General features: G+C 72.7%; 104 protein-coding genes and 7 tRNA genes (2 of these 111 only partly in view). 39 read left to right on the top strand and 72 right to left on the bottom strand.

The annotated features are described in order from the left end of the window. Positions 1–118, top strand: the final stretch of a protein-coding gene (locus tag OG776_RS32975) for an elongation factor G-like protein EF-G2 (RefSeq protein ID WP_329323792.1). 2,081 nt of this gene lie to the left of the window's left edge; the window shows 118 of its 2,199 coding nt (coding positions 2,082–2,199); its start codon lies off the left edge, out of view; the stop codon is at positions 116–118. A 237-nt stretch (positions 119–355) separates the two neighbouring features. Further along, a complete protein-coding gene (locus OG776_RS32970) occupies positions 356–2,065 on the top strand; it encodes a hypothetical protein (RefSeq protein WP_148007789.1) in 1,710 nt (569 codons plus the stop codon). Between the two features lie 138 nt (positions 2,066–2,203). Here the strand turns inward: OG776_RS32970 and OG776_RS32965 are convergent, their stop codons facing one another. From OG776_RS32965 to OG776_RS32950, 4 genes are all read right to left on the bottom strand, one after another. After that, positions 2,204–2,764: an HIT family protein gene (locus OG776_RS32965; protein WP_148007788.1), complete on the bottom strand. Its 561-nt coding sequence runs from the start codon at positions 2,762–2,764 to the stop codon at positions 2,204–2,206. 257 nt (positions 2,765–3,021) lie between these two features. Next, positions 3,022–5,007 (bottom strand): threonine--tRNA ligase, encoded by a 1,986-nt coding sequence (thrS, locus tag OG776_RS32960; protein ID WP_148007787.1) that lies wholly within the window; start codon positions 5,005–5,007, stop codon positions 3,022–3,024. 105 nt (positions 5,008–5,112) lie between these two features. Then, on the bottom strand, positions 5,113–6,330 hold the full coding sequence (locus tag OG776_RS32955) for a hypothetical protein (protein ID WP_148007786.1): 1,218 nt from the start codon (positions 6,328–6,330) through the stop codon (positions 5,113–5,115). Beyond that, positions 6,327–6,893 (bottom strand): DUF4365 domain-containing protein, encoded by a 567-nt coding sequence (locus OG776_RS32950; RefSeq protein WP_148007785.1) that lies wholly within the window; start codon positions 6,891–6,893, stop codon positions 6,327–6,329. Before OG776_RS32950 ends, OG776_RS32955 begins: the two co-directional genes overlap by 4 nt. Positions 6,894–7,063: 170 nt before the next feature. Between OG776_RS32950 and OG776_RS32945 the strand changes: the two genes are divergently transcribed. After that, positions 7,064–7,789 carry a 3'-5' exonuclease gene (locus tag OG776_RS32945; protein ID WP_148007784.1) on the top strand — a complete coding sequence of 242 codons (726 nt, stop codon included), beginning with the start codon at positions 7,064–7,066 and terminating at the stop codon, positions 7,787–7,789. 90 nt (positions 7,790–7,879) lie between these two features. Here the strand turns inward: OG776_RS32945 and OG776_RS32940 are convergent. The 4 genes from OG776_RS32940 to OG776_RS32925 all read right to left on the bottom strand — a co-directional run bounded on the left by OG776_RS32940 (position 7,880) and on the right by OG776_RS32925 (position 9,794). Next, positions 7,880–7,951: transfer RNA gene (locus OG776_RS32940), tRNA-Val, on the bottom strand. Positions 7,952–7,990: 39 nt separating this feature from the next. Continuing rightward, entirely contained in the window at positions 7,991–8,437 is a 447-nt protein-coding gene (locus tag OG776_RS32935) for an SRPBCC family protein (RefSeq protein WP_148007783.1), read from the bottom strand. Positions 8,438–9,195: 758 nt separating this feature from the next. Beyond that, a tRNA-Val gene (locus OG776_RS32930) sits at positions 9,196–9,267 on the bottom strand. A gap of 95 nt (positions 9,268–9,362) precedes the next feature. Beyond that, positions 9,363–9,794, bottom strand: coding sequence for a TIGR02611 family protein (locus tag OG776_RS32925; RefSeq protein ID WP_329322983.1), 432 nt, complete (start codon positions 9,792–9,794; stop codon positions 9,363–9,365). 191 nt (positions 9,795–9,985) lie between these two features. Here OG776_RS32925 and OG776_RS32920 point away from each other — a divergent pair, with 191 nt between their 5' ends. Next, entirely contained in the window at positions 9,986–10,399 is a 414-nt protein-coding gene (locus OG776_RS32920) for an SsgA family sporulation/cell division regulator (protein ID WP_003959770.1), read from the top strand. Between the two features lie 363 nt (positions 10,400–10,762). Next, positions 10,763–11,320, top strand: a complete 558-nt coding sequence (locus OG776_RS32915) for a CGNR zinc finger domain-containing protein (protein ID WP_148007781.1) — start codon at positions 10,763–10,765, stop codon at positions 11,318–11,320. A 130-nt stretch (positions 11,321–11,450) separates the two neighbouring features. Here the strand turns inward: OG776_RS32915 and OG776_RS32910 are convergent, their stop codons facing one another. Continuing rightward, positions 11,451–11,603, bottom strand: coding sequence for a hypothetical protein (locus tag OG776_RS32910; protein ID WP_187285502.1), 153 nt, complete (start codon positions 11,601–11,603; stop codon positions 11,451–11,453). 161 nt (positions 11,604–11,764) lie between these two features. Next, positions 11,765–12,211 (bottom strand): hypothetical protein, encoded by a 447-nt coding sequence (locus OG776_RS32905; RefSeq protein WP_261994404.1) that lies wholly within the window; start codon positions 12,209–12,211, stop codon positions 11,765–11,767. Between the two features lie 205 nt (positions 12,212–12,416). Here OG776_RS32905 and OG776_RS32900 point away from each other — a divergent pair, with 205 nt between their 5' ends. Beyond that, entirely contained in the window at positions 12,417–12,932 is a 516-nt protein-coding gene (locus OG776_RS32900) for a DsbA family protein (RefSeq protein WP_187285501.1), read from the top strand. A gap of 19 nt (positions 12,933–12,951) precedes the next feature. Here the strand turns inward: OG776_RS32900 and OG776_RS32895 are convergent, their stop codons facing one another. The 3 genes from OG776_RS32895 to OG776_RS32885 all read right to left on the bottom strand — a co-directional run bounded on the left by OG776_RS32895 (position 12,952) and on the right by OG776_RS32885 (position 15,747). Then, positions 12,952–13,776 (bottom strand): GNAT family N-acetyltransferase, encoded by an 825-nt coding sequence (locus OG776_RS32895; protein ID WP_148007778.1) that lies wholly within the window; start codon positions 13,774–13,776, stop codon positions 12,952–12,954. A 109-nt stretch (positions 13,777–13,885) separates the two neighbouring features. Continuing rightward, on the bottom strand, positions 13,886–14,707 hold the full coding sequence (locus tag OG776_RS32890; RefSeq protein ID WP_148007777.1) for an aminotransferase class IV: 822 nt from the start codon (positions 14,705–14,707) through the stop codon (positions 13,886–13,888). After that, positions 14,704–15,747: a chorismate-binding protein gene (locus OG776_RS32885; RefSeq protein WP_329322982.1), complete on the bottom strand. Its 1,044-nt coding sequence runs from the start codon at positions 15,745–15,747 to the stop codon at positions 14,704–14,706. Before OG776_RS32885 ends, OG776_RS32890 begins: the two co-directional genes overlap by 4 nt. Before the next feature lie 156 nt (positions 15,748–15,903). On the opposite strand from OG776_RS32885, the gene OG776_RS32880 reads away from it, so the two are divergent. The 5 genes from OG776_RS32880 to OG776_RS32860 all read left to right on the top strand — a co-directional run bounded on the left by OG776_RS32880 (position 15,904) and on the right by OG776_RS32860 (position 16,386). Then, positions 15,904–15,976: transfer RNA gene (locus OG776_RS32880), tRNA-Gly, on the top strand. A gap of 40 nt (positions 15,977–16,016) precedes the next feature. Beyond that, positions 16,017–16,090 (top strand) — tRNA-Cys (locus OG776_RS32875). 1 nt (position 16,091) lies between these two features. After that, positions 16,092–16,163: transfer RNA gene (locus OG776_RS32870), tRNA-Val, on the top strand. A gap of 37 nt (positions 16,164–16,200) precedes the next feature. Further along, a tRNA-Val gene (locus tag OG776_RS32865) sits at positions 16,201–16,272 on the top strand. A gap of 39 nt (positions 16,273–16,311) precedes the next feature. After that, positions 16,312–16,386: transfer RNA gene (locus OG776_RS32860), tRNA-Val, on the top strand. An 83-nt stretch (positions 16,387–16,469) separates the two neighbouring features. Here OG776_RS32860 and OG776_RS32855 read toward each other — a convergent pair. The 4 genes from OG776_RS32855 to OG776_RS32840 all read right to left on the bottom strand — a co-directional run bounded on the left by OG776_RS32855 (position 16,470) and on the right by OG776_RS32840 (position 18,846). Further along, on the bottom strand, positions 16,470–16,772 hold the full coding sequence (locus OG776_RS32855) for a TFIIB-type zinc ribbon-containing protein (protein WP_329322981.1): 303 nt from the start codon (positions 16,770–16,772) through the stop codon (positions 16,470–16,472). A 74-nt stretch (positions 16,773–16,846) separates the two neighbouring features. Further along, entirely contained in the window at positions 16,847–17,785 is a 939-nt protein-coding gene (locus OG776_RS32850; RefSeq protein WP_329322980.1) for a phosphotransferase family protein, read from the bottom strand. A 377-nt stretch (positions 17,786–18,162) separates the two neighbouring features. Beyond that, entirely contained in the window at positions 18,163–18,372 is a 210-nt protein-coding gene (locus OG776_RS32845) for a hypothetical protein (RefSeq protein ID WP_148007775.1), read from the bottom strand. A gap of 240 nt (positions 18,373–18,612) precedes the next feature. Continuing rightward, a complete protein-coding gene (locus tag OG776_RS32840; protein ID WP_081223398.1) occupies positions 18,613–18,846 on the bottom strand; it encodes a hypothetical protein in 234 nt (77 codons plus the stop codon). Between the two features lie 196 nt (positions 18,847–19,042). Between OG776_RS32840 and OG776_RS32835 the strand changes: the two genes are divergently transcribed. Beyond that, positions 19,043–20,413 (top strand): serine/threonine-protein kinase, encoded by a 1,371-nt coding sequence (locus OG776_RS32835; RefSeq protein WP_261994403.1) that lies wholly within the window; start codon positions 19,043–19,045, stop codon positions 20,411–20,413. A 226-nt stretch (positions 20,414–20,639) separates the two neighbouring features. On the opposite strand, the gene OG776_RS32830 is transcribed toward OG776_RS32835, so the two are convergent. The 9 genes from OG776_RS32830 to OG776_RS32790 all read right to left on the bottom strand — a co-directional run bounded on the left by OG776_RS32830 (position 20,640) and on the right by OG776_RS32790 (position 33,623). Next, entirely contained in the window at positions 20,640–21,458 is an 819-nt protein-coding gene (locus OG776_RS32830; protein WP_148007774.1) for a TrmH family RNA methyltransferase, read from the bottom strand. Between the two features lie 64 nt (positions 21,459–21,522). Beyond that, positions 21,523–22,779 carry a uroporphyrinogen-III C-methyltransferase gene (gene cobA, locus OG776_RS32825; protein WP_329322979.1) on the bottom strand — a complete coding sequence of 419 codons (1,257 nt, stop codon included), beginning with the start codon at positions 22,777–22,779 and terminating at the stop codon, positions 21,523–21,525. Positions 22,780–22,991: 212 nt separating this feature from the next. Beyond that, on the bottom strand, positions 22,992–26,885 hold the full coding sequence (gene cobT / locus OG776_RS32820; protein ID WP_329322978.1) for a nicotinate-nucleotide--dimethylbenzimidazole phosphoribosyltransferase: 3,894 nt from the start codon (positions 26,883–26,885) through the stop codon (positions 22,992–22,994). Positions 26,886–27,230: 345 nt separating this feature from the next. Further along, positions 27,231–28,442 carry a precorrin-6y C5,15-methyltransferase (decarboxylating) subunit CbiE gene (gene cbiE / locus OG776_RS32815; protein ID WP_329322977.1) on the bottom strand — a complete coding sequence of 404 codons (1,212 nt, stop codon included), beginning with the start codon at positions 28,440–28,442 and terminating at the stop codon, positions 27,231–27,233. Positions 28,443–29,036: 594 nt separating this feature from the next. Beyond that, positions 29,037–29,675, bottom strand: a complete 639-nt coding sequence (locus tag OG776_RS32810) for a GNAT family N-acetyltransferase (RefSeq protein ID WP_148007771.1) — start codon at positions 29,673–29,675, stop codon at positions 29,037–29,039. A gap of 189 nt (positions 29,676–29,864) precedes the next feature. Continuing rightward, positions 29,865–30,695, bottom strand: coding sequence for a MetQ/NlpA family ABC transporter substrate-binding protein (locus tag OG776_RS32805; protein WP_148007770.1), 831 nt, complete (start codon positions 30,693–30,695; stop codon positions 29,865–29,867). Between the two features lie 91 nt (positions 30,696–30,786). Next, positions 30,787–31,557: a methionine ABC transporter permease gene (locus OG776_RS32800; RefSeq protein WP_329322975.1), complete on the bottom strand. Its 771-nt coding sequence runs from the start codon at positions 31,555–31,557 to the stop codon at positions 30,787–30,789. Next, on the bottom strand, positions 31,554–32,588 hold the full coding sequence (locus OG776_RS32795; protein WP_148007768.1) for a methionine ABC transporter ATP-binding protein: 1,035 nt from the start codon (positions 32,586–32,588) through the stop codon (positions 31,554–31,556). Before OG776_RS32795 ends, OG776_RS32800 begins: the two co-directional genes overlap by 4 nt. Before the next feature lie 387 nt (positions 32,589–32,975). Further along, a complete protein-coding gene (locus OG776_RS32790; protein WP_148007767.1) occupies positions 32,976–33,623 on the bottom strand; it encodes an HAD family hydrolase in 648 nt (215 codons plus the stop codon). 68 nt (positions 33,624–33,691) lie between these two features. Between OG776_RS32790 and OG776_RS32785 the strand changes: the two genes are divergently transcribed. Both OG776_RS32785 and OG776_RS32780 read left to right on the top strand, forming a co-directional pair. Then, the gene (locus OG776_RS32785) at positions 33,692–34,051 is read left to right on the top strand and encodes a hypothetical protein (RefSeq protein WP_148007766.1); all 360 of its coding nucleotides are present in this window, start codon (positions 33,692–33,694) and stop codon (positions 34,049–34,051) included. Between the two features lies 1 nt (position 34,052). Continuing rightward, positions 34,053–34,499, top strand: coding sequence for a hypothetical protein (locus OG776_RS32780; protein ID WP_148007765.1), 447 nt, complete (start codon positions 34,053–34,055; stop codon positions 34,497–34,499). A 101-nt stretch (positions 34,500–34,600) separates the two neighbouring features. Here OG776_RS32780 and OG776_RS32775 read toward each other — a convergent pair whose 3' ends face one another. The 3 genes from OG776_RS32775 to OG776_RS32765 all read right to left on the bottom strand — a co-directional run bounded on the left by OG776_RS32775 (position 34,601) and on the right by OG776_RS32765 (position 36,915). Further along, the gene (locus tag OG776_RS32775; protein WP_148007764.1) at positions 34,601–35,098 is read right to left on the bottom strand and encodes a GNAT family N-acetyltransferase; all 498 of its coding nucleotides are present in this window, start codon (positions 35,096–35,098) and stop codon (positions 34,601–34,603) included. Positions 35,099–35,144: 46 nt separating this feature from the next. Then, entirely contained in the window at positions 35,145–35,651 is a 507-nt protein-coding gene (locus OG776_RS32770; RefSeq protein ID WP_329322974.1) for an RNA polymerase sigma factor, read from the bottom strand. A gap of 73 nt (positions 35,652–35,724) precedes the next feature. Further along, positions 35,725–36,915, bottom strand: a complete 1,191-nt coding sequence (locus tag OG776_RS32765) for a glycerophosphodiester phosphodiesterase (RefSeq protein ID WP_329322973.1) — start codon at positions 36,913–36,915, stop codon at positions 35,725–35,727. A 360-nt stretch (positions 36,916–37,275) separates the two neighbouring features. Between OG776_RS32765 and OG776_RS32760 the strand changes: the two genes are divergently transcribed. Further along, positions 37,276–37,947: a lysophospholipid acyltransferase family protein gene (locus OG776_RS32760; RefSeq protein WP_148008143.1), complete on the top strand. Its 672-nt coding sequence runs from the start codon at positions 37,276–37,278 to the stop codon at positions 37,945–37,947. Between the two features lie 157 nt (positions 37,948–38,104). On the opposite strand, the gene OG776_RS32755 is transcribed toward OG776_RS32760, so the two are convergent. The 4 genes from OG776_RS32755 to argH all read right to left on the bottom strand — a co-directional run bounded on the left by OG776_RS32755 (position 38,105) and on the right by argH (position 43,007). Further along, positions 38,105–39,670: an MFS transporter gene (locus OG776_RS32755; RefSeq protein WP_148007761.1), complete on the bottom strand. Its 1,566-nt coding sequence runs from the start codon at positions 39,668–39,670 to the stop codon at positions 38,105–38,107. A 2-nt stretch (positions 39,671–39,672) separates the two neighbouring features. After that, a complete protein-coding gene (locus tag OG776_RS32750) occupies positions 39,673–40,218 on the bottom strand; it encodes a TetR/AcrR family transcriptional regulator (protein ID WP_187285500.1) in 546 nt (181 codons plus the stop codon). Between the two features lie 140 nt (positions 40,219–40,358). Further along, the gene (locus tag OG776_RS32745; protein WP_148007760.1) at positions 40,359–41,330 is read right to left on the bottom strand and encodes an aldo/keto reductase; all 972 of its coding nucleotides are present in this window, start codon (positions 41,328–41,330) and stop codon (positions 40,359–40,361) included. Positions 41,331–41,573: 243 nt separating this feature from the next. Continuing rightward, positions 41,574–43,007: an argininosuccinate lyase gene (gene argH, locus OG776_RS32740; protein WP_148007759.1), complete on the bottom strand. Its 1,434-nt coding sequence runs from the start codon at positions 43,005–43,007 to the stop codon at positions 41,574–41,576. Positions 43,008–43,259: 252 nt separating this feature from the next. On the opposite strand from argH, the gene OG776_RS32735 reads away from it, so the two are divergent. The 5 genes from OG776_RS32735 to OG776_RS32715 all read left to right on the top strand — a co-directional run bounded on the left by OG776_RS32735 (position 43,260) and on the right by OG776_RS32715 (position 47,865). Further along, positions 43,260–43,847 carry a pyridoxamine 5'-phosphate oxidase family protein gene (locus OG776_RS32735; RefSeq protein WP_148007758.1) on the top strand — a complete coding sequence of 196 codons (588 nt, stop codon included), beginning with the start codon at positions 43,260–43,262 and terminating at the stop codon, positions 43,845–43,847. A 3-nt stretch (positions 43,848–43,850) separates the two neighbouring features. Then, positions 43,851–44,540, top strand: a complete 690-nt coding sequence (locus tag OG776_RS32730; RefSeq protein WP_148007757.1) for a L,D-transpeptidase family protein — start codon at positions 43,851–43,853, stop codon at positions 44,538–44,540. A 305-nt stretch (positions 44,541–44,845) separates the two neighbouring features. Then, complete coding sequence (locus OG776_RS32725) at positions 44,846–46,225, top strand: ferredoxin reductase family protein (RefSeq protein WP_187285499.1); 1,380 nt, start codon at positions 44,846–44,848, stop codon at positions 46,223–46,225. A 19-nt stretch (positions 46,226–46,244) separates the two neighbouring features. Then, entirely contained in the window at positions 46,245–47,084 is an 840-nt protein-coding gene (locus tag OG776_RS32720) for an FMN-binding protein (protein ID WP_148007756.1), read from the top strand. A 43-nt stretch (positions 47,085–47,127) separates the two neighbouring features. Next, positions 47,128–47,865, top strand: a complete 738-nt coding sequence (locus OG776_RS32715; protein ID WP_148008140.1) for an FAD:protein FMN transferase — start codon at positions 47,128–47,130, stop codon at positions 47,863–47,865. Positions 47,866–47,992: 127 nt separating this feature from the next. On the opposite strand, the gene OG776_RS32710 is transcribed toward OG776_RS32715, so the two are convergent. The 6 genes from OG776_RS32710 to OG776_RS32685 form a co-directional block, all read right to left on the bottom strand. After that, a complete protein-coding gene (locus tag OG776_RS32710; RefSeq protein WP_148007755.1) occupies positions 47,993–48,529 on the bottom strand; it encodes an arginine repressor in 537 nt (178 codons plus the stop codon). A gap of 16 nt (positions 48,530–48,545) precedes the next feature. Then, positions 48,546–49,736, bottom strand: coding sequence for an acetylornithine transaminase (locus OG776_RS32705; RefSeq protein ID WP_148007754.1), 1,191 nt, complete (start codon positions 49,734–49,736; stop codon positions 48,546–48,548). Continuing rightward, positions 49,733–50,644 carry an acetylglutamate kinase gene (argB, locus tag OG776_RS32700; protein WP_148007753.1) on the bottom strand — a complete coding sequence of 304 codons (912 nt, stop codon included), beginning with the start codon at positions 50,642–50,644 and terminating at the stop codon, positions 49,733–49,735. The genes OG776_RS32705 and argB overlap by 4 nt, the downstream gene beginning before the upstream one ends. Then, on the bottom strand, positions 50,641–51,792 hold the full coding sequence (gene argJ, locus OG776_RS32695; protein WP_148007752.1) for a bifunctional glutamate N-acetyltransferase/amino-acid acetyltransferase ArgJ: 1,152 nt from the start codon (positions 51,790–51,792) through the stop codon (positions 50,641–50,643). Before argJ ends, argB begins: the two co-directional genes overlap by 4 nt. Then, positions 51,789–52,817, bottom strand: coding sequence for an N-acetyl-gamma-glutamyl-phosphate reductase (argC, locus tag OG776_RS32690; RefSeq protein ID WP_148007751.1), 1,029 nt, complete (start codon positions 52,815–52,817; stop codon positions 51,789–51,791). The genes argJ and argC overlap by 4 nt, the downstream gene beginning before the upstream one ends. Positions 52,818–53,280: 463 nt before the next feature. Further along, a complete protein-coding gene (locus OG776_RS32685; RefSeq protein WP_148007750.1) occupies positions 53,281–53,685 on the bottom strand; it encodes a DUF5997 family protein in 405 nt (134 codons plus the stop codon). A 58-nt stretch (positions 53,686–53,743) separates the two neighbouring features. Here OG776_RS32685 and OG776_RS32680 point away from each other — a divergent pair, with 58 nt between their 5' ends. Both OG776_RS32680 and OG776_RS32675 read left to right on the top strand, forming a co-directional pair. Beyond that, positions 53,744–54,544, top strand: coding sequence for a LysR family substrate-binding domain-containing protein (locus OG776_RS32680; protein WP_148007749.1), 801 nt, complete (start codon positions 53,744–53,746; stop codon positions 54,542–54,544). A 7-nt stretch (positions 54,545–54,551) separates the two neighbouring features. Then, positions 54,552–55,034 carry a DUF6314 family protein gene (locus OG776_RS32675; RefSeq protein ID WP_329322972.1) on the top strand — a complete coding sequence of 161 codons (483 nt, stop codon included), beginning with the start codon at positions 54,552–54,554 and terminating at the stop codon, positions 55,032–55,034. 101 nt (positions 55,035–55,135) lie between these two features. On the opposite strand, the gene OG776_RS32670 is transcribed toward OG776_RS32675, so the two are convergent. The 3 genes from OG776_RS32670 to OG776_RS32660 form a co-directional block, all read right to left on the bottom strand. Next, on the bottom strand, positions 55,136–55,720 hold the full coding sequence (locus OG776_RS32670) for a histidine phosphatase family protein (RefSeq protein WP_148007747.1): 585 nt from the start codon (positions 55,718–55,720) through the stop codon (positions 55,136–55,138). A gap of 63 nt (positions 55,721–55,783) precedes the next feature. Next, entirely contained in the window at positions 55,784–56,221 is a 438-nt protein-coding gene (locus OG776_RS32665; protein ID WP_148007746.1) for a GNAT family N-acetyltransferase, read from the bottom strand. Positions 56,222–56,263: 42 nt separating this feature from the next. Continuing rightward, entirely contained in the window at positions 56,264–57,727 is a 1,464-nt protein-coding gene (locus tag OG776_RS32660; RefSeq protein WP_148007745.1) for an aminotransferase-like domain-containing protein, read from the bottom strand. Between OG776_RS32660 and OG776_RS32655 the strand changes: the two genes are divergently transcribed. Next, positions 57,726–58,664, top strand: a complete 939-nt coding sequence (locus OG776_RS32655) for a DMT family transporter (RefSeq protein WP_329322971.1) — start codon at positions 57,726–57,728, stop codon at positions 58,662–58,664. The two genes, OG776_RS32660 and OG776_RS32655, sit on opposite strands and share 2 nt — an antisense overlap. A 125-nt stretch (positions 58,665–58,789) precedes the next feature. Then, complete coding sequence (locus OG776_RS32650) at positions 58,790–58,984, top strand: DUF1918 domain-containing protein (protein WP_148007743.1); 195 nt, start codon at positions 58,790–58,792, stop codon at positions 58,982–58,984. A 43-nt stretch (positions 58,985–59,027) separates the two neighbouring features. Here OG776_RS32650 and OG776_RS32645 read toward each other — a convergent pair whose 3' ends face one another. Then, positions 59,028–60,287 (bottom strand): glycoside hydrolase family 10 protein, encoded by a 1,260-nt coding sequence (locus OG776_RS32645; protein WP_329326566.1) that lies wholly within the window; start codon positions 60,285–60,287, stop codon positions 59,028–59,030. A gap of 169 nt (positions 60,288–60,456) precedes the next feature. Here OG776_RS32645 and OG776_RS32640 point away from each other — a divergent pair, with 169 nt between their 5' ends. After that, on the top strand, positions 60,457–61,317 hold the full coding sequence (locus tag OG776_RS32640; RefSeq protein ID WP_187285498.1) for a 3-hydroxybutyryl-CoA dehydrogenase: 861 nt from the start codon (positions 60,457–60,459) through the stop codon (positions 61,315–61,317). Positions 61,318–61,524: 207 nt separating this feature from the next. Then, the gene (locus OG776_RS32635) at positions 61,525–61,782 is read left to right on the top strand and encodes a hypothetical protein (protein ID WP_148007740.1); all 258 of its coding nucleotides are present in this window, start codon (positions 61,525–61,527) and stop codon (positions 61,780–61,782) included. 158 nt (positions 61,783–61,940) lie between these two features. On the opposite strand, the gene OG776_RS32630 is transcribed toward OG776_RS32635, so the two are convergent. The 10 genes from OG776_RS32630 to infC all read right to left on the bottom strand — a co-directional run bounded on the left by OG776_RS32630 (position 61,941) and on the right by infC (position 74,594). Further along, complete coding sequence (locus OG776_RS32630; protein WP_148007739.1) at positions 61,941–62,486, bottom strand: NUDIX hydrolase; 546 nt, start codon at positions 62,484–62,486, stop codon at positions 61,941–61,943. Positions 62,487–62,585: 99 nt separating this feature from the next. Further along, positions 62,586–63,926 carry a transcriptional regulator gene (locus OG776_RS32625; protein ID WP_148007738.1) on the bottom strand — a complete coding sequence of 447 codons (1,341 nt, stop codon included), beginning with the start codon at positions 63,924–63,926 and terminating at the stop codon, positions 62,586–62,588. A 347-nt stretch (positions 63,927–64,273) separates the two neighbouring features. Next, complete coding sequence (locus tag OG776_RS32620) at positions 64,274–65,308, bottom strand: PP2C family protein-serine/threonine phosphatase (RefSeq protein ID WP_329323791.1); 1,035 nt, start codon at positions 65,306–65,308, stop codon at positions 64,274–64,276. Between the two features lie 739 nt (positions 65,309–66,047). Beyond that, positions 66,048–68,558, bottom strand: coding sequence for a phenylalanine--tRNA ligase subunit beta (gene pheT, locus OG776_RS32615; RefSeq protein WP_148007737.1), 2,511 nt, complete (start codon positions 68,556–68,558; stop codon positions 66,048–66,050). Further along, positions 68,558–69,682 (bottom strand): phenylalanine--tRNA ligase subunit alpha, encoded by a 1,125-nt coding sequence (gene pheS / locus OG776_RS32610; protein WP_148007736.1) that lies wholly within the window; start codon positions 69,680–69,682, stop codon positions 68,558–68,560. Before pheS ends, pheT begins: the two co-directional genes overlap by 1 nt. Positions 69,683–69,874: 192 nt before the next feature. Next, positions 69,875–71,062, bottom strand: a complete 1,188-nt coding sequence (locus tag OG776_RS32605) for a sensor histidine kinase (RefSeq protein ID WP_148007735.1) — start codon at positions 71,060–71,062, stop codon at positions 69,875–69,877. 91 nt (positions 71,063–71,153) lie between these two features. Beyond that, on the bottom strand, positions 71,154–72,014 hold the full coding sequence (locus tag OG776_RS32600; protein WP_329326564.1) for a TrmH family RNA methyltransferase: 861 nt from the start codon (positions 72,012–72,014) through the stop codon (positions 71,154–71,156). A 1,040-nt stretch (positions 72,015–73,054) separates the two neighbouring features. Beyond that, complete coding sequence (rplT, locus tag OG776_RS32595) at positions 73,055–73,438, bottom strand: 50S ribosomal protein L20 (protein ID WP_148007733.1); 384 nt, start codon at positions 73,436–73,438, stop codon at positions 73,055–73,057. Positions 73,439–73,536: 98 nt separating this feature from the next. Then, positions 73,537–73,731 (bottom strand): 50S ribosomal protein L35, encoded by a 195-nt coding sequence (gene rpmI, locus OG776_RS32590; protein ID WP_003947156.1) that lies wholly within the window; start codon positions 73,729–73,731, stop codon positions 73,537–73,539. 155 nt (positions 73,732–73,886) lie between these two features. Further along, the gene (infC, locus tag OG776_RS32585; protein WP_187285524.1) at positions 73,887–74,594 is read right to left on the bottom strand and encodes a translation initiation factor IF-3; all 708 of its coding nucleotides are present in this window, start codon (positions 74,592–74,594) and stop codon (positions 73,887–73,889) included. A gap of 357 nt (positions 74,595–74,951) precedes the next feature. Here infC and OG776_RS32580 point away from each other — a divergent pair, with 357 nt between their 5' ends. Beyond that, positions 74,952–75,308: a DUF1844 domain-containing protein gene (locus OG776_RS32580; RefSeq protein ID WP_148007731.1), complete on the top strand. Its 357-nt coding sequence runs from the start codon at positions 74,952–74,954 to the stop codon at positions 75,306–75,308. Between the two features lie 27 nt (positions 75,309–75,335). On the opposite strand, the gene OG776_RS32575 is transcribed toward OG776_RS32580, so the two are convergent. After that, the gene (locus OG776_RS32575; RefSeq protein WP_148007730.1) at positions 75,336–76,067 is read right to left on the bottom strand and encodes an SseB family protein; all 732 of its coding nucleotides are present in this window, start codon (positions 76,065–76,067) and stop codon (positions 75,336–75,338) included. Positions 76,068–76,216: 149 nt separating this feature from the next. On the opposite strand from OG776_RS32575, the gene OG776_RS32570 reads away from it, so the two are divergent. After that, complete coding sequence (locus tag OG776_RS32570; protein ID WP_148007729.1) at positions 76,217–77,179, top strand: serine hydrolase; 963 nt, start codon at positions 76,217–76,219, stop codon at positions 77,177–77,179. A 47-nt stretch (positions 77,180–77,226) separates the two neighbouring features. Here the strand turns inward: OG776_RS32570 and mycP are convergent, their stop codons facing one another. Both mycP and OG776_RS32560 read right to left on the bottom strand, forming a co-directional pair. Next, positions 77,227–78,438 carry a type VII secretion-associated serine protease mycosin gene (gene mycP / locus OG776_RS32565; RefSeq protein WP_148007728.1) on the bottom strand — a complete coding sequence of 404 codons (1,212 nt, stop codon included), beginning with the start codon at positions 78,436–78,438 and terminating at the stop codon, positions 77,227–77,229. Next, on the bottom strand, positions 78,435–79,358 hold the full coding sequence (locus OG776_RS32560; RefSeq protein WP_329322969.1) for a hypothetical protein: 924 nt from the start codon (positions 79,356–79,358) through the stop codon (positions 78,435–78,437). Before OG776_RS32560 ends, mycP begins: the two co-directional genes overlap by 4 nt. Positions 79,359–81,193: 1,835 nt before the next feature. Here OG776_RS32560 and OG776_RS32555 point away from each other — a divergent pair. Further along, on the top strand, positions 81,194–82,396 hold the full coding sequence (locus OG776_RS32555; protein WP_148007727.1) for an amino acid deaminase/aldolase: 1,203 nt from the start codon (positions 81,194–81,196) through the stop codon (positions 82,394–82,396). A 12-nt stretch (positions 82,397–82,408) separates the two neighbouring features. Here the strand turns inward: OG776_RS32555 and OG776_RS32550 are convergent, their stop codons facing one another. The 5 genes from OG776_RS32550 to OG776_RS32530 form a co-directional block, all read right to left on the bottom strand. After that, on the bottom strand, positions 82,409–83,332 hold the full coding sequence (locus OG776_RS32550) for a DUF2510 domain-containing protein (protein WP_148007726.1): 924 nt from the start codon (positions 83,330–83,332) through the stop codon (positions 82,409–82,411). A gap of 42 nt (positions 83,333–83,374) precedes the next feature. Further along, positions 83,375–84,661 carry a haloacid dehalogenase-like hydrolase gene (locus OG776_RS32545; RefSeq protein ID WP_148007725.1) on the bottom strand — a complete coding sequence of 429 codons (1,287 nt, stop codon included), beginning with the start codon at positions 84,659–84,661 and terminating at the stop codon, positions 83,375–83,377. 23 nt (positions 84,662–84,684) lie between these two features. Beyond that, on the bottom strand, positions 84,685–85,512 hold the full coding sequence (locus OG776_RS32540; RefSeq protein ID WP_148007724.1) for a 3-oxoacyl-ACP reductase: 828 nt from the start codon (positions 85,510–85,512) through the stop codon (positions 84,685–84,687). Next, on the bottom strand, positions 85,509–86,870 hold the full coding sequence (locus tag OG776_RS32535) for an aldehyde dehydrogenase family protein (RefSeq protein WP_261994435.1): 1,362 nt from the start codon (positions 86,868–86,870) through the stop codon (positions 85,509–85,511). Before OG776_RS32535 ends, OG776_RS32540 begins: the two co-directional genes overlap by 4 nt. Before the next feature lie 107 nt (positions 86,871–86,977). Continuing rightward, a complete protein-coding gene (locus tag OG776_RS32530; protein WP_148007723.1) occupies positions 86,978–88,348 on the bottom strand; it encodes a glutamine synthetase family protein in 1,371 nt (456 codons plus the stop codon). 77 nt (positions 88,349–88,425) lie between these two features. Here OG776_RS32530 and OG776_RS32525 point away from each other — a divergent pair, with 77 nt between their 5' ends. Both OG776_RS32525 and OG776_RS32520 read left to right on the top strand, forming a co-directional pair. After that, positions 88,426–89,172 carry a FadR/GntR family transcriptional regulator gene (locus OG776_RS32525; protein WP_148007722.1) on the top strand — a complete coding sequence of 249 codons (747 nt, stop codon included), beginning with the start codon at positions 88,426–88,428 and terminating at the stop codon, positions 89,170–89,172. A gap of 224 nt (positions 89,173–89,396) precedes the next feature. Then, complete coding sequence (locus tag OG776_RS32520; protein WP_148007721.1) at positions 89,397–90,080, top strand: gamma-glutamyl-gamma-aminobutyrate hydrolase family protein; 684 nt, start codon at positions 89,397–89,399, stop codon at positions 90,078–90,080. A 160-nt stretch (positions 90,081–90,240) separates the two neighbouring features. Here OG776_RS32520 and OG776_RS32515 read toward each other — a convergent pair whose 3' ends face one another. After that, complete coding sequence (locus tag OG776_RS32515; protein ID WP_148007720.1) at positions 90,241–91,224, bottom strand: LysR family transcriptional regulator; 984 nt, start codon at positions 91,222–91,224, stop codon at positions 90,241–90,243. 70 nt (positions 91,225–91,294) lie between these two features. On the opposite strand from OG776_RS32515, the gene OG776_RS32510 reads away from it, so the two are divergent. Beyond that, positions 91,295–92,419 carry a TDT family transporter gene (locus tag OG776_RS32510; protein WP_148007719.1) on the top strand — a complete coding sequence of 375 codons (1,125 nt, stop codon included), beginning with the start codon at positions 91,295–91,297 and terminating at the stop codon, positions 92,417–92,419. Here OG776_RS32510 and OG776_RS32505 read toward each other — a convergent pair. From OG776_RS32505 to OG776_RS32490, 4 genes are all read right to left on the bottom strand, one after another. Next, complete coding sequence (locus OG776_RS32505; protein ID WP_148007718.1) at positions 92,388–93,134, bottom strand: helical backbone metal receptor; 747 nt, start codon at positions 93,132–93,134, stop codon at positions 92,388–92,390. The two genes, OG776_RS32510 and OG776_RS32505, sit on opposite strands and share 32 nt — an antisense overlap. Positions 93,135–93,445: 311 nt before the next feature. After that, positions 93,446–94,027 (bottom strand): helix-turn-helix domain-containing protein, encoded by a 582-nt coding sequence (locus tag OG776_RS32500; protein WP_148007717.1) that lies wholly within the window; start codon positions 94,025–94,027, stop codon positions 93,446–93,448. 902 nt (positions 94,028–94,929) lie between these two features. Next, the gene (locus tag OG776_RS32495) at positions 94,930–97,542 is read right to left on the bottom strand and encodes an ABC transporter permease/substrate binding protein (RefSeq protein ID WP_148007716.1); all 2,613 of its coding nucleotides are present in this window, start codon (positions 97,540–97,542) and stop codon (positions 94,930–94,932) included. Then, positions 97,535–98,614 carry a quaternary amine ABC transporter ATP-binding protein gene (locus OG776_RS32490; RefSeq protein ID WP_148007715.1) on the bottom strand — a complete coding sequence of 360 codons (1,080 nt, stop codon included), beginning with the start codon at positions 98,612–98,614 and terminating at the stop codon, positions 97,535–97,537. Before OG776_RS32490 ends, OG776_RS32495 begins: the two co-directional genes overlap by 8 nt. Positions 98,615–98,841: 227 nt before the next feature. Between OG776_RS32490 and OG776_RS32485 the strand changes: the two genes are divergently transcribed. The 4 genes from OG776_RS32485 (at position 98,842) to OG776_RS32470 (ending at position 104,059) form a co-directional block, all read left to right on the top strand. After that, positions 98,842–99,771 carry a 5'-3' exonuclease gene (locus tag OG776_RS32485; protein WP_187285522.1) on the top strand — a complete coding sequence of 310 codons (930 nt, stop codon included), beginning with the start codon at positions 98,842–98,844 and terminating at the stop codon, positions 99,769–99,771. 211 nt (positions 99,772–99,982) lie between these two features. Next, on the top strand, positions 99,983–100,831 hold the full coding sequence (locus OG776_RS32480; RefSeq protein ID WP_148007713.1) for a siderophore-interacting protein: 849 nt from the start codon (positions 99,983–99,985) through the stop codon (positions 100,829–100,831). A gap of 683 nt (positions 100,832–101,514) precedes the next feature. Beyond that, on the top strand, positions 101,515–103,065 hold the full coding sequence (locus OG776_RS32475; protein ID WP_329322968.1) for an amino acid permease: 1,551 nt from the start codon (positions 101,515–101,517) through the stop codon (positions 103,063–103,065). Positions 103,066–103,117: 52 nt separating this feature from the next. After that, complete coding sequence (locus tag OG776_RS32470) at positions 103,118–104,059, top strand: RluA family pseudouridine synthase (RefSeq protein ID WP_329322967.1); 942 nt, start codon at positions 103,118–103,120, stop codon at positions 104,057–104,059. Positions 104,060–104,080: 21 nt separating this feature from the next. On the opposite strand, the gene OG776_RS32465 is transcribed toward OG776_RS32470, so the two are convergent. From OG776_RS32465 to OG776_RS32440, 6 genes are all read right to left on the bottom strand, one after another. After that, a complete protein-coding gene (locus OG776_RS32465) occupies positions 104,081–105,568 on the bottom strand; it encodes a cytochrome P450 (RefSeq protein ID WP_329322966.1) in 1,488 nt (495 codons plus the stop codon). Between the two features lie 82 nt (positions 105,569–105,650). Beyond that, on the bottom strand, positions 105,651–106,289 hold the full coding sequence (locus OG776_RS32460) for a GTP-binding protein (RefSeq protein ID WP_148007710.1): 639 nt from the start codon (positions 106,287–106,289) through the stop codon (positions 105,651–105,653). Then, the gene (locus tag OG776_RS32455; protein WP_148007709.1) at positions 106,270–106,725 is read right to left on the bottom strand and encodes a DUF742 domain-containing protein; all 456 of its coding nucleotides are present in this window, start codon (positions 106,723–106,725) and stop codon (positions 106,270–106,272) included. Before OG776_RS32455 ends, OG776_RS32460 begins: the two co-directional genes overlap by 20 nt. Beyond that, a complete protein-coding gene (locus OG776_RS32450) occupies positions 106,722–107,129 on the bottom strand; it encodes a roadblock/LC7 domain-containing protein (RefSeq protein ID WP_148007708.1) in 408 nt (135 codons plus the stop codon). Before OG776_RS32450 ends, OG776_RS32455 begins: the two co-directional genes overlap by 4 nt. After that, positions 107,126–108,715 (bottom strand): sensor histidine kinase, encoded by a 1,590-nt coding sequence (locus OG776_RS32445; RefSeq protein WP_148007707.1) that lies wholly within the window; start codon positions 108,713–108,715, stop codon positions 107,126–107,128. Before OG776_RS32445 ends, OG776_RS32450 begins: the two co-directional genes overlap by 4 nt. A 295-nt stretch (positions 108,716–109,010) precedes the next feature. Next, the gene (locus OG776_RS32440; protein ID WP_148007706.1) at positions 109,011–109,646 is read right to left on the bottom strand and encodes a TetR/AcrR family transcriptional regulator; all 636 of its coding nucleotides are present in this window, start codon (positions 109,644–109,646) and stop codon (positions 109,011–109,013) included. 280 nt (positions 109,647–109,926) lie between these two features. Here OG776_RS32440 and OG776_RS32435 point away from each other — a divergent pair, with 280 nt between their 5' ends. The 3 genes in view from OG776_RS32435 to OG776_RS32425 are tightly spaced (each overlapping or abutting the next) and all read left to right on the top strand, a layout consistent with a single transcriptional unit that may run on beyond the window. Next, the gene (locus OG776_RS32435; RefSeq protein ID WP_148007705.1) at positions 109,927–110,751 is read left to right on the top strand and encodes an urea amidolyase associated protein UAAP1; all 825 of its coding nucleotides are present in this window, start codon (positions 109,927–109,929) and stop codon (positions 110,749–110,751) included. Further along, the gene (locus OG776_RS32430) at positions 110,748–111,437 is read left to right on the top strand and encodes an urea amidolyase associated protein UAAP2 (RefSeq protein ID WP_261994400.1); all 690 of its coding nucleotides are present in this window, start codon (positions 110,748–110,750) and stop codon (positions 111,435–111,437) included. Before OG776_RS32435 ends, OG776_RS32430 begins: the two co-directional genes overlap by 4 nt. Beyond that, a protein-coding gene (locus OG776_RS32425; protein ID WP_148007704.1) for a 5-oxoprolinase/urea amidolyase family protein crosses the window boundary here: on the top strand, positions 111,434–111,449 show its 5' portion. Its footprint extends 3,500 nt past the window's final position; only the first 16 of its 3,516 coding nucleotides appear in the window; it begins with the start codon at positions 111,434–111,436; the stop codon falls past the right edge of the window. The genes OG776_RS32430 and OG776_RS32425 overlap by 4 nt, the downstream gene beginning before the upstream one ends.

The following is a 111,449-nucleotide window of genomic DNA, read 5'->3' as shown; positions in this document are numbered from 1 at the left end:
CGATCTGCGCTCGCTCTCGCACGGCACCGCGCGTTTCCAGCGCAGTTACGCGCGGCACGAGCCGATGCCGCCGCAGATCGCCGAGAGGATGCGTGAACAGACGCGGGAGGCCTGGTAGTTCACAGGGTTCGCGCGGTCGCCTGACGGGCGCCGGACGTACTCCGGTTCACCCTCGGCGGGCGGCTTCGGCCGTCCGCCGACGGAGGCCGTCGCCTGCCGATACGCTGATGACCTGATCAAGGTGATGGCTGATGACGTGGTGACTCGATCACCATGACTGGCTGATCAACAGGTGTGCGGGGCAGGGAAGTCGGGAAAGCCGCAGAAGCGACACCGGCGGCGATGGGGGCGGGGAATGACGGTTCCAACCGGTTTCGAGGACATGTTCGGGCCACAGGTGCCACGCTCGGGCACGGACGAGATGGCGACGTACGCGCTGGCCTCGGCCGCGTACCGCGACGACGAGGTCGGGAAGATCCTCGAGGCCAACAACGAGTGGCACGAGTCGACGGTCAATCCGAGCCGCAAGTGGGCGACGATCTTCCGGCCCAACCTCGGTGAGGCCTTCGCCCAGTCGGTGGTGACCCGCATGCTGGGCGTCGGCCGCAATCCGGTCGTCCAGTCCTTCGGTATCGAGCCGCAGGCCGTGGTGGAGCACTGCCTGGCCGCCAACCGGCTCCGCAAGGAGCGCGACACCCGCCTCACGATCGTGATGGCGGTCTGCGGTCTGCTGTTCCTGCCGGGACTCCTGCTGTGGCTGCTGGTCTTCCAGATACGCACCGCCGTCTCGAAGCGCGAGGACAAGCGTGCCTCCGCCCTCGCCACGGCCCTCCTCGTCGCCGTGGGCGTCGTCGCCGTGATCGCCATGATCCGGCTCCCCTTCACCGGTCCCCTGGCGTGGTACGTACGGGGCGCGATCGTCGCCCCGGTCGTCGGCTGGCTGCTCGCGAAGCAGATCTGCGAGCGCACCGCGAAGGACCTGCGCGCCCGCTGGACCAGCCTCCTCTCCGGCAGCACCGTCGGGGCCCGGGTCCCCGAGTCCGTGCCCAGCAGCCCCGGCGACACCCGGGCCGAACGCCTGCGTCAGGCATTCGGCGAGCTGCGCGACGAGCAGCGGTCGAACTCGGTCTTCTACGCCGGCCCCAAGGGCATCCTCGGCATGGGCACACGCTGGGGACACTGGCACCTGGCCGAGGAGCTGGTGCCGGTCGTCCCGGAGCAGGTGCAGAAGATGGGGTCGCTGAGCGCCGAGCTGGCCAAGCACCTGGTGCCTTCCCCGGAGATCAACAGGTTCCAGAGCTTCGACGTGATCAGCGCCGTCGAGCGGGCGCTGGAGCGGCTCAACACCAGCCCGCTGACCACCGGCGGCTTCCCCAAGCCGGACATCAGGCACTGGGTCGTCACGCACATCCCGGCGACCGCCAAGGCGGTCACCCGCCCGGCGGGCAGCACGGCCCACCAGGTCAACCTCCAGCAGATCCGCGACATCTGCAACAAGCAGCAGTACAACAGCGGCGAGCGGCACTACCTCGGGGTCCAGTGGACCCTGTTCGACGGCCAGCTGGTGATCAGCATGCTCGTCTCGGTGACCGTGCTGCACAAGACCCTGCGCATCGAGCTCACCGGCCACGCCCTGGGGCCGGTGAACGGCCTGTTCATGGGCAAGCCGGCCGCCAAGGAGAAGAAGGTCGCCAAGACGGTCAAGTTCTGGGAGACCCGCACGGTGAAGCTCCCGCTGGTCGACAACGACGAGGTCGTACGGCTCGCGGCCCGCGCGCCGCTCACCTGGTACCCGCCGCTCCTGAACTGGCTCGGCGGCTCGCTGACGCTTCCCGAGCCCTTCGGACTGCGGCATGCCTGGGCCGACCAGCCGTGGAAGAACCGCTTCATGACGGATGACGTGCTGCGTTCCGCGACCCCGGTGCTCCGTGTCGTGCACGAGGCGGTCATCGAGTTCCTCAAGGGCCACAACGTGGACACCGCGAAGTTCGACGGCCGCACGTCCGTGCTCAGCGGGGCGGTGCAGGACCCGACACCGAAGAAGGACGACGTCTACGACGCGTAGACGTTCGGTGGTCGTCCACCGCTCCGGGCGGAAACGTGGGCCCGGTCGGCTCCGGGGCGCACGGGGGCGTGGATTCCCACGCCCCCTTTTCCGTGCCGCGCCCCTCTGCCGCGAGCCCTTCTTGGGGGCCCGGCCGGGCTACGGCCTGGGCCAGGCCTCGGCGAGCATCTTCCGGGTGTCCGCGAGCAGTTGGGGCAGGACCTTGGTGTGGCCGACGACCGGCATGAAGTTGGTGTCGCCGCCCCAGCGCGGCACGATGTGCTGGTGGAGGTGGGCGGCGATGCCCGCCCCGGCCACGGTGCCCTGGTTCATGCCGATGTTGAAGCCGTGCGCGCCGGACGCGGTCCGCAGCGCGGTCATGGCCTGCTTGGTCAGCTCGGCGAGCTCGGCGGTCTCCGGGCCGGTCAGATCGGTGTAGTCCGCCACATGGCGGTAGGGCACGACCATCAGATGGCCGCCGTTGTACGGGTAGAGGTTGAGCACCGCGTACACCTGCTCACCGCGCTTGACGATGAGCCCGTCCTCGTCGGACTTGGCGGGGATCGAGCAGAACGGACAGCCGTCGTCGGCCCCCGGACCCGTGGGCTTGTTCTCGCCCTGGATGTAAGCCATCCGATGGGGCGTCCACAGGCGCTGGAACGCGTCCTGCGTCCCCACTCCGATCTGCTGCTCGGGCTCACTCGTCATGGAGTGCAGCATATTGCTTCACTCGTTCGCGGCGTGTCGGCGGGGCTCTTCCGGACACGCCCCCGGCCGGGCCGGGGCGCCCGCGCGGACGCCGGGAGGCCCCCGGGGCACGGAACTCCCCGGGGGCCTCTCGGTACGTGCGCGACGGATCACCCTGCGCGAAGGACCGCTCCCTCCGCCGGGCCTGCCGGCCCGAGGCCCGCGTACGACGGACCCGCGTACGCCGGACCGGCGTGCGTCAGGCCCGCGTACGACGGGACCCGCGTGCGTCAGACCTGCGTACGGTCCTCGACGATCTTGGCGATCTTGGCGATCGCCTCGTCCACGGGGATGCCGTTCTCCTGCGAGCCGTCGCGGTAACGGAAGGAGACGGCGCCGGCCGCCATGTCCTCGTCGCCCGCGATGACCATGAAGGGCACCTTCTGCTTCTGGGCGTTGCGGATCTTCTTCTGCATGCGGTCGGAGGAGGAGTCGACCTCGACGCGCAGGCCCTTCTTCCGCGCCTCGCCGGCGAACTTCTGCAGGTACTCCACGTGCGCGTCGCCGATCGGGATGCCGACCGCCTGGACGGGCGCCAGCCAGGCCGGGAACGCGCCCGCGTAGTGCTCGAGGAGCACCGCGAAGAAACGCTCGATGGAACCGAACAGCGCGCGGTGGATCATCACCGGACGCTGCTTGGAACCGTCGGGACCGGTGTACTCCAGGTCGAAGCGCTCGGGCAGGTTGAAGTCGAGCTGCACGGTCGACATCTGCCAGGTCCGGCCGATGGCGTCCTTGGTCTGGACGGAGATCTTCGGGCCGTAGAACGCGGCGCCGCCCGGGTCCGGGACGAGCGGGAGGCCCTGCTTCTCGGCCACCTGCCGCAGCGTCTCGGTGGCCTCCTCCCACACCTCGTCGGAGCCGACGAACTTCTCCGGGTCCTTGGTGGACAGCTCCAGGTAGAAGTCGGTCAGGCCGTAGTCGCGCAGCAGGTTCAGGACGAAGGTGAGCGTCTTGTCGAGCTCGTCCGCCATCTGCTCCCTGGTGCAGTAGATGTGCGCGTCGTCCTGCGTGAAGCCGCGGGCACGGGTCAGGCCGTGCACGACGCCCGACTTCTCGTAGCGGTACACGGTCCCGAACTCGAAGAGGCGCAGCGGCAGTTCGCGGTACGAACGGCCTCGCGCGTCGAAGATCAGGTTGTGCATGGGGCAGTTCATGGGCTTCAGGTAGTAGTCCACGCCCTCGTCGAGCTGCATGGGCGGGTACATGCCGTCGGCGTACCAGTCCAGGTGGCCCGAGGTCTCGAAGAGCTTCCCCTTCGTCGCGTGCGGGGTGTAGACGAACTCGTAGCCCTCCTCCTCGTGCCTGCGGCGCGAGTAGTCCTCCATGACCCGGCGGACGACGCCGCCCTTGGGGTGGAAGACGGCGAGGCCGGAGCCGATCTGGTCCGGGATGGAGAAGAGGTCCAGTTCGCTGCCCAGCTTGCGGTGGTCGCGCTTCTCGGCCTCCACGAGGAAGTCGAGGTGCGCCTTCAGCTCCTCCTTGGAGGGCCAGGCGGTGCCGTAGATGCGCTGCAGCATCGGGTTCTTCTCGCTGCCCCGCCAGTAGGCGCCCGCGTTGCGCATGAGCTTGAACGCCGGGATGTTGCGGGTGGTGGGCAGGTGGGGACCGCGGCAGAGGTCCTTCCAGCACAGCTCGCCGGTCCTGGCGTCGAGGTTGTCGTAGATCGTCAGCTCGCCGCCGCCGACCTCGACGTCCGCGCCGTCCGTCGCGTCCTGGGCGGCCGCGGAGCCCTTGATGCCGATGAGCTCCAGCTTGTACGGCTCCCCGGCGAGCTCCTCGCGGGCGTCCTCGTCGGTGACGACACGGCGGGAGAAGCGCTGGCCGCGCTTCTGGATCTCCTGCATCTTCTTCTCGATGGCCTTGAGATCCTCGGGGGTGAACGGCTTCTCGACGTCGAAGTCGTAGTAGAAGCCGTCCTTGACCGGGGGGCCGATGCCGAGCTTGGCGTCGGGGAAGAGTTCCTGCACGGCCTGGGCCATCACGTGCGCGGTGGAGTGGCGCAGGATGTCGAGGCCGTCCTGGGAGGAGATCTCGACGGGCTCGACCTCCTCGCCGTCGGTCACCTCGTAGGCGAGGTCCTTCAGCTCGCCGGCCACGCGCGCCGCGACGACGGTGCGCTCGCCGGCGAAGAGATCGGCGGCCGTAGTGCCCGTCGTCACCACGCGCTCTTCCCGCTCGGAATCGCGTTGGATGATCACACGGACGTCTGACACCGGACTCTCCTGCCTGAAGGTGGGCGCGCCGCGACGCGCGGGCGCAGACAGGAATCGTACCGAGCCGAGGCCGCCCTCCGCGAAACGGTTACGGTCCGCCCCGGCTCAGTCCTCGCTGCACGCCTCCTCGAAGAAGTCCAGATTCTCCTGGAGCGACTTCATCAGCCGGTCCCGTTCGGCCTCGTCGACCTGGACGGGCGCGACCCCGGCGGCGTCCGTGAGCCTGCGGAAGCCGCCGCGGCTCTCCAGCCGTCCGTGCACCCGCACCGGCAGCCCCACGAGATGGGCCTGCCCGGCTATCCGGTAGTCCTCCTCGCCGAGGGTCACGCGGACGTACGGGACCTCCGCGCCCGCGATGACCCGCAGCCGTGCGGTGCCCTCGCCGCGCGGCTCCGACCTGCGGATCCGCACCACGGCCCCGGTGATCCGGACCGGCACGGACGGTTCCTCGCGCAGATAGCGGGCTCCGGCCTCGCGCAGCACGGGCACGTCGCCGGGCGAGAACTCGACGGCCTCGTCCGGTGCCGCGCAGCCTTCGGGGACGCCGGCCGCGGGTGCCCACTCGACGGCCACGCGGGCGCCCTCGGTCCCGCGCACGAGGGCGACGACGGCCTCGGTGAGCTCGTGGCTGACGCCCGCCTCGACGGCCGCGTCGAAGGCGTCCATGCCGCCGGTGGCCCGCTGGTAGTCGACGGCCTCGCGGGCGGCGTACAGCGCCTGGTGCAGCCGGACGGCCAGTGAGCGTCCGGTGTCGACGGGCACGAACGCGGTGAGGCGGCGGCCGCCGGGGTCGGCGCCGACGAGGACGTGCTCCAGCGACGCGGCGGCGGGCCTGCGGTGACGCGCGCCGTAGTAGCCGGCCCGCGCGCGGGTGGCGAGGGCGGCGGCGAGCAGCATCTGGCGGGCGGCCGAGCGCAGCCGCTCCTCGACGCTCCACGGCGTGGCGCCGACCGGCCCGGTCGGGACGTCGCGCCACCAGCGGATCTCGTCGCTGGGCACGGCGAGCGCGACCAGCACGTCGCGCGCGGAGGGGGCACCGCTGCGGGAGAGCGCGTCGAGGGCCTCGCCGAGCAGGTCGTCGCTGTCGGGGAAGGCCCGGCTCTCCGGCACGAGCAGGCTGGTGCCCGAGCCGCCGGGCCCGGGTGGGGTCCACCTGCCGTACCGTCCCGCCGCGCCGCCGCGGCGCTGCCAGCCGTGCCGCTGCAGCAGTGCGCTGAGCACGGCGGGGTCCACCTGGCCGGCCTCGGGCGGCTCGGTCCAGTGGGTCTCCGCGGGGTGCGGCCTGACCGGCCGGAGCGGTTCGTCGCTCGGGCGGTGCGTCATGGTCTGCCTCCCGTCCCGACCCGCGTCATGATCTCGCACAGGGCCCGGTCGTCGAAGATGCGCGAGGTCGGTATGCGGACGGTCGTTCTGCGCCGGCCCGTGACGGGCTGTCCGGCGAGGTTGGTCCAGTAGCAGCAGTGCCGCAGGTCGAGGCGGTCGTGGCTGGCGCGCAGCCAGTCGTCCTGGGACCGGGGCACGAGCATGACGACCAGGATCTTGTGCACCGAGACCGGGGTGCGGGCGAGCTTCGCCAGGTGCTCGTTGTCGAGCGTGAACGAGAAGGCGGGGCCCGGGGGGTTGGGCGGGATCTGGTAGGTGCACTTGAGCTGCACCTTGATGGTGACCTCGTCGTCGACCGTGTGTCCGGGCGCGCTGTGGCTGACGTGCCAGTCGATCCCGTTGTCCGGAAAGGGCTGCGACAGCGAGCAGCCGGCCGCCGCGGCGACGGCGTGCAGGTAGCCGACCTGCAGTGTCTCCATGCAGGCGGTGGTGGCGAGCGTGCCGCGATGGGGTGCCGTCCGCTGGGGCAGCAGCCCGCCCCGCTCGGGCTGCGCGATTGCCATGAGTCCAACAGCCTTCCAAGCCGAGAGATTCCCCGCGACGGGCCGCTGAACTGCAAAGACCCGTACCTCTGTTGTCTCCTTCCGGCGTACGGCGCAAACAGCCCGGGTATCACCAAACGGGCAGAAGACGGTGCGTCAGCTGCCGTGGGTGAACGAGGAGTTGTGTGCGTATGACGTGCTGGTACGAGGGCCCCTTGGCCGCGTTCGACACGGAGACCACGGGCGTGGACGTCGAGACCGACCGGATCGTGTCGGCCGCCGTCGTCGTCCAGGACGCCGCGGGTTCCCGGCCCCGGGTGACCCGTTGGCTGGTGAACCCGGGAGTGCCGGTGCCCGAGGGTGCGACGGCGGTGCACGGGCTGACGGAGGAACATCTGCAGCGCAACGGCCGGTGGCCGTCGCCGGTGATGGACGAGATAGTCCGGGTGCTGGGCGAGCAGGCCGCGGTGGGCCGGCCGCTGGTGGTGATGAACGCGCCGTTCGATCTGACGCTGCTGGACCGGGAGTTGCGTCGGCATCGCGCGTCGCGTCTCGACCGCTGGTTCGAGTCGGCGCCGCTGCGTGTGCTCGATCCACGGGTCCTGGACAAACATCTGGACCGCTATCGCAAGGGCCGGCGCACGCTGACCGATCTGTGCGCCCATTACGGCGTCGCCCTGGAGGGCGCGCACGACGCGGCGGCGGACGCGCTGGCCGCCATGGAGGTGGTACGAGCGGTGGGGCGCCGGTTCGCTCCCCGACTGGAGCGGCTCTCCCCGGCCGAGCTGCACACCTTGCAGTCGGTGTGGCACGCGGCACAGGCCCGCGGACTGCAGGCGTGGTTCGCGCGCAGCGGGTCGGAGGAGTCGGTGGATCCGTCATGGCCCCTGCGGCCGGAGCTGTCGGCGGCGGCCTGAGCGGGGGCGCGGGGGACCGCGTGGAGACCGGCACCGGCCGTCCGGGCTGCAAAAAGGCCGGCCCGTCTGTGACGGACCGGCCTTTCCCGGTGGGCGATACTGGGTTCGAACCAGTGACCTCTTCGGTGTGAACGAAGCGCTCTCCCACTGAGCTAATCGCCCGGGAACGCACTGAACAATACAGGTCTCGGCGGGTGTCGTTCAAACCGCTCGCAGAGAGGTCCTCAGTCCGCGCTGTCCGGCACGCATCATCAGCGCGTGGTTGAGGCGGAAGAGGGGCCGTCCCGGCACGGCGAACCGCCGCAGCAGGGCCTTGCGGACGTCGACCTCCTGCTCGTACCGGGCGCGGGTGCCCGGCCCGTCGGGGCACAGGGTCCAGCGGGCCCATCCCTCGATGTCGCCCGACATGGCGATCTCCAGGACCCGGGCGACCGGGTCGCTCCGCGTCTCACGTGCGGTGAACACCAGGTCGTACGGCAGGAACGAGCGGATACGGATGGTGCCGCTCCGTTCGTCGGCCGGGCGCACCTCACGGACCTGGGGCCACCAGTGCGGGTAGTTCTCGGCCTGTTCCAGGGCGCGGTAGACGTCGGCGGGCCGTGCGGGCAGGATCCACAGGCTGCGGAAGCGATAGTGACACCAGTCCATGGGCCGAGTGTGCCCGTCCTGGGATCCGGGCACGAGGGCGGCGGCGGGCCGGCTCACGCCACCGGAGATCGCGGACTCGGCTTCGAGGGGGCGGTTCTGACGGAGCGGCGGTCACGCGGCCGACGTTCCGTCACCCGCGCCCGGCTTCTCAAATACCTTCCGAGCGAGGACAAGTGACATCGCGTGGGATCCGACCGGAATACAGCGTTGCATTTCCGTCGGTCCGGCCGGCCTTCTCCACCGCGGGCATTTCCGGTGTCGCAGCGAGCCAGAGACCGAGTCGCGCCGCCCGTCCTGTCACACTTCCGCAAGAAGTCGACGCCCTTCCGGAAATTGTCCCGCGGGAGTCCGGCGGGAACTTCTCCCGAAAGCCCGCATAATCCCGGAGGTCCGTCTTGCCCCGGCTCCCGGACGCCGGTCCGCCCTTCGGCACCGGGGGTTCCTGGTCCGGCGCACGGCCGGCACACCGTCAGCCGTGGCCCACGGCGCCCGTTCCGGCACAGGCGGCCCTCCCGGCGCGGCCCGCCCCCGCCCAGACCCCCAGGACGCCGAGGCGGCCGGGCGCCACCCCACCCCGATGGCCGATCCCGTTCACCCTCGCCGTCGTTTTCCGGGCACACGGTCCTCGTGGCCGGGATCCCGCGGTACGCGCCGCGAGGCCGCTACCCGGAGTGACGCGACGCCCCGTGACCTGGCACGGAAACGACGAAGGCGGCCCGCTCCACGTCTCCGTGGATCTGGGCCGCCTACCGTGCTCGTGGGCGATACTGGGATCGAACCAGTGACCTCTTCGGTGTGAACGAAGCGCTCTCCCGCTGAGCTAATCGCCCGGGCGCAGGGAGAACATTACCCCATGTCAGGGGGTGACTCCGACCGGCCGGGGACCCTCGGGCCGGCAGCGGGCGCACCACACCGTCACCCCTCGTCACTCCTTGATGTTCCAGGGCATCTCGAAGCCGAACTTCCAGACGTAGACGGCACAGAGGGCCCCGATGATCACGAGACCGACGGTCGTGAGGATGATGTTGCGCCGCCGGACCGCGGGGTCGAGCGCACGCTGCGTCGCCTCCGTGACCTTGCGCTTCGTCCAGCGCAGCACCAGCTGCGCCCAGACGAACTCGGTCGCCCAGATCGCCATGCCGCCGAAGATCACCAGCCAGCCGGGGCCCGGCAGCGGGAGCATGATCACGCCCGCGACGACCACCGCGAGCCCCACGACGAAGACGCCCACCTGCCAGCTCACGTGCAGCGCGCGACGCGCCTTGATGAATTCCGGCGCCCGCGAACCGAGCGGCTGCTCGGCCTTCTCGTCATCGGTCATGGCGACCTCGTCCAGCCCGTCACTCCCCGTATTCATACGACCAAACCCTACCGGAGAGAATCCGGTCACCGGAATGGCCCTATCCGGCGAAGGCACCCTCGGCCGGATGAGTTACGTAAAGGCACGCAAAACACTCAGAGGGGTTTACAACGGCACCGTAGGTGGCATGTCGATTTCGCCGACGTGCGAATCCCCGAGCGCACACTGAGCGAAAGGCCCTGGCGCTTATGAACACCACGGTCAGCTGCGAGCTGCACCTGCGCCTCGTTGTGTCGAGCGAGTCCTCACTGCCTGTTCCCGCAGGACTGCGGTATGACACGGCCGATCCCTACGCCGTGCACGCCACCTTCCACACCGGAGCCGAGGAAACCGTCGAGTGGGTGTTCGCCCGCGACCTCCTCGCCGAGGGCCTCCATCGGCCCACCGGAACCGGCGACGTCCGAGTCTGGCCGTCCCGAAGTCATGGTCAGGGCGTTGTCTGCATCGCCCTGAGCTCCCCGGAGGGCGAGGCTCTGCTCGAAGCCCCTGCGCGGGCCCTGGAGTCCTTCCTGAAGCGAACGGACGCCGCCGTGCCCCCGGGCACGGAACACCGGCACTTCGATCTCGACACGGAGCTCTCACACATCCTGGCCGAGAGCTAGCGACCCCACAGAGCCGCCCGGCGCCGTCCACTCGGGGAGACGGCTCGGGCCTACACAACCGCATAGGGCACAACCGAGTTAGGCACGACAGCATGTGGCACAACCGCACAGAGCACGAACACCGACGCCGTCGCCGCGGACTTCCGCGACGACGGCGTCGGTGCGTGTGACGCCGGTGCGTGTGGCGCCGGACACCGTGAGTCGCGCCGACCCCCTCGCGCGGTCACGCTGCGCACACGCCGGCGCCCCGGACACCCGGGGCCGCGCCGCCCGGGCCGTCCCCGCTCCCCCACGCCCGGGAAGCCACTACCATCGGCCAGCATCGGCGGGCGGCCGCCCGACCCTCAGGCCAGGGAGCGAAACGTGCTGATCACCCACGACACCCGGTGCGCCCTCGACACCGTGGTGGATCTGGTGAACACCGCGCCGGAGGACGACACGGCGGACGGGCTCGCGGACGTCCCGTCCCTCGCCGATTTCGTACGAAAGCACGACATCAGCGATGTCGGCGTGCTCTCGGAGCGGGATCTCGCGGCCGTACGCTCCGTACGCGGCCGGTTCGCGGGGGTCTTCGCCGCCGACGAGCCGCGGACCGCCGCAGGGCTCATCAACGAGCTGGTCGCCGCGGCGGGCACCACGCCCCGCCTCACGGACCACGACGGTTACGACTGGCACGTGCACTATTTCGCGCCGGGCGCCTCGGTCGCCGACCACCTCGCGGCCGACTGCGGGATGGCGCTGGCGTTCTTCGTGGTCGCCGGGGAGCAGGACCGGCTGCGGCGCTGCGAGGCACCGGACTGCCGGCGTGCCTTCGTGGATCTCTCCCGCAACCGGTCGCGCCGCTACTGCGACAGCAGAACGTGCGGGAACCGGCTCCACGTGGCCGCGTACCGGGCACGCCGGAAGGAAGCGGCGGGCTGAGCGGCCCCCGAAGTCCCCGGGAGGCCTCGGGAAGCCGCGGGAGGCCGAGAGGCCTCGGACAGGTCTCCGGTCGGCACCGCGGCGGGCTACGGAGCCCTCGGCGGGTGACGCCAGGGGCTCCGTGTACGGCTCAGAGCAGCAGCAGGTCGTGCAGCGAAGCCATGAGCAGGAGACAGCCGATCACCGCCAGGAAGATCATCAGCGGTGGCTGGGAGAGCGCGAAGAGACAACCTCGCCGCTCCTCGGAGGGCGCGGCGGGGTCGCTCTGTTCTGTGTCCAGCATCTCGCGGCGATGATGACGCAGCCACCACCCGCTCCGCGATCAACACGCCCGGGATGACAGGGAGTTCGCCAATATCCGCAATATCCGCGATGAGCAGGAACGAACGTGATCGTTTCCGTGACCCGCGTGATCCGCCCTCTCGCTTCGGACCGGGCGGGGCGTCATATCCCGTGCTTCTTGAGGATGGCCTCGATGTCACTGAAGTCGTCGCCGGTGCCGGAGGACCGGGGGGTCGTCGCGGGACGCGCGGCCGGGCGGGTGCCCTGGCTCAGCGAGGGCGCCGACGCCGCGGGGGCCACCGCCCCGCTCCGGGCGGCCCGGGCGGCCGCCTTGCGCTCCTTGCGGGTCCGGCCGCCGCGCCGCTCCACGGTCCGCACCGTCATGAACAGCAGCCAGGCGGCGGCGAGCACGGCGAAGCCCGCCCACGCGGTCGGGCTGAACGCGGTGTCGGCGAGCCAGCCGACGACCCCGGTCATCACCAGTCCGACCGGCACCAGCGCATAGGCGGCGACACGGGCGGCGGCGAGGAAGCGTTTGCGGTACGCCGTGACCGCGGCGATGCCCAGGCCGGCGGCGGAGACGGCGGAACAGACGGTCTCGGCAATCATCCGGTCCTCCAGGGCAGGACTCGACGGGGCGGGGCGGTTCGTCCCTTCCATCCTGCACCGCCCCGCGCCCGATATGCCATGCTCCGGGCATACCTCAGGGACATCTCCGGGTCGCCTCCTCCCCAGGTCCCGGTCGGCACGTCGTCCCGCCCGGGCTCCCCGGTGCCGTGTGGGCCGCCGCACCCGGGGCTGGGAGACTGGGGACATGAACGACTCCTCCGCAGCCACCACCGTCGTCCTGGACGTCTGGTGCGAACTCCAGTGCCCCGACTGCCGTGACGCCCTCGACGACCTGCGCGCCCTGCGCGCCCGCTACGGCGACCGGCTGGAGCTGCGGCTGCGGCACTTCCCGCTGGAGAAGCACCGGCACGCCTTCGCCGCCGCGCAGGCCGCCGAGGAGGCCGCGGAACAGGGCCGGACCTGGCCGTACGTCGAGGCGGTGCTCGGACGGGTCGAGGAGCTGGACCGCGGGGGCGAGCCCTTCCTGATCGAGATCGCCCGTGAACTCGGCCTGGACGAAGAGGAGTTCGACACCGCACTGATCGACGGGCGGCACATCCTGATCGTCGACGCGGACCAGGCCGAGGGCAAGGCCATCGGCGTGACCGGCACCCCGACGTACGTCATCGGCGGCGAGCGCCTCGACGGCGGCAAGAGCCAGGAGGGGCTGCGCGCGCGGATCGAGGAGATCGCCGACCGCCTGCTGGCCGGGGACCGGTAGCACCCGCCGGGCGGGGTGCTCAGAGCAGGTTCTTGTAGAGGTGGTACGTGTTCGTCGTGTAGCCGAGCGACTCGTAGAGCTTCTCGGCCGGGGCGTTGCCCGCGAACACGTTGAGGCCGATACGGTCCCGCCCGGCGCTCAGGGCCTGCGCCTCGGCCACACGCATCAGGGAGCGACCGTGGCCGCGCCCCCGGTGCCCGTCGGCGGTCTCGACGCCGAGCACGTACGCCGTGTCGGGCCACAGCCCCACCCAGAGGGTCCCGACCGGGACTCCGTCCTGCTCCAGGACGGTGATCAGCGCGTTCTCGCCGGCCAGGCCGTCCGGCAGAAATCTGGCGTGCCCCTGGTCGGTCTTGGCGTACGCCTCCGCCTCCGGCACGCCCCACTCCATGAGGACACCGGCGAAGGCCTCGCGCTCGCGGGCCAGCCAGGGGGCGTACTCGGCCTCGGTCATGGGCCGCGCGACGCCTCCGGCGGCCAGTCCGGGCGGTGGGCCGGCCAGCCGCTTGGTCATGTTGCGGTTGCTGAGGACGTATCCGAGCGTCGTGGCGAGCCGCAGCGCGGCCGGCGCGTCCCCCGGCACCGCGGTCTCGACGCGTCGGCAGCCCCAGGAGCGCGCCACCTCCTCGGCCGCGAGCGCTGCCACCGTCCCGCGCCCCCGTCCGCGGTCCGGCTCGTCGACGCGCAGCTCCCCGATCCGGGCCACCGAGGGCCCGTACTCGGGATGGGTGGAGAGATGGATCCCGCCCACGGGACGGCTGTTCACGCACACCTGGTAGCGGCGGGACAGCGCCCCGTCGGCTCCGCGCTGAAGCGGCTCGGTCGGCCGCAGGGTGGTGGTCATCAGGGGTGTTCTACCCACCCCGCCGTCCCCCGTCATCCCGATTTACGGCTGCCGTGGGGCCGGTCCGGGGCCTTCGTGCCGTGGAGCGCGTGGACCGGCCCGGCCGGCCCTACGGTTCGAGGTCGTGTCCGGCTCGCTCGTCGAAGATCCGCATGGCCTTGGCCGTCACCGGTCCCGGTGCGCCCGGGAGTTCGCGTCCGTCGACCCGGTGCACGCCCTGCACGTCCCGCAGGGTGGAGGTCAGGAAGATCTCGTCGGCGCGCTCCAGGACGTCCAGCGGCAGGTCGGTCTCCCGGGCACCGGTCCACTCGACGGCGAGCGCGCGGGTGATGCCGGCGAGGCAGCCGGAGGCCACCGGCGGGGTGTGGATCTCCCCGTCGAGCACGACGAAGACGTTCGACCCCGTACCCTCGCACAACTGCCCGACCGTGTTGGCGAACAGCGCCTCGGACGCGCCCTGTTCGCGCGCGCGGGCCAGCGCGACCACGTTCTCGGCGTACGAGGTGGTCTTGAGGCCGGTGAGCGCGCCGCGTTCGTTGCGGGTCCACGGCACGGTGATCACCGCGGTGGAGTCGGGCCGCCTGGCGGACTCGCCCAGCGCGACGACCAGGGTCGGGCCCCGGTCCCCCCGGTCGGAACCGAGCGGGCCGTGGCCGCCGGTGTACGTGATGCGCAGACGGCCGAGCGGCATCGGGTTGGCGTCCAGGACGGCCGCGCAGGCGCGGCGCGCCTCGTCGAGGTCCGGGTCGGGCAGCCCGAGGCCGCGCGCGGAGCGGACGAGCCGGTCGAGGTGGCGGGTCAGCGCGAACGGCCGCCCCTCCACCGCCTTCACGGTCTCGAAGATGCCGTCGCCCACGGTCAGTCCGTGATCGAAGACGGAGACGCGGGCGGACTCGCTGTCCTGCAGCCCGCCGTCGAGCCAGATCTTCACGTCAGGATCCCTTCACTCACCTCGAATGCTCCCGACGCTACAGCGAGCAGCCGGGAGGCCTTCAGCTCGGTCTCGCGCCACTCGCCCTCGGGGTCGGAACCCCAGGTGATGCCGGCGCCGGTGCCGAACCGCAGGACACCCTCCCGCCGGTCCGCCCAGAAGGTGCGGATGCCGACGGCGAGTTCCCCGGTGCCGCGGTCGGCGTCGACCCAGCCGATACCCCCGCAGTAGGGGCCGCGCGGGGCGGTCTCCAGCGATTCGATGATGCGCAGGGCGCTGGCCTTCGGGGCCCCGGTGACCGAGCCGGGCGGGAAGGCGGCGGCCAGGAGCCCGGGCCAGCCGACGTCCTCGCGCAGCTCGCCCCGCACGGTGGAGACGAGGTGCACGAGCCCCGGATGCTTCTCGACGGCACACAGTTCCGGCACGGTCACAGTGCCGGTGGCACAGACCCGGCCGAGGTCGTTGCGGACCAGGTCGACGATCATCACGTTCTCGGCGTAGTCCTTCTGCAGGAGGTCGGCCTCGGTGCGTCCGGTGCCCTTGATGGGGCCGGACTCGACCGTGCGGCCGGCGCGGCGCAAGAAGAGTTCGGGAGAGGCGGTTGCCGTCTCGACGCCGTGCCGGGGCAGCCGGACGGTCCCCGCGTACGGGGCGGGGTTGCCGCGGGCCAGCAGGGCGGTCAGGGCGTCCAGGTCGGCGTCGGGGGCGAGCGGCGCGGACAGCACACGGCAGAGGTTCGCCTGGTAGACCTCGCCGGCGGCTATGTGGTCGCGGATACGGCCCACGGCGCGCGTGTACGCGGCGCGGTCGAGGGACGACGTCCAGTCACCGGCGGCCGGGCCGCGCCAGCCGCCGGGCACCGGCGCGGGCACCGGTTCGCGGCGCACGTCGCCGAAACGGGCGCAGACCAGGCGGCCCTCGAAGTCCGCCGAGACGGCCCAGAAGCCGGTGGAGTCCAGGGCCGCGGGGTCGTCGGTGACATCGAGGAGACCGGTCGCGACGAGGTCGCCGAAGCGGGCGAGAGGAGGGAGGTCGAGCACGCAGTCGAGTCTAGGACGGGTGACCTGCGGGTGCCCTGACCGTGTCCTCGGGCGGACAGACCGCAGCACGCTGCGCAAACGCGTTTTTGTACTGGCCCGGGAATCCGCTAGAGTTCAACACGTCGCCGGGACGCGCAAGCCGATCGGAAACGACAAGCGGACGTAGCTCAGTTGGTAGAGCGCAACCTTGCCAAGGTTGAGGTCGCCAGTTCGAACCTGGTCGTCCGCTCGCAGGACAGTGGGGGATCCACCCGAACCCCCGCGCTCCTGGTGGAGTGGCCGAGAGGCGAGGCAACGGCCTGCAAAGCCGTCTACACGGGTTCAAATCCCGTCTCCACCTCCAAGGACGATTAGCTCAGCGGGAGAGCGCTTCCCTGACACGGAAGAGGTCACTGGTTCAATCCCAGTATCGTCCACTGGATCACTCCGCACCGGTGTGCGTGATCCGAACCCGCGCGATTAGCTCAGCGGGAGAGCGCTTCCCTGACACGGAAGAGGTCACTGGTTCAATCCCAGTATCGCGCACGTAGCACAGCCCGGATCCTGTACCTTGAGGTCCGTCCCGCGCGATTAGCTCAGCGGGAGAGCGCTTCCCTGACACGGAAGAGGTCACTGGTTCAATCCCAGTATCGCGCACCAGCCAGAAGCCCCCGGCCGTCTCGTACGGTCGGGGGCTTCGTCGTGCGCGCCGCGCCCGGCCGGGGAGACCCCGGCCGGTCCGGTCACGACGAGAAGAGCATGTGCCCGAAGCTCTTGTGCCGGTGGTGACCGCCGTGGCCGCCGTAGTGACCGCCTCCGTGGCCACCGCCGTGCGGGGCGCCCCAGGCGGGCGCGGGGGCGGCCGGGTACGCCTGCGGGGCGGCCGGGGGCGGCGGCGCGGGCTGCGACCACTGCGCCTCCACGCGGGTCAGGGCCTCCAGCTCGCCGTAGTCGAGAAAGATCCCGCGGCAGCCGCTGCACTGCTCGATCTGAACACCGTTGCGGTTGTACGTGTGCATCGGCGCATGGCACTTCGGACACTGCATGCTCGGCTCAACTCCTCGCCGGTCGGTACTGCTTCCGCCAGGACAGACACTGCCCGGCTCCGATCGGTTGCACCCTACGTCGTCGGGCCGGGGGCCAACTGCGGCGGGACGGTTCCCATTCGGTCGCACGCGTCGACCACGGCCTGCTGCACCTCGTCCAACGGGCGGTCCGCCGCGACGGACTTGGCGATCGCCAGCGCCGCGGTCTGCACCGTGAGCGCGCGGGCCGCCACGTCCAGGGCTGGCCACGGGTCGCCGTCCGCGGGGACCGCCGGGCCGCCCGCGCCCCGGTAGGCGGTCAGGAAACGGGTCCACTCGTCGGGCGGGAGCAGGCCGCAGGCGTACCAGGCCGCGGGGCGGGCCAGGTCCCAGGCCGGGACGCCCACGCCGAGGTCGTCCACGTCGATGAGGAGCCAGCGGCCGGCCGGGGCGGGGTGGCGGACCAGCTGGCCGAGGTGCAGGTCGCCGTGGCACAGGACGTCCGGGCCGGGCATGGGGGCCTCCGCGCGGGCCCAGGGCGGCAGCTCCGCCCAGGCGCGCAGGACCGGGGCGGTGGCCGGGTGCGGACCCGCCGCCCGCAGCCGCGCGATCGCCCGGGCCGCCTTGACGGGGCCCCGCATGGGCGGCAGGCCGGCCGGGGCGGGGGTGCGGTGGAGGCGGGCCAGCAGGGTCGCGGCCGCCTCCCAGGGGGCCGCCTCCGGGGTCTCGGGGTCGACCGGGGTGCCGTACGGCCAGAAGGTGACCGGACGTCCGTGGAGGTCGGAGGGGTCCGGGCGGAGCGGGGCGAGGAGGACGCCCGCCAGGGCGGGGTGCGCGGCCACCGTGAGGCGGGCGGCGAGGGCGACGGGGTCCGTACCGGGCGCGTGGGCCTTGGCCACGGTGTCGCCGTGGCGGACGACGGTGCCGTCGGACCGGTCGGCGAGGACGCTGTCCCGGTGGTCGCAGGCGCGGGCCGTGGGGTGGGCCGCGCGCCGCGCCCCGGCGGCCAGCGCGGGCAGCACATCTGCGGTCACGGGTCCCCCTGGTGCGTCCGGTACCGGGCGAGCGTACGCAGCGGGGCGCTCCGCGACGAGCCCCGGTCCCTCGTTCCTGGTCCCCACTCCTCGGTCCCCGTTCCCGGCCCCCGCCCCTCGTCCCCATCCCCTGTCCCTCGTTCGTCGCTCCTCGTCCGGGCCGGGGGGCGGGGCCGTGGGGCCGCCAGGGCGTCGGGGACGGGGAGCGTCGTCGGGAACGGGCGGAGAGGGGAGCGGGTGTCTCCGGGACAAAAGCAATGCCCGCGCAGCTCCCCAGCTGCGCGGGCATTTTTTGCCGTCCGCCGCACCCCCGTCCCCACGGGGTTTCATGGCCGGATGTCCCCGCCCGGACCGCTCTTCCGGGCCTGGGGCGCCGCTCAGCGCCCCAGCATCACGCCCACGGACGACGCCTGTGTGACCACTGACTCCCAGCCGCCGAAGACGACCACGAGCAGGGCCGCCAGAGGAAGGACCATCGCTGTCGCCACCAAGGGGTGGCGCTGACCCTGACGACGCGGGCGGAACGCTGCGCTGTACGCCCTGCGTCCCTGCGTGCGGATCGCCGTCCGCGGTGCCGTGTGGGCCATGGTCCCTCTCCTGACCGTGCATCTGTGTGGTTGGCAGCGGCGGGTGTCTGACCTCGGGGGACGAGTGCTGCACCCGCCGCTTGGCCTCAAATCTACGGGCGTGGCGGCACCGGGTCGTCATGCCCTCGTACCGATTGCCGGGCCTCCCGGAGGATGAGCGATGACCTGCGGTGTACTCCCCTGGGTGGAGACGAGGACCTAGGTCTCAGGGTCTTCCCGGAGGGGGTGTCCGGTCCGCCCCTACTGTTCCGAGCTGTCCTCTCTGGGCACCGGCTGCTCGACGAGCGCCAGCACCCGCGTCGCCATGAAGCGGGCGGTGCGCACGACCGATCCGCTCCGGGTGACTTCGCTCACTTCCACGACACCTCGGCGTACCGCTGTCTCCACCCTGCGGCCCGCCCTGCTCGCCACCACCTCGTACGTACGCGTCGTGTCCCCGGCGTCCACGACTATCTCCACGCGATCACCCTTCACGGGCCCAATCCCCCTTCTGCGACGGATGGTTGGGATCACAGCCGGCCCAAGGCCGTACTGTTCGCGCGTTCCCTGACCACCTCTCAAGTTTCCCACCCGGCACTGACAATCGATCGGAGCGCGAGGGCGCGGCCTCTGCGCGCTCCCGGCCGCGGAAACGTAAGCTGTGGCTCGTCAAACGGACCGGGCAGCGGGGATGGACATGGCGATGATGCGCCTGAGGCGCGAGGACCCGCGTGTCGTCGGCTCGTTCAGGCTTCACAGGCGGCTCGGCGCGGGCGGGATGGGCGTGGTCTACCTGGGCTCCGACCGCCGCGGACAGCGGGTCGCGCTCAAGGTGATCCGGCCCGACCTGGCGGAGGATCAGGAGTTCCGGTCGCGGTTCGCGCGCGAGGTCTCGGCGGCCCGGCGGATCAGGGGCGGCTGCACGGCCCGGCTCGTCGCGGCCGATCTCGACGCGGAACGGCCCTGGTTCGCCACCCAGTACGTGCCGGGACCCTCGCTGCACGACAAGGTCGCCGAGGAGGGCCCGATGGCGGCCGCCGACGTGGCCGCCGTGGGCGCCGCGCTCTCGGAGGGCCTCGTGGCGGTGCACGAGGCGGGGGTCGTGCACCGCGACCTGAAGCCGTCCAACATCCTGCTGTCCCCGAAGGGGCCGCGGATCATCGACTTCGGCATCGCCTGGGCGACGGGGGCCTCCACCCTCACGCACGTCGGCACGGCCGTCGGCTCACCCGGCTTCCTGGCGCCCGAGCAGGTGCGCGGCGCCGCCGTCACCCCGGCCACGGACGTCTTCGCGCTGGGCGCCACCCTGGCGTACGCGGCGACCTCCGACTCGCCCTTCGGGCACGGCAGTTCCGAAGTGATGCTCTATCGGGTGGTGCACGAGGAGCCGCAGCTGCACGGCGTGCCCGACGCGCTGGCCCCGCTCGTCCGGGCCTGCCTCGCCAAGGACCCCGAGGAGCGCCCCAGCACCCTCCAACTGTCCCTGCGGCTCAAGGAGATCGCGGCCCGCGAGGCACAGGGCATGGCGGACGTCAGGCCACCCACGCAGCGCAACGACCCCGACCGGCCCACCGGGCGTCTCGCCGAGCAGTACGCCGAGCAGCCCACCCAGCGCCGCCCGCAGGGCACTCCCCCGCCGCGCACCGGAGGGACGAACGGCGGCGGCTCCCGTCCGACCCCGTCCGGCTCCCGGCCCGCGCCGTCCGGCTCCCGTCCGACGCCGTCCCGGAACACCGGGCGCTCCGGCAGCCGGCCCGCGCCCCGCAGCGGGGCCGGGCGGCCGGGACCGCGGACCACCGGGACCGGGCGCCGGCCCGCCAATCCGAGGCTGCTGCGCCAGCGCCTGTTCGTGTTCGTCGTGGTGACGCTGCTCGTCGCCCTCGGCATCGCGGTGGCACAGGGCTGTCAGGGTCCGGCACGCGGGCTCGACAACGGGGTCGGGGGCGACGTCGTACGAGTCCTGCCGCAGGAGCGGCCGTCGTCCTCCGTGGCACCCGCCGGGGACGCACGGGGCGAGCGGTACCGGAGCTTCGACGGGACGGTCGGCCGGACGGCGGGGTGAGGCGGCCCGCGGCGCCCGGAGATCCGGGCACCTGAACGGCCGTCCCGTCGCCCGCGCAGGCCGCTCACCGGGCCCGTCGCGTCCGCCTGCCGACGGAGGTCACGTGCCCTCGCCGGACGTAGGGCCCCTCGCGGCCGGGCGTGACGGGCCCGCGCGGCCGGACTCCCCGGACCACTCGAGGGCCCGGGGCCCGGACGCCCGGGACCCGTCGCGTCCCCTGAGGACCTCAGACCTCGGGGCGCCCCGTCGCCACCGCGTAGAACGCCACCGCCGCCGCCGCGCCCACGTTGAGCGAGTCGACGCCGCGCGCCATCGGGATGCGGACCCATTCGTCGGCCGCCATCAGGGCCTTGGTGGACAGACCGTCGCCCTCCGCTCCGAGCATCAGGGCGACCCGGTCCATGCGGTGCGGGGCCGCCTCGTCGAGGGAGCGGGCCTTCTCGTCCGGGGTCAGGGCGAGCAGGGTGAAGCCGGCCTCCCGGACCGACTCCAGACCGCGGGGCCAGCTGTCGAGTCGCGCGTACGGCACGGAGAAGACCGCGCCCATGGAGACCTTGACCGAGCGGCGGTACAGAGGGTCCGCGCAGTCCGGTGAGAGCAGGACCGCGTCCATGCCGAGGGCGGCGGCGGATCGGAAGATCGCCCCGATGTTGGTGTGGTCGTTGACCGACTCCATGACGACCACCCGGCGGGCGGAGCCGAGGAGTTCGTCCGCCGTCGGCAGCGGCTTGCGCTGCATGGAGGCGAGCGCGCCGCGGTGCACGTGATAGCCGGTGACCTGCTCGGCGAGCTCCGGGCTGACCGCGTAGACCGGGGCGGGCAGCTCGTCGATGACATCGCGCATGACGTCGACCCACTTGGCGGACAGGAGCATGGAACGCATCTCGTACCCGGCGTCCTTGGCCCGTCTGATGACCTTCTCGCCCTCGGCGATGAACAGTCCCTCGGCGGGTTCGCGCTTGCGGCGCAGCTCCACGTCGGTCAGGCCCGTGTAGTCGCGCAGACGCGGGTCGTCGGGGTTCTCGACGGTGATGAGATCGGCCACAGGGTGATACTGCCTTGTCCTGGGTGCGGTGCCAACGGCTGGGAAAGGGTCGGGTTACCCCGGGTTACTCGGATGCGTGCGGAGCCGGCCGTACCGGTTGTCCCGGGCCCACGTCGACGACCTCGCCGACGACGATCACGGCGGGCGGCCTCACGTCCTGCGCGACGACGGTCTCGGCGACCGTGGCCAGGGTCGCGTCGACCCGGCGCTGCGCCGCGGTCGTGCCCTCCTGGACCAGGGCGACGGGGGTGTCGGCCGGCTTGCCGTGGGCCATCAGGGTCTCGGCGATCCGGCCGATCTTGTCGACGCCCATGAGGACGACGAGCGTGCCGCGCAGTGCGGCGAGGGCCGGCCAGTCGACGAGGGAACGTTCGTCGTCGGGGGCGACATGGCCGCTCACCACGGTGAACTCATGGGCGACACCCCGATGGGTGACCGGGATGCCGGCCGCGCCGGGCACCGAGATCGAGCTGGAGATGCCGGGGACCACGGTGCAGGCGATGCCCGCCTCCGCGAGCGCCTGCGCCTCCTCCATGCCACGGCCGAAGACGAAGGGGTCGCCGCCCTTGAGCCGGACGACGGACTTGCCCTGCCGCGCGTGCTCGATCAGGGCGTCGTTGATCGCCTCCTGGGCCATGTACCGGCCGTACGGGATCTTCGCGGCGTCGATGACCTCGACATGCGGCGGGAGTTCGGCCAGCAGGTCGCGCGGGCCGAGGCGGTCGGCGATGACCACGTCGGCCTCGGCGAGCAGCCGGCGTCCGCGGACCGTGATCAGGTCGGGGTCGCCGGGGCCGCCGCCGACCAGCGCGACACCCGGGGCGCGGGTGCGGTGGTGCGGCGCCACCAGGGTCCCGTCGCGGAGTCCTTCGACCACCGCGTCGCGGATCGCGGCCGTGTGCCGGGGGTCCCGGCCCCGCGCGTCCGTCGTCAGGACCGCGACCGTCACGCCCTCGCTGTGCCCCGTCGCGGGGGTCCAGGCGGTCGCCGCGTCGGCGTCGTCGGCGCGGACGCACCAGACGCGGTGCCGCTCCGCCTCGGCGGAGGCCGCCGCGCTCGCCTCGGGATCGCTGGTCGCGATCAGGGCGTACCAGGCCTCGGCGAGGTCGCCGTCGGCGTAGCGCCGCCTGGTCCAGGTGATCTCGCCCGCGTCCGCCATCGCCTCGACGGAGGGGGTCGCCTCCGGTGACACGAGGTGGATGTCCGCCCCCGCGGCGATGAGCGCGGGCAGGCGGCGCTGGGCCACCTGGCCGCCGCCGAGGACGATCACACGGCGGCCGGCGAGGCGGAGGCCCACGGGGTAGGGGGGATGTTCGGCCATGGCGGTGCGGCTCCTCGTACGGACGGTGCGATGGGGCGCGCCGCGGCTGTGGAGCGGCCCTGACATGGGGATTTTAGGCGCCGGGACGGTGAACGGGCCGGGCAGGGTTCCTTCCCGGACCCTCCGCCTCCCGAGACCGGCCCGGGGTGCGGGCGGGTTCGTCGTGGTGGGCGGCTGCTCCGTCCACGGTGCACCCGCCCACCCCCGTCCGGCTACTTCTCGGTGACTCCCGCGGAGTCGAAGGTCGCCACCTCGTGCATGGCGCGCGCCGCGCTCTGCACCACGGGCAGGGCCAGCAGCGCCCCGGTGCCCTCGCCGAGGCGGAGGTCGAGGTCGATCAGCGGGCGCAGGCCGAGCTTGTTCAGGGCCGCCACGTGACCCGGTTCGGCGCTGCGGTGGCCCGCGATGCAGGCCGCGAGCACCTCGGGGGCGATGGCGCGGGCCACCAGGGCCGCCGCGCCGGCGCTGACGCCGTCCAGGATGACCGGCGTGCGCAGGGACGCGCCGCCCAGCAGCAGGCCGACCATGGCCGCGTGTTCGAGGCCGCCGATGGCCGCGAGGACGCCGATGGGGTCGGCCGGGTCCGGCTGGTGGAGTTCGACGGCGCGCCGTACGACCTCGGTCTTGCGGGCCAGCGTCTCGTCGTTGATGCCGGTGCCGCGGCCCGTCACCTCGGACGGGTCGGCGCCGGTGAAGACGGAGATCAGGGCGGCCGACGCGGTGGTGTTGGCGATGCCCATCTCACCGGTCAGCAGTGCCTTGTTGCCGGCCGCCACCAGGTCGCGGGCGGTCTCGATGCCCACCTCGATCGCGGCGGTGACCTCCTCGCGGGTCATCGCGGGACCGGTGGTCATGTCCGCGGTGCCCGCCCGGACCTTGCGCGGCAGCAGCCCCGGGGTCGCGGGAAGGTCGGAGGCGACACCCACGTCGATGACGCAGACCTCCGCGCCGACCTGGTTGGCGAACGCGTTGCAGACGGCGCCGCCGCCCAGGAAGTTGGCCACCATCTGAGCGGTGACCTCCTGTGGCCACGGGGTGACGCCCTGGGCGTGCACGCCGTGGTCGCCCGCGAAGATCGCGACGGCCGCGGGCTCCGGGACCGGCGGCGGGCACATCCGGGACAGGCCCGACAGCTGTGCCGAGATGATCTCCAGCATGCCGAGGGCGCCCGCGGGCTTGGTCATCCGCTTCTGCCGCTCCCAGGCCTCGCCCAGCGCCTTGGCGTCCAGCGGGCGGATGTTGGAGACGGTCTCGGCGAGCAGGTCGTGCGGCTCCTCGCCGGGCAGCGCGCGCCTGCCGTACGTCTCCTCGTGCACGACCCAGGACAGCGGACGGCGCTTGGACCAGCCCGCCTGCATGAGCTCGGGCTCCTCCGGGAACTCGTCGACGTAGCCGACGCAGAGGTACGCCACGACGTCCAGGTGCTCGGGCAGGCCGAGGGCGCGGACCATCTCCCGCTCGTCGAAGAAGCTGACCCAGCCGACGCCGAGGCCCTCGGCACGCGCCGCGAGCCACAGGTTCTGGACGGCGAGCGCGGACGAGTAGGGGGCCATCTGCGGCTGGGTGTGCCGGCCCAGGGTGTGCCGGCCGCCGCGGGTCGGGTCGGCGGTGACGACGATGTTCACCGGGGTGTCGAGGATGGCCTCGATCTTCAGTTCCTTGAACTGCTTGGCACGGCCCTTGGGCAGCGACTTGGCGTACGCCTCGCGCTGGCGGGCCGCCAGTTCGTGCATCGTGCGGCGGGTCTCGGCGGACCGGATGACGACGAAGTCCCACGGCTGGGAGTGGCCGACGGAGGGCGCGGTGTGCGCGGCCTCCAGCACCCGCAGCAGGACGTCGTGCGGGATGGGGTCGCTGCGGAAGCCGTTGCGGATGTCGCGGCGCTCGCGCATCACGCGCAGGACCGCCTCGCGTTCGGCGTCGTCGTAACCGGGGGCCGCGGGGCCGGCGGGCTCTCGTACGTCTTCCACCGCGGCCGTGCTCTCTTCCTGATCGGCGACCTGGGTGTCCAGGTCCTCCGCCTGCTGTGCGACCACGGGTTCCGGCTCGGCGTCCAGCGGCGCGGGTACGGGGGGCACCTCGGCCTCGCGGGGCGCGGGCACCGGGGCGACGGCCTCCTCCTGCGGGGCGGGAGCCTCGGGGCTCTGTCCGGTCTGTCCGGTCTGTCCGGCGAACACCGGGAACTGCTCCGGCGCGGGTTCCTCGGCCAGGTTCCACTCCCCGTCGGGCAGCGGCGGCACGGTCATGGCGTGCGGCGGGGTCGGGGCCAGGTGCGGGGTCGTCGGCACCTGGCCGTCGACGGGCACGAACCGGCCGAGCGAGTCGTCCGCCGAGGGCCGCGCGTCGGCGCCCTGGAAGTCGGCCGCACCCTGCGCCCCGGCGGGGTGGTGGTCGTCGTGCGGCGGGTCCGCCGGGTGGGAGGTGTCGCCGTGCGGCGGGTACGCGGCGCCGTGGGCCGCCTCGTCGTGCGCCGCGCCGCCCGGGAGACCGGCGGCGGCCTCGGCGAACGCGGCGTGCGCCTCGGCCGGGGGAGCGAACTGGGCGGCCTGGACCGGGAAGGCGCCGGCACCGGGCAGCGCCTGACCGTACGGGTCGTCCGCGGCCGGCGTCCGCGCCTCGGTGGCCTGGTGAACCGGCGGGTGTCCGGCGGTGTGCGGCGCCGCCTCCGCGTGACCTGCCTCCGCGCCGGCCGCCCGGACGCCCGCCGCGACGTCGGCGAACTGGACCGCCGAATCCGGGATGCGGACTCCGGCGTCGACGAACCGGACGGCGCGGTCCGGGAACCGTGCCGCCTGTTCCGCCGCGTGGGCGGCCTGTTCCACGAAGGGGACGGACGGGCCCGCGAGGCGCGGGGCCGAACCGTTGAGGTGACCGGCCGGACCGGCGAGGTGCGCGACCGGTTCGGCGGCCTCCGCGGCGGACGGGTCGATCACCTGTTCCTGGTGGGCCGACTGGTCCTGCGCGGCCGCCCGCGCCGCCTCGGCGTGGGCGGCCTGGTCCTGCGCGGCCTGGAACGCCTGCTCGGGTGCCAGGTCCTCCACGTCCGCGGGAAGCGGTGCGGGGTCGGCGCTCTGCCCGGCCCCCACGGGACCGGGGACGTGCTCGGCGGCGTCCGCCGCGGGTTCCGCCGGAGCGTCGTGGGCCGCCTCGAGGACGCCCGCCTCGAAGGCACCCGCGCCGGGGGCCTCCGGGGCCTGGAGGTCCGGCGCGACGTCCGGCGTCGGGGTGGCCGTCGCGAAGTGCTCCTCCGCCGGCCCGGCGGCGTGCTCCGCCTCCGGCGCGGCGGGAACCTGCGGGAGGACCGGGTCCCCGGCCGTCCCGTCGGTAGCGAGGGCCGAGGGGGGTCCCGCGGGGCCGGCCTGCTCGGCGGACGGGTCCACGCCGTGCGGCTCCGCTGTCCCGGGGACCTCGACGGTCTCGCCTGTCTCGCCTGTCTCGCCAGGGAGGGTCCCCTCGTACACCGGCGCCGCCTCGGACGCCGCCTCCGGTCCGGCGGTGACGCCGGCCTCGGAGTCAGCGGCCGGAACGACCGTTTCTTCGGCCGCCGGCCCGGAACCGGCGGGCGGAGCCCCCCAGGGCACCGCGCCCTGCGGCGGGATCTCGGAGAGCTGCGGCACGTCGAGGTACTCGGGCCCCGCCGTCGCGGGACCGGCGTGCCGGACCGCCGCCGCGGGGCTCATCGCGTGGGCGGGGGTGGCGAGCGGCGCGGAGGCGGGTCCGCGGTCGGCGAGCGAACGCACCGGCCCGGCCGAGACGTCGGGGGTCGGAGGGCCGAGGTGCAGCGGACGACGGGGCGTGACCGGCTGCGCGGCGGGGGCGGGAGCCGCCCCGCGGACGGCGCTGAGGTCGACCGCGCCGCTGTCCCGGCCGGCCGTCTCGTGCGGACCGGGTTCGTGGACGAGGGGCTGGGGGGCCGGCGGGCCCACCTCGTTGCCCCAGGCACCCTGGGCGCCCGGCATCAGGAGAAGGTCGTCGTCCTCGGCGTGGTTCAGGGTCTCGGAGGGGTCGAGGAAGGTGTACGCGTCCGGAGCGGGGGTGCCCGGCTGCTCCACCATGCCTGCGCTCTCCGGCAGTCCCTCGCCCGGGACCTGGCCGGTGTCGGTCATGCGTACCCCTCGCCCATCGGTTAGTGCTTCCAAGTCCTGCTCGCCCGGAACGGCGCACCGACCGCCCCACAGTGAAGAACGAGCGTGCGTGCCCAGCGGCACGAACGACCGGCCAACAAAGACGACAAAGCCATTAACTGGCATTGTCCCGGTCGTCCGACCCTCGCGACAGCTTGATCCGCGACGGCCCGCTGTGGACTGCGCCACGTTGCGCGTCCTCAGGTTCTGCCGTACCACACTCGCCTCAAAACGGGCGCGTTTTCCGGACATTGGCCTACGAAAAGCCGATCATCCGGGAGCGGTACAACGATCGGCCAGCCTACCGCGCGCGGTACGACAACAGGATCACGGGTTGCGATCGGGGAGGCGGCCGGTGAGCAGGAACGCGACGCTTCGCTCGGTCTCCGTCCAGGCCCTCGTGTCGAGTTCGACGGACTGGATGAGGGCGCACTCGACCTCGTAGCCGTGCTCGGTGAGGTTGCGGCCGACGAGTTCGGCCGCGTCACGGGTCGCCGCGTGCGTCACGATGCGGTGCGGACGGCGGTCGGCGACCGCGGAGACGACCTCCGCTCCCCCGCCCCCGACCCGCACGACGTCCGGTTCGGGGAGGTTCTCCAGGACGTGCGGGGCGTCCCCGCGCACGATCTGCATCTGTACGCCGTGACGGCGCGCGGAGTCCTCGGTGCGGGTGCAGGCCACCAGGTCGCGGTCGACCGCGATGACCGCGGCGCCGGTGCGCGCGGCCTCGGTGGCGAAGGCACCGCTGCCCGACCCGATGTCCCACACCAGGTCTCCGAGGCGCGGGCCCAGGCGGGCGAGTTGGGCCGCGCGCAGCAACTCCGTCTCTCCCTCGCCGAGGGCACCGCCGTACGTCTCGGCGGGCAGCGCCCAGCCGCGCGGTCCGGTGGCCGGGTCGCGGCCGGCGATCCACCCGCCGTCCTCGGCGGCGGCCACGAAACCGCCGATGACGATGACGACGTTGGGGTCGCGCCAGGTGTGGTCGGCGGCCTTGTCCGAGGTGAGGATCGTGACCCGCTCGCGCGAGGTGCCGAGTTCCTCGCAGATGACGAAGGTGCGGTGGACCCCTTCGAGGAGCAGACCGAGTTCGGCGGGTCCCGCACCGGGCGAGGTGAGGACGGCCACCTTGGTGTGAGCTCGGCATACGTTCACGGCACGGCGGAGGGAACGGCCGTGTGCGACCACCACATGAGCGTCGTCCCAGGGCATTCCGGCGCGCGCGAAGGCGGTGGCGACCGAGGAGACGGCGGGAACGACCTCCACCTCCAGGCCGAACTCGGGAGCGCGCAGGGTGCGGACCACGCCGAAGAAACCGGGGTCCCCGTCGGCGAGGACGACGGCGCTGCCGCGGTGGCCCGCGATACGGCGGGCGGCGAGGGCGACGCTGCCGAGCCGGATGCGTTCGGCGGCTTCGGGCACCTCGGGAAGCGTCAGATGGTGTGCCGCTCCGGCCACCAGCGTGGCCGCGCCGAGGGCGGAACGCGCCGCCGCGGTCAGGGGGGAGCCGTCCCAGCCGATCACCGTGACCCGGTCGGCCATCGTCGTCAGTCTCCAGGGGGTCTTCGCAGGTCGTCAGGGGGCAGCCCGTGAGCGGGCTCCGTGAGGGTACCTGGCGACGCCGGGTGGGGCCGCGCGCGGGTGCCGTAGGCGGGGCGGAGGGTTCCGGGGCCGGCGCGGTTTCCCTGCCGGTCGGGGTGGCCCGTGCCGTGCGGGAGGGGGTGCTTCCGGGAGCCGGGTGCGGTCGGGCGCGGGGGGCCGTGGGCGGAGGGGGCGTCGGGCGGGAGCGGTTCCCGGTCCGGTGGCGGGTCCTGGGTCGGGACGGCGGGCGGCGAGCGGAGCGCTGTGGTCGGGCGGCCCGGTTCCGCCGGGCACGAGCGCTGCGGTCGGGGAGCGCGCCCCGCGGACACGGGCGGTACCGGAGCTGGTACGCGGCGTCCCGTCCGGGCCGCGGAAGCAGTCAGGTCTCGGAGCCGGGCCGACTCCGCGATCCCCGCCGTGCCGCGCCCTGGTCCACGACGCGTCTCCGTACGAGGGTTCGTACCCAGGTCCGCGACGCGCCTCCGTACGAGGGTCCGTGCCCCGGTCCACGACGCGTCTCCGTACGGCGGTCCGCCAAGTGGTGCCGTCCCGGCGTCAGTTCCAGTCGGAGAACGACGTGAAACCGCTGGAGTCCGCCAGTTGGTCGCCGACGCCTTCGAGGTCCTCGGGGAGGAGGCTCCAGACGATGAAGTCGGTTCGGTGGTCGACCCAACGGCCGTCCTCGGTACGGCTGTGCGCTATGCACGCGTTGCGCAGCACGCCCTCGCTGATGCAGCCGATCTTCTGGGCGACCTGCTGGGAGGCGGTGTTGTCGGCCGCCGTTCGGACCTCGATGCGCTCGAACTTCTGCTCACGGAAGAGCCATTGGGCGGTGGCGAGGGACGCCTCGGAGGCGTAGCCCTCGCCGCGGGCCCAGGGGGCGATGACGTAGGAGAGTTCGGTGGAGCGGATGTGCCAGTCCGTCTTTCCCAGCTGGATGATGCCGACCAGCCGCTGGGTGAGGAACTCGGTGACGGCGAGGTCGAGTCCACGGCCGGCGGTGCGTTCGGCGGGCGCGTACTCGCTGATCCAGGTGCGGGCGCCGTCCTCGGTGAAGGGCTGCGGCACGTCGGTCCAGGCCGCGACCTGTTCGTCGTTCATCATCTCGGCCAGGGCGGGGACGTCGTCCTCGTCGAGCGCGCGCAGGACCAACCGCTCCGTGCTGATGGAGATGTCGGGGAAGGTGCTGGTCATGCGCCGCTCCGTAACCGTCGGGGACTTCGGGCCGTCGGAACCTTCGGGCCCGCTGAACTGCCCAGCATGCAGCATGAAAGCACCGAACCGCACCACGGGGTCCTCCCCCGCCGCCCGAAGGGGAACGGGGAGGGGGACCACCGGGTGCGGTCGTGGACGGCGTGCGGCGGCGCGGACCGCCGGACCGGGTCAGAACGAGGGGATGACCGAGCCCGCGTACTTGTCCTCGATGAACTTCTTGACCTCGGGCGAGGTGAGGAGCTTGGCCAGCTTCTTCACCCGCGGGTCGTTCTCGTTCCCCTTCTTGACGGCGAGGAAGTTCCCGTACGGGTTGTTCTTCGCCGACTCCAGGACGAGGGCGTCCGTGGCCGGCTTGAGGCCCGCGGATATGGCGTAGTTGCCGTTGACGACGGCGGCGTCCACGTCGTCCAGGGAACGCGGCGTCTGGGCCGCCTCGACCTCCTTGAACTTGAGGTTCTTCGGGTTCTTGGAGATGTCCTGCGGGGTCGCCTCGCTGCCGGCGCCGTCCTTGAGGGTGATGAGCCCCTTGGAGGCGAGCAGCTTCAGGGCGCGCGCCTCGTTGACGGCGTCGTTCGGGACCGCGACGGTCGCACCGCTCTTGAGGGCGTCGGCGCTCTTCACCTTGTGGGAGTACAGGCCGAGCGGCTCCAGGTGCACCGTGACGACGGGCACGATGTGGGTGCCGCGCTTCTTGTTGAAGTCGTCCAGGTAGGGCTGGTTCTGGAAGTAGTTGGCGTCCACCGAGCCGTCCTCGGTCGCCGTGTTCGGCACGATGTAGTCCTGGAACTCCTTGACCTCCAGGTCGAGGCCCGTCTTCTTCGCCAGGTTCTTCTTGACGAAGTCGAGGATCTCGGCGTGCGGGGTCGGGCTCGCGGCGACGATCAGCGGGCCGCTCGTGTCGGAGGCGGAGTCCTTCTTGTCCGAGCCGCAGGCGGAGAGGCCGAGGGTGAGGGCTCCGGCGGCGAGGACGGCAGTGGTGATCTTGGCGGTGTTACGCACGAAAAGTGCCTTTCCTGAGGGGTGGAGCGTCCCCGTGTTCGGGTGGGACGGGGAAGTCTGCGGGTGGGGGGAGGTGTTCGGTCGGCCCGGCTCAGACGGCCTTGCCGACGTCGGCGGTGGCGGCCTCAGCGGTCGCGCCGGCCTCCGGGGTCGCGGGTGCCCCGGCCTTCAGCAGCCGGAGCCGCGGCGCGGCGCCGGAGTGGCCCCCGCGCCGGTGCAGCCGGCGGGCGGCGTAGTCCCCGGCGAACTGGATGACGGAGATGACCACGGCGAGGATCGCCACGGTGATCCACATCAGCCCGGTCTCGAAACGCTGGTAGCCGTAGCGGATGGCGATGTCACCGAGGCCGCCGGCGCCGACCGTGCCCGCCATGGCGGAGTAGCCGATGAGGGCGACGACGGTGGTGGTCGCCGAGGAGATCAGCGAGGGCAGCGACTCCGGTACGAGCACCCTGCGCACGACGGTCCAGGTGTTGCCGCCCATGGACTGGACGGCCTCGACCAGCCCGCCGTCCACTTCGCGGACGGCCGTCTCCACGAGCCGCGCGAAGAAGGGAATCGCGCCGATGGCGAGCGGCACGATCGCCGCCTCGCGGCCGATCGTCGTGCCCGTGACGGTCCGCGTGAAGTTCATCAGCGCGACCATCAGGATGATGAACGGCATCGACCGCGCGATGTTCACGACCTGTCCGATGACCTTGTTCGCGGCGACGTTCTGCAGGAGTCCGCCGCGGTCGGTGAGGACGAGCAGGATGCCGAGCGGCAGCCCCCCGACGACGGCGATCAGCGTCGACCAGCCGACCATGTAGAGCGTGTCCCAACACGCTTGGGACAGCAGCGGCTGCATCTCGGACCAGGTCACTTGGCACCGTCCTTCACGAGTGCGGGCCCCTGGCCCTGGATGTCGATCTGGAGGCCCTGCTCGCGCAGGAATCCGATCGGCACCACGTTCTCGTCGTAGCGGCCGGGCAGTTCGATGCGCATCCGGCCGACCTGCTTGCCGCCGACCGTGTCCATCGCCGCGCCGAGGATCGAGATGTCGATGTTGTAGGTGCGGGAGAGCTGCGAGATGACGGGCTGGGTCGCGGCCTCACCGTGGAAGGTGACGTCGATGACCGTGCGGTCGTCGCCGGAGGCGTCGCCGCTGACCGGGAAGAGCGCGGAGGCCAGCTCGGAGCCGGGGGTCGCGAGCAGTTCGCCGACGGTGCCCGACTCGACGATGCGGCCGTTCTCCATCAGCGCGGCCGAGTCGCAGACGGTCTTGACGACGTCCATCTCGTGGGTGATGAGCAGGACGGTCAGCCCCAGCTGCCGGTTCAGGTCGCGCAGCAGCTGGAGGATGGAGCGGGTGGTCTCGGGGTCGAGAGCGCTGGTGGCCTCGTCGGAGAGCAGCACCTTGGGGTCGCCGGCCAGGGCCCGGGCGATGCCGACGCGCTGCTTCTGGCCGCCGGAGAGCTGTGCGGGGTAGACCTTCGCCTTGTCGGAGAGGCCGACCAGGTCGAGCAGTCCGAGCGCCTTGGCGGAACGCTCCCGGCCCGAGACACCGAGGATCTCCAGCGGCAGCTCGACGTTCTCCTGGACGGTGCGCGAGGACAGCAGGTTGAAGTGCTGGAAGACCATGCCGATACGGCTGCGCGCCCGCCGGAGTTCCTTGCCGGCGCGCGGACCGCGGCCGACGAGCGCGGTGAGGTCCTGTCCGGCGACGGTGACCGTGCCGGCGGTGGGGCGCTCCAGCAGGTTGACGCAGCGGATGAGCGAGGACTTGCCGGCGCCGGACTGGCCGATGACGCCGTACACCTCGCCTTCGCGGACGTGCAGATCGACGCCGTCGAGGGCGGTCACTTCACGGCCGCGCGAGCGGTAGACCTTGGTGAGGCCCGTTGTCGTGATCACAGGGGTTTCCGTCACTGTCGAGTGCGGGGCGTGGGTGTGCGCCGCCACGGGTGCATTCGGTCTGGAACGCGGCACGGTTCTCGGGACGGCGCGCGATGGCCGTGGAACCGGAGGGAACCGGGGGGAGAACGTGTGCGCGGGGCAGCCCCTGTCGCGTACGCGGTACGGACTCAGGGCGCGGTGGTCCCGCTTCGGGGCGCGGGATCAGGCGGTGGTGCGGGGGCCCTCTAGAAGGCGCACATTCGACACATACAACGAGCACCGGGCGTCATGGTCGCCTCGGTCGCAAGGGTGCGGCTGCTCGTCGTGGTCATGAGATGAAGTAAAGCAGACGGAGTGGTTCGGCCCTGAACCGCTGTCCGCATCGTGGACAGCGGTGGACACTTCTCAGCCGCGGACGGAGATCTCCACTCCCCCCTCCGTGACCAGTGCGGACAAGGCCGAGAGGTCCTTCACCACCAGGTCCGCGACCAGCTCGGACGCCGTGTGGGTTGTGGCCAACGCCACGGTGGTCATGCCGGCGGCGCGGCCCGCCTGGAGGCCGGCCGGGGCGTCCTCGAAGACGACGCAGCGGGCGGGGTCGACGCCCAGCTCACGGGCGGCGAGGAGGTAGGGCTCGGGGTCGGGCTTGCCACGGGTGACGTCGTCGGCGGAGACCAGGGTCTTGGGCCGGATGCCGACCTCGTCGAGCCGGGCCTCGGCCAGCCGCCGGGTGGCGGAGGTGACGACGGCCCAACGCTCGGCGGGCAGTGAGCCGAGGAAGGCGGCGGTTCCGGGCAGCAGCAGGACTCCGCCCGGGACGTCCTCCACCTCCAGCTGCTCGATGCGCGCGAGGGCCTCGGGAACGACGTCGGCGGGGAGCAGGTCGGCGGCTATCTCGACGGCGGGGCGGCCGTGCAGTTCGATCCGGGCGAAGTCCGCGGCGGTGATGCCGTACTCCTGAGCCCAGCGGGTCCAGCAGCGGTTCACCGACTCGAGGGACGAGACGAGGGTTCCGTCGTTGTCGAACAGCAGGGCGTCAGCGTGGATCTTCATGCCCTCGACCCTACGGGGCGGCCGGGGGCGGGGGCATCAGGCCTTTTGGCCCGTAATAGGGTCACGGCATGCTTGATGCCCTGACGGTCGCGACCGCCGTCGCCGCGCTCGCGCTCGCCGCCTGGTGCGGCTGGGCCGCCTACCGTGATCAGCCCACCAAGGACTGGCACTTCATCGGCATGGCCGTGGTGTCCCTGCTCGCCGCCGTCCAGCTGGTGATCGGTGTCGTCCAGCTGGCGCGCGGCGAGAAGGCGGAGCAGGGCACGACGATCTTCGTCGCCTATCTGCTCGGCGCCTTCGCGTGTGTACCGGCGGTGGGCTTCATGTCGCTGGCGGAGCGCACCCGCTGGGGTTCGGTCACGGTGGCGGCCGGCGGTGTGGTGCTCGCCGTCCTCGAAGTGCGCCTGTACGACATCTGGGGAGGCTGACATGACGAAGGCCGAGGTCACCGTGACCGAGGAAGAACCGACCGGACAGAAGCGGACACGGCTCATCAGCGGCCCGGGCATGCTCCTGGTGTGGCTCTACGGCGTGATGGTCGTCGGCGCCGTGTCCCGCTCGGCCGTGCAGATCTCGACGGAGTTCGACAAGGCTCCGCTCGCCTACTCGCTGTCGGCGGTCGCGGGTCTCGTCTACGGCTTCATCACGTACTCGCTCGTCCGGGGCGGTGAGACGGCCCGCAGGGCGGCGCTGGTGTGCTGCGCCGCCGAGCTCGCGGGTGTCCTGATCGTCGGTACCTGGACGCTGGTGGAGCCGTCCGCCTTCCCCGACGCCACCGTGTGGTCGGACTACGGCATGGGGTACCTGTTCATTCCGGTGCTGCTGCCGCTGTCGGCCATGTACTGGCTGCGCGGGCGCTCCGCGGGGAGCCGCTGACCCGACCGCCGGCCGACGGCCGGCGGAAGGTCCGCACCGCCGGCCGTGGGCCTCCCGGCCGCCACGGTCACGCCGTCGTCGCGGTCACGCAGCCGTCGGCGTCACGCCGTCGTCGCGTACGTCTCCGCGGGCTTCTCCAGCACGATCACGGTGACACCGTCGTCGCCCTGCGACGTGCCGACCGTCTCGTAGCCGACACTGCGGTACAGCCGCAGATTGCCGCCCGCGCGCCCGCCGGTGTGGAGCTGGATCCTCTTGGCGCCGCGCTCCCCCACGAGCGCCGCCTCGGCGGCCCGCAGGAGCCGCGCTCCGATCCCGTGGCGCTGCATGCGCGGGTGCACGATGAGCTTGTTGAGCCGGGCCGTGCCGTCGGGGTCCGCGGTCCCGCGGACCGAGGCCACCACCTCCTGGCCCAGCCGGGCCACCAGGACCGTACCGTCCGCCAGCTCCGCCCTGAGGGAGGAGAGCGGCTCCGTGAGCGGCTCGATGCCGTAGTCGCCGGACAGCTCGGCCTCGCTCTGGTAGCAGAGGTACTGCAGCTTGAGGATCTGCTCTGCGTCCTGCTCGGTCGCCGCCGAGATGGTCACGCTCATGCCCATGTGTGCATGCCTCCCGCTCACTTGTTCCACCGGTTGTTCCCCACTCCTATCCCCGCGGTCCGCGAGCCGCAACCACCGGCGTCAGCAATCGCCGCAGACATCCCAGGCATCTGGAACGTTCCGGACCGAGACTGCCTTGTGAGATACCCAACTCACCTGCGATCTCGCGGTAGGTGAGGTCCCGTGGGGAGAGCAGCGCGGCCACGAGGCGCGGACAGCGGCCGGGCAGCCGGCGCACGGCGTCGTGCAGGGCGCGGCGGGAGTCGGCGGTCAGCGCGCGCTGTTCGGGGCCGGGCCCGCCCGGATCGGCGGGTTCGGAGTCGTACGGCTGCTCCAGGCGGGCGGTGCGGCCGGCCCGGCGGGCTTCCGAGCGCACCGCGCGGCGCAGCCATCCCTGGGGATCGGCAGGCGGGCCGGCCGAGTCGAGGCGCTCCAGGAGGCGCAGCCAGACGGCCTGTTCGAGGTCGCTCTGTTCGGTCCCGGTCGCGTGCGCCTCCGCCGAGGCCTCGGCGGCCAGCAGCGGACGCAGCGCGGAAACCATCTCGTGGGTCATGTGCGGCGGGACGCGGCCGCCCCGGCGGGAGGTTGCCGGGGCGGCCGGGTGTCACCCCATCGGGGTGAGGGGGTCATCCGTTGACGAAGTCCGCGCGGGCGAGCAGCGCGGTGTCCGCGTTGTCCGAGAAGACGCCGTCGATGCCGGTGGCGAAGTAGGTCCGGAAGGCGCCGAACGCGTCGCCGTAGGCGTTCGGGTCGGTGCCCTTGCGGAAGTCGGCGGGCAGGAAGACGTTCTCGTTGCGCATCGTGTACGGGTGCAGGATCAGACCCGCGCGGTGCGCGTCGGCGACCAGGGTGGTCGGCGTGGTGAGGGCGCCGTTCGCGTCCTTGGGGATGACCAGGTCGAGCGTGGGGCCGATGCCCTGGGCGTACGAGGCGATCCACTTGAGGCCCGCGGGCTTGACGAGGTCCGCGACCGTACGGGGGTCACCGGTCGCGACGAAGTCCCAGGGACGGGTGTTCGCGGCGGAGAGCAGGACGACGAGCGGGTTGTCGACGAGCTTGTCGAGGCGCTGGATGCTGGTCGGCTCGAAGGACTGGACGATGACGGGCGAGTTCTTCCCGTCCTTGCCGTGCTTGCGCAGCACCTTGGCGAGACGCTCCTCCAGGCCCAGACCGAGCGCCCGGAAGTAGGTGGGGTGCTTGGTCTCGGGGTAGATCCAGACCTGCTTGCCGCGCTTGCGGGTCTGCTCGTCCTGCCAGTGCAGTACCTCTTCGAAGGTGGGGATCTCCCAGCGGCCGTTGTAGAGGGTGTTGTCCGGACGGTTGGCCGGGATGCGCTCGACGGCCCGCAGGGTCTTCAGCTCGGCGAGCGTGAAGTCCTCCGTGAACCAGCCGCTGGTGGGGACGCCGTCGAGGGTCTTGGTGGTCCTGCGGTCGGCGAACTCCGGGTGCGCCGACACGTCGGTCGTGCCGCCGATCTCGGGCTCGTGCCGGCAGACGAGGTGACCGTCCTTGGTGGGGACCAGGTCGCCCGCCTCGACGATGTCGGCCCCCATGTCGAGGGCCAGCTGATAGGAGCCGAAGGTGTGTTCGGGCCGGTAGCCGCTGGCTCCGCGGTGTCCGATCACGGTCGGCTTCGGCAGACCGCGGAACCCGCCGCCCTGGCCCCCGCCGTGCCGCTCGTCGGCCCGCGCCGTGCCGGACAGTCCGAGGACCGCTCCGCCCGCGCCGAGCACGGCGGCCCCGAGCAGTGCCCGCCGGGCCGTGCCCCGGTCCTGCCCGTTCGGCTCCTGCGACTCCCGCGACTCCTGCGTCCCCATGTGCGCTCCTCCGCTACCCGGCCTGCACCTGTCAAAGCGGGTCGATCGTAGGGGCCCTTGTGTGACGGGAGGGAGGCTCGCGGCGGAACACCTGGGCTCCGCCCGATGTCGTACGAGAGCGGGGTGGTGACGGATCGTCGGGCGGGGCGGCGGGCCGGGGCCGCCTTGCGCCGTCCGGGGGCGACTTCCGTCACATCGTGTCGAACGGGTGACAGATGCTCGACCGCAGGCCACGGCAGGTAAACATTGGTCAACAGTGCGTGTCCGGACGGTGAACCCGATGTGCAATCACCAGGGACCCGCGAGTATCGTCCTCACCTGCACAGACTCATACCGAATCCCTTGACACCGGAGGGCCCGTTGTCCCGCTTCGCGCTCATCAAGGCAGTGCTCGGACCGATCATGCGCCTGATGTTCCGCCCACGGGTGGAGGGCGTGGAGCACATCCCGGGCGACGGTCCGGTCATCCTGGCCGGCAACCACCTCACGTTCATCGACTCGATGATCCTGCCCCTGGTCTGCGACCGGCAGGTGCTCTTCATCGGCAAGGACGAGTACGTCACCGGCAAGGGGTTCAAGGGCCGTCTCATGGCCTGGTTCTTCACCGGTGTCGGCATGATCCCGGTCGACCGCGACGGCGCCAACGGCGGTGTCGCGGCGCTGATGACCGGACGCCGCATCCTGGAGGAGGGCAAGGTCTTCGGTATCTACCCGGAGGGCACCCGCTCCCCCGACGGCCGTCTGTACCGCGGCCGCACCGGTATCGCCCGCCTCACCCTGATGACCGGCGCCCCGGTGGTCCCGTTCGCGATGATCGGCACCGACAAGCTGCAGCCCGGCGGTGCCGGTATGCCGCGTCCCGGCCGGGTCACCGTCCGCTTCGGCGAGGCCCTGGAGTTCTCCCGGTACGAGGGCATGGACCGTGACCGTTACGTCCTGCGCGCCGTGACCGACTCGGTGATGACCGAGGTCATGCGGCTGTCGGGCCAGGAGTACGTGGACATGTACGCCACGAAGGCCAAGGCCGCCTAGCAGCGGGGCGGCCGGAGCGGGGCTTCCGGCCGACGACTGACGACACGACAGGCGACGTTCGCGCGGGCGGACGTCGCCTGTCGCGTTCACCGGTGCCGCGCAGGACGGGCGCGGTCCGTCGCGTCACCGGTGCCGCGGGGGGGCCTCGGCCGTCGCGTCAGCGCGTCCCGTTCTCCAGCCTCTGGCCCTTCAGCAGGAACCACGCCGCCGTCGCGGTGGCGAGCAGCACCACCGCTCCGATGCCCGAGGCGAGCGCCAGGCCGTCCACGAAGGACGTCCGGGCGGCCTCCAGCAGGGCCTCCGAGGTGTGGGCGGGGAGCCTGGTGGCGGCCTCCACCGCGCCGCCCAGGGAGTCGTGGGCTCCGGCCGGGGTGCCCGCCGGACCCCTGAAGCCCGCGTACACACCGGTGACGATGGAACCCAGCAGGGCGATACCGAGCGCGGCGCCGAGTTCGTACGCCGTCTCGGAGACCGCGGAGGCCGCGCCCGCCTGCTCCTTGGGCACGCTGGAGAGGATCACGTCGGCGGTGACGGTGAACGAGAAGCCCGCGCCGACGCCGACCGCCAGCAGCGCGGTGCCGAGCAGCGAGTAACCGGTGGCCTCGCTCAGCAGGGTGAGCGCGGCGAGCGCGAGGCCGACCGCGGCGAGCCCTCCGGAGACCACGGCGCGGACCGAGTACCGCCGGGCCGCGGCGCCGGCGACCAGACCCGCACCCACCGCGCCGACCGCGGCGGGCAGTTCGGCCAGGCCCGCCTCGAACGGCCGCCTGCCCTGCACCAGTTGCAGGTACTGCGAAAGGAAGAAGACGAGTCCGGACATCCCGAAGACCGTCAGCAGGTCGGCGGCGACCGCCGCCGAGAAGCCACGGTTGCGGAACAGCCGCATGTCCAGCAGCGGTACCGGCATGCCGAGCTGACGGCGTACGAACCCGTACAGGGCCCCGGCGCCGAACAGGCCCACGGCCACCGGCTGCCAGGCGAACCCGTGCAGGGCGAGCTCCTTCACCGCGTACACGACGCCGATCATGCCGACGAGCGAGAGCGCGACGCTGGCCAGGTCCCAGGGGCCGGGGTTCGGGTTGCGCGACTCGGGCAGCAGCTTGATGCCGACCGGCACGAGGACGAGCATCACCGGCACGTTGATCAGGAAGACCGAGCCCCACCAGAAGTGTTCGAGCAGGAAGCCGCCGACCACGGGTCCGACCGCGGTACCGGCGGAGGCCGTGGCGCCCCAGATGCCGATGGCGAGGCTGCGCTCGCGCGGGTCGTGGAAGATGTTGCGGATCAGCGCGAGCGTGGCGGGCATCAGGGTCGCGCCCGCGGCACCGAGCAGCGCCCGCGCCAGGATCATCAACTCCGGTGTGGTGGCGTAGGCGTTGAGCACGGATATCGCGCCGAACACGGTGGCGCCGATCAGCAGCAGCCGTTTGCGGCCGATGCGGTCGCCGAGGCTGCCCATGGAGACGAGCAGCCCGGCGATGACGAAGGAGTAGACGTCGCCGATCCACAGGAGCTGGGTGCCGGAGGGCTCCAGGTCCTCGCTGATGTAGGGGGTCGCGAGACCGAGCACGGTCGCGTCGACCGTCACCAGCAGCACGGCGAGAACGAGGACGGACAGCGCGAGCCAGCGGCCCGGCCGCCGTTCCTCCCTCGCCGTGTGCTCCCCCGCCTTTCCGGCTTCGTCCGAGCCGGGGACACCCCCGTGCCGCAGGGTGCTGGTCATGATCACTCTCTCCGTAGCGCGCCGCCGAGCAGGAGCTCGACGATCATGAAACTGAAGTCCTTGGTGGCGACCCGCCCCTCCAGCACCGCCCAGGCGCCGGAGGCGATCAGCCCGTAGAGCGCCTCGGTGAGCCACGCCGGGGTGAGGTCGATGCGGAATTCGCCGTTGTCCTGGCCGCGCCGGAACAGTGCGGCGATACGGGCGTCGAGCAGGGCCCAGCCCTCGTTCTGGCCCTCGCCCTCGAAGAGCTGGTTCTCGGTGTAGAGGAAGGCGAGAAGTCCGGCGGCCTTCTCCAGCTCGTTCACCAGCCGCCGCAGCGCCTCCTGCGCGGTGCCCTCGTCGAGGCGGGCCGCGTCGAGGGCCGCCTCGCACTCCTCGATGCCGAGTGCCTCCAGCGCCCGTACGAGCGCGTCGCGGCCGGCGAACTGGCGGTGCAGCGTGGCCCTGCTGATCCCGGCCGCCCGGGCGACCTCGTCCATCGTGGCGGTGGATCTGCGGGTGAGGAGGGCGGCCGCGCTGCGCAGCACTTGGTCACGGTCGACAGCCATGAGACAAGAGTAACCCAGATGAGACACGAATGTCTCATCGGGGGCACGGACGTCTCACGCGGTCACCGTGCGTGGGCGTCCGGACGCCGGAACCGCGGGCGACCGGCCGCCCGGTCAGCGCCTGTTCGTCCGGTGGGCGTTCAGTGCCACGGCAGTCGGGCGCGACGCTCCCAGTAGGCCGCCGGCTCCTCGGCGAGGGCGTCGAGGCGGGCCAGCCGCTCCTCGTCGAGGTCGACGACCGCCGCGTGCAGATTCGAGGCGAGCTGATTGGCGGTGGCCGCGCCGGACAGGACCACTCCGGCCCAGGGCCGGCACAGGACGTGGGCGAGGGCGACGGCGTCCGCGCCCAGCCCCGTCTGCGCGGCCACGGCCACGAGCTCTTCCGGCGCGTGCCCGGTGGCGAGACGGCCGTTGGCCATCGCCTCCTTGACGATCACCGTGAGTCCGGCGTCGTGCGCCTCGGCGAGCGCGGGCGCCGCCGAGGTCTCCAGGACGTTGTACGTGGACTGCACGGTACGGAAGAGCGGTGCGCCGTCGACCGTCACGGCGAGCGCGGCGCGGATCGCGTCGGCCTGCGCCGGCCCGCTCGTGGAGAAGCCGACGGAGAGACCGCCGGCCGCGGCCTCGGCGAGCTCGGCGTGCAGCTTGCGGTCGGTGAGGGCCGGGCTGTCCGGGGTCACCGAGTGGATCTGGTAGAGGTCGAGCCGGTCGCCGAGCAGTGCGTCGGTCTCGGCGCGCTGGCGCTCGTAGGTGGCGAGACCGTGGTCCTTGACCTCGTGCGCCTCGGCGTCGGTGCGCCAGTCCGCCGTGTAGGTGTAGCCCCACTTGCTGCCGACCACGACGTCGTCGGCCTCGGGACGGGAGCGCAGCCAGTCGGCGAGGAACTCCTCGGACCGGCCGTACGAACGGGCCACGTCGAAGTAGCGCACGCCCTGGGCGTAGGCGGCGTCGAGGAGTTCGTGGGTGCGCTCGCGCAGGGCGTCGACAGTGCGGACGGCCGGGAGGTCGTCCTCGCGGCCGAGGTTGATGTAACCGGGGCGGCCCACCGCCGCGAGGCCGAGCCCGATGTGCGCGGTGGGAGTCGTGGCTGCGGCGAGGCGGGCGAAGGGCATCGCGGGCTCCGTTTCGGTCGACTCCGTACGGCTCCGTACGGCTCCCGACCAACGTATCCCGCGATGCCCCTGTCACACCGGACCCACCGCTTCTTCTGCCCGGCGCTGCCACTTCCCGTCCGGTCCGGCCCGGAAGTGTCCGGTGTCGCCCGGAACTGCCCGGTGCCGCTCGTTCGTGTCCGGCGCCTTCAGCTCCCGGCCGGGGACCGGCTCACACCCGGCACCGGCCGTCTCCGGCGGGTGTCACTTCTTCAGCTTCGCCGTGGCCCAGGTGTGCTGGGCGGCCACGTCGGACCTGATCTCCGCGAGCTGCACGGCGACCGCGCGGGGCGCCGTACCGCCACGGCCGTCGCGGGAGGCGAGCGCGCCCGGCACGTTCAGGACGGACCGCACCTCGGGCGTGAGATGCGGGGAGATCTTCGCGAACTGCTCGTCGCTCAGACCGTCGAGTTCGACGCCCTCGGCCTCGGCGACCTTCACGCACTCGCCCGCGACCTCGTGCGCGACCCGGAACGGCACGCCCTGCCTGACGAGCCACTCGGCGATGTCGGTGGCGAGCGAGAACCCGGCCGGGGCCAGCTCCTCCATCCGCTCCCGGTGGACGGTGAGGGTGGCCATCATGCCGGTGAAGGCGGGAAGCAGGACCTCCAGCTGGTCGCAGGAGTCGAAGACCGGCTCCTTGTCCTCCTGGAGGTCGCGGTTGTACGCGAGGGGCAGGGCCTTGAGCGTGGCCATCAGGCCGGTCAGATTGCCGATGAGGCGCCCCGACTTGCCGCGCGCCAGCTCCGCGATGTCCGGGTTCTTCTTCTGCGGCATGATCGACGAGCCCGTGGAGAACGCGTCGTGGAGGGTGACGAAGGAGAACTCCTTCGTGTTCCAGATGATGACCTCCTCGGCGATCCGGGAGAGGTTCACACCGATCATCGCCGTGATGAAGGCGAACTCGCCGACGAAGTCGCGGGACGCCGTGCCGTCGATCGAGTTGGCGACCGAGCCGTGTTCGAAACCGAGGTCCTCGGCGACCGCCTCCGGGTCGAGGCCGAGGGAGGAACCGGCCAGCGCGCCCGATCCGTAGGGCGACACGGCGGTGCGCTCGTCCCACTGCCGCAGCCGCTCGGCGTCCCGGGACAGCGACTGGACGTGGGCGAGGACGTGGTGCGCGAAGAGCACCGGCTGCGCGTGCTGGAGGTGGGTGCGGCCGGGCATCGCGACGTCCTGGTGGGCCTCGGCGAGGCCGATCAGCGCGTCCTGGAGGTCGGCGACCAGTCCGCCGATGATCCGGGCGTGGTCGCGCAGGTACATCCGGAAGAGGGTCGCCACCTGGTCGTTGCGCGAGCGGCCCGCGCGCAGCTTGCCGCCGAGGTCGGGGCCGAGCCGCTCCAGCAGGCCGCGTTCCAGGGCCGTGTGGACGTCCTCGTCGGCGACGGTGCCGACGAACGTGCCGTCGGCGACGTCGGCCTCGAGCCGGCCCAGCCCGTCGAGCATCCGCGTCAGCTCGTCGTCCGTGAGGAGACCCGCCTTGCGCAGCACGCGCGCGTGGGCACGCGAGCCGGCGATGTCGTAGGGCGCGAGCCGCCAGTCGAAGTGGACGGACGCGGACAGCTTGGCCAGGGCCTCGGCGGGACCGTCGGCGAAACGGCCGCCCCAGAGCCGTACGTCACCGCTGTTGCTGCTCACTTGCGTTGCTCCTCGAAGATGGCGGCGTGCGGCCGCCTCCGCACCCGGAGAGCGCGGGAGGTGGCCGTCGGGCTAATGCATGAGTATGCAGAAGTCTGCATGATTCGTCAAAGCAGTCGCCCCACCGCCGAGGCGATGTCGCGGCGACACAGAAGCATCCCCCGCCCGGGAGGACACCCGACCCCTCCCCGACGACAACACGCCGGGCAATTCGTCAGACAGGCGAAGGGTTTTGCGCGAGCATCACGGGACATGGGAAAGACCTATGAACGCATCGACGGCCGGCTGCGCACGTTCATCGAAGCCCAGCCCCTCTTCTTCACCGCGACCGCGCCGCTCTCCTCGGACGGCACGGTCAACCTCTCCCCCAAGGGCATCACCGGTTCGTTCGCCGTGCTGGACGAACTGACCGTGGCCTACCTCGACTTCGCCGGGAGCAACGCCGAGACGATCGCGCACCTGCGGGAGAACGGCCGGATCACCCTCATGTGGTGCGCCTTCCAGGGGCCGCCCAACATCGTCCGGGTGCACGGCCGCGGCGAGCCCGTCTTCCGTGACGACCCCCGCTTCGGAGAACTGCTCAAGCACTTCCCCGCGGTCGACCACTCCCCGCACGGCCTGCGCGCGATCATCGTCGTGACGGCCGAACTCGTCCGCGACACCTGCGGCTACGCGGTGCCTTTCATGTCCTACGACGAGGACCGCGACCTGCACGCCAAGCGCTTCGCCCGCGAGGACGACGCCTCCCTGAACACGTACTTCACCAAGAAGGAGCACATCGCGACGAGCCTGGACGGACTACCCGGGCTGCCGCTCCCGCTGCCTCCCACTACCGTCTGAGCCATGCGCCTCGGAGCCGTCGCCCTCGCGTCCGTGTCCCTGCTCGCCCTCGCCCCGAGCGGGCCGCCCGCGCCGCCCGAGCGGCTCGCCGACACCGGCGGCGGCAGCCAGCTGATCACGGCCGAGGCCCCGCGCGCGGACGCGACGTCGGGCACCCTCACCTGGTGGGACCGGCGCGACGGGCACTGGGTGCGGGCCGGGTCGGCGGTGGCGCGCTTCGGCGCCAGGGGGCTGGTCGAGGGCGGCTCCCGCAGACAGAGCACGAACACGACGCCCACCGGGCTGTACGGCCTCCCGTACGCGTTCGGCATCCGGAAGGCGCCCGACGGCACCCGCATCCCCTACCGCCGAATCCACCAGGGCTCCTGGTGGTGCGAGGACAACGCCTCCCGCTCCTACAACCGCTGGACCGAGCCCCGCCCGGCCGACTGCCGCGCCGCCGAGTCCGAACACCTGATCACGTACGACCCGCAGTACGCGTACGCCCTCGTCGTCGGCTTCAACTACGACAGGCCGGTACGGGGTCGCGGGGCCGGCATCTTCCTCCACGTCGACGGGCGCGGGGCGACCGCCGGCTGCGTGTCGGTGCCGGTGGACGCCATGCGGCGGATCCTCGCCTGGGTCGATCCCGCGCGCGGCCCGCACATCGCGATCGGCACCACGGGAGGAGACACCGCGCTGACCCGGTACTGAGGACGGACGGGCGCCTCTCCGGGCGCGGTACCGGACGACGGACGGCGCGGCCCCCGGCGCACGCCGCCGCCCGGCACCGGCCCCGTCGGGCCACACCCGCGAGTGCCCGGTCCGGTCCCCCACGTGCGGTCCCGGCGCCCGGATCGCCCCCTTCCGTGCGGGCCCGTCCCCCGCGGCGGACACCACCGCTCCGCCGATCGGGACCGGACTCCGGACCGGCTGAACGCACGGCCGTCGGCGGCCGTATCTCTGGGCCAGGGGACCTTTCCCCTCGACCCGTCCCCACGGACGACCTCGGAGGAACCGTGTCCACGATCGCCGGTGGCCGCGCCGCGCGGCGCCAGACGCTGCGCCGCATCCGCCCACGACGCTCACCCGCAGTCCCCCTGCTGCTCGCCGTGGGGGCGGGCGCCGCCGGGGTCATCTGGCTCTGGTGGAGCAACACCCCGTCCATCGCGGACGACAACAGCAAGATCCTCAACGCGGGCCGCATCACGGGGCTGCTCGCCGGGTACCTGATGGCGCTGGTGGTGCTGCAGATGGCCCGGGTGCCCGCCCTGGAGCGCCGGGTGGGCTCGGACCGGGTCGCGCGCTGGCACGCGATGAGCGGCCGGTACACGATCTGTCTGGTCCTCGCCCACCTCGTCCTGATCATGTGGGGCTACGCGCTGCAGGCGGGGAAGAGCTTCGGTGACATCGTCCAGCAGACGATCGACTCGATCGACCAGCTGCCCGACATGGGCAAGGCGGCGATCGGCACCGGCCTGCTGTTCGTCATCGGCCTGCTCTCCATGGGCCCGGTGCGCCGCAGGATGGGTTACGACACCTGGTACCACATCCACCTGCTCACCTACGCCGCCGTCTTCCTGACGTTCTGGCACCAGCTGTCCACGGGCAACGAGTTCGCCGTCGAACCGGCCGCGAAGACGGTCTGGTACGGGCTGTACGGGTCGGTGACGGCGCTCGTGCTCTGGTACCGGATCCTCGCCCCGATCCGGCTGAACCTGAAGCACCGGATGCGGGTCGAGGCGGTCGTCGAGGAGACACCGGGCATCGTCTCGGTGCTGATCAGCGGCCGGAAACTGCACCGCATGGGCGCGGAGGCCGGCCAGTTCTTCCGCTGGCGGTTCCTGGCACCGGGCATGCGGCTCAGCTCGCACCCGTACTCCCTGTCGGCGGCCCCCCGCCCCACCATGCTGCGCATCACGGTGAAGGCCATCGGCGACCACAGCGCCGCGCTGCGCGATCTGCGCCCCGGCACCCGGGTGTGGGCCGAGGGTCCCTACGGGGCGCTGACGGCGGCCAAGCGCAGCCGCGGCAAGGTCCTGCTCGTGGCCGGCGGCGTCGGCATCACGCCGATGCGGGCGCTGTTCGAGACGCTGCCCGGCTCGGCCGGCGATCTGACCCTGCTCTACCGGGCCAACACCACCCAGGACCTGGCCCTGTGGGACGAACTGGCCTCGATCGCCGAGGAGCGCGGGGCCCGGCTGATGTACGCGGTGAACAGTCCCGAGGGCGAGCGCCCGGACATCTCGGCGGAGACCCTGAGCCGCAAGCTGCCGGACATCGACCGCCACGACGTCTTCATGTGCGGGCCGCCCGGCTTCGCGCAGCAGGTCTACGAGGCACTGCGCGGCGCGGGGGTTCCCGCCCGCCGCATCCATCACGAGTCGTTCGAGATGTGAGCGACGGGAGTCAGGAGCGATGAAGAAGAGCCACCCCATTCGACGTGCCGTGCTGGCCGGCGCCGCGACCGTGTCCGGGATCGTCCTGCTGCTGTCGCTGAAGCCCGCCTCCGACCCGGCGTCGGCGCAGGGCGCGGCGGCACCGCAGCAGTCGGCGGCGGCGCAGGAGTCGCCCCAGGGCGGGAGCGGGCAGCAGTCGTCCTCGGGGGCCCGGACCGTCACCGGTGACGTCGCCCAGACCCAGTACGGACCCGTGCAGGTCCGTATCACCGTCAGCGGCGGGAAGATCACCAAGTCGGAGGTCGTCCAGATCCCGACCGGTGGCCGCAGCACCCAGGTGAGCAACAACTCGGTTCCCCGGCTCAACCAGGAGGCCGTCGCCGCGGGCAGCGCGGACATCGACGCCGTGTCCGGTGCCAGCTACACCAGCGCCGGGTACAAGAAGTCGCTGCAGTCGGCGCTCGACAAGGCGAAGGCCCAGGGCGGCGGGACGTCGGGAGCGGCGGGGTCCGCAGGCGGCGCGGGCTCGTCCGGATCGTCGGGCTCGTCGGGTTCCTCGGCGGCGCCCCAGGCCCCCGCCGCGCAGGCGCGCACCGTCACCGGGGACGTGGCGCAGACCCAGTACGGCGCCGTCCAGGTCCGGGTGACGGTCAGTGGCGGGAAGATCACCAAGGCCGAGGCCGTCCAGGCGCCCAAGGGGGGTCTGAGCGACCAGAAGACCGCGCTGGCGGTTCCCCGGCTCAACCGGGAGGCCGTCGCGGCCGGCAGCGCCGACATCGACGCCGTGTCCGGTGCCACCTACACCAGCGCGGGATACAAGAAGTCCCTCCAGTCGGCCCTGGACAAGGCCGGTGGCTGAGCCCTCCCAGGAGCCGCACGCGCTGCGGCACGCCGAGGAAGTCATGGGCACCGTCTTCTCGTTCGATGTGCGGGGCGGTGAACCCGGCCTCGTCCGGGTCGCGTTGGAGGAGGCCGTCGCCGGACTCCACAAGGTGGACGAGGTGTTCAGCACCTACCGGGAGGACAGTCAGCTGTCGCGCCTGGCGCGCGGCGAGCTGGCTGTCGAGGAGTGCGACCCGGAGGTCGGCGAGGTGCTCGACCTGTGCGCGGAGGCGGAGCGGCTGAGTGCGGGCTGGTTCAGCACGCGCTACGCCGGACGCCTCGATCCGACCGGTCTGGTGAAGGGGTGGGCGACCGAGCGCGCGGCCCGGCGTCTCGTGGCGGCCGGCGCGAGCGGGGTGAGCCTGAACGGGGGCGGCGACGTCCAGCTGTTCGGAGCTCCCGGCACGCACCGTCCCTGGCGGGTCGGTGTCTCGGATCCGCTGCGTCCGGGCGGGCTCGCGGCCGTCGTCTCCGCGGCCGGCGCGGACGAGCTGGCGGTGGCCACCTCCGGCACCGCCGAGCGCGGAGCCCACATCATCGACCCGAGCACCGGCCGCTCCGCGGTCACCGACCTGGTCGCCGTGACCGTGGTGGGTCCGCGGCTGACCTGGGTGGACGCCTGGGCGACGGCCGCCTTCGCGATGGGTTCCCGTGAGGCCCTGAGCTGGCTGGAGTCACTGCCGGACATCGAGGCCCTGCTCATCACGGCGGGCGACGAGGTGAGATGCACCGGTGGTCTCGCCCGGCGCCTGGGGTGACCTGATCGGTCCGGCCGCGCCCGGACCGGGCCCTTCGGGGTCGGGGGGACCACCGGTCCGTCCGCGTCCGGCGCGCGGCCGGACGCGGGCGGGGAGCCCCTCCCCGCCCGTGGGTCCGCGCCCGGCGTCAGTGGTTGTTCTGGGCCAGTCGCAGCAGATGGTCGGCGAGCGCCTGGCCGCCCGTCGCGTCCCGGCTGATCAGCAGCAGGGTGTCGTCACCCGCGATCGTCCCCAGGATGTCGTGCAGCTCCGCCTGGTCGATCGCCGAGGCGAGGAACTGCGCGGCCCCCGGAGGGGTGCGCAGGACCACGAGGTTCGCGGACGCCTCCGCGGAGATGAGCAGTTCCGAGGAGAGGCGGCGCATCCGCTCCTCCTTCGCCGACTCCCCCAGGGGCACCCGCGGGGTGCGGAAGCCGCCCTCGCTCGGGACCGCGTAGATGAGGTCTCCGTCGTTGTTGCGGATCTTCACCGCGTTCAGCTCGTCCAGGTCCCGGGAGAGCGTCGCCTGGGTGACGTTCAGTCCGTCGTCGGCGAGGAGTTTCGCCAACTGGCTCTGCGAGCGCACCGGTTGCCGGTTGAGGATGTCCACGATCCTGCGGTGGCGCGCGGTGCGGGTCTGCGGCACGGCAGGCCCGGCATGGTCGTGGTCCTGCGCCTGGCTCATCGTCGTCGTCCCATTCTCAGGATCCATCCCCGTTGACTGCGTCGAGGACGCCGGGAAGGGCCCCGAGCAGGACGTCCACCTCGTCGTCGCTCAGGTTCAGCGGGGGCATCAGCCGTACGACATCGGGGGCGGGCGCGTTCACCAGGAGACCGGCGTCCTGAGCCGCCTGCTGCACCTGCGGCGCGAGCGGCTCGGTGAGCACGATACCCAGGAGCAGGCCGGCGCCCCGGACATGGTCGACCAGTGGGTGCCCGAGCGACTCGATCCCGTCGCGCAGCCGTGCGCCGGTACGCTTCACGTTCTCCAGCAGGCCCTCGGACGCGATGGTGTCGAGGACGGCGAGTCCGGCCGCGCAGACGACCGGGTTGCCGCCGAAGGTCGACCCGTGGTGGCCGGGTGCCAGCAGGTCGGCGGCCCGGCCGAACGCGACGGTCGCGCCCAGCGGCAGTCCGCCGCCGAGGCCCTTGGCGAGGGTGACGACGTCCGGCAGGACGCCCTCGTGCGCCTGGTACTCGAACCAGTGGCCGGTTCGGCCGATTCCGGTCTGCACCTCGTCGAGAACCAGGAGCGAACCGGTGGCGGCGGTGATGGCACGCGCCGCCTTCAGGTAACCGGGCGGCGGCACGACCACACCGTTCTCGCCCTGGATCGGCTCGATGACGACGAGCGCCGTGTCGTCGGTCACGGCCGCGGCCAGCGCCTGCGCGTCGCCGTAGGGGACATGGGTGACGTCACCGGGCAACGGCAGGAAGGGCTGCTGCTTGCCGGGCTGGCCGGTGAGCGCGAGGGCGCCCATGGTCCGGCCGTGGAAACCGCCGTGGGTGGCCACCATGTGCCCGCGTCCGGTCAGCCGGCCGATCTTGAAGGCGGCTTCGTTGGCCTCCGCGCCCGAGTTGCAGAAGTACACCCTGCCGGCCCGGCCGAAGAGCTGGAGCAGCCGTTCGGCGAGGGCGACGGGGGGCTCGGCGACGAAGAGGTTGGAGACATGGCCGAGCGAGGCGATCTGGTTGCTGACCGCCTCGACGACCGCCGGATGGGCGTGGCCGAGCGCGTTGACCGCGATGCCGCCGACGTAGTCGAGGTACTCCTTGCCGTCGGCGTCCCACAGCCGGGTGCCCGCGCCCCGGGCGAGGGGCAGTCGCGGGGTGCCGTAGTTGTCCATGAGCGAGCCCTGCCACCGCTCGGTCAGTTCCTGGTTGGCGGTCATACGGCGTCCCCCTCCTGCGCGTCCGGCACGACCATCGTGCCGATCCCCTCGTCGGTGAAGATCTCCAGCAGGATCGAGTGCTGGACCCGGCCGTCGATGACGCGGGCCGTGGTGACGCCGTTGCGCACGGCGTGCAGGCAGCCCTGCATCTTCGGCACCATGCCGCTGGCCAGCTCGGGCAGCAGCTTCTCCAGTTCGGAGGCGGTCAGCCGGCTGATCACCTCGTCGCTGTCCGGCCAGTCCTCGTAGAGGCCCTCGACGTCCGTGAGGACCATGAGGGTTTCGGCGCCAAGTGCCGCAGCGAGTGCCGCAGCCGCCGTATCAGCATTGACGTTGTAGACATGTCCGTCGTCCTGGGAGCGGGCGATCGAGGAGACGACCGGGATGCGGCCGTCGACGAGCAGCGCCTCGATGGCACCGGTGTCGATGTCGGTGATCTCGCCGACCCGGCCGATGTCGACCGGTTCGCCGTCGATCCGGGGCAGGTGCTTGGTGGCGGTGATGGTGTGCGCGTCCTCGCCGGTCATGCCGACGGCGAGCGGTCCGTGCTGGTTGAGCAGTCCGACCAGCTCGCGCTGCACCTGTCCGGCCAGCACCATCCGTACGACGTCCATGGCCTCCTCGGTGGTCACCCGGAGGCCGGCCTTGAACTCGCTGACGATGCCGTGCCGGTCGAGCTGCGCGCTGATCTGGGGGCCGCCGCCGTGCACCACGACCGGCTTGAGCCCGGCGTGGTGCAGGAAGACGACGTCCTGGGCGAAAGCGGCCTTCAGCTCCTCGTCGATCATGGCGTTGCCGCCGAACTTGATGACGACGGTCTTGCCGCGGTGGCGGGTCAGCCAGGGCAGCGCCTCGATGAGGATCTGCGCCTTGGGGAGTGCGGTGTGCTTCCGCGTGACATGGCTCATGAGGAGTAGGCGCTGTTCTCGTGGACGTAGTCGGCGGTGAGGTCGTTGGTCCAGATGGTGGCGGTGGCGGCGCCCGCGGCGAGGTCGGCGACGATGTGGACCTCGCGGTAGCGCATGTCGACGAGGTCGCGGTCCTCGCCGACGCCGCCGTTCTTGCAGACCCACACACCGTTGATGGCGACGTTCAGCTGGTCCGGCTCGAAGGCGGCCCGGGTGGTGCCGATGGCCGACAGGACCCGTCCCCAGTTGGGGTCCTCGCCGTGGATCGCGCACTTGAGGAGGTTGTTGCGGGCGATGGAGCGGCCCACCTCGACGGCGTCCTCCTCGGTCGCGGCGCCCACGACCTCGACCTTGATGTCCTTGCTGGCGCCCTCGGCGTCCCGGATGAGCTGCTGTCCGAGGTCGTCGCAGACCGCCCGGACGGCCTCGGCGAACTCCGTGGCGTCCGGGGTGACTCCCGAGGCGCCGGAGGCGAGCAGCAGCACGGTGTCGTTGGTCGACATGCAGCCGTCGGAGTCGACCCGGTCGAAGGTGGTGCGGGTGGCGGCGCGCAGGACCCCGTCGAGGGTCCCGCTGTCCACGTCGGCGTCCGTCGTGAGGACCACGAGCATGGTGGCGAGGCCCGGTGCGAGCATGCCGGCGCCCTTGGCCATGCCGCCCACGGTCCAGCCGTCACCGGTGCGCACCGACGTCTTGTGCACGGTGTCGGTGGTCTTGATGGCGATGGCGGCCTTCTCGCCGCCGTGCGGACCGAGCTGGGCCGCCGCGGTCTCGACGCCCGCCAGCAGCTTGTCCATGGGCAGGAGGACGCCGATGAGTCCGGTGGAGGCCACCGCGACCTCGCCGGCGTTCACGTCCAGGACCGCGGCGGCCTTCTCCGCGGTGGCGTGGGTGTCCTGGAAGCCCTTGGGGCCCGTACAGGCGTTGGCACCGCCGGAGTTGAGGACGACCGCGGAGACCTGGCCGCCTCTGAGGACCTGCTCGGACCAGAGCACCGGCGCGGCCTTCACGCGGTTGGAGGTGAAGACTCCCGCGGCGGCCAGTCGGGGCCCGTTGTTGACGACGAGGGCCAGGTCCGGGTTGCCGTTCTCCTTGATGCCTGCGGCGATGCCGGAGGCGGTGAAGCCCTTGGCGGCGGTGACGCTCACGGTGCGACTCCGATCGTGGTGAGGCCCAGCTCCTCGGGGAGCCCGAGGGCGATGTTCATGCTCTGGACGGCCCCGCCGGCCGTGCCCTTGGTCAGGTTGTCGATGGCGCTGATCGCGATGATGCGGTGTGTGGCTTCGTCGTGTGCGACCTGGATCTGAACGGCGTTGGAACCGTAGACGGACGCGGTGGCGGGCCACTGGCCCTCCGGCAGCAGCCGTACGAACGGCTCGTCCGCGTAGGCCTTCTCGTAGGCGGCCCGGACGGACTCGTAGGTGACCCCGGCCCGGGCGCGGGTGCTGCACGTGGCGAGGATGCCACGGGGCATCGGCGCGAGGGTCGGGGTGAAGGAGACGGCGACGGGCTCGCCCGCGGCACCGCTCAGGTTCTGGATCATCTCGGGGGTGTGCCGGTGGACGCCGCCGACACCGTACGGGGACATGGAGCCCATGACCTCGCTGCCGAGCAGATGGGGCTTGGCCGCCTTGCCGGCGCCGGACGTTCCGGAGGCGGCGACGATCACGGCCTCGGGCTCGGCGAGTCCGGCCGCGTAGGCGGGGAACAGCGCGAGGGAGACGGCCGTCGGGTAGCAACCGGGCACCGCGATGCGCCTGGACCCCTCCAGCGCGGCGCGGCCGCCCGGCAGTTCGGGGAGGCCGTAGGGCCAGGTGCCGGCGTGCGGCGAACCGTAGAACCGCTCCCAGTCGGCCGGGTCCCGCAGCCGGAAGTCGGCTCCCATGTCGACGACGAGGACGTCCGGCCCGAGCTGCTCGGCGACGGCCGCGGACTGTCCGTGGGGCAGCGCGAGGAACACGACGTCGTGCCCGGCCAGGGCCTCGGCGGTGGTCGGTTCCAGGACACGGTCGGCGAGCGGCAGCAGATGCGGCTGCAGCGCGCCCAGGCGCTGACCGGCGTTGGAGTTGCCGGTCAGGACGCCGATCTCGACCTCGGGGTGCGCCAGGAGCAGACGCAGCGCCTCGCCGCCCGCGTACCCACTCGCTCCCGCCACTGCTGCGCGTACCGCCATGGAACCCTCCTCCTAGATGGCATGACTATACGTATCGATGCACGTTTATGCAACGCAGTCCTGGGTGGACCAGGACGCGGGTCACGGGTCGGCCGGGTACGCGCGAGAGACGCGGCCGTGGGCGAGAGGTGCGGGTGCGCGCGGGAGGTACGGGTGCACAGGGGCGCGGGTGCGCACGAGAGGTACGGGTGCGCAGGCGCGTCCGGGCACAGGGGTGCGGTCGCGGGCGTCGAGGGGGTGAGAGCGGAGCCTCGGGTGGTGAGCGCGGAGCCCCGGACGGTGCGCGCGGAGCCGGCGGGACCGGCGGAGCACGGAGGCGGTGGTCGTGGGACGCGCGCGGCGCCGACCGGGGTCACTCAGCACGTGGTCCCACCCATGCGCACAGCGTAGGCCGCGGCACGGGTGGCCAGGTGTTCCCCGCCCGGGAGAGCGGGCGGGAGCGGGGGTCGGGAGGAGCCGGAGGTCAGGAACGCGGGTCGCGGGGCTGGGCGGCGCGCTGCGCGTTCCGCTCCCTGAGGCGCTCCTCCTCCTTGCGTACCTCGGCCTGGGTGGCGCGCTCCCGGCGCAGCCATCCGGGGTCTTCCTGCTTCAGCGCGTCGATCTGCTCCGTGGTGAGCGGCTCGGTGACCCCGCCGCGGGCGAGCCCGGCGATGGAGACGCCCAGCCGCGCGGCGACGACGGGCCGGGGGTGCGGGCCGTTGCGCCGCAGTTCCTGCAGCCACGCGGGCGGGTCGGTCTGCAGCGCGTTCAGCTCGGCGCGCGAGACGACGCCCTCCTGGAACTCGGCGGGGGTGGCTTCGAGGTACACACCCAGCTTCTTCGCCGCGGTGGCGGGCTTCATGGTCTGGGTGGTCTGGTGCGGCGTCATGATGTCAAGGGTATCGAGCGTGTGCGCGGCCTCCGACCACGACCGATAGCCTGGCGAGGTGACAGGCTCGGAAGTACCTTCTTCGTTCCGGCTCGCCTATGTCCCGGGAGTGACGCCCACGAAGTGGGTGCGGATCTGGAACGAACGGCTGCCCGACGTCCCGCTGACCCTCGTCCCGGTGGCCGCCACCGAGGCGCTCGGCCTGCTGCGCGACCGCGGCGCCGACGCCGGATTCGTCCGGCTGCCGGTCGACGGGGAGGACCTCAGCGCGATCCCGCTCTACACCGAGACGACGGTGGTCGTGGCCCCCAAGGACCATGTGGTCGCCGCGGTCGACGAGGTGACCGCCGAGGACCTGGCCGACGAGGTCGTGCTGCACCCGCTCGACGACACCCTCGGCTGGGAGCGCCCGCCGGGTCTGCCCGCGTTCGAGCGGCCCGCCACCACCGAGGACGCCGTCGAGCTCGTGGCGGCGGGCATCGGCCTGCTGGTCGTTCCCCAGTCGCTCGCGCGCCTGCACCACCGCAAGGACCTGACGTACCGGCCGCTCACGGACGCCCCCGAGTCGCGCGTCGCGCTGTCCTGGCCCGAGGACGCGACCACCGACCTGGTGGAGGACTTCATCGGGATCGTCCGGGGCCGGACCGTGAACAGCTCACGCGGACGCTCCCAGACCCCGGCGCGCGCGTCGGGCACGGCGTCGGCGTCCGCCAAGGGCGGACGGGCCGAGGCCGGTGGAGCTCGGAAGAAGGCGGCGGGCGGTGGCAGGACGGGCGGCCGGACCGGTGGCACCGGCTCCCGCGGCGGAGCCGGCGGCTCCGGGAGCGGTCGGCGGGGCAAGCCCCGCCGGCGGTCGTGAGCGGCCCGTGGACGAGTTCTGGCCGGTGGCCGACGTCCTGGCGTACCTGACCGGGACCTGGCGCGTGGAGCGTTCGGTCCGGGACCTCGCGAGCGGCGCCGAGGGGCGTTTCACCGGGACGACCGTGTTCTCACCTCTCGACGACGGAGGGGACGGCCTGCTGCACCACGAGTCCGGCACCTTCACCTGGCAGGGCGTCGCCAGGCCCGCGGAGCGCACCCTGTGGTTCCTGCCGGGGCAGCGCGCGGGCACGGCGGACGTCCGGTTCTCCGACGGCCGCCCCTTCCACGCCCTGGACCTCGGCACCGGACGGCACGTCGCCGACCACCCGTGCGCGGCCGACCTGTACCGCGGCGAGTTCACCGTCTCCGGCGCGGACCGCTGGCGCACGGTGTGGCGGGTGGGCGGCCCGGCCAAGGACCTGCTCCTCACCACCGAGTACGCGCGCCCGGACGGAGAACCGCGCCGCGCGGACGACGGACCCCGCTAGGACCTCTCTTCCGGATCATGCCGGAGTCACGGGGTCCGGCACGCCCGGGTCGGCCGAGATGGCTCCGTGGGCCGGAGCCGGCCTGATCCGGAAGAAAGGCCCTAGTCGCCGCGCGCCGTCGCCTCCAGACGCAGATTCCACCGGCCGTTGTGCCCGGTGAGGGTCATGGCCGACAGGGGGCGTACGTCGATGTTCCAGTACGTCGTCGGCTGGGCCCGCAGCGCGTAGACGAGCGCCGCCCGCACCACGGACGGTTCCGCCACCGCGACGATCCGGCCGCCGTCGTCCGCCGGGCGGGTGTCGAGCCAGCCGCCGACCCGGGAGATGAACGACATCAGGGACTCACCGCCGTGCGGGGACGAGCGCGGGTCGGCGAGCCAGGCGTCCACCGCGGACGGCTCGCGGGCCATCGCCTCGCCCAGGGTGAACCCGCGCCAGCGGCCCATGTCGCAGTCGCGCAGCGCGGGTTGGACCAGCGGCGCGAAGCCCAGCGCGTCGCCGGTGGCGCGGCTGCGCGGGGTCGGTGAGCAGTAGCGCAGTTCGGCCACCGCCAGCGGCAGCAGTCCGGGGGCGGCACGCTGCACCTCGTCCCAGCCCGCCTGATCCAGCGGGCGGTCGTCCTCGAAGCGTTCGGCGAGCAACGACGAACTGCGCGCGGCAGCGACGAACGTGACCCGAAGATGCATGCGAGGATCGTGGAGCGCGGAACATCCGCAGGTCAAGAGGGGCTACGCACGGTGTTCAGGGGCTCACCGCGGCACGAGCGCCATCCACTGGTCGGGGCGGCCGAGCGGTGTGAAACCGATCTTCTCGTAGACACCGTGGGCGTCGTGCGTGGCGAGCAGGACACGGCGCAGGCCGAAGGGTTCGAGATGGTCGCGGACGGCCGTCACCAGGGCGGACCCCAGTCCCTTGCCGCGGACGGCCGGGGCCACGTAGACGTCGCACAGCCAGGCGAAGGTCGCCTCGTCGGTGACGACGCGGGCGTAGGCCACCTGCTCGCCCGAAAGGCCTTCGTACACCCCGAAGTTGAGCGAGGCCGCGATCGCGCGCTCCTGCTTCTCGCGGGGCACTCCGAGGGCCCAGTAGGCGTCCGTGGAGAGCCAGTGGTGCACCCGGGCGACGTCGATACGGGCCGGGTCGGCGGAGATCTCGTAGCCGCCGGGCAGCTGCAGTGGGTCGGTCATGCGGGGAGGGTCGCAGGCCGGGGCGGCGGGGTCGAGCGGTTTTCACCGGCTGGACACCGCGGTGGACCCCGTCCCCAGCGTCTCGTCCCGGGCGGCGCGCAGGCGTCGTACACCCTCGGTGATCTCCTCCGTGCCGGCGACCGCCGCGAAGCTCAGACGGAGGTGGGCGGCCGGGGGTTCGGCGCTGAAGTAGGGCCGGCCGGAGGTGACGGCCACGCCCGCGCGCAGGGCGGTGGCGGCCAGCGCGGACTCGTCGGTGCCCTCGGGCAGCCGGAGCCACAGGTGGTAGCCCCCGTACGGGACGTGCGGCAGGGCGAGTTCGGGCAGCCGCAGCCGCAGCTCGGCGGTCATCGTGTCCCGTCGGTTCCGCAACTCGGCGGACACGGACCGCAGATGGCGGGGCCAGGCCGGTGATCCGACGAGTTCCAGCGCGGCTTCCTGAAGCGGCCTCGGCACGAAGAAGGTCTCCACGACCTGGATGGCGCGCAGCCGTTCCAGGACCGGTCCGCGCGCGGCCAGCACCCCGACCCGGAAGCTCGGTGAGGTCGCCTTGGTCAGCGAACCGACGTGCACCACGACCCCGTCCGGGTCCTCGGCGGCCAGCGGGCGCGGCAGCGGCCCGGCGTCCTCGTGCACGAGCCGGCGTACGAAGTCGTCCTCGACCACGAACGCGCCCGCCTCCCGCGCGATCCGCAGTACCGCGCCCCGCCGCTCGGGGGCGAGCACGGCGCCGGTCGGGTTCTGGAACAGCGGCTGGCAGACGAAGACCCGGGCGCCGGTCGCCCTGAAGGCGTCGGCGAGCAGGTCCGGCTTCACGCCGTCGGGGTCCACCGGCACCGGCACCGGCCGCAGCCCGGCCGCGCGGGCGATGGCCAGCATGCCCGGATAGGTGGGTGATTCGACGAGGACCGGCGCGCCGGGCGGAGCGAGCGCGCGCAGGGTGGTGGTGAGCGCGGACTGGCCGCCCGCCGTGACGAGGACCTCCGCGGCGGTGATCGCGCCGCCGATCCCGCGCGCGAACCACTCGCGCAGCTCCGCCAGCCCCTCCACCGGCGGCCGGGACCAGGCGCCGGGCCGCCGGCCCGCCCGGGACAGGGCGGCGCCCATGGCGCGTTCGGGCTGGAGCGAGGGGTGCAGATAGCCGCCGCTGAACTCGACGACGCCGGCCGGCGGGGCGGCCAGGGTGGCCAGGACTCCGGAGGCGTCCACCGTGCGCGGGACGAGTTCGGTGGCGGCGTCCGCGCTCAGCGCGACCTCCTGCCAGGAGGTGTCCCCGGCCGGTGCGGCGGGAGTCCGGGGACGCGCCCGGAAGGCGCCGGCCCCGGGGCGGGTGACCACCAGCCCCTCGGCGGAGAGCTGTGCCAGCGCGCGCGACACGGTCACCGGGCTCACCCGGAACCGTTCCACGAGCGCCCGGCTCGACGGCAGCTTTCCACCGGGCGAGTAGCGGTTGACTTCCTGACGGAGCTGTTTCACGAGTTCGGCGACACTGCTACTCTGCTGCATGAGAGCAGAGAGTAGCGCTATCGTCGGCTCGGCGATAGCGGAGAGCGCGGTCACCACTCCGGGCGCGGACGGTCGCGCCGACCGCCGCTCCGGCACCCTCCAGGCCGCCCTGGGCGTCATCGCCTTCTCCCTCACCTTCCCCGCCACCGCCTGGGGTCTGGAGGGCTTCGGCCCCTGGTCCCTCGTCGCCGTGCGCAGCGCCCTCGCGGCCGTCGTCGCGGGCGGCTGCCTGCTGGCGTTGCGCGTGCCCGTGCCGGAGCGGCGGTACCGGGCGGGGCTCGCCGTGGTCGCCGCGGGTGTCGTGGTGGGCTTCCCGCTGCTGACGACGCTCACGCTGCGGACGTCCACCACCGCCCACGCCGCCGTGGTCGTCGGCCTGCTGCCGCTGACGACGGCGCTGTTCTCGGCGCTGCGCACCGGTGCGCGGCCCTCCCGGTTGTTCTGGGGCGCCGCCCTGGCGGGCGCGGCGGCGGTGATCGCGTTCACCGTGCAGCAGAGCGGAGGGGCGCTGATCAGCGCGGACGCCTATCTCTTCGGCGCGCTGCTGATCTGCGCGGCGGGCTACACCGAGGGCGGCAGGCTGGCCCGGGTGATGCCGGGGTGGCAGGTGATCGGCTGGGCGCTGGTCCTGTGTCTGCCGCTCTCGCTGCCGGGCGCGCTGCTGGCGCTGTCGTACGAGCCCGCTCGGTGGTCGGCGCACAGCGTGACGGGGCTGCTGTGGGTGGCGGTCGGATCACAGTTCCTGGGGCTCGTCGTCTGGTACCGCGGGATGGCCGCGATCGGCATTCCGAAGGCCAGCCAGTTGCAGCTCGCTCAGCCGCTGCTCACACTGGTGTGGTCGGTACTGCTCCTCGGCGAGCGACTCACGCCGGCCGCTCCGCTCACGGCGGCGGCCGTACTGGTCTGTATCGCCCTCACCCAGCGAGCGCGGGGCTGAGCAGTACCCGGGTGCCGGCGTCGCCCGGCGCACCAGCGGCCGCGGACCCACGGTCACGGTCCACCGTTCCAGCCCCCACCACTCCATCACTCCAGCACTCCCGCAACTGGCGAGGGAGACCCACGATGCGCGCAACCGAGGGCGACCAGCTCGTGCAGCACGGCAGGGTCGTCGGACAGCACGACAAGGTCGCGGAGATCACCCAGGTCATGGGCAAGGAGGGAACTCCCCCGTATCGCGTCCGGTTCCCGGACGGGCACGAGGCCGTCTGCTCTCCCGGGCCCGACTCCGAGATCCGGCACAAGGACCCCCTGCGGTAGCCCCGCCCCGGGGCGCCGAGGAGCGGGGACCCCCGTGCGCGGCTCAGCGCACGGGGGTCGCCGGCTGCCGGTAGTGGTCGGCCACGACCCGTGTCATCGCGCCGAGGGGATCGGAGCCGACGCCCTTGGCGGAGAAGAAGACGTGCCCGCGCACCTCCGGATACTTCCGCGCGAGGGTGAGGTGCCGGGAGAGCTCGGCCGGGTCCCGCCAGGCGGCGGGCTGTGCGGGGTCCCCCACCTTGTAGAGCGCCTCGCCCACGTACAGCCGCACCCCGGTGCCCCGGGTGACGGCCGCCCACCAGGGCACGAGCTTCGCGTAGTCGGCGGCGGCGAACCCGACGTTCCAGTAGATCTGTGGACAGATGTAGTCGATCCAGCCCTCCCGGACCCACTTCCTCGTGTCGGCGTGCAGATCGTCGTACGTCTGGACGCCGGCCCGGGTGTCCGAGCCGTGCGGGTCGCTCGCGGCGTTGCGCCACACCCCGAACGGGCTGATGCCGAAGCGCGTGCCCGGGCGGACCTGCCGGACGCGCGCGGCCATCTCCCGTACCAGCGCGTCGATGTTGTCCCGGCGCCAGGCGGCCCGGTCCGCGAAGCCCGCGCCGTGCGCCGCGTAGGCGGCGGCGTCGTCGAAGGTCTGCCCGGCGACCGGGTACGGATAGAAGTAGTCGTCCCAGTGCACCGCGTCGACGGGGTATCTGCGCACCGCGTCGAGCATCGCGTCCTGCACGAACGCCCGCACGGCCGGCAGCCCCGGGTTGTAGTACATCTTCCCGCCGTACCGGACGACCCAGTCGGGGTGCGTCCGCGCGGGGTGGTGCGCCGCCAGCCTGCCGGGGTCGGTGTGCGCGGCGATCCGGTACGGGTTGAACCAGGCGTGCAGTTCCAGGCCCCGCGCGTGGGCCTCGGCGACCGCGGTGCCGAGCGGGTCCCAGCCGGGGTCCCGGCCCTGCACACCGGTGAGGTACTGCGACCAGGGCTCGAACGCCGAGGGCCACAGGGCGTCCGCCGCGGGGCGGACCTGGAAGACCACCGCGTTGAGACCGCGCCGGACCGCCGTGTCGAGATGGGCGACGAGTTCGGCCCGCTGCCGGTCCGGGGTCAGCCCGGCCCGCGAGGGCCAGTCCCGGTTCAGCACCGTGGTCAGCCACATGCCGCGCAGCTCCGCGGGGGCGCTCCGCCGGCCGGGCGGTCCGGGGGTGATCCCGGTACCGGGTTTCGCCACCGAGTCGCCGGTGGCGAGGGGTCCGGTGAGCGCCACCGCCGCGGCCACCGTGAACGTCCGCCGTGACACCCGCCCCATCCGCGCTCTCCTCTTACCCAGTGGACCCGCCCGGTCACGGATCGTCCCGTCGCACAGCATGCCCGCCCCGGGCGATCGATCATCGATACTTCCGGGTAACGTGCACGATCGGAGCAGGCACCGAACAACGAGGGACCTGCCAGGCCCGTAGATCAACGAAGGGGACGATGTGACCGACATCGAACGCGTCGGAGTGGTGGGCTGCGGCCAGATGGGAGCGGGCATCGCCGAGGTCTGCGCCCGCGCGGGTCTCGACGTGAAGGTCGCCGAGACCACCGGCGAGGCGTTGGAGATCGGCCGTACCCGGCTGTTCAACTCCCTCTCCAAGGCGGCCGAGCGCGGAAAGATCTCCGCCGACGAGCTCACGGCCACCCAGGACCGGCTGAGCTTCACCACCGACCTCGGCGAGTTCGCAGACCGGGACCTGGTGATCGAGGCCGTCGTCGAGAACGAGCAGGTGAAGACCGAGATCTTCCAGGTCCTCGACCAGGTGGTGACCCGGCAGGACGCGATCCTCGCCTCGAACACCTCCTCCATCCCGCTGGTCCGGCTCGCCGTCGCCACCTCGCGTCCCGACCAGGTCGTCGGGATCCACTTCTTCAACCCGGCGCCGGTGCAGCAGCTCGTCGAGCTGATCCCGGCACTGACCACCTCCGAGGGCACCCTCGGCCGGGCGCAGCTGTTCGCCGAGAAGGCGCTCGGCAAGCACGCGATCCGCGCCCAGGACCGCTCCGGCTTCGTGGTCAACGCCCTGCTGATCCCGTACCTGCTCTCCGCGATCCGGATGTTCGAGTCGGGCATCGCCAGCCGCGAGGACATCGACAACGGCATGGAGATGGGCTGCGCGCACCCGATGGGGCCGCTCAAGCTCTCCGACCTGATCGGCCTGGACACCGTGGCCTCGGTCGCCCACTCGATGTACGAGGAGTACAAGGAGCCGCTCTACGCCGCTCCCCCGCTGCTCCAGCGCATGGTCGACGCGGGCCGGCTGGGCCGGAAGTCCGGGTCGGGCTTCTACACCTACGGCTGACCCTCCCTCCTCCGCCGTCCGGCCGCCCGGCGGCCGCGGGGCTTGTGGGCCCGGCACCCTTTCCGGTGCCGGGCCCACTCCGTTCACACGCCGTGTGCGCGCCGGGCCCGCATATGCCGTGCGCACACGCTCCCCACGCGCCCACCAGGCGAGTTGACTTTCCGTGTACATGCAAGGGATGTGACGACTACGGAAAGGAGCGGACACGTGACCGCCGACCCGGAGCATCCCGTGGTCCATGGAGAACTCGCCGAGTTACGCCGCAGACTCGATGTGGCCCAGGCCCGCGTCGAGGGAGGACTGACCCTGCTCAGTCACCGCGCCGAACAGACCGCCAAGGACGTGGACGACCTGAGCACGCGCGTCGTCGCGATGGAACACACCCGCTGGCCGCTGCCCGCGGTCGCGGCCGTCACCGCCGTCGGCGCGCTCGCCGTGGCGATCTGGCAGGCCCTGGGCCACTAGGCCCTGAGGAGCTGTCCGGCCGTTCCCCCGGGCGGTCGGCGTCCGGCGCGGCATCCCGCCGCGGACCACCGGACGCGCGCCGCCCCCGGACGGCCGGACGCGACCCACCCCCGGACGGCCGGACGTGACCCGCCCTCCGGACGCCGTGCGGGGTCCGGTCAGGGCAAGGCGTCCTGACCGAGCCTGAGGTGGTGCAGGAGGAGCAGCGCGGCGGCCATGTTCGCGGCCGGCACCTCGCCGCGGGCGACCAGGTCGGGGACGAGCTTGAGGGGAACCCATTCCCGCCGGTCGGACTCGTAGTCGTCCACCGGGTGTCCGGTGTAGGCGCCTTCGTCGGCCCAGTAGATGTGGTGCCTGGCGTCGGTCAGCCCGTTGGAGGGCTCGACGCTCATCAGATGGCGCAGGGGACCCGGTCGCCAGCCGGTCTCCTCCTCCAGTTCGCGCGCCGCCGCGACGGCGATGTCCTCGCCGTCCTCGACGACGCCCGCCGCGAGTTCCCACCCCCAGCTGTCGGTGATGAACCGGTGCCGCCACAGGAGCAGCACCTCGTTGGCGTCGTTCACCACGGTGGCCACGGCCACCGGACGCAGCCGTATCAGGAAGTGATCGAGATGCCGGCCGTCCGGCAGCTCGACATCCGCGAGATTGACGTCGAACCAGCGGTTTGCGTACACAGTTTGTTCGTTCAGTTTCGTCCACTGCACGGTTCTGCCACCTTCCGCCGAGTAGATGGCAATATCGCAGCAGGAGCGGCCTGACAGCAGGCGCACAGCGGCGCACGGCGCGGGGGCGGGCCCGGTGGTCTAGAGCGGTACGCGCAGTGCTCCGTCGATGAGTTCGGCCGCTTCGGCCGTGCCCGCACAGCCGCTGCGCACCAGGTGTTCGCGTACCGCGCGCAGTCTGTCCCGCAGCCGCTGGGACTCCATTCCGCGTGCCTGCTCGGCCATCTGGACGGCGGTGGCCACCGCCTTGTCCGCGTTGCCCTGGCGCAGTTCGATCTGGCTCAGCATCGCGAGCCGGTGCACTCTTCCCCGGTCGTGCGCCGGGGTGTCCACGGCCGCGGCGGCGTGCGCCGCCGCGGCCACCAGGTCGCCGAGGCTGAGCAGCGCCTCCGCCACCTGTACGTTGACCAGACCGGGCTGGACATAGCCGGTCTCGTCGGGCTCGTAACCGCGCCGGATGCGCTCGGCGGCCTGCTCGGCACGCCGGATGCAGGACAACGCGCTGCTGCCGTCGCCGAGATGGGCGTACGCCTTCGCCTGCATCGCGTAGAGGTCGGAGGCGAGCGCGGGGGTGATGTGGCGTCCCGCGGCGCGCAGCGCGGCCTCCGCGAAGGCGACGGACTGACGGTACTCCCGCATGAACAGCGACTGGTTGACCAGCAGCGCTATGACGTAGGCGCCGAGCCCCCGGTCCCCGCTGGCCTTGGCCAGCCGCAGCGCCTGGTGGAAGTAGCGCTGGGCGAGCCCGTGCGCGTCGGAGTCGTAGGCGCAGATCCCGGCGACGGCGACCAGTCCGCCCGTGGCGCGGTGCAGTTGGCGGCCGGTGGCGTCGGTGTAGCTGCCGCGCAGCAGGGGCGCGGTCTCGGCGTTGAGGAACCCGACGATCCGGGTGCGGGTCGCGACACCGCCGGCCTTGCGGTACATCTGCTCGTAGTGCGCGCGGGCCGAACGCAGCATCTCTATGTCGGCCATGCTCACCCGGTGGCGTCCGCCGCGCGAGACGTCCACGTCCTCGGGCGGGTTCTCCCACTCCCACACGGGCATCACGGCGGGTGTGCCGGTGACGGCCGGGGCGCCGAGGAGATGCGGGCGCTGCTGCTCGTCGGAGCGCCACAGGGCGGTGGCCCGCTCGACGAAGCCGGACAGGGACGTGCCGTGCGGGGCCGCGGGCTCACCCGGTACGCCGAGTCCGATGTCGTCGAGCGTGACGGGCCGCTGCAGGCGCGCCGCGAGCACTTCGCAGATCAGGTCGGGCACCTGACCCCGCGGGCGCTGGCCCTTCAACCACCGCGCCACGGCGGTGTGTTCATACCGGAGGGCGAGACCGCGCGCCCGGCCGGCCTGGTTGACGTGGGCCGCCAGTCCGGCGTGCGAGACGCCCGCCTCGTCGAGGATCGCGTCGAGGAGTGTGTTGGGCTGCATGCGGGCCCCCCGGATGGCTCGGTGCTGTCGGTGCCGACAGTGCCGACACAGTAGTACGTCCCCCTTCACACGGGGTGTGAACGGAATGCCCGTATCCGTGCCGTGCGCGCGCTGTCGCGGAGCGTTCCCGGCCGGTTGACTGAAATGCCTCGCAAGAGGCCGGCCGGGCCGCCGGCTCCCCCTCGTACAGTGCGGCGGCCCGCATCCGCGCCGTCCGCCCAGCCGCCTGCCCGACACTCCGTGGCGGGGCGGACGGCTCCGCCGGCACTCCTGCCGACGGCGAAGATCGGTCAACGACGCCTGCGCCAGGGGTGGTTGTACGACTCGTGCGCCCTGCCGTCCGCCCGCTAGCGCGGCACGTGATGAGCGACCGGCCGGTCCTGCCGCACGGGGGTGCGCGGGCGGTCGTTGCGCAGGACCAGGACGGCCACATCGTCGTCGGGTCTGCCACGGGTGTGCCGCAGCAGCCCCTTGAGGACGCTGTGCAGGACGAACTGCGGTGCCACGGGCCGGATCCGGACGGCGTCGGTCAGCGCGCTCGCGAGCGGGAAGAACCGGCCGTGGCCGTCGCGCGCGTCCTCGACACCGTCGGTGTGCAGGAACAGGCCCTCGCCGGGCAGCAGTTGACCGCAGTGCACCAGGGGCAGCTCCGTCGGGAGCGGGAACGGGCCGAGCGGCGGCAGGGGTTCGGCGGTCGACAGCCGCTCGACACGGCCGTGACCGCCCGGCGTCACGGGGTGGCCGGGCAGCCGGTACGGCCACGGGTGACCGCAGTTCAGCGCGTGCACCTCGCCGTCCCGGCGGATCTCCAGCAGCAGTACGGTGACGAACTCCTCGGCGGCCCAGCTCTCGGGGTCCGGACCCGCCGCGGGGTGCTCGGCCTTCGCGCGTTCGCGCAGATGGCGCGCCAGGGCACGGTCCAGCCGTCCGAGCACACGCCCGAGCGAGGGTTCGTCGTGCGCCGCTTCCCGGAAACTGCCGAGGACGGCGGCGACGGTGGCGAGTGCGCCGAGGCCGTGTCCGCGGACGTCACCCATGACGATCCGCACGCCGTGCTCGGTGGCGATCACCTCGTAGAGATCACCGCCGATGTCCGCGCCGCGGTGCGCCGAGACCTGGGCCGCCGCGACGTTCAGTCCGTCGACGCGTGGGGGCAGGGGGCGCAGCAGCACGCTCTGGGCGGCGCCGGCGACCTCGCGGACCTGCCTCAGCTCCTTCAGGAGCGTCCATCTGACCTGGAGTATCAGTCCCGTTCCCACCGCGAAGAAGACGGCGCCGGCGACCATCCGGGGCACGAGGCCCTCCTGCGCGCCCAGCGGGCAGGTCATCCGGTACGTGAGCGCGATCGCGCCCCAGACGGTGGGCAGGCCCAGGCTGAGCATCCGGCGCAGGGGCGGGCGGTCGGACCGCCGGACCGACCGGACCAGGTCGTCGCGCAGGCCGACGCCGGGGTGGGCGGGCTCCCGTGCGGTCGTCCGGAGCCGCGCCCTGTCGGGGGCCCCAGCCTTGATTCGGATCATGCCGATGGCCCCCCAATAGGCCCGACAGCGCAGACGGCCTCCGTGAGACCGGTCCGATTCTGTCGACCGCGTGCCGCGATCGGGCCGCATCCCCCGAACTTCCCACCCGAACGAGTGAGACACCCCTCGCCGCGTGCATTTATGCAGGTGACCGGGGGCGGGTGGAGGGGGCTGTCGGGGGTTGGGTGCGGGTGCGTCGTGGCTCGTCGCGCAGTTCCCCGCGCCCCCTCATGGGCGCCCTCCCCGACGGGACGCGCCCCGTCGAAGGGCGGGTGCGGGTGCGTCGTGGCTCGTCGCGCAGTTCCCCGCGCCCCTTTCGGGGCGGGGTTTCCTGTCCGGGACAGCCCGCGCCGGACGCGCCCCTTGGGGGCGCGGGGAACTGCGCGGCCAGCCGACGACCACCCGCACCCGACGACCGACGCGCGCCCGTCAGGGGCGCGGGGAACTGCGCGCTCAGCCACAACACACCCGCACCGGACCCTGGACCCCCGGGCCCCCGGCAGGGAACAGCCCCGTCAGGGGACTGCGGGCCCGCCGCCGGGCGCGGGCCCGCAGTCCCCCGGCTCCTCCGGCGGAGCCACAGGCGGAGCCATGGACGGAGCTAGCCCCGCAACACCGCCCCCACCCGTTCGCCCGCGAGTGCCACCGCCGCGTCCCGGGCCGCCGACGCCTCGTCGACGGTCAGGGTCCGGTCGGCCGCGCGGAAGCGCAACGCGTAGGCCAGGGACTTCTTGTCCTCGCCCAGCTGCTCGCTCTCGTACACGTCGAACAGGCGGATGGACTCCAGGAGGCCACCGGCGCCTTCCCGCAGCGCCGCCTCCACCTCCGCGTGCGGAACGCCTCGGTCGACGACCAGGGCGACGTCCTGCGTGGCGACCGGGAACCCGGAGATCCGCGGCGCCTGCAGGGCTCCGGCGCCCGCCTCCTCCAGACGGTCGAGGTCGAGCTCCATCGCGCAGGTGCGCCCGGGCAGGTTCAGCGCCTTCAGCACGCGCGGGTGCAGCTCACCCGCGTGACCGACGACCCGCTCCTCGCCGTCGAGCACGACGGCCAGCTCGGCGCAGCGGCCGGGGTGCCACGGCCCGTAGCGGCCCGCGCGGACGACGAGCTCGGCGCCCGCCTCACGGGCGACGGTCCGGGCCGCCTCCACCGCGTCGGCCCAGTCGGCCGGACGGCCCTTGCCCCACCAGCCGGCCTGCTCGCGGGCGCCCGTGAGGACGACCGCGACGTGCCGGGGCTGGACGGGGAGGGTGGCGGTGAGCGCCGCGATCTCCTCGTCCGTGGGGCGCCGGTCCACCGGCAGCCGGGAGGCGATGCGCTGCTCCCCGTGCGGGTGGAAGACCAGTCCGGTCTCGAAGAGCGCCAGGTCGTGCGCGCCACGGCCGTCGTTGCGGCGCAGCGCGCCGAGCAGGCCCGGCAGCAGCGTCGTACGGAGCGCGGGCTCCTCGTCGGACAGCGGGTTGACGAGCGTGACCACCCGGCGGTTCGGGTCGTCCGCGGCCAGGCCGAGCTGGTCGAAGACGTCCTCGCTGAGGAAGGGGTAGTTCAGCGCCTCGACGAAGCCGGCTCCGGCCAGCGCGCGGCCGACGCGTCGGTGCAGCCGCTGGCGCTCGGTCAGACCACGGCCGGCGGGGGGCCGGGGCAGCGTGGAGGGCAGGTTCTCGTAGCCCTCCAGGCGGATGACCTCTTCGGCCAGGTCGTTCGGCGCCATCAGGTCGGGCCGCCAGGACGGCACGGTGACGATCAGTTCGTCCTGCCCGTAGACGTCGCAGCCGACCTGCTGGAGGCGGCGTACGACGGTCTCGCGGCCGTAGGCGACACCGGCCACCTTGTCCGGGTGGTTCGCCGGGGCGGTGATGGTGTGCGGCGCGGAGGGCGCGATGACCTCGGTGACGCCGGCCTCGGCGCTGCCCCCCGCGAGGAGGACCAGCAGGTCGACGGTGCGCTGCGCCGCGGCGGAGGTGGCCTGCGGGTCGACGCCCCGCTCGAAGCGCTTGGACGCCTCGGAACCCAGCTTGTGACGGCGGGCGGTGCGCGCGATGGAGACCGGGTCGAAGTGCGCGGCCTCGATCACCACGTCGCCGGTGGCACGCGTGGTGTCCTCGTGGTCGGCGATCTCCGTGTCGGCACCGCCCATGACGCCGGCCAGACCGATGGGCCCGCGGTCGTCGGTGATGACCAGGTCCTCGGCGTCGAGGACCCGCTTGGTGCCGTCCAGCGTGGTGAGCAGCTCGCCCTGTCGCGCCCTGCGCACACCGATCGTCCCCTGGACGAGGGAGCGGTCGTAGGCGTGCAGCGGCTGGCCGAGCTCCAGCATCACGTAGTTGGTGACGTCGACCGCGAGAGAGACGGGACGCATCCCGGCCTTCTGCAGCCTGCGGCGCAGCCAGATCGGGGAGCGGGCCTCGGCGGACAGTCCGGTGACGGTACGCGCGGTGAAGCGGTCGCAGCCGAGCGGCTCGGAGACCTGCACCGGGTAGCCGAACGCGTTCGGGGCCGGTACGTCGAGCAGGGCCGGATCGCGCAGCGGCAGCCCGTACGCGATGGCGGTCTCGCGGGCGACACCGCGCATCGACAGGCAGTCGCCGCGGTTGGCGGTGACGGCGATGTCCAGGACCTCGTCGACGAGTTCCAGGAGCTCGATGGCGTCGCTGCCGGCCTCGTGCTCGGGCGACAGGACGATGATGCCGCCGCTGCCGTCGTCGCCCATGCCCAGCTCGTCGCCGGAGCAGATCATGCCGTGCGAGGTCCTGCCGTACGTCTTGCGCGCGGCGATCGCGAAGTCGCCGGGCAGGACGGCGCCCGGCAGGACGACGACGACCTTGTCGCCGACGGCGAAGTTGCGGGCGCCGCAGACGATCTCCTGGGGCTCACCGGTGCCGTTGGCGGTGCCGACGTCGACGGTGCAGAAGCGGATGGGCTTCTTGAAGCCCTCCAGCTCCTCGATGGTCAGCACCTCGCCGACGACGAGGGGGCCCTTGAGGCCCGCGCCGAGCTGCTCGACGGTCTCGACCTCGAGACCGGACGAGATGAGCTTGGCCTGGACGTCGCGGCCGGTCTCCGTCGCCGGCAGGTCGACGTACTCCCGCAGCCAAGAAAGCGGGACCCGCATCAGATCTCCATCCCGAACGGCCGGGTGAACCGGACGTCACCCTCGACCATGTCTCGCATGTCTTCGACGTTGTGGCGGAACATCAGCATCCGCTCGATGCCGAACCCGAAGGCGAATCCGCTGTACTTCTCGGGGTCGACGCCCGCGGCGACCAGCACGCGGGGGTTGACCATGCCGCAGCCGCCGAGTTCGATCCAGCCCTCGGAGGAGCAGGTGCGGCAGGGCCGGTCGGGGTTGCCGACGGAGTCACCGCGGCAGACGTAGCACACCATGTCCATCTCGGCGGACGGCTCGGTGAACGGGAAGAAGTTCGGGCGCAGCCGGGTCTTCATGTCGGAACCGAAGAGCGACTGGACCATGTGGTCGAGGGTGCCCTTGAGGTCGGCCATGGTCAGGCCCTCGTCGATGGCCAGCAGCTCGACCTGGGTGAAGACGGGGGTGTGCGTGGCGTCCAGCTCGTCCGAGCGGTACACACGGCCCGGACAGATCACGTACACGGGGGGCTCGCGGTCGAGCATCGAGCGGATCTGCACCGGCGAGGTGTGGGTGCGCAGCACGATGTTCGACTCCTCTTCGTGGCCCTGGGGGCCCTTCACGAAGAAGGTGTCCTGCATACCGCGCGCCGGGTGGTCCGGGCCGATGTTCAGGGCGTCGAAGTTGAACCACTCGGCCTCGACCTCGGGGCCCTCGGCGACCTCGTAGCCCATGGCCACGAAGACGTCCTCGATGCGCTCCGACAGCGTGGTCAGGGGGTGGCGCGCCCCGGCCGGTACCCGGTCGTAGGGCAGTGTGACGTCCACCGCCTCCTCGACCAGGACCCGGGCGTCGCGCTCGGCCTCCAGCTCGGTCTGGCGGGCGGCGAGGGCCTTGTTCACGGCGCCGCGGGCCTGGCCGACGAGCTTGCCGGCGGCGGCCTTGGCGTGCGGGGGCAGGGCGCCGATCTCGCGGTTGGCGAGGGCCAGCGGTGAGGTGCCGCCGGTGTGGGCGACCTTCGCCTCCTGGAGCGCGTCGAGGTCACCGGCGGCGGCGAAGGCGGCGAGCGCCTCGTCCCGCATGCGCTCGATCTCTTCCGGTTTCAAGGCCTCGACCTCTACAGGGTCGTACGACTTATTCGGTGCCGACATCTCTTCCCGTGCTTCCGGTTGGCTGGCGGATGGTCCCCGTCCCGACTCGGGGGGACGCGCTTCGTCCCTGAAACATGAATACGGGGACGCAAAGGTGCCAAAGGCCGAGTCTAACGGGGGTGGGGGGCCGTGCCGGACTGCGCGTCCCGGCCGGGGCTCCCCCGCGTGTGCGCCCGTGGGGCCTCGTCGGCGTTACAGGAGATACGCCGGGGTGCTCACGGGCAACGTAAATCGGAACTCGGCGCCGCCGCCCGGCGCGCGCCCGACCGTGATCGTGCCGCCGTGGGCTTCGACGATTCCCTTGACGATGTACAGCCCGAGGCCCGTGCCACCGCGCTTGCTGCCCCGCCAGAAGCGGGTGAAGACGCGGTTCATGGATTCCTCCGGGATGCCGGTGCCCTCGTCGCTCACGGTCACCGAGGTGGCGGCGTGCGCGGCGCCCGGGGCGGTTGCCGCGGTGGCGTCGTCCCCGCGGTCGCGGGGGGACACCGAGGGCGTGATGTCGATGGTGACGGTTCCCTCGCCGTGGCGCACCGCATTTTCCAGCAGGTTGCTGAGCACCTGGTCGATCTTGTCCGGGTCGGCCCACAGCTGGGGCAGAGGCTGCTCGATGCGCAGCAGGAATCGGTCGGCGGGCTGGCCCGAGGTGACATAGGCCTGGATGTGGCGGCCGACGGCGGCGCCTATGTCGACGGGCTGGCGGCGTACTTCGAGGCGCCCGGAATCGATGCGGGAGATGTCGAGCAGCTCGGCGATGAGGCGGGTGACCCGGTCGGCGTCGGCGTCCACCGTCTCCAGCATCAGCCTCTTCTGGTCGTCGGTGAAGCGTTCCCACTTGGCGAGCAGCGTGGCCGTGAAGCCCTTGACGGAGGTGAGCGGGGAGCGCAGTTCATGGGCGACCGTGGCGATCAGTTCGGCGTGGCTGCGCTCGGTGCGGCGGCGGGCCTCGGTGTCGCGCAGGGAGACGACGACCCGGCGGACCGGGCCGGTGGGCCGGCCGCGGACGTACCGCGCGGAGACCAGGACCTCGCGTCCGCCGGGCAGCAGCAGATTGCGTTCGGGCTGGCCGACCCGGATCGCGAGCCCGCCGTAGGGGTCGGTCAGCTGCCACCACCGGCGGCCTTCGAGGTCCTCCAGCGGGAGAGCCGCCTCCAGCTGCCGTCCGAGGGCCTGCGCGGCGGGGACCGCGGTGATGCGCACGGCGGCCGCGTTGAAGGAGATCACCCGGCCGTGCTCGTCGGCGACGACGAGTCCGTCGGGAAGGTCGTCGGGATCGACGGCGAGGTCGGTTCCGGGGCGCTCCTCGCCCCGGGGCGCGGGCGTGTCGCGCGCGTCCCGGGCGCGCAGCGCGCTGTTCGCACCGCTCGTGCCGACACCCATCCCCGTATCCCACCTCTCGTCTGGCGGTGGGGCACCTCCCTGCTCGAGCGAAGCCGAGAGCTTGGGGGAGGCCCCCGAGCCCGTCACCCTACTAGCCGTCGGTGACGGAGCGGCACCCTCCGGAGGCACGCTGTGCACGGGCGGACGCGTAGAGACATACGGCGGCGGCGGTCGCGAGGTTCAGACTCTCGGCCTTTCCGTGGATCGGGACGCGCACGACGGCGTCGGCCAGCGCGCGCGTCTCCTCCGGGAGCCCCCAGGCCTCGTTGCCGAACACCCAGGCGGTGGGCCCGCCCATGGTGCCCTGGTCGAGCTCGTCGTCGAGGTCGTCCTGGCCCGCGCCGTCCGCGGCGAGGATCCGTACTCCGGCGGCCTTCAGACCCCGCACGGCGTCCTCGACGGGGACACCGACGGCGACCGGCAGATGGAACAGGGATCCCACGGAGGCCCGTACGGCCTTGGGGTTGTAGAGATTGACGGAGGCGTCGGTGAGCACGACGGCCTCGGCACCCGCGGCGTCCGCGCAGCGCAGGACGGTGCCGGCGTTCCCGGGGTCGCGGACGTGCGCGAGGACGGCGACGAGCCGGGGCCGCGCGGCGAGGATGTCCTCGAACGGGGTGTCGAGGAAGCGGCAGACCCCGACGAGTCCCTGCGGGGTGACGGTCGTCGAGATGTCGGCGATCACGTCCTCGGCGGCGAGGTGCACCCGGGCTCCGGCGGCACGGGCGTCCCCGACGATGTCGGCGTAGCGCTCGGCGGCTTCGGGGGTGGCGAACAGTTCGACGAGGGTGGGGGTCCCGTGGGCACGGTGCGCCGCGGCCTCGCGCACCGCCTGCGGGCCCTCGGCGAGGAAAAGCCGGTCCTTGCCCCGGAAGTTCCGCCGGGCCAGCCGCCGCGCGGCCAGGACGCGGGGCGACCGCGGGGAGATCAGCTCGACGGGTGCGGCGGGCATGGAGTCACCTCAGGAGTCAGCGAAGGGGGACGACGGTCGGGGCCAGGGGCCCACGGACCACTGCGGTGCGGGCGACGGCAGGACGGACGGAACGGCGGCGGCATCGGTGGACGGGAGAGCAGCGGCACCTGTACGGACGGACGGGACAGCGAGGTCACCGGCACCGGCACGGACGGGCCGGCTGCGGCACCTGTACGGACGGACGACCGGCTGCCCCGGCGGCCGGGGCGACCGCACGACCCGCGGCGGAGGACCGGGCCGCCGCGGTGTCCGGACGGGACCCGTCAGGCGGGCCGTCACGGTGCCCGGACGAGGCGTCGCGGCCGGGCGGCGGGCAGTCGCGGCGACCGTCCGGGACCGCCCGCAAGGACCGGCGTCACCCGGTCCGGGTGCTCCCGGTCACGCCCCGGCCGACGGCCGCCCGTGCCACGCCCTCCGCCGCCGGTCGCAGCGGTCGGGTCCCTCCGTCCGGCGGGCCGCGGGCGCACGAGCCCCGGCCCTCACCCGCTCCGTGTCGCTGGGCGCCACAGCCGGTCGACGAACCCGGGGTGCACATGGTCCGCGCCCCGGCGCGAATGACATCCGCGACCCCCGGGCAACCGTGCGATCCGCGACGCCCGGCTGGACGTACGGCACGCGCACGGGTGCGCCGTGCGATCCGCGGCCCCAGGGCGCCCACCGCGTCCGCGGACGACCGTCGCGCGTGCGATCCGCGACGCCCGGCTGGACGTACGGCACGCGCACGGGTGCGCGCGCGATCCGCGAACCCCCGTGGTGCGTGCGGTTCCACGTCCTCGGAGGCACCCGCGGTCCGCCGGCCCGGGTACGTGGCCTGCCGCCGCGTCCGCGGGATCGGTACGCGGCCGGAACCGCGGACCGGACGGCGGAGCCGCGCCGCCCCGGCCCCGGGCCGCGCGTGCGGACCGGGTATCCCGTGGGGCGGACGCCGCGCCGAACCCGCGGAGCGGAACGCACAGGGACCCGCGAGCCGTCAGGCTGGCGGGTCCACAGGCTACGTCCGGCTCAGGCCAGTACGAGCGTCACGCGGCCTTCGGCGCGTTGACGTCCGCCGGCAGCGCCTTCTGCGCGACCTCGACGAGCGCGGCGAACGCGCCGGCGTCGTTCACGGCCAGCTCCGCCAGGATCTTGCGGTCGACCTCGATGTTCGCGGCCTTCAGACCCTGGATGAAGCGGTTGTAGGTGATGCCGTTGGCGCGGGCAGCGGCGTTGATGCGCTGGATCCACAGCTGACGGAAGTCGCCCTTGCGCTTCTTGCGGTCGTTGTAGTTGTAGACCAGGGAGTGGGTGACCTGCTCCTTGGCCTTGCGGTACAGACGCGAACGCTGACCGCGGTAGCCGCTGGCGGCTTCGAGGATCGCCCGGCGCTTCTTGTGGGCGTTGACTGCCCGCTTGACGCGTGCCACTTGTTAACTCCTTGTAGCGGGGCCGTGGTCTGTGGTCACACGGCCCGAATTCGATGGGGTCCCGGTCCTGGCGTACGGCGGCGGAGTGCCGCCGTACGTCACTTGCCGAGAAGCTTCTTGATCTTCTTGGCGTCGCCCGGGGCCATCTCGGCGTTGCCGGTCAGGCGCCGCGTCAGACGGGACGACTTGTGCTCGAGCAGGTGGCGCTTGCCGGCGCGCTCACGGAGCACCTTGCCGGAGCCGGTGATCTTGAAGCGCTTGCTGGCACCGCTGTGCGACTTGTTCTTCGGCATAGCGCCGTTCTCTCCTCGTCAGTGGCGTTCCGGTGCCCGGTCGCGAAACCGGGCACGGTGGAACGTCATGTGTGTATCGGTTGGCATCCCCCGACTCGCCCCCGGCGGCCTCCCGGACTCTCGTCCCGGACTCCCCCGGAGCCTTCGCCCTGGGATCAGGCCTCGGCGGAAGCCTCGGCCGGAGCCTCGGCGGTCTCGGCCTCGGCGGTCTCGCCCTCGCCGTCGGCGGTCTCACCGTCGGCGGCGTTCTGCGAACGACCCGGGTTGGCCTTCGCTTCGGCCTTGCGAGCCGCCTGGGCCTCACGGGCCTCGGCCATCGCCTCGGTCTTCTTCTTGTGCGGACCGAGAACCATGATCATGTTTCGGCCGTCCTGCTTCGGGTTCGACTCGACGAACCCGAGGTCCTCGACGTCCGAGGCGAGCCGCTGCAGCAGCCGGTAGCCGAGCTCCGGCCGGGACTGCTCGCGACCACGGAACATGATCGTGATCTTGACCTTGTCGCCCTGCTTGAGGAACCGGACGACGTGACCCTTCTTGGTGTCATAGTCGTGCGGGTCGATCTTCGGCCGGAGCTTCATCTCCTTGATGACCGTGTGCGCCTGGTTCTTGCGCGCCTCACGAGCCTTCATGGCCGACTCGTACTTGAACTTCCCGTAGTCCATGAGCTTGCAGACGGGCGGACGAGCGTTCGCCGCCACCTCGACGAGGTCGAGGTCGTACTCCTGAGCAAGCTCAAGGGCCTTGGCAAGCGGAACAATCCCGACCTGCTCGCCGCTGGGACCGACAAGTCGCACTTCGGGAACGCGAATCCGGTCGTTGATGCGGGGCTCGGCGCTGATGGATCCTCCTCGGTAGCACCACACGGCGGTCTGGCGGACAGCCGCGTATGTCTCTGATGACACGTGGACCAACCACCGCGGGGCACGAAAAATGCCCCGGACGGGACACAGGCGGGGCTCCATGGATTACCGGAGCACCGCCGCGTTCAACCGCGGGGCGCACATTCGGGCGACTCCACCGTCCGTACGGAACGGTGGTGGCCGCCTGACCGGGTGACCTGCCGTCCCGGAGGACAGTCAGGTGGGAGATCGGAGCCTCCACTTGTGGGCCGGACACCTACATGTCCAGCCGGTCGTTACACAAGGTTAGCAGCTCGGGCCGATATCGGCTAACCGAGGCCGACTGGGGCCCGGAACCGCCCGGGACCTATCGTGTGGGACATGAGTGACACCCCTCCCCAGAACCCCGACTTCGACAGCATGACCCGCGACATCGCCGAGGTCCCCGCGGTCGAGATCCTCGTGACGGTCGCGGTCAACCTGATGAGCGCCGCCGCCGTGAAGCTCGGTCTGACCGAGGAGGGCGACAAGTACAAGGACCTCGACGAGGCACGCAAGCTGATCCACGCGCTGGCCGGTCTGCTCGACGCGAGCGCCACCGAGATCAGCTCCTTCCACGCGTCCCCGCTGCGCGACGGCCTGAAGTCGCTCCAGCTGGCGTTCCGCGAGGCCTCCATCGTCCCGGACGAACCCGGCCAGGGCCCGGGCGAGAAGTACACGGGACCCGTCTACGGCTAGTCCGTCCCCCGGCCCCCCACGGGGGTTCTAGGCGCGCACGTACAGGGGCTCGCCCGGTGGCGTCGTCCCGGCCGGCAGGAGTGCCAGGTCGAGACCGCGCACCAGGCGGGCCCTCAGTGTCTCGTCGGCGGCCAGCCGCCCCGCGACCGCCCGGGCGGCCTCGGCCGGCTCCGCGGACGGGTCCAGGACCAGGGCCAGGGTGCCGTCGGCCCGGCCGGGGCCGAGATGGGCCCGCGCGACGGCGGGCTCGGCGGCCACGGCGGCCCGTACCGCCTCGACCACGGCGGGATCGGCGAGCGGGTCCGCCGTCGTGCGCCCCTCGGCGAGGGCGAGCAGCGCGGAGCCCGTCAGCTCGTAGGGGACGGGGCCCGCCAGGTCGAGGACGACGGTGTCCGCCTTCTCGTGCGCGGCGGCCTGCAGGACCTGGTGCAGGGGTACGGCGACCGGGCGCGCCGCGGGGTCCCAGCGGGCCAGCGTCGCGGTGGAGGTGAAGGCGGGCAGCGCCGTACGGCCGCCGGCCTTCAGGGTCGGCACCGCCATGTCGCTGGTCTTCTCGTGACGCAGCCCGTTCTCGTCCTCCTCCACCTCGCCGAGGACGGCCACCACGGGCACCAGCAGCCGGGCGCCCTCGAGCGCCTCCAGGACCGGCCCCACGGCGGTGCGGTCCTCGGCCCAGGCCGCGAGCGCCGCGCTCAGCCGGGGATCGGCGGAGCCGTCGTCGTCGGGGAAGCCGGAGTCGGGAATGTTCTTGTTCGCCACGGTCCCCGACCCTATCGGGGGGATGCCGCTGCGCTTGTGCGGCCCCGGAAACGCGGTGGTCACGGCTCTCACCGAATTCTCAGCCCACGCTGACACGGCGTTCACGCGGGCCCGACGCCGGACACAGGCAGGGCCCCGAGCATCGCGGGATGGCCCCTCACAGAGCTCATCGGCGGCGCCCCCGCCGCTCCGGACGAAGGACCCTCCGGTACGCCGTGGTCGCGTCCGCCCTGCTCGTCGCCGGCACGACGGGCGGAACCGTGTACGTGAAGGCGCGGGCGCACGACCGCGCGAGCCTCGTATCCTCCTCCTCGTCGGCGCCCCGCGCGTCGCCGACGGCATCGGAACCGACCAGCGGGGAGACATCGGTGGCACCCGGAACGGAGCCCTCGGCGGACCGCACCGCGCTGCTCACCGAGCGGATGCGGGCCGTGCCGGTGGCGCCGGGCGCCGAGGTGTCGGTCGCGGTGCTCGACCTGGACTCCGGCGAACGCGCCGCCTACGGGACGGGCAGCTTCGACACGGCGAGCATCGTCAAGGTGGACATCCTGGCGGCACTGCTGCTCCAGGCGCAGGACGCGGACCGGCGGCTGACGGCCCGGGAGAAGACCTGCGCCACGGCGATGATCACCAACAGTGACAACGCGTCCGCGTCCGCCCTGTGGGACGTCATCGGGCGGGCGGACGGTCTCGACGCCGCGAACGACCGGTTCGGGCTGACGGCCACCGAGGGCGGGGACGGCGCGCTGTGGGGGCTGACCCGGACCACGGCCGCCGATCAACTGACCCTGCTGCAGCAGGTGTTCGGTGACGGCTCACTGCTCGGCGCGGCCTCCCGGACGTATCTCCAGGGACTCATGGGCGAGATCGCCGACGGCCAGCGGTGGGGGGTCTCGGCGGCGGCCGACGGCTCGGCGTTCGCCCTGAAGAACGGGTGGCTGCCGCGCAGCACGACCGGGCTGTGGGACGTCAACAGCATCGGGCGGATCACCGTCGGCGGCCACGACTGCCTGGTGGCCGCCCTGTCCGACGGCAACGCGACCATGGCGAAGGGGATCTCGCTGGTGGAGTCGGCGGCACGGGCGGCGGTCTCGGCGTACTCCGCGGGCTGAGGGCTGTCCCGGGCCCGGGTCGGGGCCGCGGTCTCCGGGGTCGCCGCTCAGGCCCGGTCGTCCGGGGAACGGCGCCTGAACCCCCACGCCGGTGCCCCGGTCCCGCGGCCCCTCCACAGCAGTACCGCCGCGGCCAGCAGGACCACGCCCGCGCCGCCCGCGACCGGGCCCGCCCAGCCCGAGGCCTCGTGGTCGGCCCGCGGGGCGTCGGGGCCCGCGCCGAAGTACTTCTGGCCGTACGCGGCCGCGTGCGGGTCCTCCTTCTTGAGCCGCCCGGCCGCCTGGATGGCCGCCACGGGGTCGATGAAGCCGAACCCGCGGGAGTCGTCCCGGCCGCCCTCGGGAGCGTTGCGGGCGGTGTCCTCCAGGAGCGTCTTGACCTGTGCCGGGGACAGGCCGGGACGGGCCGCCTTGATGAGCGCGACGGCGCCGGAGACGAAGGCGGAGGCGGCACTGGTGCCCCATCCCTCGTAGTACCGGTCGTCCGGGTCGGCGATGACGACGTCCACGCCGGGAGCGCTGACGGTGGCGTACCAGCGGCGGGTGGAGAACGAGGCGTGGGTGCCGTACCGGTCGACGGCCGCGGCCGCGATCACGCCCGGATAGGCCGCCGGGTAGGAGATGTGGTCGCCCTTCTCACCGCCGTTGCCCGCCGAGGCGACCACGACGGCGCCCTTCTTCAGGGCGTACTGGACGGCGGCGTCCTCGGCGGGTTCGGGGTGGGCGGACTTGGAGTCGTCGCCGAGGGAGAGGTTGATGACGTCGGCTCCGTGGTCCGCGGCCCAGCGGATGCCCTCCGCGAGGGCGTTGCCGCGGGTGCTGCGCGCTCTCGTACGGGAGGAGTCGCCGTCCTCCAGGATGACGCGGACGGGGAGGATCTTCGCCTCGGGGGCGATGCCGAGCACGCCGTCGCCGTGGCCCGCGCCGTGTCCGTGACCCGCGATGATCCCCGCCATGGCGGTGCCGTGCCGGGCCCACGCGCGCTCACCGCGGTGCGCTCCGAAGCCGACCAGGTCCTTGCCGGTGAGGACGTTGCCGACCAGGTCCGGGTGCTGGTCGTCGACGCCCGTGTCGAGGACCGCGACGGTGATCCCGCCGCCCTTGGTCGTGCGCCAGGCCTGCTGGGTGTGGAGGGCGTCGAGGGCCCACTGCTGGGCCCGTATGCCGTCGGCGTACGCCGTGGTGGACGGGAGCAGTGTGAGGGAGCCGGCCAGCAGGGCACCGAGGAGCGCGGCCCGGCGGGTGGGGGTACGGGTCATGACGGCTTCTCCGAGGCCGGGTTGACGATTCTGCGCAGGCTCCGCTCGACGCGGTCGGCGAGGCCCTGCGCGTCGTTGCCGAGGCCCGCCTGGGCGGGGGCCGTGGTCACACCGGGCCGCACGGCGTCCGCCGCGGGCTGCGGGGCGGTGACGACCCGTCCGTCGGCGAAGCCGGAGACGGCGTAGACGACGACGGGGGCGTCGGTGAGGACCGAGACCGTCCAGGACGCGCGCTGGGCGTCGCCGAACGCGGCGGCGACGGTGCCCTTGACGGCGTACGGACGGGGCATCAGGTCGGCGCGCCGGTCGAGGCCCTGCTGCTTGAAGCGGGTCTTCAGGGCGGTCGTCGTCGCCGCGTCCGCCTTGGTGAACAGCATTCCCACGGTGGTGACCTGACTGTGCGTCACGTCCGTGTAGGTGGCGCGCAGCAGCCGCAGGCAGCCGGCCGGGGCGAGCGCCTGGCGCAGGAGCGGGTCGAAGGCGTCGGCGCAGCCGCTGTCCGGGGCGACGGCGACCCGGGTCCAGGTCCGGTCGGCGCCACCGGGGCCGGCGCCCTGGCCGTCGACGGTGGGCGGGAAGAGCCGGTCCACGGGGACGCTGTGCCACAGTCCGGCGGCTGTCGTGAAGGAGGTACGCGCGCCGTCCTCGCCCGTGCTGTCCCCGGTGAGCCAACTCCCGGTCACGGCACCGCCGATGAGCCCGAGGCCCAGGACGAGGCAGACCGCGGCGGCGACGGTCCGGTGCCGGGTGCGCGGGTGCGGGTGGGCGGGGTGCGGGCGCGTGGTGACGTGGTCGCCGGGGGCGTAGGTGTCGAACGTGTCGAAGCCCTCGAAGCCGTGGTGGGTCTCGGGTTCCGCGAAGGAGACGTAGGGGCGGTCGGTGCCCGGCGCCGGGCCCGCGGGCGCGGGGGCCCGGCTCACGGGCGGTGCGCCTTCGGGCGGCGTGCCGGGGGCGGACCGCGGTCGTCCGGTCGTGTCCGTGGTACCGCCGTCGGGTACGCCGCCGTCCCGTGACGGCCGCGGGAGGTACGGCGGCGTGCCGGCACCGCGCGCCGCCGGCGGGGCGTCGGGGAAACGGGCCGAGGCCGGCGGCGGGGGCGGGCTCGACGGTGCGGTACGGCGGCCGGGGACGCGCGGGTCGGCGCTCTCGCGGGGCGGGGCCGTGGCGGCGGGCGGTGCGGGGGTGCGGACGGCACTCGGCCCGGGCGCGGCAGCGGCGGGGGACGCCGGGGGGACCTCCGGGGGCGGGCCGGTGGGCCCGGCGCTCCCGGTGGAACGGGCGGAGGCCGCGGGGCCGGAGAGCCCGGACGGCCCCGGGAATCCCGTGGCGTCCGAGGATCCCGGGGCACCCGGGGAAGGCTTCGTCCCGGAAGGGCTCGTACGGCGGAAGGGCCGTGCGGGCGTGCGGGATCCGTCGTCCGTGCGCGGGCCGGTTCCGGTGGCCGCGCCCGACGTGCGGGGGGCTCGGGCGTCGGAGCCCTCCGGGACGGCGGGAGCGCCCGGTGTCCGTCCCCGGGGGTCACCGGCGGGGCGCGGCACGGTCGTCGGGGGCCGGTCCCCCGGATCGGGCAGCGTCCAGGGCTCACCGCCCACCGGTGCCGCCGGAAGGGGTCGCCAAGTGGCGCCCGCGGGAGGCTGTTCGGGGCGCGGCGGCAGCGCGGAGCCCGTCCCGGGGGACGGCTCGGACCGCGGCGGGTTCACCGGCCGGGGCGGCGCCGCCTCCCGTCCGGAGGACGAGGTACCGGTTCCCCGCGGGGGCACCGGACGACCGGGCTCCCGTGACCTCCGCGGGTCGGCCGCTCCGGACCGTGGGGGCGTCGTGGGCCGAGGGGGCACCGTGTCCCCGGGCGCCGGGAACCGCTCCGGCCGGGCCTCGGTGGCGGCCTCGCTCCCGGAGCTTCCGGAGGCGCGCTCGGCACGTCCCGGTCGCGCCGGCCGGAAGAACCGGGCGTCGGGCCGCTCCGGCGAGCGCTCCACGGCGGGCGGGACGGCGCCCGCGTGCCCGGACGGGTTGCCGGGGCGTGCCGCGGCGGCCTGCCGGGAGAACCCCGCGTCCCCCGGCTCCGGTGAGGGCTCGGGACGCGAGGGCGGGGCGGTCCCGTCGCGGAGGCCGCCCTCGGGACGCGAGGGCGGGGCGGTCCCGTCGCGGAGGCCGCCCTCGGGACGCGACGGCGGGACGGTCCCGTTCCCCGGGCGGTCCTTGGGCGCGCGCCGGAAGAATCCGGCGTCGGTCGGTGCGGACCGGCTGTCGGGGCGGGCGGCCGGCGGGCGGTGTGGCGCGGTGTCGTCGTCCGTGCGGGGCACCGCCGCTCGATCAGGCGCCGTCACTCCGTCTGTCGCCGTCCCTCCGGCGGGCTCCGCCGCTTCGCGGGTCCCCTCGGGGGGCGGGCCCGCGGCGGGCGGCTGTTCGGGGTGGGGTGGGACGGCCGGGCGCGGCGGGGTCGAGGCACGACGCGCTTCCGTGCTCATGCACCCCCCGTTTCCTCGTGCCCGGGCGACCGGTCGGGCCCGGAGTCCACCGGGTCGTCCACCTGTACGGAGAGGACCACCCCGGCGACTCATCCGCCACGGGACACGCATACCCGTACCGACGGACCGTCATCCCGGGCAGGCGCCGCCCGGTCGAGGTCGTTCCTCCCTCGTCCGCGTCACTCTACGGGTTGACGTCGGCCGCGAGGGAACCAGTCCGGGACCCCGGGGCATCTGCCCGGAACGTCCCCCTACCCTGCGGTAATCGAGTCTGGCAGGCTTCGGTCATGACTGCCCGCGCCGCAGACCGGGCCCGCTACGACCGGGCCACCGCACACCTCGACGCCCCTCTCGCGATCGTGGACCTGGAGGCCTTCGACGCGAACGCGGACGACCTCGTCCGCAGGGCCGGCGGCAAGCCGATCCGGGTCGCCAGCAAGTCCGTCCGCTGTCGCGCCCTGCTCGAACGCGTCCTCGCCCGGGACGGTTTCGCGGGCATCATGTCCTTCACCCTGGCCGAGTCGATCTGGCTGGCCCGCTCCGGTTTCGACGACGTCCTGCTCGCCTACCCGTCGGTGGACACCGCGGGGTACGCGGAGCTGGCGGGCGACCCCAAGCTCGCCGCCGCCGTCACCGTCATGGTCGACGACCCCGCCCAGCTGCGTCTCATCGACGAGGCCCGCGGGGGCGGCACCGAGACGGTGCGGGTCTGTCTGGAACTGGACACCTCGCTCAGGCTGCTCGGCGGGCGGATCCGGGTGGGCGCCCTGCGCTCGCCGCTGCACTCGGCCGGGCAGGTCGCGGAGATGGCGCGGACCGTCGTCGACCGGCCCGGCTTCGAGCTGGTGGGGATCATGGCGTACGAGGGCCATGTCGCGGGCGTCGGCGACGCCGTCGCGGGGCGGCCCTTCCGGTCCCGGGCCGTCCGGCTGATGCAGGCCACCGCCCGCAGGGAGCTCGCGGCCCGGCGCGCCGAGGTGGTCCGCGCGGTGCGCGAGGTCGCGCCCGGCCTCGCGTTCGTCAACGGCGGGGGCACCGGCAGTGTGCAGCAGACGGCCGCCGAGGACGCGGTGACCGAGATCGCGGCGGGCTCCGGGCTGTACGTCCCGCGGCTGTTCGACAACTACACGTCCTTCAGCGGCCGTCCCGCCGCGCTCTTCGCGCAGCCCGTCGTGCGCCGTCCCGGCGTCGGGGTGGTCACGGTTCTCGGCGGCGGCTATCCGGCCTCGGGAGCGGCGGGCCCCGACCGACTCCCGGTCCCCTTCCTCCCGGAGGGGCTGCGGTACGACCCGCAGGAGGGGCCGGGCGAGGTGCAGACCCCGCTGCTCGGCCCGCCCGCGGACGACCTGCTCATCGGCGACAAGGTGTGGTTCCGGCACGCCAAGGCCGGGGAGCTGTGCGAGCGGTTCGACGCGCTGCACCTGGTGGAGGGTGACGAGGTGACGGCGACCGTCCCGACGTACCGCGGCGAGGGCCGTACGTTCCTCTGAGGCGCTGCGCCGTCACCGGGAGGGGCCGATGCTGCTGCCCACTCCCCCGCTCGTGTCCGCGTCGTCCGTCGGCCGGATCCCCTCGGCGATCCGGTCCATGTCGGCGAGCGGCGGTCCGTCGGCGCCGGCGTCGAAGGCGAAGCGGACGATGACGGGCGCCTCGGAGCCCACACTGGAGGCGAACGCCAGCGACTCGACGTAGCCGCCGGGACCCACTCCGGTCGCGACCCTCCAGCGCACCAGGTACCCGGCGCGGCCCGCGACGGCGATCGGGGCCGCCTTGACCACGCGGTGGGACGTGATGCCCCGGTAGGGGCGGCCGCCGAGGACGTCACGGTCGTAGGCGGCGCGCGCGGCGTCGTCGACGTCCCGTTCGGCGAGGGTCCTCGGGGAGCGTTCGGCGTTCGCGGTGACGGTGCGCGAGGAGACCCTGCCGCGGCGGCACAGGCCGGGATCGCCGGGGCAGTCGTACGTTCCGGGGGTGGTCATGACGAGGTCGTCCTCGGCGAAGTCGCCGGGTTGGGTCCAGCCCTTCGGCAGCGGCAGCGTGATGCCGTTGAGTTCGTCCACGACGACGGACGGGCGGCCGGGGCGTGGCGCGGTGGTGGGGGCGGCCGTCGGGGAGTCCGCCCCCGGCGGCGCGGAGGAGGTGGCGGCCGGTGTGGCCCGGGCCGCCGCGGCGCCGCTCCCGTCGTCGTCCCGGCCGAGGAACAGGACACCGGTGACGATCGCGGTGACGAGCACCGCGCCGGCGGTGACGAGTGCCACCGCTCTGGCGCGGCCGGGGCCGGGGCCGGCCGGTCCGGGCGGGGTCAGGGGCACCGGGACGGTCCCGGACTGCCGCCGGTGGTCGGTCCACGCGGTGCCGTCCCACCAGCGCTCGGCGAGCGGGTACGACGGGTCGCGGTACCAGCCGGGCGGGTGCGTCATGCTCATCCCGGCACTCTAGGACCCGCCCCGGACGCGGGTACACGGTGCTCAGTGCACGGAGTCCGTCTGGTCGGGAACGACCGAACCGTCGTCCCTCAGGACGGGTTTCCCGCCACCGTCCGCCGCGTTGTAGGCGCTCGTCGCGCACGGGTAGGGCTCCGGCCTGCGCGGCAGCGGCCCGAGGAACATCGGATTGATCAGCCAGCGGCCGTCGGCGTCGTCGTAGGCCCGGCACATGAGTTCGCCCTTGTTGCGGTTGAGCACGAGGTGGGCGCCGGTGGCGTCCCCGACGAAGGTGACGTCGGTGTCGGCGTCTCCGGCCGCGAGCGCGACGCGGTGGCGCGGGTCCTGCCGCCGCCAGGCCGCGGTGCCGTGGACACCGTAGATCTCCTGGTTGACCCAGCACCGCTTGCCGTCGATGTACGGGATGACCTCGCCGCGGGTCACCGGTACCCCGCCGCAGCCCTCGTTCCGGGTGGTCATGCGTCCCCGCCGGTCGAGGACCGAACGGATGGCGATCGTGTGCCGCGCGTCGACGCCCACACCCCGTGACCAGACCTCGGTGACCGGTTCGGAGCCGGCCGAGACGATGTACACGTCGAATCCGGCCCGTCGGAGGGTCCGGATCAGGTCGCGCTGCTGGGCGTAGTAGCGGACGTACGCCGGGAGGGTGTGCGTGCCCACGGTGCGGGTCGAGCCGACCGGCGCGGCCAGGGCCTCGGCACGGGCCCGGCGGGTGTAGGAGGTCACCTCGGCGAGGGTGTGTCCGGCGAGGAGCTGCGGCACCCAGGCGTACTGGGGCACGGTGCGCCGGTGGTTCCACCGCCCGGCGAAGGCGGCGGCGCCGCTCATGGTCCGTCCGGTCTCGCGGATCCGGAGGATCTCGTCGGCGCAGCGGGTTCCCTTCGAGGTCGGGAGGGGGGCGCCCACGGGGGTGGCGGTGCCGCAGGCGGTGGTCAGGGCCCGGTCTGCCGCGTCGGTCAGCCATGCGCTGGTGTCCTTCCAGCGCGCCGGGCGCAGGATCCGGTCGTGCCGCAGGATCCACGCGAGGGTCGCGTCGGTGACGTCGTTCTTGGTGACCGTGTTGTCCCAGTCGAAGGCGGCGACGGGGGCGTTCCGTGCCTGGGGCGCGGAGCCGGTGCCGGCCGGGAGGCGGGAGCAGGTGCCGCGGGTGTCGATCAGCCGTTGGAGGCGGGCACGGTTGTCGCCGTACCAGTTGCCCGAGAGCCGCGGGCAGTCGGGACGCCGGCCGGCGGGTGCGGTGGCCGCGGCCGCCGGGGTGGCGGCCGCGACCAGGGCCCATACGAGAGCGGTGCGGACGGATCGGAATCGCATGGGTCGTGCCTACACCGGGATGCCTACAGGGGCGTGACGTACGCGCCCGAGATCCCTCCGTCCACCAGGAAGTCGGAGGCGTTCACGAAGGAGGAGTCGTCGCTGGCGAGGAAGGCGACCGCCGCGGCGATCTCCTCGGCCTCGGCGAACCGGCCGACCGGGATGTGGACGAGGCGGCGCGCGGCGCGTTCGGGGTCCTTGGCGAACAGCTCCCGCAGGAGCGGGGTGTTGACCGGCCCGGGGCACAGGGCGTTGACGCGGATGCCCTCGCGGGCGAACTGCACGCCCAGCTCGCGGGACATGGCGAGCACACCGCCCTTGGAGGCCGTGTACGAGATCTGGGAGGTCGCCGCGCCCATCCGGGCGACGAAGGACGCCGTGTTGATGATGGAGCCCCGGCCCTGACGGCGCATGTAGGGGATCGCTGCCTTGCAGCACAGGTAGACGGAGGTGAGATTGACCTCCTGGACGCGCTTCCAGGCCTCCAGGCCGGTGTCCAGGATGGAGTCGTCGTCGGGCGGCGAGATGCCCGCGTTGTTGAAGGCGACGTCGACCGAGCCGTAGGTGTCGTACGCGGTCCGGAACAGCGCCTCGACCTGCTCGGGGTCGGTGACGTCGACCTTGACGAAGATCCCGCCGACCTCGTCGGCGGCCGCCTTGCCGCCGACCTCGTCGATGTCGCCGCAGACGACGTGGGCGCCCTCGGAGGCGAGCCGGCGTGCGGTGGCGAGTCCGATGCCGCTGCCGGCGCCGGTGATGACGGCGGTGCGGCCGACCAGACGGCGGCAGACGGTGCCTCCGGTCGCTCCGGCGCCCGGGGTGGCTTCGGTACCTGCGGTGGCTTCGGTCACTGTGCGGGGCCCTCCGTGCTGATGAAGACGTTCTTGGTCTCGGTGAAGGCGGTGAGGGCGTCCGGGCCGAGCTCACGGCCGATCCCCGACTGCTTGAAGCCGCCGAAGGGGGTCCAGTAGCGGACGCTGGAGTGGGAGTTGACGGAGAGGTTGCCGGCCCGGACGGCTCCCGACACGCGCAGCGCCCGTCCGACGTCCCGGGTCCAGACGGAGCCGGCGAGTCCGTAGTCGGTGGCGTTGGCGAGCCGGACCGCGTCCGCCTCGTCCTCGAAGGGCAGCACCACGGCGACCGGTCCGAAGACCTCCTCGACGGCCACCCGCGCGTGCGGCTCGACGTCCGTGAGGACGGTGGGCGGGAACCAGAAGCCACGGCCCTCGGGTGCCTTGCCGCGGATGCCGGCGAGGTCGGCGGGGACGTACGACCGTACGCGCTCCAGCTGTGCCCGGGAGATCAGCGGGCCCATCTGTGTCGCCTCGTCGGACGGGTCCCCGACGACGACGGACTCGATCGCCGGGGCGAGCAGCCCGAGGAAGCGTTCGTACACGGAGCGCTGGACGAGGATGCGGGTGCGGGCGCAGCAGTCCTGGCCCGAGTTGTCGAGGAAGGACATGGGGGCGGCGGCCGCGGCGGCCTCGATGTCGGCGTCGGCGAAGACGATGTTGGGGCTCTTGCCGCCGAGCTCCAGGGTGACGCGCTTGAGAAGGGCCGCACCCTTTGCCAACACCTGTTTGCCCACGCTCGTGGACCCCGTGAAGACGATCTTCGCGACGCCGGGGTGCTCGACCAGGGCGTCACCCGCGACGGGGCCCGCGCCGGGGAGCACCTGGAGGAGGTGCTCGGGAAGGCCGGCCTCCAGGGCGAGTTCGGCCAGCCGCAGCGCCGTCAGGGGCGTCGTCTCGGCGGGCTTGAGGAGGACCGCGTTGCCGGCCGCGAGCGCGGGGGCGGTGCCCCAGGCCGCGATCGGCATCGGGAAGTTCCACGGGGCGATGACCCCCACGACTCCGAGAGGTTCGAGGAGGGTGACGTCGAGTCCGCCCGGCACCGGGATCTGACGGCCGGTCAGGCGCTCGACTCCCCCGGCCGCGTAGTCGAGCAGGTCACGGACGTTGCCCGCCTCCCAGCGGGCGTTGCCGATGGTGTGCCCGGCCTCGCGGACCTCGAGCCGGGCGAGTTCCTCGCGGTGTTCGTCGACGACCACGGCGAACCGGCGCAGCAGCCGGGCCCGGTCACCGGGCGCCAGCACGGCCCAGCGGACCTGCGCCCGGGACGCCCGCAGGACGGCGGCGTCGACGTCGGCCGCGGTGGCGGCAGGGACGGTGGCGACGACCTCCTCGGTGGCCGGGTCGAGCACCCGCAGCTCGTGGACGACCGGGGGTCGCGACTCGTGCGACTCGTGCGACTCGTGCGACTCGTGCGACTCGTGCGACTCGTGCGACTCGTGCGACTCGTGCGACAAGAAGGACCTCACATGCGTTCGAAGGAGCGGCGCAGCTCCCAGTCGGTCACCGCGGCGTCGAAGGCCTCCAGCTCGACGCGGGCCATGTTGCGGTAGTGCGCGACCACCTCGTCACCGAAGGCGGCGCGGGCGATGGGGCTGTTCTCCCAGAGCTCGGCGGCCTCGCGCAGGGTGGTCGGCACGTGCTCGTACGCCGCGGTGTACGCGTTGCCCGTGCACGCCTCGGGCAGTTCGAGTTTCTGCTCGATGCCGTACAGGCCGGCCGCGACGAGGCCGGCGACGGCCAGATGCGGGTTGACGTCACCGCCGGGCAGCCGGTTCTCGAAACGCAGGGAGCGGCCGTGCCCGACCACGCGCAGGGCGCAGGTGCGGTTGTCGTACCCCCAGGCGACGGCGGTCGGCGCGAACGAGCCGGGCTGGAAGCGCTTGTACGAGTTGATGTTGGGCGCGTAGAGGAGTGAGAAGTCCCTGAGCGCGGCGAGCTGTCCGGCGAGGAACCGGCGCATGGTCTCGGACATGCCGCCGGGGTCCTGCGCGGAGCCCGCCATCACGTTCGTGCCGTCGGCGTCCGCGAGCGAGAGGTGGATGTGGCAGGAGTTGCCCTCGCGCTCGTCGTACTTGGCCATGAAGGTGAGCGAGACGCCCTCCTGGGAGGCGATCTCCTTGGCGCCCGTCTTGTAGACGGCGTGCTGGTCGCAGGTGACGAGTGCCTCGTCGTACTTGAAGGCGATCTCGTGCTGTCCCGGGTTGCACTCGCCCTTGGCGGACTCGACGGTCAGGCCCGCGGCCTGCATCTCGTTGCGGATGCGGCGCAGCAGCGGCTCGATGCGTCCGGTCCCCAGGACCGAGTAGTCGATGTTGTACTGGTTCGCCGGGGTGAGACCCCGGTAGCGCGCGTCCCAGGCCTGCTCGTAGGTGTCCTTGAAGACGATGAACTCGAGTTCGGTGCCGACCTGGGCGGTCAGGCCCCGCTCGGCGAGCCGGTCGAGCTGGCGGCGCAGGATCTGGCGGGGGGCCGCGACCACGGGAGAACCGTCGTTCCAGGCGAGGTCGGCGATGAGCAGGGCGGTGCCCGCGTTCCAGGGGACCCGGCGCAGGGTGCCGGGGTCGGGGTGCATGGCGAAGTCGCCGTAGCCCCGCTCCCACGAGGACATGGCGTAGCCGTCGACGGTGTTCATCTCGGTGTCGACGGCGAGGAGGTAGTTGCAGCCCTCGGTGCCGTGTTCGAGGACCTCCTCCAGGAAGAAGCGCGCGGCGAACCGCTTTCCCTGGAGGCGGCCCTGCATGTCGGGGAAGGCCAGGACGACGGTGTCGATCTCGCCGTCCGCGACGAGGGCGCGCAGTTCCTCGACAGCGAGCGGGGGTGTGCGGTCTGCCACCGGAAAAGCCTCCTTCGGTCAGCCGAGAGCCATAAGGTATTGCCGAGAACCATTGCTTGGGAAGGGGGCACGACCGGATGACGCAGGCGGGTCCCGACCGTGGTCCGGGAGGCGCGGGGGACGGTCTCGCGCCGGTGCTGCGCCCGGTGCGGGCGGGCAACGGTTTCGAGGAGGCGCTGGAGCAGATCCTCCAGGTGGTGCGGCTCGGCCTGGTGCCGGGCGGCCAGCGGCTGCCCGCGGAGCGGGAGCTGGCGGAGCGGCTCGGGATCAGCCGGGTGACCCTGCGCGAGGTGCTGAAGGTGCTGCAGGACCAGGGTCTGGTGGAGTCGCGGCGCGGCCGGTACGGCGGCACCTTCGTACGGTCCAGGGACACGGCACCCGGCCAGGACGAGCTGCGCCGCCGGATCGCCGGGGTCGACATCGAGGACGTGCTGCGCTTCCGGGAGGTGCTGGAGGTGGGCGCGGCCGGGCTGTGCGCGGCCCACGGGCTCGACGCCGACCGGGCGGACCGGCTGCGCGAGGCGCTGGCCCGCACCCAGGACGCGCCGCTGGCCGACTACCGCCGGGTGGACACGATGCTCCACCTCACCCTCGCCGAACTGGCCGGTTCCCCGTCACTGACGGCGCAGTACGCGGCCGTCCGGGCGTCCGTCAACGACCTGCTCGACTGCATCCCGCTCCTGGTGCGCAACCTGGAACACTCCCAGCGCCAACACGCCGCGCTGGTCGGGGCCGTGCTCGACGGGGACGCGGACGGGGCGCGGGAGATGATGCGCGAACACTGCGCCGGAACGGCGGCGCTGCTGCGGGGCTTCCTGGCGTGACCGCGGGCCGCTCCGTGGCGCGACGCGTGACACCCGACGCGCGACACGCGACCGCGTGGGGCGTGTGGGTCGTGCGGTGGGCCGATGTCCCGCCCGGTCCGCCCGGCCCGCTGGGTCGCGGGGTTGCGGGGGCTGAGGATGCGGGAGTGAGAGCATCCGTCAAAGGCATGATTCCGTTCCATTGAATTCGAATCCGACAGATTGAATCCGACAGGGAGCGCAGAGTGGGCAGCAGACCGCTGATCGGCGTGAGCACGTATCTGGAGTCCGGGGCGCGCTGGGGTGTGTGGGAGCTGGAGGCCGTGCTGCTGCCGGCCGGCTATCCGCGGCTGGTCCAGCGGTCCGGCGGGCTCGCGGCGCTGCTGCCGCCGGACGATCCCTCACAGGCGGCCTCGGCGGTCGCCCGTCTCGACGGTCTCGTCGTCGCCGGTGGTCCTGACGTCGACCCGGTCCACTACGACGCCGAGCGCTCCCCGCGGACGGGCCCGCCGGCTCCCCGCCGCGACGCCTGGGAACTCGCCCTGATCCGGGCCGCGCTGGACGCCGGGACACCGCTCCTCGGCATCTGCAGAGGCATGCAGCTCCTCAACGTCGCCCTCGGCGGCACACTCGTGCAGCACATCGAGGGCCATGTGAAGGACATCGGCGTCTTCGGCCGGCACGACGTCACCCCCGTACCGGGCACGCGGTACGCGACGATCGCCCCGGAGTCCTGCGCCGTGCCGACCTACCACCATCAGGCGGTGGACCGTCTCGGCCGGGGCCTGACGGCGTCGGCGCACGCCGCGGACGGCACGGTCGAGGCGGTCGAACTCCCCGGCCCCGGCTGGGTGCTGGGCGTGCAGTGGCACCCGGAGATGGGCGAGGACCTCCGGGTCGTACAGGCGCTGGTGCGGGCGGCGTCCTGAGCCGGCGCGGTACGGCGTTGTCCTGAGCCGGCAGGGTATGGGCGGCCTCCCGTGCCGTCGGCGTCCGGGCGTCGGCGCGCGGCGCGTGACGAACCCGGGGCGGGGAACGGTCCCGGCGCACCGCGCGCCACCAGGACCCGGCGCCGCACCGACCCCGCCGCTACGTCCCGCGTGTCAGTGCCAGCAGGTCACGTGCCGGGCCCGTCGGGCGGTGGCCCGTGGGCCAGACCGCCCGCAGCGCGCGGCGCAGCTCGACACCGGAGAGCGGGACGCTCACCAGGCGGTGTGTGGAGAGCTCCTCTCCGAGGGCCAGTTCGCTCAGGACGGCGGGGCCCGCGCCGCTGACCGCGGCGGCCTTGACCGCCGTCGTCGAGGACAGCTCGATCAGCGGCCGGGCCAGACCTCCCAGCGCCGTGTCGAGCACCTGGCGGGTACCCGACCCCTCCTCCCGCAGGATCAGCGGGGTCGCCGCGAGTTCCGGTCCCTCCAGAGGCGTCCGGCGCCGTGCCCACGGGTGCCCCGGTGCCGTCACCACGATCAGCCGGTCGTGGGCGATGACCGCCGAGTCCAGACCGGCGGGAACGGAGAGTCCCTCCACGAAGCCGAGGTCCGCCTCGCCCGTGAGGAGGCGTTCGGCGACGGCGGCGGAGTTGCCCGCGAGCAGGGAGACCGCCGTGTCCGGGCGCTGCCCGCGCAGCGCGATCAGCCAGCCGGGCAGCAGATACTCGGCGATCGTCATGCTCGCCGCCACTCGCAGCCGCGAGTCGCGCCGGTCCCGCAGCGCCTGCGCCCCCGCGTCGAACGCCTCGGCCGCCTCCACGACCCGCCGCGCCCAGTCCGTGACGAGCGCGCCGGCGTCCGTGAGCCGCGACCCCCTGGGCGAGCGGTCGACGAGCGCCACGCCGAGCTGCCGTTCCATGGAGCGGACGCGGCTGCTGGCCGCGGGCTGGGTGATCCCCAGCTCCCGCGCCGCCCGTCCGAGGCTCCCGAGCCGGGCCACCGCGAGCAGCAGCTCCAGCGCCCCGAGATCCGGTACCCGGTGCGCGATCCCGGCCGCGGCCGGCTCGCCCGTGCCCCGGCTCCCGGCCGGCTCCCCGGCGCGCGCCGCCCGGCCGCCCGTCGACCCCTCCGCACTCGTACCCATAAAGTCAGCTTATGCCCTCATAGACCCGTGCTCTCTGGTGGGGAACCCGTGGTGGCGGGACCGTGGAGCCATGGTCACCGCAGCCCGTCCCGTCGCCCCGCTCGCCACCGCCGGAACCCGGCGACCGCGCGCCGCCGCCGTCCGCCACCTCGGCCCCAACTGGTACGCCTCGGTCATGGGCACGGCGATCGTGGCCACCGCGGGGGCCGGACTGCCGGGTGACCTCCCAGGCCTGCGGACCTTCTGCCTGGTCGTCTGGGTGCTCTCGGCCGTCCTGCTGGTGACCCTGCTCGGTGCCCGTGCCCTGCACTGGACCCACCACCGCGACCAGGCCCGCGCCCACCTGCTCGACCCGGCGGCGGCGCCCTTCTACGGCTGCCTCGCGATGGCGCTGCTGGCGGTGGGCGGCGCCACGCTCGTCGTCGGCCGGGACTGGATCGGCACACCCGCCGCGGTCGCCGTGGACGCCGTGCTGTTCGGTGTGGGGACGGTGGCCGCGCTCGCCGCCGCCCTGGCCGTCCCGTACCTGATGGTCGTGCACCACCGCATCCGGCCCGACCAGGCCACCCCCGTCTGGCTGCTGCCGCTCGTCGCGCCCATGGTCTCCGCCGCCGTCGGACCGCTGCTGGTCCCGCACCTCCCGCCGGGGCAGGCCCGCGAGACGCTGCTCCTCGGCTGCTTCGCCCTCTTCGGGCTCAGCCTGCTGGCCACCTTCGTGACACTGCCGGTGATCTTCGGCCGGCTCCTCACCGGGGGGCCGCTGCCGCTCGCCCTCACCCCCACGCTGTTCCTCGTCCTCGGCCCGCTCGGCCAGTCCACGACCGCCACCGGCAAGTTCGCCGACTCCGCGCCGGGCGTCGTACCGGCGCCGTACGACCAGGGCTTCACCCTCCTGGCGGTGCTCTACGGCGTCCCCGTCATGGGCTTCGCACTGCTGTGGCTCGCGCTGGCCGCCGCGATGGTGGCACGGGCCCGCCGCCGGGGCATGGGGTTCTCCATGACGTGGTGGGCGTTCACCTTCCCGGTGGGGACGTGTGTCACCGGCGCCGGGTCGCTGGCCCGGCACACCGGCCTCGTGGCCTTCGACGGGCTCGCCGTCACGCTGTACGCGCTCCTGGTCGCCGCCTGGGCGGTGGCCGTCGTCCACACCGTGCGCGGCGTGCTCAGCCGGTCGCTGCTCGCAGCGCCTCGCTGAGGACCCGCGGCGCCCGCGCGAGCGACGGTCCGTACCAGGTCAGGTGCCGTCCGTCGACGAGCGCGCAGGGCACGGGCCCGAAGGCCTCGGGTCCGTCGTCGGCGGTGAAGCGGTACGGCTCGTCGGGCAGCACCACGAGTTCCGGGGCCGCCGCGAGGAGCCCGGCGAGCGGGACACGGGGATAGCGCTCCTCGTGCGCCGCGTACACGTTGTCGACGCCCAGGCGTGCCAGCACGTCCCCGGCGAAGGTGTCGCGGCCGAGGACCATCCAGGGGCGTCGCCAGATCGGCACGATCGCGGCCGTCCGGTGCACGGGGGCGGGCGGCGAGGCCCACGTCGCCTCCGCCTCGTCGAGCCAGCGCGGCCGGGTCCGTGCCCCGCACGCGGTCAGCACCCGGTCGAGCTCCCGGACGGCGCCCGGCACGTCCCGGACCTCCGTGACCAGTACCTCGACCCCCGCGGCGCGCAGGGCGTCGAGGTCGGGACCGCGGTTCTCCTCCTCGTTGGCCACCACCAGGTCGGGGCCGATCTCGACGATGCGCTCGATCCGGGGGTTCTTGGTGCCGCCGATCCGGGCGACGTCGAGGTCCACCGGGCGGCTGCACCAGTCGGTCGCGCCGACCAGCGCGCCGGGGACGGTCACCGCGACGGCCTCGGTGAGCGAGGGCACGAGCGACACGACCCGCGGGACCCGGGCCCGCGTCGGGCCGGTCACGGGCGTGTTCCCCGTCCCGCGATCCGCCGACCGCGGGTGACGGCGGCGTAGGCGGCCCCGGAGGCGGCGGTGACACGACAGGTGGTCCCGGACATGGCGCCAGTATCGCAGCGGGGACCGGCCGGGACCGCGCGGAAGGCCGACGGTCGGTGTCGGCTCGTCGACTCGTCGGCTCCTCGACTCGGCTTCCGGGGCCGGCGTCCGAGGTCGACACCTGGGCCGGTGTCCGAGGCCGGCCTCCGGCCTCGGCGCGCCCGTTCCGGACTCCGGCCTCAACTTCGGTTTCGGTAGACCGAGTTCAGCACCCGAGGTCAGCGTCGACGGAAACCGTGGCGCTCCTCCAGCGCCTCGATGTGATCGGCGACCTCGACCACGATCACGCGGGTGTCCGGCACGGTGGCCCGCCAGCGGTGGCGCACCCCGCCCGTGAGGTACATCGTGTCGCCGCGCCCCAGACGGTGTGCGCGGCCCTCGGCCTCGACCTCCACGGCACCGTCGGCGACATACATCAACTTGTCGTTGCGGTGCTGGAGTTCGCGGCCCTCCTCGTGGTCGCCGACGAACTCCGTGGCGTGCAGCTGGTGGTGACCGCGCACCAGGGGGCGCGTGCGCGCGCCGGACGCACAGCCCTCACCCTCGTCGGCGCGCACGACGTCGACACTGCACGCCGGGTCGGCCGCGGCGAGCAGCTCGACGGCCGTGGTGCCCAGCGCGTCGGCGACCCTCTCCAGGGAGCTGCGGCTCGGCCGCGCCCGTTCGTTCTCCACCTGGCTGAGGAACGGGACCGACAGGCCGCTGCGCTGGGCCACGACGGCGAGGGTCAGCTCCAGTGCCCGGCGCCGCCGCCGGACGGCCGCGCCCACCCGAAGAGGCTGTTCCTTGTGGTCGCCCATCGCTCCGGCTCCCTCCCCCGCGTCATCGGTCCACCGCTTCGGTCCACACCCCGGGCCGTTGCCCCTGAAGAGTTGTTTGCACCCTACGCATGTTCGGCAAACCGTTTCATGCGGCCGTCATATCGCTGTCACGTCACGGGCGGGCCAGGGTCACAATTCGCGCCAACAGCCGAGTTCCCACGGTCACGTCGGCACCGCGGCCGCCTCCTGGACGAAAGGGCTGACCAGAAGGGCCGGACGCCCCCGCCGGGTTGTCGTGGGCCGTCGCTGGGCGTGCGGCGGGAGTGGGTGCGCGGGGTGGTGTTCCCAGGACGGTACCCGGCATCTCCGTCACCAGACGTCCCTGGGCTCCGGCGTGGCGTGCGCTCCCGGGCGGTGGTTCTCGCCGGGAGGCGAAGTCCGGCTTCACGACGGGGAGTTGGCGAGCGGTGTCGCTCCATGCACGGTCGGGGCCGGTCAGTGCGGGCGGAGGGTCGTGCGGGGAGACACGGGGTGGTGCGGGGCGGGGGCCGCCGGCGGGAGGGGTGGGGGGTGTGGAGGTGTGTCGTGGGGGTGGGCGGAGTCGTCGGGAGGACGGCGTGCGGCGGTGAGGTGGGCGCCGGGGGTGAAGGGGTTGTCCGGATCCGGTGCGTTCGCGTCGACAGAGCTGTCGTGGTCGTCTACCGGGGGGCAGCCCCGGGGAGTCTCGCCCCCGCCGCCCCCGCCCTTCCCGTCCCCGGGGCTCCGCCCCGGACCCCGCCAGGGGCGCTGCACCCCCTGGACCCCCGCCCTCGCCCGAAGGGCTAGTCCTCAAGCGCCGGACGGGCTGGAGATGCGCGCCCGCGCTCGAAGGCCGACGGCCAGTTCAGGCATGTCAGCCCGTCCGGTGCTTGAGGACGAGGCCGTTCAGGCCGATGCGGGGGCTACCGCGGAGCCATCCGGTCCACCACGTCCGGGTGACCCTTCAGCCACGCCGCGACCGCGTCCTCCTCGTGGCCCTGACCCCGCTTCTTGATCTCGCTCTCCAGGGTGCCGAGTTCGTCCTCGCTCATCTTGAAGTTCTTGATCCACCGCGCGAGTTGCGGGTACTGCTCCGGGAACTTCTCGCTGGAGATGGTCCGGATCGTGTTGCCCTCGCCGAACAGCTTCTTGTCGTCCGCGAGCTTGGTGAGCTTGTACTCGCTGTAGGCCCAGTGCGGGGACCACAGGACGACGGCGACGGGCTGCTTCTTGGCGTACGCGCGCTTCAGCTCGGCCAGCATGGCGGGCGTCGAGCCGTCGACGACCTTGTACTCCTTGTCCAGGCCGTACCCCGGGAGCACCTTCTTCTTGAGCAGGTTCATCTCACCGGTGCCGGGCTCGATACCGATGATCTTCCCGCCGAAGGTCCCGGCCTTGCCCTTGAGGTCCGCGAGTGACTTGACGCCCTTCACATAGGACGGCACGGCGATCTCCAGCGAGGTCGGCGCGTACCAGGTGCCCAGGTCCTTGAGGTCGTTCTTGTGCTGGTCCCAGTAGTTCGACTGCGCGTAGGGCAGCCAGGCGTCGAAGTTGAGGTCGAGGTCGCCCGAGGCCAGCCCGGTGTAGACGGGGCCGACGTCCATCTGCTTCAGGTTCAGCTGGTAGCCGCGCCGCGCCAGCACGTTCTTCCAGAGGTAGGTGACGGCGACGTCCTCGTCCCAGGGGAACCAGGCGATGTCCAGCGGACGCTTCGCCTCGGCGGGCGCGGCGGACGCCTTCCCGGTCGGCGCCAGCTTGTCGACGACACCGGGGTTCTTCTTCAGCCAGGTACGCACCGCGTCCTGCTGCTTGCCCTTGCCGACCTTGTTGATCTCCGCCTCGAGACCCGTGAGCTGCTTCTCGGTCAGCTTGAAGTTCTTCAGCCACCGGCCCACGACCGGGTTGTCCTGGGCGAAGCCCTTGCGCGAGAGCGTGTGCACCCCGTCGCCCTTGCCCCAGGCGCCCTTCGGGTCCTTGAGCTTCTTCAGGTCGTAGTCGCTGTACGCCCAGTGCGGCGACCACAGGGTGACCACGACGGGCTGCTTCTTGGCGTACGCGCGCTTCAGCTCGGCCAGCATGGCGGGCGTCGAGCTGTCGACGACCTTGTACTCCTTGTCGAGCCCGTACTCCTTGAGCACCTTGTTCTTGAGCAGGCCCATCATCCCGGCGCTCGACTCGATGCCGGTGATCTTCCCGCCGAAGGTGCCGGCCTTGCCCTTGAGGTCCTCCAGCGAGTCGACGCCCTTCATGTACGAGGGCACGGTCAGCTCCAGCGAGGTGGGGCCGTACCAGGAGCCCAGGTCGTCGAGCTGCTTGCCGTACTTCTTCCAGTACTCCGCGTGGGTGGTCGGCAGCCACGAGTCCGTCTCGAAGTCGACGTCGCCCTGGGCGAGGGAGGTGTAGAGCGGACCCGCGTCGAACTGCTTGGTGTCGACGTCGAAACCGCGCTCCTCCAGGATCTCCTTCCACAGGAAGGTGGAGGCGACCCCCTCGTCCCACGGGATGTAGCCGATGCTGACCTTCTTGCCCTGGCCGACGTTGTCGCCGTCGGCCGCGGCGGACGTCGAGTCCGTACCGCCGAACACGCCCATGCCGCCCGCGACCAGCGCGAGGACGACGACGCCCACCATCGCGACGGCGGGCCGGGGCCGGTAGGACCAGATCCGCAGGCCCTGCGCGGCACGCAGCTTCGCGGCGGCGCGGCGGCCGAGCGGCGAGACCTGGGTGCCGAGGGCGCCGGTCATCCGGTCGAGGTAGATGGCCAGGATGACGATGGCGACGCCCGCCTCGGAACCGAGACCGACGTTCAGCTGGCCGATGGCCTCGTTGACGTCGCCGCCGAGGCCGCCGGTGCCGACCATGCCCGCGATGGCGGCCATCGACAGGCCCAGCATGATGACCTGGTTGACGCCCGCCATGACGGTGGGCAGCGCCAGCGGCAGCTGGATGCGCAGCAGGGTGCTGCGCGGGGTGGTGCCGAACGCGTCGGCGGCCTCCACGAGTTCCCTGTCGACCTGCCGGATGCCCAGCTCGGTCATGCGGACACCGGGTGCCAGCGCGAAGATCAGGGTGGCGACGATGCCGGCGGGCGCTCCGGTGCCGAAGAACAGGATCGCCGGGATGAGGTAGATCATCGCGGGCAGCGTCTGCATGAAGTCGAGCACCGGCCTGACGAAGCCGCTGACCCGGTCGGAGCGCGCCGCCCAGATGCCGACGGGCACCGAGACGACGAGCGCGATGAGCGTGGCGACGAGGACCAGCGAGAGGGTCACCATCGCGTCCTCCCACAGTTCGAGGGAATCGATGAAGGCGAATCCCACGAAGGTGAGGACACCCGCGGAGGTACCGCGCAGCCAGAACGCGATCACCGCGAAGATGCCCGCGAGCAGGAGCGGCTGGGGCGCCTGGAGAACGGCGTCGATGCCGTCGTAGGTGCCCGAGAAGACGGTCTTGAGGAAGTCGAAGAGCCACGCCATGTGGTTCAGCAGCCAGTCGACCACGTCGTTGACCCAGTCACCGAAGGGAATCCTAGGCACGGGCCGTCACCGCCTCGTCTCGCGGCTGCGTACAGCGGCCGGGTCCGTCCTGCTCGTCGCCCAGGAAGGCGACGAGCCGGCGCCGCGGCACGACACCGACCAGTCCGCCCCCCGCGTCGACCACCGCGACCGGGTGCGTGAGGCGCGCGCTGATGGCGCACAGGTCCACGAACGAGGTGTCGGGCAGCGCCGTCTCGCAGTCGCAGTCGGCCTCGTCGCCCCGTACGTCGGTGTCCATGACGGCGCCCGCCGTCAGCACCCGGGAGCGGTCGACGTCCTGGGTGAAGGAGGCGACGTAGTCGTCGGCGGGGCGTACGAGGATGTCCTCGGCGGTGCCGATCTGGACGATGCGTCCGTCGCGCATGACGGCGATCCGGTCGCCGAGCCGCATGGCCTCGTTGAGGTCGTGCGTGATGAACACGATGGTCTTCTTGAGCTTCTTCTGCAGCTCGATGAGCTGGTCCTGCATGTCACGGCGGATCAGCGGGTCGAGCGCGCTGAACGACTCGTCCATCAGCAGCAGATCGGCGTCGGTGGCCAGCGCGCGGGCCAGGCCGACACGCTGCTGCATCCCGCCGGACAGTTCGTCGGGCCAGGACTTCTCCCAGCCCGCGAGCCCGGCCAGTTCCAGCGCCTCGGTGGCGCGCTTCCGGCGCTCGGCGGCCGGTACGCCCTGGACCTCCAGGCCGTACGCCGCGTTCTCCAGGACACTGCGGTGCGGGAAGAGCGCGAAGTGCTGGAAGACCATGCTGATCTTCTTCGAGCGGACCTCGCGCAGGTCCCGGTCGCTGAGCGCGGTGAGGTCCTCGCCGTCGAACCGCACCTGTCCCGCGGTGGGTTCCAGGAGTCCGTTGAGCATGCGCAGCAGCGTGGACTTGCCGGAGCCGGACAGACCCATGACGACGAAGATCTGGCCCGGGTCGACCGAGAAGGACGCGTCGATCACCGCGGCGGTGGTGCCGTCGGCGCGCAGCTCCTCCCGGTCGGTTCCCTGGCGGAGTCGTTCCACCGCCTCTTCCGGTCGTCTCCCGAACACCTTGTACAGATGCTCGGCCTCAAGCCTGGATGACACGTGTGCCTCTCGTTCGGACGCTTCGATCGGTCTGATCGGTGCGACGGGTCTGGTCGGCGCGATCGCGCTGATCGCGAATCGCCGTGACCGGTGTGATCACCGTGATCGGTGCGATCGCCGTGATCGGTTGAAAAAGCAACCGGGCGCTTCCCGATGCCGCGCCTGCCCCCGCTTACACAAAGCAAACACGGGAGTGGTCCAGGTCACTGTCAGTGGCGTACGGCATGATGCGAGGCGTGACCAGACGCCTGATGCTGCTCGACACCGCCTCCCTGTACTTCCGGGCCTATTTCGGGGTCCCCGACTCGGTGAGAGCCCCGGACGGCACGCCGGTGAACGCCGTGCGCGGGTTGCTCGACTTCATCGACCGCCTGGTCAAGGACCACCGCCCGGACGAGCTGGTGGCGTGCATGGACGCGGACTGGCGCCCGCAGTGGCGGGTCGACCTGATCCCTTCGTACAAGGCGCACCGGGTGGCCGTGGAGACCGAGACCGGCCCGGACGAGGAGGAGGTGCCGGACACGCTCTCCCCGCAGGTGCCCGTCATCGAGGACGTCCTGGACGCGCTGGGCATCGCGCGCGTGGGAGTGGCGGGCTACGAGGCGGACGACGTGATCGGCACCTTCACCGGACGCGCCACCGGCCCGGTCGACATCGTCACCGGCGACCGCGACCTCTACCAACTCGTGGACGACGAGCGGGGAGTGCGCGTCCTGTATCCCCTCAAGGGCGTCGGCACCCTCCAGCTCACCGACGAGACCTGGCTGCGCGAGAAGTACGGGGTGGACGGCTCCGGGTACGCGGATCTCGCACTGCTGCGGGGCGACCCGAGCGACGGCCTTCCCGGGGTGCCGGGGATCGGCGAGAAGACGGCGGCCAAGCTGCTCGACGCCTTCGGCGACCTGGCCGGGATCATGGCCGCCGTGGACGACCCGAAGTCCGGGCTGACCCCCTCGCAGCGCAGGCGTCTCGACGAGTCCCGGCCCTACGTCGCCCTGGCGCCCGAGGTCGTACGGGTCGCCGGTGACGTCCCGCTGCCCGACGTCGACACGGCGCTGCCCCGCACCCCGCGCGACCCCGCCGCCCTGGACGCGCTGGCGGCCCGCTGGGGCCTGGGCGGGTCCCTGCAGCGCCTGCTCACGACGCTGGGCGGCTGAGGGGTCTGGCGCCCGGGAGGCGCTGTTCCCGCCGGTGGGCGGAGGATGTCCGGGTGAGGGGACCGTCACAGTGCGGAGGGAGGCTCGATCCTCGCCACGGGGGGACTCGACTCCCGGTACGAAGACCGCTCGGGCCGTCCCTGCGAAGGGTGCCGACCGGGACAGAGATGCTAACTTAGGTGAGCCTAAGTCAATGAACGAGGAGGCCGTCATGGCAGAGCGTCCGGCACGCAGGCCCAGGAAGCCCCACTCCGCGCGCGTCGTGCGGACCGAGCGGCTCACTCCCCACATGCAGCGCGTCGTGCTGGGCGGCGAGGGCCTCGCCGAGTTCACCGCGGGCACCTGTACCGACCACTACGTGAAGCTGCTCTTCGCCCCGGCGGGCGTCACCTACCCCGAGCCGTTCGACATGGAGCGGATCCGGGAGGAACTCCCGCGCGAGCAGTGGCCGGTGACCCGGACCTACACCGTGCGCGCCTGGGACCCCGAACTGCGCCAGCTGACCCTCGACTTCGTGGTCCACGGCGACGAGGGTCTGGCCGGCCCCTGGGCGGCCCGGGTCCAACCGGGCGAGATCGTACGGTTCATGGGCCCCGGCGGCGCCTACGCGCCCGACGCGAGCGCCGACTGGCATCTGCTCGCCGGTGACGAGAGCGCGCTGCCCGCGGTCGCCGCCGCCCTGGAGGCGCTGCCGGACGGCGCCGTGGCCCACGCCTTCCTGGAGATCTCGGGCCCCGACGAGGAGCAGAAGATCGACTCGGACGTCGACGTGGTGTGGCTGCACCGCGGCGACCGGCCGGTGGGCGAGGCCCTGGTGGAGGCCGTGCGCGCGCTCGACTTCCCGGAGGGCCGGATCCACGCCTTCGTGCACGGTGAGGCGGCCTTCGTGAAGGAGCTGCGCCGGCTGCTGCGGGTGGAGCGCGAGATCCCCCGCGAGGACCTGTCCATCTCCGGCTACTGGCGGCTGGGGCACAACGAGGACGGCTGGCAGGCGTCCAAGCGGGAGTGGAACGCGCAGGTGGAGGCGGAGCAGGAGACGCACTCGGCGTCCGCTTCCTGAACGTCCCCGGACGGGCGGTCCCGTGGGACACCCGTCCGGCCTGAACGCACGCCGGTACGAGCCGGTACGACGTGACCGTGATGCCGGTACGACGTGACCGTGATGCCGGTACGACGCGCCCCTGCGACCGGTCACGGCGGCGCGTCGCGTCCGGCCGGACCCGCCGGACGGCGCCGCCCTCCCGTAGCGGCCACCCGACCGCGAGCAGCGGACCGGAAGCAGCCGGACCACCGGCTCGGCCGTCACGACCGGCGGAGTCACCGACTGCCGCCCCCGTGGGACGAGTTGACGACGCGTCGGACGCAGACGCGACGGAATCCACCGCACCGGCCGCACGCCGTCGTGAGCGCGAGGGCCGTCGGCGTTTCGCCCCGGCTCCCTCGCGTAACCGCCCCTCGGACACGTACCGAGCGCGTCGAGAACGCCGAGCGCCACAAGCGCCCCGAGCGCCCCGTCCGTCGTCGTACAGCCCGCCCCGCCGGTCATCCGCCGCGACGCGGACCACGCTGCCCCGCCCCCTCCCCCGAGGACGGCCTCACCCCCGCATCCGCTGCGCCCCCGTCTCCGCGACGGGGGCGTGAGCACTTCGGCGCGACCCGGACACGACCGCGTCACGCGAGCGAAACAGGGTCTCCCTAATTTCTGTCACCCGACAGGAATCCGCGCCGAAGGCAGGTGCCATCGTGACCACCACCGCCCCCTCCGACGTCCGCCCCGACCCGCCCCGCTCCCCCGACGACAGCTCGCTCACCTCGTTCGGGTACCGCCAGGAACTGCATCGCAGCCTCGGCCGGTACGCCTCGTTCGCCGCCGGATTCTCCTTCATCTCGGTGCTGACGACCGTCTTCCAGTTCTTCGCCTTCGGGTACGCGTTCGGCGGCCCGGTCTTCTTCTGGACCTGGCCGGCCGTCCTGCTGGGCCAGTTGGCGGTCGCCGCCTGCTTCGCCGAACTGGCCGCGCGCTATCCGCTCTCGGGCGCGATCTACCAGTGGTCCTCGCGTCTGTCGAACCCCTCCTTCGGGTGGTTCGCCGGCTGGATCATGGTGATCGGGCAGATCGTCGTGGTCGCCGCGGCGGCCCTCGCCCTGCAGATGGTGCTGCCCGCGATCTGGTCCGGCTTCCAGCTGGTGGGCCACGATCCGGCGCCGACCAGTCCGGACGGAGCTGCGAACGCGGCGGTCCTCGGTGTCGTCCTGCTCGTCCTGACCACGCTGGTGAACATGGTCGACAACCGGGTGATGTCGGTGGTCAACCGGGTAGGCGTCACCGCCGAGATCATCGGCGCCGTGCTGATCATCGTCCTGCTGTTCACCCACTCCGAGCGCTCCCCCGGCATCACCTTCCACTCCGGTGAGGGCGGATCGGGCCTGTTCGGGGCCCTGGCGGTGGGCGCGTTCACGGCGGCCTACGTGATGATCGGGTTCGACAGCGCGGGCGAGATGAGCGAGGAGACGCACAACCCTCGACGCACCGCGCCGCGTACGATCCTCACCGCTCTCGGTGCGGCGGGGCTGCTCGGCGGACTGATCGTGCTCGGCGGCCTGCTGGCGGCGCCCAGCCTCACCGACGGGCACCTGGGCGTGGACGGCCTGAGTTATGTACTGACCAGCAGTCTCGGGGACGGCGTGGGCCGGGTGCTGCTCGCCGATGTGGTGGTGGCCGTCGCGGTGGCGACGCTGGCGATCCAGACGGCCGCCTGCCGCATGCTCTTCTCGATGGCCCGGGACGGCCGGCTCCCCTTCTCCGGCCGGCTCGCGAAGGTCGACCCGCGCACCGGTGTGCCGAGCGTCCCCGCGCTCACCGTCGGTGTCCTCTCCGCCGCCCTGCTGCTGCTGAACTTCGCCTCCCCGGAGGCCTTTCTGGCGATCGGCACCACCTGCATCGTGATGCTGTACCTGGCCTACGCGACGGTGACCGGGCCGATGCTGGTGCGACGGCTGCGCGGCGGGTTCACCGCGGACGGGACCGACGAGACGGGCGCACCGCTCTTCTCGATGGGCCGCTGGGGCGTCCCGGTCAACGCGGTCGCCCTCGTCTACGGTCTCCTCATGAGCGTCGACCTCGCCTGGCCGCGTGCCGCGGTGTACGACCCGACGGGCGGGCACTGGTACTTCCAGTGGTTCACCGTGCTCTTCCTGGGGGCGACCCTGCTGGCGGGTGCGGCCTACCGGGCGTACCGGGCGCGGACGGCACCGGCCGAGGCGGCGGAGGCCGCGCCGCCCTCGTACGCCTGAGCCCGGCGGTGGCGCCGCCGGGCGGCCGCGCCACCGCCCGTAGGCTTGACGGGTGAGACGCAAGCCCAGGATTCCCCCCTCCCCGCTGCCGCAGCGCGACGGCGTCGACCCCGTGCGCGTAAGACTGCCGCATCCCGGGGAGTGGGTCACCGTGCGGGAGTACCTGGCGGAACGGCTCGTGGCGGGGCCCGGGGTGATCGACGGGATGGTCGCGGACGGGCTGGTCGTACGGGCGGACGGGCGGCCGGTGGAGCCCTCCACCCCGTACGCACCGGGGATGTTCGTGTGGTTCCACCGGGAGCTGCCCGACGAGGAACGGGTGCCGTTCGCCGTCGACGTCGTGTACCGCGACGCGCACATCGTGGTGGCCGACAAGCCCCACTTCCTCGCCACCACACCGCGCGGCAGCCACGTCGCCGAGACGGTGCTCGCCCGGCTGCGGCGGGAGCTGGGCATCCCGGCGCTCGGCGCGGCGCACCGCCTCGACCGACTCACCGCCGGCCTCGTGCTGTTCACCGTGCGTCCCGAGGAACGCGGTGCCTACCAGTCGCTGTTCCGCGACCGGCTCGTCGCCAAGGAGTACGAGGCGGTGGCCCCGTACGACGCAGGGCTCACGCTGCCGCGCACGGTCCGCAGCCGGATCGTGAAGGAGCGCGGGTTGCTTGCCGCGCGGGAGGTGGCCGGTGAGCCGAACGCGGTGAGCGGGGTCGAACTCCGCGACCGACGGGACGGGTTGGGCCGCTACCGGCTGGTTCCACGGACCGGGCAGACGCATCAGCTGCGGGTGCACATGAACACGCTGGGCGTCCCGATCCTCGGCGATCCGCTCTATCCGGTGGTGACCGGCCCCGTGCCGGCCGGTGACTTCCGGCGTCCGCTCCAACTGCTGGCTCGAAAGCTGGAGTTCACCGATCCGGTCACGGGGCTGACGCACCGGTTCGTGAGCGGGCGGGAGCTGCAGGCCTGGTCCGCGCACGAGGACTGGGCGCGGTAGCCGGGAGCCCGGGCCGCGTCCTCAGTAGCCGCGCCACCAGGCCAGGAAGCGCTGCCAGGCCCCGGCCGGGCGGGCGGGCACGGGTGCCGCCGGTGCCGCCGGCGGCGGTGTGGGTGCCGTCGTCGGCGGGAACGGGTGGGGCCGCTGTGCGGACGCGGCCGGCTGGTCCGTGCCGGCCTGCCAGGGCGGCGGCGGGACCGGCGAGGCGGCCGTCACGTCTTTCACGTCTTCCGGCGGGCGCGGCTCGAAGTAGACGGGAAGCTCCACCAGGTGGCGCGAGGACATCGACGAACGCCAGCGCAACTCATCCTCGTCACAGTGGAGTTCGACATCGGGCAGCAGCATCAGCAGCTCCTCGACGCCGACGTCGGCGATGGCGCGTCCGATGTCCTGTCCGGGGCACTCGTGGGGTCCGCCGCCGAAGGCGAGGTGGGAGCGGTTGCCCATCATGTCGGCCTTGAGGTCGGGACGGACCCGAGGGTCGATGTTGCCCGGCGCGATGCCGAGGATCAGGCCGTCGCCGCGCCGGATGGTCCGGCCGCCCAGCTCGGTGTCCTGTTTGGCGAAGTAGCCGAGGACGGCGCTGAACGGAGGCTCGTTCCAGAGCGACTGCTCGACCGCCTCGGGGACGGTCATCTGCCCGCCGTTCAGACGGGCGCGGAAGCGCGGGTCGATGAGCACCACGCGGATCACGTTGGCGAGCAGGTTGGCCGTGGCCTCGTACGCGGCCAGCAGTACCAGGCGCAGGTGCTGGGCGACCTCGTCGTCGGTGAGCCCGGCGGGGTGGTCGATGAGATGGCCGGTGAAGTCGTCCCCGGGCTGGTTGCGGCGGCGGGCGGTGTGCCGGATCAGGATGTTCATGACGTACTCGTTGCTGGCGACCGCGGTCTCGGTGCCCTTGAGCAGGTCGCGGGTGGCCTGCACCAGGCGGTCGTCGTACTCGTCGGGCATGCCGAGGATCTGGCAGAGCACGGCCATCGGGAGGTGCTCGGCGTACTGGCCGACCAGGTCGGCCCGGCCCTTCTCGCAGAAGCGGTTGACCAGGATCTGCGCCGCCCGTTTGATGTGCCGCCGGATGGTGCGGTGGTTGATGGTCGACATGGCGCCCATGACCGCGCCGCGCAGCCGCAGGTGCTCGTCGCCCTCGGCGTGGGAGCAGATGGGCTGCCAGGCGATGTGCGGCGCGAGCGGGTGGTCGGGGCCTGCGGTTCCGTCCTTGACGGCGCTCCACAGCCGGCTGTCCCGGGAGAAGTGGGTGGGGGTGCTCACCATGTGCAGGTTCTCGGCGTGGCCGAGCACCACCCAGATCGGCACGTCGTTGTGGAGCAGTACGGGGGCCACCGCACCGTGCTCGTCGCGGAGTTCCTCGTACAGGGCTCCCAGGTCGTCCGCCTCGGGGCCGTGGAGCCGGTGGAGTCCGCCGGGTCCTCGGCCGTGGGCGGGGCAGCCCGGCGGCGGGTCGAGTGTGAGGTCGTCCGTACCGGCCGGTGAGTGGGGTTCAGGCGTCACGATGATCGCTCCGAAACTGGATTGGGTCCGGTGTCTTGGAGGGGATGGGGCGTGCGGGAAGGACGGGGAGACGCGGAGGGCGTCAGGTCCGCGAGGACGACGCGGAGGAAGCGGAGGACATCGTCAGCGAGTGCAGGAAACGCATCAGCGTCATCAGGACGTCGCGGCTGGAGGCCCGGCGGCGTGCGTCGCACTTCACGATCGGGATCTCCTCCGAGAGGTCGAGCGCGGCGCGCAGGTCCTCCATCGGATAGGTGGGCGCGTCGGGGAAGTCGTTCATGGCGACGACGAAGGGCACACCGCGTTCCTCCAGGCGGCCGATCACGTCGAAGCTGACTTCGAGGCGGCGGGTGTCGATCAGTACGACCGCGCCGAGCGCGCCCTCGAAGAGGCCGTTCCACAGGAACCAGAAGCGCTCCTGGCCCGGGGTGCCGAAGAGGTACAGCACCAGTTGTTCGGTGATGCTGATGCGGCCGAAGTCCATGGCCACGGTGGTGGCCGTCTTGGTCTCGGAGCCGTAGTTGTCGTCGATGCCGATGCCGGCCTGCGTCATGGTCTCCTCGGTGGTCAGCGGCTTGATCTCGCTGACGGCACCCACCATGGTCGTCTTGCCGACCCCGAACCCGCCCACGATCACGATCTTCACCGCGGCGGTCGCCGTGTGCGGGAGGTGGTCCTCGGCGCGCGGGCCGGTGATCGTGTCAGAGCTTTTGAAGTCCATGCATCACCGCTTCGAGGAGGGAACGGTCGGGCAGCGCCGAGCGGACGATCGGGGCGCGCGCCTGTACCAGTTCGGCCGTCAGCAGCTCGGTGAGCAGGACGGTCACCACGCTGAACGGCAGATTGAGATAGGCCGAGAGCTCGGCCACGGACAGGGGGGCCTTGCAGAGCCTCAGCAGCACCGACTGCTCGGGCTGCGTGGTGGGTGCCGGAGGGTCGGCACGCGCGACGATCAGGGTGACGAGGTCGAGGTCGGCCCGGTCGCCGCCCTCGCCCCCGCCGGTGAGCACGTACAGGCGCCCGGGGATCTTGGGGTCCTGCTCCTGGCCCTCCGGAGGGCTTCCCTCCGCGGCGGGCGCTTCGTGCGGAGGGCTGCCCTGGGGGACCTCACGGGGCTCTTGCGTGGGGTGGCGCCGGCGGCGTTGCGGAGGAGTCATACGGTCTGCCCGTTGCGGCGCGGCGGGCTGGTGAGGTGCGCGCCGATCCGGGCGACGAGATCACGCATGCGGTTGCTCATCAGACCGGGCTCCGCGGTCTGGTTGGCGAGGACCGCGAGATAGGCGTTGGCCCCGGCGGACATGAGGTAGAAGTAGCCGCCGTTGATCTCGATGATGACCATCCGCATGGTGCCGTCGCTGCGGGGGATCTCGCCGGCGACGGCTCCGGCCAGGCTCTGGAGTCCGGCGCAGGCGGCGGCGACGCGGTCGGCGGCGTCGGGGTCGCCGCCGTAGCGGGCGATGCGCAGCCCGTCGGCGGAGAGCACCACGATCTGCTGGATGCCCGGAACGCCGTCGGCCAGATCCTTGAGCATCCAGTCGAAGTTGCCTCGCTGCTGGATCACTTGAGGTCCCCCTCGTCGTCGACATCAGCGGGGGCCGGCTGATGGCTCTGGGTGAATGCGGTCGGGTCGGGATCGCCCTTGAGGCCTTCCATGAACGCCTCGACCCACAGCCCCGGCGGGGGCTCCTCCTCCTCCTTCGGGGCGGGCGCGGCGGCCCAGGGCGCCGCGGCGGCCGCGGCCTCGGCGGCCAGTTCGGCGGCCCGCGCCTCGGCGATCCGCTGGCTGAGCGGGACCTTGACCCTGCTGCGCCGCTGCGGCAGGCCGCCCGCCGTCCACTCGGTGACCACCGGGGCGTCGTCGTCCTGGGAGCCGTCGTGCGGCGACGGGATACGGGGTCCGGTGGTCGGCCGGCGCTTCTTCGGTTTGCGCTTGGGCCCCTCGACGCCGTCGGTGTCCATCGTCGGGACCGCGTTCACGCCGATGCCGTGCGCGAGGCCGGGGGCGGGGTCCTTGGTGAGCATGTTGCTCGGCACGACGATGACGGCGCGTACCCCGCCGTACGCGGACTGGCGGAGCGAGATCTTCATGTCGTACATCTTCGAGAGCCGCCCGACGACGGCCATGCCGAGCCGCGGGGCCTCGCCGAGGATGTTGAGGTCGACACCGGCCGCGGCCTGCCGCAGCAGTTCCTCGATCTTCCCGCGGGCCTCGTCGCTGAAGCTGACGCCGGAGTCCTCGATCTCGATGGCGACGCCGGTCTGCACGACGAGGGCGGTGAGGTGCACCTTGGTGGTCGGCGGCGAGTAGCGCGTCGCGTTGTCGAGGAGTTCGGCGACGGCGTGGATGACCGGTTCGACGTGGATGCCGTTGACGGCGACGTCGGCGATGGAGTGCAGCTCGATGCGGCGGTACTCCAGGATCCGGGACATGGCGCCGCGCATCACGCTGAACAGCGGTACGGGCTCGGGCCAGTTGCGTCCCGGACGGCCGCCGCCGAGCACGGCGATGGAGTCGGCGAGGCGGCCGATCAGCGCGGTGCCGTGGTCGATGCGCAGCAGGTCGTCGAAGACCTCGGGGTTGCGCCCGTGGTCCTCCTCCATCTCGCGGAGTTCCTTGTTCTGCTGGTGGACGATCGCCTGGACGCGGCGGGCGATGTTGACGAAGGAGCGCTGGGAGGAGTCGCGCAGCAGGTCCTCGTCGTCCACGACCTTGAGCACCGCGCCGAGCAGGTCCCGCTGCGCCGGGGTGAGTTCGTACGTGTCGCCCTTGCCGGGGCCGAAGTCGCGGGCCACGTCCTCGGGGTTGACGCCGCCCCGCATCCGGCGGAGCGCGACCGGCAGGACCTCGGCGCGCAGTCGCACGAACTGCTCGTCATGGGAGGCGATGCGCTGCTCGAAGTACGCGGTGCTACGGGCGAGTTCGGCGCGCAGGTCACGGGTGTCGCGGCCACGGCGCACGGCTTCCGCCCCGACCGCGAGGACGAGCAGCGTCGCGACGGCGCCGCACCAGCCGACGGCGGGCCTGGCCGCGCTCGTCACCAGTGCGACGGCGGTCCCGGTCATCGCGGCCATCAGTATGGCCGGCAGCAACAGGACGCGCGCGTAGGGAAGTTCACGGCCACCGGGAGGCGATTGAACACTCACCATGTATGCCCTCTGAGACAGATCGGCTGGGGGTCGGGGGGAAGTTCGTGGGGGAAAACTGCGTGGTCAAACCGAGTCTTCGGAACTTTTGGGAACAAGCGCACGATTACATCTCAACTCGGTGCGCTGCGGGCGAGCTTAGTCCGACCGGATCATCGCCGTGTCATATTCGGCAAGCACCTGAAATCGCCCGCGCGACAGGAGTACCCTCGGCTCTTTTGCACGCTCCGGCTTCACTCGCACACCCTGCGTAACAGCGCACGGACGACCGGAAACCCCCGCCCCACCGGGCGTCAGGTCAGATTCCGGCGATCCGCAGTGCCGCGTCGGCGGTGGCTTCGGCGAACGCGGACACGGCCCGGTCCGGGTCGGAGCGGCGGACGAGAATCACCCCTTCGATGAGCCCGAACAACAGATCCGTCCGCAGATCGAGCTCACTCTTCGCCAGTGCGCCGCCCACGACCGTCGCGGCGAGCAACTGACGGTAGGTGTCCTTAAGTTCGGCCCGCACGGCATGGAATCCGGCGAAGCGCTCGGCACGCACCTCAGGCAGCAGGTACAGGCCGCCGAGGTTGTGCGGGCCACCACAGAGCAGTTCCACGTCGGAGCGGCACAGCTCCCACAGCCGGCCCTCCGGCGCGGCCGCGTCGTCCGCGCAGTCGGCGAGGAGCTTCCGGGCGAGGGCCAGCGAGGGCGTGACCGTGGACTCCAGGAGGGCGGCGAGCAGTTCCTCCTTGCCGGAGACGTAGTGGTACATCGACGCCTGGCGCATGCCCGCCCGCTCCGCGACGGCCCGGGTGGTCGTCGCCGCGTACCCGCGCGTCGTGAACAACTCCGCGGCCGCGAGGAGCAGTTCGTCACGCGGCGACAGACCGCTCTCCGGCCGCTGCGTCGCACGCGGCCGGCCGACCCGTCGTCCACCGGCGCCTCCCATGCGTTCGATCCTCGCACACGGCGCCGGTGCCCGATCTCACCCCGCCGGTGCCCGATCCCGCCCCGCCAGAGGCCGACCGCGCCGCACGACCGGCCGGGTCCGCGCCGCTCCCGTCCGCCTCACCACCGGCCGGGACCGCGCCGCTCGCCCGTCGCTCGGCCGGCGAGTGCTCGGGTGAGGGATCGGTAACCGGGCGGCAACGCGCGGGACACGGCACCGAACTCCGGCGCTCCTAATTTCTGTCGGGCGACAGAAATCACCCCGGAGCCGGAGGACCGCGATGGCGACAGCGACCACGTACGGAGCACGCGACCACGCCCGCGCCCAGGAGGGCACCCGCACGGAGGCCATGCCCGTGGTCCCGGCGCGCACCTGGCCCTCGCCGCCGTGCGAGGCCGGCCGGCTGGTGTGGGCGGAGACGGTGGCCGGCGGCGGCTACACGCACCGGGTGCTGGCCCGGGGCACCGAGCTCCGGCTGACCGACCTGCGCGGCGATGCGTGCGCGCACCTCCTGCTGTACGCCGCCGACCGTCCCTGGGAGCGCCTGAACGTGGCGGACACGGTCAAGGTCCAGTGGAACGCGTACCTGGGCGAGGGCCAGTTGCTCCTCTCCGACCAGGGGCGGGTGCTCGCCTCGCTCACCGCCGACACCTCCGGGCGGCACGACGCCCTGTGCGGCACCTCCACCCTCGTACGCAACACGCGGCGCTACGGCGACGGGGCCGCGCACTCCGCCTCCCCCGCGGGACGTGAGCTGTTCAAGCTGGCCGCCGCCAAGAACGGCCTCGGCCCACGCGACCTCCCTCCCTCGCTCTCCTTCTTCCAGGGCGTGGCGGTGCGCGACGACGGCGCTGTGGACTTCACGGGTTCGGCGGGGCCCGGCGGCAGTGTGACGTTCCGCGCCGAGCAGGACGTCACCGTGCTGATCGCGAACGTGCCGCACCCCCTCGACCCGCGCCCCGCCTACACCAGTACCGCCCTCGAAGTGCTCGCCTGGCGGTCGGCGCCCACCGAACCGGGCGACCCGCTGTGGGAGGCGACGCCCGAGGGCCGCCGCGCCTTCCAGAACACCGTGGAGTTCCTCGCCGCGAGGGGGCGCGCATGAACGCGGACCCGGGAACCGACACCGGCACGGGCACGGGCACGGGCACGGACTCGCGCACAAGCACGAGCACAAGCACGGGCACGGGCACCGCCACGACCGTGGTCCCCGCCCGCGCCGCCTGGTCGTCCGTCGTCCGCGCGGGCGACACCCTCACCATCACGGACCTGCACGGCAACCAGGCCGTCGACTTCCTCGCGTACGACGCCCACGACCTGTCCGTCCGCTACAGCGCGCCCGACACGATCCAGGCGCAGGGGAACATCTTCCTGACCACGGGCAGCGTGCTGATGTCCGGTGAGCACACACCCCTGATGACCGTGGTGTCCGACGACGTCGGCCGGCACGACACGGTCGGCGGCGCCTGCTCCAAGGAGTCGAACACGCTGCGCTACGGCCACCACACCTGGGCGCAGCACGCCTGTGTGGACAACTTCCTCGCCCAAGGCGCCCGGCACGGACTCGGCAAGCGCGACCTCGTCTCCAACGTCAACTGGTACATGAACGTGCCGGTCGAGCGGGACGGCACCCTCGGCATCGTCGACGGTCTCTCCGCCCCGGGTCTCGCCCTCACCCTCCGCGCCGAACGCGACGTGCTCGTCCTGGTCTCCAACTGCCCCCAGATCAACAACCCCTGCAACGGCTTCGAACCGACCGCCGTGCGGATGACCGTCGGGACCCCGTCATGACCTTCGACACCC

The sequence above is a fragment of the Streptomyces sp. NBC_01689 genome (genome assembly GCF_036250675.1).
Taxonomy (GTDB): domain Bacteria; phylum Actinomycetota; class Actinomycetes; order Streptomycetales; family Streptomycetaceae; genus Streptomyces.
Note: the sequence above shows the minus strand (reverse complement) of the source record. Positions and strands in the feature narration are given on the sequence as shown.

What these genes read in the sequence shown, in the direction of transcription:
- OG776_RS32970 (WP_148007789.1), top strand. Translation starts at nt 356, where the DNA reads ATGACGGTTCCAACCGGTTTCGAGGACATGTTCGGGCCACAGGTGCCA.
- OG776_RS32965 (WP_148007788.1), bottom strand. Translation starts at nt 2,764, where the DNA reads ATGCTGCACTCCATGACGAGTGAGCCCGAGCAGCAGATCGGAGTGGGG.
- OG776_RS32955 (WP_148007786.1), bottom strand. Translation starts at nt 6,330, where the DNA reads ATGACGCACCGCCCGAGCGACGAACCGCTCCGGCCGGTCAGGCCGCAC.
- OG776_RS32950 (WP_148007785.1), bottom strand. Translation starts at nt 6,893, where the DNA reads ATGGCAATCGCGCAGCCCGAGCGGGGCGGGCTGCTGCCCCAGCGGACG.
- OG776_RS32945 (WP_148007784.1), top strand. Translation starts at nt 7,064, where the DNA reads ATGACGTGCTGGTACGAGGGCCCCTTGGCCGCGTTCGACACGGAGACC.
- OG776_RS32935 (WP_148007783.1), bottom strand. Translation starts at nt 8,437, where the DNA reads ATGGACTGGTGTCACTATCGCTTCCGCAGCCTGTGGATCCTGCCCGCA.
- OG776_RS32925 (WP_329322983.1), bottom strand. Translation starts at nt 9,794, where the DNA reads ATGAATACGGGGAGTGACGGGCTGGACGAGGTCGCCATGACCGATGAC.
- OG776_RS32920 (WP_003959770.1), top strand. Translation starts at nt 9,986, where the DNA reads ATGAACACCACGGTCAGCTGCGAGCTGCACCTGCGCCTCGTTGTGTCG.
- OG776_RS32910 (WP_187285502.1), bottom strand. Translation starts at nt 11,603, where the DNA reads ATGCTGGACACAGAACAGAGCGACCCCGCCGCGCCCTCCGAGGAGCGG.
- OG776_RS32905 (WP_261994404.1), bottom strand. Translation starts at nt 12,211, where the DNA reads ATGATTGCCGAGACCGTCTGTTCCGCCGTCTCCGCCGCCGGCCTGGGC.
- OG776_RS32900 (WP_187285501.1), top strand. Translation starts at nt 12,417, where the DNA reads ATGAACGACTCCTCCGCAGCCACCACCGTCGTCCTGGACGTCTGGTGC.
- OG776_RS32895 (WP_148007778.1), bottom strand. Translation starts at nt 13,776, where the DNA reads ATGACCACCACCCTGCGGCCGACCGAGCCGCTTCAGCGCGGAGCCGAC.
- OG776_RS32855 (WP_329322981.1), bottom strand. Translation starts at nt 16,772, where the DNA reads ATGCAGTGTCCGAAGTGCCATGCGCCGATGCACACGTACAACCGCAAC.
- OG776_RS32845 (WP_148007775.1), bottom strand. Translation starts at nt 18,372, where the DNA reads ATGGCCCACACGGCACCGCGGACGGCGATCCGCACGCAGGGACGCAGG.
- OG776_RS32835 (WP_261994403.1), top strand. Translation starts at nt 19,043, where the DNA reads ATGGACATGGCGATGATGCGCCTGAGGCGCGAGGACCCGCGTGTCGTC.
- cobA (WP_329322979.1), bottom strand. Translation starts at nt 22,779, where the DNA reads ATGGCCGAACATCCCCCCTACCCCGTGGGCCTCCGCCTCGCCGGCCGC.
- cobT (WP_329322978.1), bottom strand. Translation starts at nt 26,885, where the DNA reads ATGACCGACACCGGCCAGGTCCCGGGCGAGGGACTGCCGGAGAGCGCA.
- cbiE (WP_329322977.1), bottom strand. Translation starts at nt 28,442, where the DNA reads ATGGCCGACCGGGTCACGGTGATCGGCTGGGACGGCTCCCCCCTGACC.
- OG776_RS32810 (WP_148007771.1), bottom strand. Translation starts at nt 29,675, where the DNA reads ATGACCAGCACCTTCCCCGACATCTCCATCAGCACGGAGCGGTTGGTC.
- OG776_RS32790 (WP_148007767.1), bottom strand. Translation starts at nt 33,623, where the DNA reads ATGAAGATCCACGCTGACGCCCTGCTGTTCGACAACGACGGAACCCTC.
- OG776_RS32785 (WP_148007766.1), top strand. Translation starts at nt 33,692, where the DNA reads ATGCTTGATGCCCTGACGGTCGCGACCGCCGTCGCCGCGCTCGCGCTC.
- OG776_RS32780 (WP_148007765.1), top strand. Translation starts at nt 34,053, where the DNA reads ATGACGAAGGCCGAGGTCACCGTGACCGAGGAAGAACCGACCGGACAG.
- OG776_RS32775 (WP_148007764.1), bottom strand. Translation starts at nt 35,098, where the DNA reads ATGGGCATGAGCGTGACCATCTCGGCGGCGACCGAGCAGGACGCAGAG.
- OG776_RS32770 (WP_329322974.1), bottom strand. Translation starts at nt 35,651, where the DNA reads ATGACCCACGAGATGGTTTCCGCGCTGCGTCCGCTGCTGGCCGCCGAG.
- OG776_RS32765 (WP_329322973.1), bottom strand. Translation starts at nt 36,915, where the DNA reads ATGGGGACGCAGGAGTCGCGGGAGTCGCAGGAGCCGAACGGGCAGGAC.
- OG776_RS32755 (WP_148007761.1), bottom strand. Translation starts at nt 39,670, where the DNA reads ATGACCAGCACCCTGCGGCACGGGGGTGTCCCCGGCTCGGACGAAGCC.
- OG776_RS32750 (WP_187285500.1), bottom strand. Translation starts at nt 40,218, where the DNA reads ATGGCTGTCGACCGTGACCAAGTGCTGCGCAGCGCGGCCGCCCTCCTC.
- OG776_RS32745 (WP_148007760.1), bottom strand. Translation starts at nt 41,330, where the DNA reads ATGCCCTTCGCCCGCCTCGCCGCAGCCACGACTCCCACCGCGCACATC.
- OG776_RS32735 (WP_148007758.1), top strand. Translation starts at nt 43,260, where the DNA reads ATGGGAAAGACCTATGAACGCATCGACGGCCGGCTGCGCACGTTCATC.
- OG776_RS32730 (WP_148007757.1), top strand. Translation starts at nt 43,851, where the DNA reads ATGCGCCTCGGAGCCGTCGCCCTCGCGTCCGTGTCCCTGCTCGCCCTC.
- OG776_RS32720 (WP_148007756.1), top strand. Translation starts at nt 46,245, where the DNA reads ATGAAGAAGAGCCACCCCATTCGACGTGCCGTGCTGGCCGGCGCCGCG.
- OG776_RS32715 (WP_148008140.1), top strand. Translation starts at nt 47,128, where the DNA reads ATGGGCACCGTCTTCTCGTTCGATGTGCGGGGCGGTGAACCCGGCCTC.
- OG776_RS32710 (WP_148007755.1), bottom strand. Translation starts at nt 48,529, where the DNA reads ATGAGCCAGGCGCAGGACCACGACCATGCCGGGCCTGCCGTGCCGCAG.
- OG776_RS32705 (WP_148007754.1), bottom strand. Translation starts at nt 49,736, where the DNA reads ATGACCGCCAACCAGGAACTGACCGAGCGGTGGCAGGGCTCGCTCATG.
- argB (WP_148007753.1), bottom strand. Translation starts at nt 50,644, where the DNA reads ATGAGCCATGTCACGCGGAAGCACACCGCACTCCCCAAGGCGCAGATC.
- argC (WP_148007751.1), bottom strand. Translation starts at nt 52,817, where the DNA reads ATGGCGGTACGCGCAGCAGTGGCGGGAGCGAGTGGGTACGCGGGCGGC.
- OG776_RS32685 (WP_148007750.1), bottom strand. Translation starts at nt 53,685, where the DNA reads ATGACGCCGCACCAGACCACCCAGACCATGAAGCCCGCCACCGCGGCG.
- OG776_RS32670 (WP_148007747.1), bottom strand. Translation starts at nt 55,720, where the DNA reads ATGCATCTTCGGGTCACGTTCGTCGCTGCCGCGCGCAGTTCGTCGTTG.
- OG776_RS32665 (WP_148007746.1), bottom strand. Translation starts at nt 56,221, where the DNA reads ATGACCGACCCACTGCAGCTGCCCGGCGGCTACGAGATCTCCGCCGAC.
- OG776_RS32655 (WP_329322971.1), top strand. Translation starts at nt 57,726, where the DNA reads ATGAGAGCAGAGAGTAGCGCTATCGTCGGCTCGGCGATAGCGGAGAGC.
- OG776_RS32660 (WP_148007745.1), bottom strand. Translation starts at nt 57,727, where the DNA reads ATGCAGCAGAGTAGCAGTGTCGCCGAACTCGTGAAACAGCTCCGTCAG.
- OG776_RS32650 (WP_148007743.1), top strand. Translation starts at nt 58,790, where the DNA reads ATGCGCGCAACCGAGGGCGACCAGCTCGTGCAGCACGGCAGGGTCGTC.
- OG776_RS32645 (WP_329326566.1), bottom strand. Translation starts at nt 60,287, where the DNA reads ATGGGGCGGGTGTCACGGCGGACGTTCACGGTGGCCGCGGCGGTGGCG.
- OG776_RS32625 (WP_148007738.1), bottom strand. Translation starts at nt 63,926, where the DNA reads ATGCAGCCCAACACACTCCTCGACGCGATCCTCGACGAGGCGGGCGTC.
- OG776_RS32620 (WP_329323791.1), bottom strand. Translation starts at nt 65,308, where the DNA reads ATGCTCAGCCTGGGCCTGCCCACCGTCTGGGGCGCGATCGCGCTCACG.
- pheT (WP_148007737.1), bottom strand. Translation starts at nt 68,558, where the DNA reads ATGCGGGTCCCGCTTTCTTGGCTGCGGGAGTACGTCGACCTGCCGGCG.
- pheS (WP_148007736.1), bottom strand. Translation starts at nt 69,682, where the DNA reads ATGTCGGCACCGAATAAGTCGTACGACCCTGTAGAGGTCGAGGCCTTG.
- OG776_RS32605 (WP_148007735.1), bottom strand. Translation starts at nt 71,062, where the DNA reads ATGGGTGTCGGCACGAGCGGTGCGAACAGCGCGCTGCGCGCCCGGGAC.
- OG776_RS32600 (WP_329326564.1), bottom strand. Translation starts at nt 72,014, where the DNA reads ATGCCCGCCGCACCCGTCGAGCTGATCTCCCCGCGGTCGCCCCGCGTC.
- rpmI (WP_003947156.1), bottom strand. Translation starts at nt 73,731, where the DNA reads ATGCCGAAGAACAAGTCGCACAGCGGTGCCAGCAAGCGCTTCAAGATC.
- OG776_RS32580 (WP_148007731.1), top strand. Translation starts at nt 74,952, where the DNA reads ATGAGTGACACCCCTCCCCAGAACCCCGACTTCGACAGCATGACCCGC.
- OG776_RS32570 (WP_148007729.1), top strand. Translation starts at nt 76,217, where the DNA reads ATGGCCCCTCACAGAGCTCATCGGCGGCGCCCCCGCCGCTCCGGACGA.
- mycP (WP_148007728.1), bottom strand. Translation starts at nt 78,438, where the DNA reads ATGACCCGTACCCCCACCCGCCGGGCCGCGCTCCTCGGTGCCCTGCTG.
- OG776_RS32555 (WP_148007727.1), top strand. Translation starts at nt 81,194, where the DNA reads ATGACTGCCCGCGCCGCAGACCGGGCCCGCTACGACCGGGCCACCGCA.
- OG776_RS32550 (WP_148007726.1), bottom strand. Translation starts at nt 83,332, where the DNA reads ATGAGCATGACGCACCCGCCCGGCTGGTACCGCGACCCGTCGTACCCG.
- OG776_RS32545 (WP_148007725.1), bottom strand. Translation starts at nt 84,661, where the DNA reads ATGCGATTCCGATCCGTCCGCACCGCTCTCGTATGGGCCCTGGTCGCG.
- OG776_RS32525 (WP_148007722.1), top strand. Translation starts at nt 88,426, where the DNA reads ATGACGCAGGCGGGTCCCGACCGTGGTCCGGGAGGCGCGGGGGACGGT.
- OG776_RS32515 (WP_148007720.1), bottom strand. Translation starts at nt 91,224, where the DNA reads ATGGGTACGAGTGCGGAGGGGTCGACGGGCGGCCGGGCGGCGCGCGCC.
- OG776_RS32510 (WP_148007719.1), top strand. Translation starts at nt 91,295, where the DNA reads ATGGTCACCGCAGCCCGTCCCGTCGCCCCGCTCGCCACCGCCGGAACC.
- OG776_RS32500 (WP_148007717.1), bottom strand. Translation starts at nt 94,027, where the DNA reads ATGGGCGACCACAAGGAACAGCCTCTTCGGGTGGGCGCGGCCGTCCGG.
- OG776_RS32485 (WP_187285522.1), top strand. Translation starts at nt 98,842, where the DNA reads ATGCGAGGCGTGACCAGACGCCTGATGCTGCTCGACACCGCCTCCCTG.
- OG776_RS32480 (WP_148007713.1), top strand. Translation starts at nt 99,983, where the DNA reads ATGGCAGAGCGTCCGGCACGCAGGCCCAGGAAGCCCCACTCCGCGCGC.
- OG776_RS32460 (WP_148007710.1), bottom strand. Translation starts at nt 106,289, where the DNA reads ATGGACTTCAAAAGCTCTGACACGATCACCGGCCCGCGCGCCGAGGAC.
- OG776_RS32455 (WP_148007709.1), bottom strand. Translation starts at nt 106,725, where the DNA reads ATGACTCCTCCGCAACGCCGCCGGCGCCACCCCACGCAAGAGCCCCGT.
- OG776_RS32445 (WP_148007707.1), bottom strand. Translation starts at nt 108,715, where the DNA reads ATGGTGAGTGTTCAATCGCCTCCCGGTGGCCGTGAACTTCCCTACGCG.
- OG776_RS32440 (WP_148007706.1), bottom strand. Translation starts at nt 109,646, where the DNA reads ATGGGAGGCGCCGGTGGACGACGGGTCGGCCGGCCGCGTGCGACGCAG.
- OG776_RS32435 (WP_148007705.1), top strand. Translation starts at nt 109,927, where the DNA reads ATGGCGACAGCGACCACGTACGGAGCACGCGACCACGCCCGCGCCCAG.
- OG776_RS32430 (WP_261994400.1), top strand. Translation starts at nt 110,748, where the DNA reads ATGAACGCGGACCCGGGAACCGACACCGGCACGGGCACGGGCACGGGC.